Annotated in this window: 97 protein-coding genes, 2 tRNA genes and 3 pseudogenes (2 of these 102 only partly in view); 49 read left to right on the top strand and 53 right to left on the bottom strand. The window is 62.3% G+C overall.

From position 1 onward, the window contains the following. Positions 1-1,607: the 3' portion of a M23 family metallopeptidase gene (locus MHI61_RS25855; RefSeq protein ID WP_239791095.1), read on the top strand. It extends 334 nt beyond the left edge of the window; the window shows 1,607 of its 1,941 coding nt (coding positions 335-1,941); its start codon lies off the left edge, out of view; the stop codon is at positions 1,605-1,607. Between the two features lie 99 nt (positions 1,608-1,706). Here MHI61_RS25855 and clpB read toward each other — a convergent pair whose 3' ends face one another. The 6 genes from clpB to MHI61_RS25825 form a co-directional block, all read right to left on the bottom strand. Beyond that, positions 1,707-4,307: an ATP-dependent chaperone ClpB gene (gene clpB / locus MHI61_RS25850; protein WP_239791094.1), complete on the bottom strand. Its 2,601-nt coding sequence runs from the start codon at positions 4,305-4,307 to the stop codon at positions 1,707-1,709. Between the two features lie 253 nt (positions 4,308-4,560). Further along, complete coding sequence (locus MHI61_RS25845) at positions 4,561-5,277, bottom strand: DUF4167 domain-containing protein (RefSeq protein ID WP_239791093.1); 717 nt, start codon at positions 5,275-5,277, stop codon at positions 4,561-4,563. A gap of 343 nt (positions 5,278-5,620) precedes the next feature. Continuing rightward, on the bottom strand, positions 5,621-6,481 hold the full coding sequence (gene prmC / locus MHI61_RS25840) for a peptide chain release factor N(5)-glutamine methyltransferase (RefSeq protein WP_239791092.1): 861 nt from the start codon (positions 6,479-6,481) through the stop codon (positions 5,621-5,623). Continuing rightward, positions 6,478-7,557 carry a peptide chain release factor 1 gene (gene prfA, locus MHI61_RS25835; protein WP_239791091.1) on the bottom strand — a complete coding sequence of 360 codons (1,080 nt, stop codon included), beginning with the start codon at positions 7,555-7,557 and terminating at the stop codon, positions 6,478-6,480. Before prfA ends, prmC begins: the two co-directional genes overlap by 4 nt. 29 nt (positions 7,558-7,586) lie before the next feature. Continuing rightward, positions 7,587-9,854 (bottom strand): phosphoenolpyruvate--protein phosphotransferase, encoded by a 2,268-nt coding sequence (gene ptsP / locus MHI61_RS25830; RefSeq protein ID WP_097584679.1) that lies wholly within the window; start codon positions 9,852-9,854, stop codon positions 7,587-7,589. 89 nt (positions 9,855-9,943) lie between these two features. Next, positions 9,944-11,218 carry an aspartate kinase gene (locus tag MHI61_RS25825; RefSeq protein ID WP_097584677.1) on the bottom strand — a complete coding sequence of 425 codons (1,275 nt, stop codon included), beginning with the start codon at positions 11,216-11,218 and terminating at the stop codon, positions 9,944-9,946. 296 nt (positions 11,219-11,514) lie between these two features. Between MHI61_RS25825 and ubiG the strand changes: the two genes are divergently transcribed. Beyond that, positions 11,515-12,261, top strand: coding sequence for a bifunctional 2-polyprenyl-6-hydroxyphenol methylase/3-demethylubiquinol 3-O-methyltransferase UbiG (gene ubiG, locus MHI61_RS25820; RefSeq protein WP_239791090.1), 747 nt, complete (start codon positions 11,515-11,517; stop codon positions 12,259-12,261). 57 nt (positions 12,262-12,318) lie between these two features. Here ubiG and MHI61_RS25815 read toward each other — a convergent pair whose 3' ends face one another. From MHI61_RS25815 to MHI61_RS25800, 4 genes and pseudogenes are all read right to left on the bottom strand, one after another. Then, the gene (locus MHI61_RS25815; RefSeq protein ID WP_012485361.1) at positions 12,319-12,747 is read right to left on the bottom strand and encodes a DUF1178 family protein; all 429 of its coding nucleotides are present in this window, start codon (positions 12,745-12,747) and stop codon (positions 12,319-12,321) included. Continuing rightward, complete coding sequence (locus MHI61_RS25810; protein ID WP_239791089.1) at positions 12,744-13,601, bottom strand: carbon-nitrogen hydrolase family protein; 858 nt, start codon at positions 13,599-13,601, stop codon at positions 12,744-12,746. Before MHI61_RS25810 ends, MHI61_RS25815 begins: the two co-directional genes overlap by 4 nt. 10 nt (positions 13,602-13,611) lie before the next feature. Further along, positions 13,612-13,868 (bottom strand): annotated as a pseudogene (gene grxC, locus MHI61_RS25805) (glutaredoxin 3). Positions 13,869-13,899: 31 nt separating this feature from the next. Next, the gene (locus tag MHI61_RS25800; protein ID WP_239791088.1) at positions 13,900-14,676 is read right to left on the bottom strand and encodes a ComF family protein; all 777 of its coding nucleotides are present in this window, start codon (positions 14,674-14,676) and stop codon (positions 13,900-13,902) included. A gap of 77 nt (positions 14,677-14,753) precedes the next feature. On the opposite strand from MHI61_RS25800, the gene MHI61_RS25795 reads away from it, so the two are divergent. Beyond that, the gene (locus MHI61_RS25795) at positions 14,754-15,638 is read left to right on the top strand and encodes a methyltransferase domain-containing protein (protein WP_239792907.1); all 885 of its coding nucleotides are present in this window, start codon (positions 14,754-14,756) and stop codon (positions 15,636-15,638) included. Positions 15,639-15,714: 76 nt separating this feature from the next. Here the strand turns inward: MHI61_RS25795 and MHI61_RS25790 are convergent, their stop codons facing one another. From MHI61_RS25790 to MHI61_RS25765, 6 genes are all read right to left on the bottom strand, one after another. Then, positions 15,715-15,882 carry a Flp family type IVb pilin gene (locus MHI61_RS25790; RefSeq protein ID WP_097584671.1) on the bottom strand — a complete coding sequence of 56 codons (168 nt, stop codon included), beginning with the start codon at positions 15,880-15,882 and terminating at the stop codon, positions 15,715-15,717. A 67-nt stretch (positions 15,883-15,949) separates the two neighbouring features. Continuing rightward, positions 15,950-16,267 carry a hypothetical protein gene (locus MHI61_RS25785; RefSeq protein WP_004671792.1) on the bottom strand — a complete coding sequence of 106 codons (318 nt, stop codon included), beginning with the start codon at positions 16,265-16,267 and terminating at the stop codon, positions 15,950-15,952. 230 nt (positions 16,268-16,497) lie between these two features. Then, a complete protein-coding gene (mutT, locus tag MHI61_RS25780) occupies positions 16,498-16,911 on the bottom strand; it encodes an 8-oxo-dGTP diphosphatase MutT (RefSeq protein WP_239791087.1) in 414 nt (137 codons plus the stop codon). Then, on the bottom strand, positions 16,908-17,714 hold the full coding sequence (locus MHI61_RS25775; RefSeq protein WP_097667595.1) for a GNAT family N-acetyltransferase: 807 nt from the start codon (positions 17,712-17,714) through the stop codon (positions 16,908-16,910). Before MHI61_RS25775 ends, mutT begins: the two co-directional genes overlap by 4 nt. Beyond that, a complete protein-coding gene (gene argJ, locus MHI61_RS25770) occupies positions 17,695-18,936 on the bottom strand; it encodes a bifunctional glutamate N-acetyltransferase/amino-acid acetyltransferase ArgJ (protein ID WP_239792906.1) in 1,242 nt (413 codons plus the stop codon). Before argJ ends, MHI61_RS25775 begins: the two co-directional genes overlap by 20 nt. Before the next feature lie 112 nt (positions 18,937-19,048). Beyond that, positions 19,049-19,930, bottom strand: coding sequence for a peptidylprolyl isomerase (locus MHI61_RS25765; RefSeq protein ID WP_222146415.1), 882 nt, complete (start codon positions 19,928-19,930; stop codon positions 19,049-19,051). 246 nt (positions 19,931-20,176) lie between these two features. Between MHI61_RS25765 and secA the strand changes: the two genes are divergently transcribed. From secA to MHI61_RS25750, 3 genes are all read left to right on the top strand, one after another. Next, the gene (secA, locus tag MHI61_RS25760) at positions 20,177-22,891 is read left to right on the top strand and encodes a preprotein translocase subunit SecA (protein WP_222141225.1); all 2,715 of its coding nucleotides are present in this window, start codon (positions 20,177-20,179) and stop codon (positions 22,889-22,891) included. 178 nt (positions 22,892-23,069) lie between these two features. Further along, a complete protein-coding gene (locus MHI61_RS25755) occupies positions 23,070-24,485 on the top strand; it encodes a lipopolysaccharide biosynthesis protein (protein WP_239791086.1) in 1,416 nt (471 codons plus the stop codon). Further along, the gene (locus MHI61_RS25750; protein WP_239791085.1) at positions 24,486-25,763 is read left to right on the top strand and encodes a GNAT family N-acetyltransferase; all 1,278 of its coding nucleotides are present in this window, start codon (positions 24,486-24,488) and stop codon (positions 25,761-25,763) included. It abuts the gene before it with no gap. Here MHI61_RS25750 and MHI61_RS25745 read toward each other — a convergent pair. Then, complete coding sequence (locus MHI61_RS25745; RefSeq protein WP_239791084.1) at positions 25,760-27,388, bottom strand: AMP-binding protein; 1,629 nt, start codon at positions 27,386-27,388, stop codon at positions 25,760-25,762. The two genes, MHI61_RS25750 and MHI61_RS25745, sit on opposite strands and share 4 nt — an antisense overlap. Before the next feature lie 200 nt (positions 27,389-27,588). On the opposite strand from MHI61_RS25745, the gene MHI61_RS25740 reads away from it, so the two are divergent. Further along, on the top strand, positions 27,589-28,569 hold the full coding sequence (locus tag MHI61_RS25740; RefSeq protein WP_239791083.1) for an aldo/keto reductase: 981 nt from the start codon (positions 27,589-27,591) through the stop codon (positions 28,567-28,569). A gap of 130 nt (positions 28,570-28,699) precedes the next feature. Further along, entirely contained in the window at positions 28,700-29,497 is a 798-nt protein-coding gene (locus MHI61_RS25735; protein WP_239791082.1) for a methyltransferase domain-containing protein, read from the top strand. A 2-nt stretch (positions 29,498-29,499) separates the two neighbouring features. Here the strand turns inward: MHI61_RS25735 and MHI61_RS25730 are convergent, their stop codons facing one another. After that, positions 29,500-30,078: a TetR/AcrR family transcriptional regulator gene (locus MHI61_RS25730; protein WP_239791081.1), complete on the bottom strand. Its 579-nt coding sequence runs from the start codon at positions 30,076-30,078 to the stop codon at positions 29,500-29,502. 128 nt (positions 30,079-30,206) lie between these two features. On the opposite strand from MHI61_RS25730, the gene MHI61_RS25725 reads away from it, so the two are divergent. Both MHI61_RS25725 and MHI61_RS25720 read left to right on the top strand, forming a co-directional pair. After that, on the top strand, positions 30,207-31,502 hold the full coding sequence (locus MHI61_RS25725) for an MFS transporter (RefSeq protein ID WP_097584654.1): 1,296 nt from the start codon (positions 30,207-30,209) through the stop codon (positions 31,500-31,502). A 126-nt stretch (positions 31,503-31,628) separates the two neighbouring features. Next, positions 31,629-31,713 (top strand) — tRNA-Leu (locus MHI61_RS25720). A 115-nt stretch (positions 31,714-31,828) separates the two neighbouring features. On the opposite strand, the gene MHI61_RS25715 is transcribed toward MHI61_RS25720, so the two are convergent. Next, the gene (locus tag MHI61_RS25715; protein ID WP_097608965.1) at positions 31,829-32,116 is read right to left on the bottom strand and encodes a hypothetical protein; all 288 of its coding nucleotides are present in this window, start codon (positions 32,114-32,116) and stop codon (positions 31,829-31,831) included. A 420-nt stretch (positions 32,117-32,536) separates the two neighbouring features. Here MHI61_RS25715 and MHI61_RS25710 point away from each other — a divergent pair, with 420 nt between their 5' ends. Further along, complete coding sequence (locus tag MHI61_RS25710; RefSeq protein ID WP_239791080.1) at positions 32,537-34,285, top strand: cation:proton antiporter; 1,749 nt, start codon at positions 32,537-32,539, stop codon at positions 34,283-34,285. A 62-nt stretch (positions 34,286-34,347) separates the two neighbouring features. Here MHI61_RS25710 and MHI61_RS25705 read toward each other — a convergent pair whose 3' ends face one another. Then, positions 34,348-34,632 carry a hypothetical protein gene (locus MHI61_RS25705; RefSeq protein ID WP_239791079.1) on the bottom strand — a complete coding sequence of 95 codons (285 nt, stop codon included), beginning with the start codon at positions 34,630-34,632 and terminating at the stop codon, positions 34,348-34,350. A 201-nt stretch (positions 34,633-34,833) separates the two neighbouring features. Here MHI61_RS25705 and MHI61_RS25700 point away from each other — a divergent pair, with 201 nt between their 5' ends. Together MHI61_RS25700 and MHI61_RS25695 are read left to right on the top strand one after the other, a co-directional pair. Next, positions 34,834-35,424, top strand: a complete 591-nt coding sequence (locus MHI61_RS25700) for a YqaA family protein (protein ID WP_097584651.1) — start codon at positions 34,834-34,836, stop codon at positions 35,422-35,424. A 24-nt stretch (positions 35,425-35,448) separates the two neighbouring features. Then, a complete protein-coding gene (locus MHI61_RS25695) occupies positions 35,449-35,964 on the top strand; it encodes a disulfide bond formation protein B (protein ID WP_239791078.1) in 516 nt (171 codons plus the stop codon). 111 nt (positions 35,965-36,075) lie between these two features. Here MHI61_RS25695 and MHI61_RS25690 read toward each other — a convergent pair whose 3' ends face one another. Together MHI61_RS25690 and MHI61_RS25685 are read right to left on the bottom strand one after the other, a co-directional pair. Beyond that, complete coding sequence (locus tag MHI61_RS25690) at positions 36,076-36,633, bottom strand: HNH endonuclease (protein WP_239791077.1); 558 nt, start codon at positions 36,631-36,633, stop codon at positions 36,076-36,078. Positions 36,634-36,744: 111 nt separating this feature from the next. Then, on the bottom strand, positions 36,745-37,389 hold the full coding sequence (locus MHI61_RS25685) for a DNA-3-methyladenine glycosylase (RefSeq protein ID WP_239791076.1): 645 nt from the start codon (positions 37,387-37,389) through the stop codon (positions 36,745-36,747). A gap of 47 nt (positions 37,390-37,436) precedes the next feature. Here MHI61_RS25685 and gluQRS point away from each other — a divergent pair, with 47 nt between their 5' ends. Then, the gene (gene gluQRS / locus MHI61_RS25680) at positions 37,437-38,318 is read left to right on the top strand and encodes a tRNA glutamyl-Q(34) synthetase GluQRS (RefSeq protein ID WP_239791075.1); all 882 of its coding nucleotides are present in this window, start codon (positions 37,437-37,439) and stop codon (positions 38,316-38,318) included. Here the strand turns inward: gluQRS and MHI61_RS25675 are convergent. Beyond that, on the bottom strand, positions 38,283-39,206 hold the full coding sequence (locus MHI61_RS25675; protein ID WP_097608942.1) for a YihY/virulence factor BrkB family protein: 924 nt from the start codon (positions 39,204-39,206) through the stop codon (positions 38,283-38,285). The genes gluQRS and MHI61_RS25675 overlap by 36 nt on opposite strands. A 76-nt stretch (positions 39,207-39,282) precedes the next feature. Here MHI61_RS25675 and MHI61_RS25670 point away from each other — a divergent pair, with 76 nt between their 5' ends. The 7 genes from MHI61_RS25670 to MHI61_RS25640 all read left to right on the top strand — a co-directional run bounded on the left by MHI61_RS25670 (position 39,283) and on the right by MHI61_RS25640 (position 45,063). Continuing rightward, positions 39,283-40,116: an SDR family oxidoreductase gene (locus tag MHI61_RS25670; RefSeq protein WP_239791074.1), complete on the top strand. Its 834-nt coding sequence runs from the start codon at positions 39,283-39,285 to the stop codon at positions 40,114-40,116. Between the two features lie 18 nt (positions 40,117-40,134). Beyond that, the gene (locus MHI61_RS25665; RefSeq protein WP_239791073.1) at positions 40,135-40,338 is read left to right on the top strand and encodes a twin transmembrane helix small protein; all 204 of its coding nucleotides are present in this window, start codon (positions 40,135-40,137) and stop codon (positions 40,336-40,338) included. 413 nt (positions 40,339-40,751) lie between these two features. Next, entirely contained in the window at positions 40,752-41,330 is a 579-nt protein-coding gene (locus MHI61_RS25660) for a cob(I)yrinic acid a,c-diamide adenosyltransferase (protein WP_239791072.1), read from the top strand. 33 nt (positions 41,331-41,363) lie between these two features. Beyond that, the gene (locus MHI61_RS25655; RefSeq protein WP_239791071.1) at positions 41,364-42,152 is read left to right on the top strand and encodes a rhomboid family intramembrane serine protease; all 789 of its coding nucleotides are present in this window, start codon (positions 41,364-41,366) and stop codon (positions 42,150-42,152) included. A gap of 187 nt (positions 42,153-42,339) precedes the next feature. Continuing rightward, positions 42,340-43,089, top strand: coding sequence for an electron transfer flavoprotein subunit beta/FixA family protein (locus MHI61_RS25650; RefSeq protein ID WP_239791070.1), 750 nt, complete (start codon positions 42,340-42,342; stop codon positions 43,087-43,089). A gap of 23 nt (positions 43,090-43,112) precedes the next feature. After that, the gene (locus MHI61_RS25645) at positions 43,113-44,042 is read left to right on the top strand and encodes an electron transfer flavoprotein subunit alpha/FixB family protein (RefSeq protein WP_239791069.1); all 930 of its coding nucleotides are present in this window, start codon (positions 43,113-43,115) and stop codon (positions 44,040-44,042) included. Positions 44,043-44,181: 139 nt separating this feature from the next. Further along, on the top strand, positions 44,182-45,063 hold the full coding sequence (locus tag MHI61_RS25640; protein ID WP_038691587.1) for a 3-hydroxybutyryl-CoA dehydrogenase: 882 nt from the start codon (positions 44,182-44,184) through the stop codon (positions 45,061-45,063). A 189-nt stretch (positions 45,064-45,252) separates the two neighbouring features. On the opposite strand, the gene MHI61_RS25635 is transcribed toward MHI61_RS25640, so the two are convergent. After that, entirely contained in the window at positions 45,253-45,915 is a 663-nt protein-coding gene (locus tag MHI61_RS25635) for a TlpA disulfide reductase family protein (protein ID WP_239791068.1), read from the bottom strand. 23 nt (positions 45,916-45,938) lie between these two features. Between MHI61_RS25635 and argH the strand changes: the two genes are divergently transcribed. From argH to MHI61_RS25615, 4 genes are all read left to right on the top strand, one after another. Then, the gene (argH, locus tag MHI61_RS25630) at positions 45,939-47,342 is read left to right on the top strand and encodes an argininosuccinate lyase (protein WP_183839830.1); all 1,404 of its coding nucleotides are present in this window, start codon (positions 45,939-45,941) and stop codon (positions 47,340-47,342) included. Between the two features lie 150 nt (positions 47,343-47,492). Continuing rightward, on the top strand, positions 47,493-47,687 hold the full coding sequence (locus MHI61_RS25625) for a lipoprotein (protein WP_239791067.1): 195 nt from the start codon (positions 47,493-47,495) through the stop codon (positions 47,685-47,687). 11 nt (positions 47,688-47,698) lie between these two features. Next, a complete protein-coding gene (gene lysA, locus MHI61_RS25620; RefSeq protein ID WP_239791066.1) occupies positions 47,699-48,967 on the top strand; it encodes a diaminopimelate decarboxylase in 1,269 nt (422 codons plus the stop codon). 163 nt (positions 48,968-49,130) lie between these two features. Next, positions 49,131-51,779 carry a TIGR02302 family protein gene (locus MHI61_RS25615; protein ID WP_239791065.1) on the top strand — a complete coding sequence of 883 codons (2,649 nt, stop codon included), beginning with the start codon at positions 49,131-49,133 and terminating at the stop codon, positions 51,777-51,779. Between the two features lie 69 nt (positions 51,780-51,848). On the opposite strand, the gene MHI61_RS25610 is transcribed toward MHI61_RS25615, so the two are convergent. The 3 genes from MHI61_RS25610 to MHI61_RS25600 form a co-directional block, all read right to left on the bottom strand. Then, positions 51,849-52,208, bottom strand: a complete 360-nt coding sequence (locus MHI61_RS25610) for a response regulator (RefSeq protein ID WP_239791064.1) — start codon at positions 52,206-52,208, stop codon at positions 51,849-51,851. Between the two features lie 522 nt (positions 52,209-52,730). Next, positions 52,731-53,273 (bottom strand): hypoxanthine phosphoribosyltransferase, encoded by a 543-nt coding sequence (gene hpt / locus MHI61_RS25605; protein ID WP_004671390.1) that lies wholly within the window; start codon positions 53,271-53,273, stop codon positions 52,731-52,733. 131 nt (positions 53,274-53,404) lie between these two features. Continuing rightward, positions 53,405-54,049: a hypothetical protein gene (locus tag MHI61_RS25600; protein WP_239791063.1), complete on the bottom strand. Its 645-nt coding sequence runs from the start codon at positions 54,047-54,049 to the stop codon at positions 53,405-53,407. Between the two features lie 206 nt (positions 54,050-54,255). On the opposite strand from MHI61_RS25600, the gene ftsE reads away from it, so the two are divergent. The 4 genes from ftsE to MHI61_RS25580 all read left to right on the top strand — a co-directional run bounded on the left by ftsE (position 54,256) and on the right by MHI61_RS25580 (position 57,878). Beyond that, on the top strand, positions 54,256-54,915 hold the full coding sequence (ftsE, locus tag MHI61_RS25595) for a cell division ATP-binding protein FtsE (protein WP_004671394.1): 660 nt from the start codon (positions 54,256-54,258) through the stop codon (positions 54,913-54,915). After that, a complete protein-coding gene (locus tag MHI61_RS25590; RefSeq protein WP_064686330.1) occupies positions 54,908-55,921 on the top strand; it encodes an ABC transporter permease in 1,014 nt (337 codons plus the stop codon). The genes ftsE and MHI61_RS25590 overlap by 8 nt, the downstream gene beginning before the upstream one ends. A 67-nt stretch (positions 55,922-55,988) precedes the next feature. Further along, positions 55,989-56,705, top strand: a complete 717-nt coding sequence (locus MHI61_RS25585; RefSeq protein ID WP_239791062.1) for a YdcF family protein — start codon at positions 55,989-55,991, stop codon at positions 56,703-56,705. Positions 56,706-57,080: 375 nt separating this feature from the next. Further along, positions 57,081-57,878, top strand: coding sequence for a 1-acyl-sn-glycerol-3-phosphate acyltransferase (locus tag MHI61_RS25580; RefSeq protein ID WP_239791061.1), 798 nt, complete (start codon positions 57,081-57,083; stop codon positions 57,876-57,878). A 74-nt stretch (positions 57,879-57,952) separates the two neighbouring features. Here the strand turns inward: MHI61_RS25580 and MHI61_RS25575 are convergent, their stop codons facing one another. Then, positions 57,953-58,495 carry a gamma-glutamylcyclotransferase gene (locus MHI61_RS25575; RefSeq protein ID WP_239791060.1) on the bottom strand — a complete coding sequence of 181 codons (543 nt, stop codon included), beginning with the start codon at positions 58,493-58,495 and terminating at the stop codon, positions 57,953-57,955. A 49-nt stretch (positions 58,496-58,544) separates the two neighbouring features. Here MHI61_RS25575 and MHI61_RS25570 point away from each other — a divergent pair, with 49 nt between their 5' ends. Further along, positions 58,545-59,561, top strand: a complete 1,017-nt coding sequence (locus tag MHI61_RS25570; RefSeq protein WP_239791059.1) for a DUF2125 domain-containing protein — start codon at positions 58,545-58,547, stop codon at positions 59,559-59,561. Between the two features lie 10 nt (positions 59,562-59,571). On the opposite strand, the gene MHI61_RS25565 is transcribed toward MHI61_RS25570, so the two are convergent. From MHI61_RS25565 to MHI61_RS25550, 4 genes are all read right to left on the bottom strand, one after another. Continuing rightward, positions 59,572-59,991: a GNAT family N-acetyltransferase gene (locus MHI61_RS25565; protein ID WP_239791058.1), complete on the bottom strand. Its 420-nt coding sequence runs from the start codon at positions 59,989-59,991 to the stop codon at positions 59,572-59,574. 8 nt (positions 59,992-59,999) lie between these two features. After that, on the bottom strand, positions 60,000-60,926 hold the full coding sequence (locus tag MHI61_RS25560) for a prephenate/arogenate dehydrogenase family protein (protein ID WP_239791057.1): 927 nt from the start codon (positions 60,924-60,926) through the stop codon (positions 60,000-60,002). Further along, positions 60,923-62,032 carry a histidinol-phosphate transaminase gene (gene hisC / locus MHI61_RS25555; protein ID WP_097608877.1) on the bottom strand — a complete coding sequence of 370 codons (1,110 nt, stop codon included), beginning with the start codon at positions 62,030-62,032 and terminating at the stop codon, positions 60,923-60,925. The genes MHI61_RS25560 and hisC overlap by 4 nt, the downstream gene beginning before the upstream one ends. Positions 62,033-62,112: 80 nt before the next feature. Beyond that, positions 62,113-62,889, bottom strand: coding sequence for a class I SAM-dependent methyltransferase (locus MHI61_RS25550; protein ID WP_097608878.1), 777 nt, complete (start codon positions 62,887-62,889; stop codon positions 62,113-62,115). Positions 62,890-62,942: 53 nt separating this feature from the next. Between MHI61_RS25550 and gloB the strand changes: the two genes are divergently transcribed. Both gloB and MHI61_RS25540 read left to right on the top strand, forming a co-directional pair. After that, a complete protein-coding gene (gene gloB / locus MHI61_RS25545) occupies positions 62,943-63,713 on the top strand; it encodes a hydroxyacylglutathione hydrolase (RefSeq protein WP_239791056.1) in 771 nt (256 codons plus the stop codon). Continuing rightward, on the top strand, positions 63,713-64,135 hold the full coding sequence (locus MHI61_RS25540) for a cupin domain-containing protein (protein ID WP_239791055.1): 423 nt from the start codon (positions 63,713-63,715) through the stop codon (positions 64,133-64,135). The genes gloB and MHI61_RS25540 overlap by 1 nt, the downstream gene beginning before the upstream one ends. A gap of 358 nt (positions 64,136-64,493) precedes the next feature. Here MHI61_RS25540 and MHI61_RS25535 read toward each other — a convergent pair whose 3' ends face one another. Then, complete coding sequence (locus MHI61_RS25535; RefSeq protein ID WP_239791054.1) at positions 64,494-65,384, bottom strand: EamA family transporter; 891 nt, start codon at positions 65,382-65,384, stop codon at positions 64,494-64,496. A gap of 30 nt (positions 65,385-65,414) precedes the next feature. Continuing rightward, entirely contained in the window at positions 65,415-66,194 is a 780-nt protein-coding gene (locus tag MHI61_RS25530) for a DUF3108 domain-containing protein (protein ID WP_097608882.1), read from the bottom strand. A gap of 243 nt (positions 66,195-66,437) precedes the next feature. Here MHI61_RS25530 and rpmB point away from each other — a divergent pair, with 243 nt between their 5' ends. Next, on the top strand, positions 66,438-66,737 hold the full coding sequence (rpmB, locus tag MHI61_RS25525) for a 50S ribosomal protein L28 (RefSeq protein WP_097580670.1): 300 nt from the start codon (positions 66,438-66,440) through the stop codon (positions 66,735-66,737). 111 nt (positions 66,738-66,848) lie between these two features. Beyond that, positions 66,849-67,484, top strand: coding sequence for a VUT family protein (locus MHI61_RS25520; RefSeq protein WP_239791053.1), 636 nt, complete (start codon positions 66,849-66,851; stop codon positions 67,482-67,484). 15 nt (positions 67,485-67,499) lie between these two features. Here the strand turns inward: MHI61_RS25520 and MHI61_RS25515 are convergent. From MHI61_RS25515 to MHI61_RS25490, 6 genes and pseudogenes are all read right to left on the bottom strand, one after another. Next, positions 67,500-67,895, bottom strand: a pseudogene (locus tag MHI61_RS25515) (adenylate kinase); the annotation flags it as partial. Between the two features lie 265 nt (positions 67,896-68,160). Beyond that, positions 68,161-68,337, bottom strand: a pseudogene (locus MHI61_RS25510) (adenylate kinase); the annotation flags it as partial. 63 nt (positions 68,338-68,400) lie between these two features. Beyond that, the gene (locus MHI61_RS25505) at positions 68,401-69,426 is read right to left on the bottom strand and encodes an esterase-like activity of phytase family protein (RefSeq protein ID WP_239791052.1); all 1,026 of its coding nucleotides are present in this window, start codon (positions 69,424-69,426) and stop codon (positions 68,401-68,403) included. Between the two features lie 24 nt (positions 69,427-69,450). Further along, positions 69,451-71,352, bottom strand: coding sequence for a cobaltochelatase subunit CobT (cobT, locus tag MHI61_RS25500; protein ID WP_222141196.1), 1,902 nt, complete (start codon positions 71,350-71,352; stop codon positions 69,451-69,453). Between the two features lie 12 nt (positions 71,353-71,364). Further along, positions 71,365-72,357: a cobaltochelatase subunit CobS gene (cobS, locus tag MHI61_RS25495; RefSeq protein ID WP_010030065.1), complete on the bottom strand. Its 993-nt coding sequence runs from the start codon at positions 72,355-72,357 to the stop codon at positions 71,365-71,367. A gap of 305 nt (positions 72,358-72,662) precedes the next feature. Next, complete coding sequence (locus MHI61_RS25490) at positions 72,663-73,280, bottom strand: J domain-containing protein (RefSeq protein ID WP_239791051.1); 618 nt, start codon at positions 73,278-73,280, stop codon at positions 72,663-72,665. Between the two features lie 102 nt (positions 73,281-73,382). Here MHI61_RS25490 and MHI61_RS25485 point away from each other — a divergent pair, with 102 nt between their 5' ends. After that, the gene (locus MHI61_RS25485) at positions 73,383-73,667 is read left to right on the top strand and encodes a BolA family transcriptional regulator (RefSeq protein ID WP_239791050.1); all 285 of its coding nucleotides are present in this window, start codon (positions 73,383-73,385) and stop codon (positions 73,665-73,667) included. Positions 73,668-73,712: 45 nt separating this feature from the next. On the opposite strand, the gene MHI61_RS25480 is transcribed toward MHI61_RS25485, so the two are convergent. Genes MHI61_RS25480 through MHI61_RS25470 form a run of 3 tightly spaced genes read right to left on the bottom strand, consistent with a single transcriptional unit; the run spans position 73,713 to position 76,740 of the window. Next, complete coding sequence (locus MHI61_RS25480; RefSeq protein WP_239791049.1) at positions 73,713-75,023, bottom strand: HlyC/CorC family transporter; 1,311 nt, start codon at positions 75,021-75,023, stop codon at positions 73,713-73,715. Continuing rightward, a complete protein-coding gene (gene aroB, locus MHI61_RS25475) occupies positions 75,023-76,153 on the bottom strand; it encodes a 3-dehydroquinate synthase (protein ID WP_239791048.1) in 1,131 nt (376 codons plus the stop codon). Before aroB ends, MHI61_RS25480 begins: the two co-directional genes overlap by 1 nt. Then, the gene (locus MHI61_RS25470; protein WP_183839874.1) at positions 76,150-76,740 is read right to left on the bottom strand and encodes a shikimate kinase; all 591 of its coding nucleotides are present in this window, start codon (positions 76,738-76,740) and stop codon (positions 76,150-76,152) included. The genes aroB and MHI61_RS25470 overlap by 4 nt, the downstream gene beginning before the upstream one ends. A gap of 148 nt (positions 76,741-76,888) precedes the next feature. Between MHI61_RS25470 and MHI61_RS25465 the strand changes: the two genes are divergently transcribed. The 9 genes from MHI61_RS25465 to MHI61_RS25425 all read left to right on the top strand — a co-directional run bounded on the left by MHI61_RS25465 (position 76,889) and on the right by MHI61_RS25425 (position 84,926). Continuing rightward, positions 76,889-77,065: a hypothetical protein gene (locus MHI61_RS25465; protein WP_097608891.1), complete on the top strand. Its 177-nt coding sequence runs from the start codon at positions 76,889-76,891 to the stop codon at positions 77,063-77,065. A 5-nt stretch (positions 77,066-77,070) separates the two neighbouring features. Beyond that, positions 77,071-78,024, top strand: a complete 954-nt coding sequence (gene xerD / locus MHI61_RS25460; protein ID WP_239791047.1) for a site-specific tyrosine recombinase XerD — start codon at positions 77,071-77,073, stop codon at positions 78,022-78,024. 62 nt (positions 78,025-78,086) lie between these two features. Further along, positions 78,087-79,040 (top strand): acetyl-CoA carboxylase carboxyltransferase subunit alpha, encoded by a 954-nt coding sequence (locus MHI61_RS25455; RefSeq protein WP_239791046.1) that lies wholly within the window; start codon positions 78,087-78,089, stop codon positions 79,038-79,040. A 195-nt stretch (positions 79,041-79,235) separates the two neighbouring features. Then, positions 79,236-80,468, top strand: a complete 1,233-nt coding sequence (locus tag MHI61_RS25450; protein WP_239791045.1) for a murein L,D-transpeptidase family protein — start codon at positions 79,236-79,238, stop codon at positions 80,466-80,468. A gap of 5 nt (positions 80,469-80,473) precedes the next feature. After that, entirely contained in the window at positions 80,474-80,698 is a 225-nt protein-coding gene (locus MHI61_RS25445; RefSeq protein ID WP_239791044.1) for a sulfurtransferase TusA family protein, read from the top strand. Positions 80,699-81,160: 462 nt separating this feature from the next. Continuing rightward, on the top strand, positions 81,161-82,138 hold the full coding sequence (locus tag MHI61_RS25440; RefSeq protein ID WP_097663460.1) for a TRAP transporter substrate-binding protein: 978 nt from the start codon (positions 81,161-81,163) through the stop codon (positions 82,136-82,138). Positions 82,139-82,279: 141 nt separating this feature from the next. Then, positions 82,280-82,858, top strand: coding sequence for a TRAP transporter small permease (locus MHI61_RS25435; RefSeq protein WP_097608897.1), 579 nt, complete (start codon positions 82,280-82,282; stop codon positions 82,856-82,858). Positions 82,859-82,862: 4 nt separating this feature from the next. Then, entirely contained in the window at positions 82,863-84,143 is a 1,281-nt protein-coding gene (locus MHI61_RS25430; RefSeq protein ID WP_097608898.1) for a TRAP transporter large permease, read from the top strand. Positions 84,144-84,152: 9 nt separating this feature from the next. Continuing rightward, positions 84,153-84,926 (top strand): FadR/GntR family transcriptional regulator, encoded by a 774-nt coding sequence (locus MHI61_RS25425; RefSeq protein WP_239791043.1) that lies wholly within the window; start codon positions 84,153-84,155, stop codon positions 84,924-84,926. Between the two features lie 33 nt (positions 84,927-84,959). Here the strand turns inward: MHI61_RS25425 and MHI61_RS25420 are convergent, their stop codons facing one another. Both MHI61_RS25420 and MHI61_RS25415 read right to left on the bottom strand, forming a co-directional pair. Then, positions 84,960-86,174, bottom strand: coding sequence for a GTP-binding protein (locus MHI61_RS25420; protein WP_239791042.1), 1,215 nt, complete (start codon positions 86,172-86,174; stop codon positions 84,960-84,962). Between the two features lie 24 nt (positions 86,175-86,198). Next, complete coding sequence (locus tag MHI61_RS25415) at positions 86,199-87,332, bottom strand: D-alanyl-D-alanine carboxypeptidase family protein (protein WP_239791041.1); 1,134 nt, start codon at positions 87,330-87,332, stop codon at positions 86,199-86,201. A gap of 158 nt (positions 87,333-87,490) precedes the next feature. Between MHI61_RS25415 and MHI61_RS25410 the strand changes: the two genes are divergently transcribed. Together MHI61_RS25410 and MHI61_RS25405 are read left to right on the top strand one after the other, a co-directional pair. After that, positions 87,491-88,654: a M20 aminoacylase family protein gene (locus MHI61_RS25410; RefSeq protein ID WP_239791040.1), complete on the top strand. Its 1,164-nt coding sequence runs from the start codon at positions 87,491-87,493 to the stop codon at positions 88,652-88,654. A gap of 54 nt (positions 88,655-88,708) precedes the next feature. Continuing rightward, positions 88,709-88,785: transfer RNA gene (locus MHI61_RS25405), tRNA-Arg, on the top strand. A 32-nt stretch (positions 88,786-88,817) separates the two neighbouring features. Here MHI61_RS25405 and MHI61_RS25400 read toward each other — a convergent pair. Beyond that, positions 88,818-89,063, bottom strand: a complete 246-nt coding sequence (locus MHI61_RS25400; protein WP_010034930.1) for a DUF982 domain-containing protein — start codon at positions 89,061-89,063, stop codon at positions 88,818-88,820. Positions 89,064-89,155: 92 nt separating this feature from the next. Next, positions 89,156-89,674 (bottom strand): DUF2937 family protein, encoded by a 519-nt coding sequence (locus MHI61_RS25395; protein WP_239791039.1) that lies wholly within the window; start codon positions 89,672-89,674, stop codon positions 89,156-89,158. Positions 89,675-89,839: 165 nt separating this feature from the next. On the opposite strand from MHI61_RS25395, the gene MHI61_RS25390 reads away from it, so the two are divergent. Together MHI61_RS25390 and MHI61_RS25385 are read left to right on the top strand one after the other, a co-directional pair. After that, positions 89,840-90,106 (top strand): hypothetical protein, encoded by a 267-nt coding sequence (locus tag MHI61_RS25390; protein ID WP_010034937.1) that lies wholly within the window; start codon positions 89,840-89,842, stop codon positions 90,104-90,106. Between the two features lie 104 nt (positions 90,107-90,210). After that, a complete protein-coding gene (locus tag MHI61_RS25385; protein ID WP_239791038.1) occupies positions 90,211-90,363 on the top strand; it encodes a hypothetical protein in 153 nt (50 codons plus the stop codon). A gap of 119 nt (positions 90,364-90,482) precedes the next feature. On the opposite strand, the gene MHI61_RS25380 is transcribed toward MHI61_RS25385, so the two are convergent. Further along, positions 90,483-90,773, bottom strand: a complete 291-nt coding sequence (locus MHI61_RS25380; protein ID WP_239791037.1) for a BON domain-containing protein — start codon at positions 90,771-90,773, stop codon at positions 90,483-90,485. Between the two features lie 62 nt (positions 90,774-90,835). Further along, entirely contained in the window at positions 90,836-91,489 is a 654-nt protein-coding gene (locus MHI61_RS25375) for a hypothetical protein (protein WP_097580703.1), read from the bottom strand. A gap of 370 nt (positions 91,490-91,859) precedes the next feature. Between MHI61_RS25375 and dxr the strand changes: the two genes are divergently transcribed. Further along, complete coding sequence (gene dxr / locus MHI61_RS25370) at positions 91,860-93,050, top strand: 1-deoxy-D-xylulose-5-phosphate reductoisomerase (protein WP_239791036.1); 1,191 nt, start codon at positions 91,860-91,862, stop codon at positions 93,048-93,050. Positions 93,051-93,090: 40 nt separating this feature from the next. Here the strand turns inward: dxr and ugpC are convergent, their stop codons facing one another. The 4 genes in view from ugpC to MHI61_RS25350 are tightly spaced (at most 15 nt apart) and all read right to left on the bottom strand, a layout consistent with a single transcriptional unit that may run on beyond the window. After that, complete coding sequence (gene ugpC, locus MHI61_RS25365) at positions 93,091-94,176, bottom strand: sn-glycerol-3-phosphate ABC transporter ATP-binding protein UgpC (RefSeq protein WP_275593078.1); 1,086 nt, start codon at positions 94,174-94,176, stop codon at positions 93,091-93,093. Between the two features lie 11 nt (positions 94,177-94,187). Continuing rightward, on the bottom strand, positions 94,188-96,110 hold the full coding sequence (locus MHI61_RS25360) for a glycoside hydrolase family 127 protein (protein WP_239791034.1): 1,923 nt from the start codon (positions 96,108-96,110) through the stop codon (positions 94,188-94,190). 15 nt (positions 96,111-96,125) lie between these two features. Further along, on the bottom strand, positions 96,126-96,986 hold the full coding sequence (locus MHI61_RS25355) for a carbohydrate ABC transporter permease (protein WP_239791033.1): 861 nt from the start codon (positions 96,984-96,986) through the stop codon (positions 96,126-96,128). Next, positions 96,983-97,216: the final stretch of a sugar ABC transporter permease gene (locus MHI61_RS25350; RefSeq protein ID WP_239791032.1), read on the bottom strand. The gene runs 684 nt beyond the window's last position; 234 of the gene's 918 nt are visible here — the last part of the coding sequence; its start codon lies beyond the right edge, outside the window; its stop codon occupies positions 96,983-96,985. Before MHI61_RS25350 ends, MHI61_RS25355 begins: the two co-directional genes overlap by 4 nt.

Genomic DNA, 97,216 nt, shown 5'->3' with positions numbered 1-97,216 from the left:
ACGGCGAAAAAGAGGTCGTGCGCCGCCAGCCCTTCGCGCATGTGAAGATGACGCTGGCCGCCAACCATGTCGCGACCGAGGACTATCCCGATTTCGATCCCCTGGCGATCTTCTCCGCCGACGAGCCGCAGCCTGCCCCGCAGAGCCGCACCGGCGCGATTTACGGCTCCGACGTTGAATCCGAAGTCAGCCTCAAAACCATTGCCTTCCCGACCGGCAAGACCGGTATGAAGATGGCCTCCGGCCTGTCACTCGAGGAGGTCGAAGAAAATGTGCGCTCCAACGGTTCCGTGCTGACCGACGGCAATACGCAACTCGCAGCGCTTTATTACGTCGACCCGCGTCGTTTCTCCAACGAGGATGCCGATGTCGATCTGACCGCGGGTCTCTCCGCCCGCGTGCTCGAGCAGAACATGACGGTCTCCGCACCGGAATCGATCACGCCGCAGACCGAAGAATTCGCCGACGACATCCTGCCGGTGCGCGTCGACGCACCCATCGCCAAGGCGCTGACAGATTCCGGTTATCCGCAGCAATATGCCGATGGCATTGCCGGCATCATTGCCCAGCAGTTGGGAGCCAGCGACCTCGAAAAAGGCGACGTGCTGCGGATCGGCATCATCCAGAAGGGCGAACAGGCAAAGATCATCCGGGCCAGCGTCTATCGCGGCACGCGCCATCTGGTCACCGTGGCTCTCGACGACAAGGGCAAATATGTGTCCGGCAGCGAGCCGCCGATGCTGGACGCCATCGCCACAGCCTTTGATGACAATTCCTTCGCGCCGGCGCCCGGCCAGAACCTGCCGCGCGTCTATGACGGCATCTTTCGCGCCGCCCTTTCCTACGGCATGACCAAGGATATGACGGCGCTGATCATCAAGCTGCTCGCCAGCAATGTCGATTTCCAGGCGCAGCTGAGACCGACGGATACGCTCGAGGCCTTTTTCTCCGTCGCCGACAGTGCCGGCCAGGCAACCGAGGATTCCGAACTGCTCTACGTCAACGCCCGTTTCGGCGATACGCAGACGCGCTTCTACCGCTTCCAGGATCCCGAGGACGGCACGGTCGATTATTTCGACGAGAACGGCAAGAGCATCCGCCAGTTCCTGCTGCGCAACCCGGTTCCGAACGGCATCTTCAAATCCGGCTTCGGCATGCGCCGGCACCCAATCCTCGGTTTTGCCCGCATGCATACCGGCGTCGATTGGGCGGCCCCTCGCGGCACGGCGATCATCGCTGCCGGCAACGGCACGGTCGAGAAAGCCGGGTGGGATTCCGGTGGCTATGGCAACCAGACGATCATTCGCCATGCGAACGGTTACGAATCCTCCTACAATCACCAGAGCGCCATCGCCAAGGGCGTTGTGCCCGGCGCCAAGATCCGCCAGGGCCAGGTGATCGGCTGGGTCGGCACGACCGGCGAATCCACCGGCCCGCATCTGCATTACGAGCTGATCGTCAACGGTACCAAGGTCGATCCGCTGCGCATTCGCCTGCCGGGCGGCAAATCGCTGCAGGGCGAGGCGCTGGCAAAATTCGAGGATGAGCGCAAGCGCATCGATACGCTGCTGAACAACCAGACATCGGATCAGGTGGCGAGCAAGTAATCGCCGCCGCAGCCGGCAGGCTGATGAACTGCCGGGGTGTCTCGGCCCACAAAAAATGGCGGCCAAAGCCGCCATTTCTCATTCATCCGACGGCTCGGCCTATGCCGCTTCGCTGACCGTCTGCCGTGCCCGGAACTGCAGCCGGTCCGAACCGCTTGTCACCTTCACCGTCGATCCATCCGGCATCTGGCCGGACAGAATCTGCTCGGCCAGCGGATCCTGCACGAATTTCTGGATCACCCGCTTCAGCGGCCTTGCGCCGTAGACCGGGTCGTACCCCTTGTTCGCCAGCCAGTGGCGGGCGTCCTCATCGAGATCGATGACGATCTTGCGCTCCGACAGCAGAGCCACGAGCCGCTTCAGCTGGATATCGACGATCGCGCCCATCTCCTCGCGTTTCAGGCGGTGGAAGAGGATGATCTCGTCGATACGGTTCAGGAATTCCGGCCGGAAATGCCCGCGCACGACCTCCATCACCTGTTCGCGAACCGTGTCGCTGTCGTCGCCGTCCCTGAGGTGCGTCAGATATTCGGCGCCGAGGTTCGAGGTCATGATGATCATCGTGTTGCGGAAATCGACCGTCCGGCCCTGGCCGTCGGTGAGGCGTCCGTCGTCCAGTACCTGCAGCAGGATGTTGAAGACGTCTGGATGCGCCTTCTCGATCTCGTCGAACAGCACGACCTGATAAGGCCTGCGGCGCACCGCTTCCGTCAGCGCTCCGCCTTCGTCATAACCGACATAGCCGGGAGGCGCGCCGATCAGCCGGGCAACGGAGTGTTTCTCCATATATTCCGACATATCCATGCGCACCATCGCCGTTTCGTCGTCGAACAGGAAGCGGGCGAGCGCCTTGGTGAGCTCCGTCTTGCCGACGCCGGTCGGGCCGAGGAAGATGAACGAGCCGATCGGCCGGTTCGGATCCTGCAGACCGGCGCGGGCGCGGCGGACCGCGCGCGACACGGCCTGAACCGCATCGCCCTGGCCGATCACCGATTTCCCCAGCTCGTCTTCCATCCGAAGCAGCTTGTCGCGTTCGCCCTCCAGCATCTTGTCGACCGGGATGCCGGTCCAGCGGGACACGACATGGGCGATGTTGTCGGGGATCACCACCTCCTGGACCATCGCGCCGCGCTCGCCATCCTGCTTCTCGGCTTCGACGAGCTGCTTTTCGAGATCCGGAATGACGCCATAGGTCAGCTCGCCGGCACGCTGAAACTCACCCTTGCGCTGGGCGATCGCCAGTTCGTTGCGGGCATCGTCGAGCTGCTTCTTGAGATCGGCGGCAAGGCCAAGCTTCTGCTTTTCCGCCTGCCAGCGGGCCGTCAGCGCATCGGCTTCCTCTTCAAGAGTGGTAAGTTCGGTCTCCAGCCGCTTCAGCCGATCGGCGGAAGCGACGTCGGTTTCCTTCTTCAGCGCCTCGCGCTCGATCTTCAGCTGGATGATGCGGCGGTCGAGCTCGTCGAGCTCCTCCGGCTTGGAATCCACCTGCATGCGCAGCCGCGCTGCCGCCTCATCCATCAGATCAATCGCCTTGTCGGGCAGGAAACGGTCGGTAATGTAACGGTTGGACAGTGTCGCGGCGGCGACAAGCGCCGCATCGGCAATGCGCACCTTGTGGTGCTGCTCGTATTTTTCCTTCAGACCGCGCAGGATCGAGATCGTGTCTTCGACCGTCGGCTCGTCGACGACGACGGGCTGGAAGCGCCGGGCAAGCGCCGGATCCTTCTCGACATGTTTGCGATATTCGTCGAGCGTGGTCGCGCCGACGCAATGCAGTTCGCCGCGGGCAAGAGCAGGCTTCAGCAGGTTGGAGGCATCCATTGCCCCATCGGCCTTGCCGGCGCCGACCAGCGTGTGCATCTCGTCGATGAACAGGATGATCTCGCCGTTTTCCGCCTGCACTTCGTTGAGCACGGCCTTCAGCCGCTCTTCGAATTCGCCGCGATATTTCGCACCGGCAATCAGCGCGCCCATGTCGAGCGCCATCAGCTTCTTGTCCTTGAGCGATTCCGGCACGTCGCCGTTGACGATACGCAGCGCCAGCCCTTCGACGATCGCCGTCTTGCCGACGCCGGGCTCGCCGATCAGCACCGGGTTGTTCTTGGTGCGCCGCGACAGGACCTGGATGGTGCGGCGAATCTCGTCGTCGCGGCCGATGACCGGATCGAGCTTGCCCTCGCGAGCTTCGCCGGTCAGATCACGCGCGAATTTCTTCAGAGAATCGAAGCCCTGCTCGGCGTTGGAAGAATCGGCCGTCCGACCCTTGCGGATATCGTTGATGACCTGGTTGAGACCCTGAGCCGTGACGCCGGCGTTCTTCAGCGTCGAAAAGGTCGACGCCGAGGATTCGATCGCCAGCGCCTGCAGCAGGCGTTCCACCGTCACGAAGCTGTCGCCGGCCTTCTTCGCCGCCTCTTCGGCGGTCGAAAGCACCTTGGCAAGCGGCTGCGCCAGATAGATGTTGCCGTTGCCGCCTGAGATCTTCGGCATTTTGGCAAGGGCGGCGTCATTGGCAAGGCGGGCAGCCTTGGGATCGCCGCCGGCGCGCTCGATCAGAGACGCGGCCATGCCCTGATCATCGTCAAGCAGGACTTTCAGCACGTGCTCGGGCGAAAATTGCTGATGACCCTGCGCCAGCGCGTAGGTCTGCGCCGACTGGATGAAGCCGCGCACCCGCTCCGAATATTTCTCGATATTCATATTCCACCTCCATGGATCGCCCTGCCCTTTCGAGGCGCAGACCGATGATTGAGATCGACCCCCTGAAAAGGCAGGCCGCGCTTGCCCGTCTCTCGATTTGGGCGAAGCAGTTCGAGGAGAATATGGTAGCCTGTTCCAGGAGTTTAAAGAGCCCGTAAAATGAAAATCCCCGGCACAGGGCCGGGGATTTTCAAGCAAATCCGGGCAGATGGTATGAACGTCCCGCCTCCTCCCGAAGGAGAGGCGAAATCCTTCACTCCGATGTGGCGTCCGCCAGAACAGGCGCCTCTGCGGAAGCGCCCTCGCCTTCCGAGGCTGCGTCGCCTTCTGCGCCACGACGCGGGCGGCGGGGACGGTTGCCGGCGCTGCGGCGGCGGGGCTGGCGTTCGCGCGGCTGGCCGGCGGAACCCTCCTCGTCCATGGCGACCTCGGCAGGGATGCCTTCGATCTCCGGCTGCGGGCCGGTTCCATCGATGACGTCGGGCTGAGGTGCCGAAGCGGGAGCCGGCTGCGGCTGCGGCTGTGCCTGCGTCTGGTGCTGCCTGCTCTGCGGCGGCTGGACGACAACGACATCATCGCCGTCATTGTCGTTGTTATCAATATCATCGCTGTCGCGATCCGCCCCGTCGCGGTCATTGTAATCGCCGCGATCGTCGCGCTGGAAACGCTCCTGCATCTGCGCCTGAGCGCTGGCGATGATCCGATTGTAATGTTCGGCGTGCTGAAGATAGTTCTCGGCCATCACGCGGTCGCCGGAGCTCTGGGCATCACGGGCAAGCTGCGCATACTTCTCGGCGATATGCTGGGCGGTGCCGCGAATCTTCACATCGGGGCCGGAGCTGTCATAGGTCCGGGTCAGCGGGTTGCCGCCCTTGCGGTTGAAATTGTTGTTGTTGTTATTTCCGCCGCCGCCATTGTTATTGTTGTTACCACGCCCTCGACCGCGCTTGTTTTGCTGTCCTGGCCTCATAGATCGTTCACCTGAATTCTCTGTTTGTGATGGATACATGGCACCAACCGCCATGACCGGAAAACCGGGTCAGGACCTTTGTGCCGCGAGCATACTGCGCCTCTGCGCCGACCTGCCGCTTGGTTCTCAAGTCAGTTTGACTGATTCACGCGTTGGGTCGTGTTCAACCGTTGAAACTCTCGTTTAAAAGAGCGGACCCCCGAGGCAAACCAAGTACCGAACGAATCTCGTTCATTCCTATCTGCCCAACACGTGTCCGCAACCTATATTGCTTCCCTGGGAAATCCAAGCCTTTTCTTCGCAATAACAATAATGTCCCGTCCAATGCCGCAATTATCGCCTTTTACGCGAGCGCGAACATGAGCGCCCTGTCATTCTGACCATAATCTTTCACGGATTTGAGGCAGCTGAAGCCTTTCGCTTCGAAGATCGCCGTCACATCGTTTCGCTGATCGTAGCCGATTTCCAGCCCAAGAACCCCGTCGGGTCTCATGAACCTTGCCGCATCCTTGGCTATGGCTTTATAGGCGTCAAGCCCATCCGGGCCGCCATCCAGAGCCGCAACCGGATCAAATTTCGTCACTTCGGGAGCGAGATCGTGAATGACATTGGAGGCAATATAGGGCGGATTTGAGACAATCGCGTGAAATGAGCCCTGGATCTTCTCGAACCATTTCGACTGTACGGCCTGAAAGCGATCCTGCAACCCGTTTCTTTCTGCGTTTGATCTTGCCGTTCCAAGGGCATCCGCCGATATGTCGCTGCCGATGCCTGACGCCTCGGGACACTCGCTCAACAGCGCAAGGCATATCGCCCCGGTCCCTGTTCCGATGTCAAGAATATGGAGATGGCCGTGGACCTTTGCAAGGTCCTTGAGATAGGGAAGCACCGTATCGACCAGAATTTCCGTATCCGGCCGCGGCTCCAGGGTTTCCGCCGAAAGCTGCAGCGCCAGGCCGTAAAATTCCCGCTCGCCAAGAATGCGATGCACCGGCTCATGGCCGAGCCGCCGCTCCAGCGCCTTGGAAATCACCGCGATCTGATCAGCAGAAAGCTTCTCGGCCGATCGCGTCAACAGTTCGGTCGATGACTGTTTCAGAAGGCCCGCGACAAGCAGACGCGCATCGGTTGCCGGATCGGCGATGCCTGCCTCCGTGAAGCGACGGCGCGCTTCGGCAAGCATATCGGCGACCGTCTGGCTCATAGCTGCTCGCCGAGCTGCGCCAGCTGGCTTGCCTGATAGTCGGCCATCAACGCATCGACGACCTCCTCGATCTCACCCTCCATCATCCGGTCGAGCTTATAGAGCGTCAGATTGATGCGATGGTCCGTCACGCGTCCCTGCGGGAAATTATAGGTGCGGATGCGTTCCGAGCGATCGCCGGAGCCGACCTGGCTCTTGCGATCGGCCGAGCGTTCGCTGTCGGCCCGCTGCCGCTCGGCATCGTAGAGCCTGGAACGCAGCACCTGCATCGCCTTGGCGCGGTTCTGATGCTGCGATTTTTCCGAGCTGGTAACGACGATGCCGCTCGGCAGGTGGGTGATGCGCACCGCCGAGTCCGTCGTATTGACGTGCTGGCCGCCGGCACCGGAGGAGCGCATCGTATCGATGCGGATATCTTCCGGCCGGATTTCGATGTCGATCTCCTCTGCCTCCGGCAGCACCGCCACCGTGGCGGCCGAGGTATGGATGCGCCCACCCGCCTCGGTTTCCGGCACACGCTGCACCCGGTGTACCCCGGATTCGAATTTCAGCTTGGCAAAGACGCCTCGCCCGGTGATCGTCGCGATGATTTCCTTGTAGCCGCCGGCTTCGCCCTCGCTTGCCGAGAGCACCTCCACCTTCCAGCTCTTTTCGGCCGCGAAACGCTCGTACATGCGAAAGAGATCGCCGGCGAAAAGGGCTGCTTCCGAGCCGCCGGTGCCGGCGCGGATTTCAAGGATCGCGCTCTTTTCGTCCGCCGCATCCTTCGGCAGAAGCAGGATCTGCATTTCCTGCTCCAGCGCCTCGATCCGCTCCTTCACCTCGGGCAGTTCGAGTTCGGCAAGATCGCGCATCTCACGATCCACCGATTTGTCTTCGAGCAGCGTGTCGAGATCGGCAAGCTCGGCGACCGCCTTCTCGTAGGCGCGGATCTTCGTGACGACAGGCTGCAGCTCGGAATATTCGGATGCAAGCTTCACATAGACGTCGGCGGCCGGGCCTGCCGACATGCGCGCTTCGATCTCGTCGAAACGGCGTTCCAGCTCGCGCATCTTTTCAACGGGAAGCTTCGCCACCCTTCACTCCGATTCTTCTTAATATAGGCCTAGAGGGGAATATTGTGGCTCTCGGCGAAGCGGGCAAGCACCTCGCGCATCGGCACCGTGGCGCTATTGTCGTCCAGCACGTCATCCATCGCCTTCGCCAGCGCGCCGACGTCGAGCCCGAGCAGCATCGCTTTCACTGGCCCGATCGAGGCCGGCGACATCGAAATCGAGCGGAAGCCGATGCCGAGCAGCGCCATTGCCGAGAGCGGCTTGCCGGCAAGTTCGCCGCACAACGTCACCGGCGTCTTGTTCCGGTCCGCCCCACGCACGATGTCGCGCAGGATCCGCAAAAACGGCTTGCCCAGCGGATCGAAACGGTCCGAGACACGCGCATTGCCGCGGTCGACGGCCATCGAGAACTGGAAGAGGTCGTTCGAGCCGACCGAAACGAAATCGACCGCCTCCATCAGCTCGTCGAGCTGCCAGAGCAGCGCCGGCACCTCAAGCATCGCACCGAATTGCAGCTTGCGCGGCAGCCCGTGGCCGAAGCGCGAGAGATGCTGAACTTCCTTCTGCAGGAGCTCGCGCACCATCCTCAGCTCGGAAACCTCGGTCACCATCGGCACCATCAGCTTCAGCTCGGTATCGGCCGACGCCTTCAGCAGGGCGCGCAGCTGAGTGCGCAACAGTCCCGGCCGGTCGAGCGACAGCCGGATGGCGCGCCAGCCGAGTGCGGGGTTTTCCTCCTCGTGGCCGCGGAAATAGGGCACGACCTTGTCGCCACCGATATCGAGCGTGCGGAAGGTGACGACGCGGCCGGCCGCCTGTTTGATCACATTGCGGTAGAACTGCTCCTGCTCGTCCGCCTTCGGCATGGTGGAGGCGATCATGAATTGCAGCTCGGTGCGGAAGAGACCGATACCCTCCGCACCCGATTCCGACAGCTGCGGCAGATCGACCAGCAGGCCGGCATTCATCATCAGCGAGATCCGCTTGCCGTCTTTGGTGACCGGCTCGATGGCGCGCAGTGCCCGGAACTGTTCCTGCCGTCTGGCGCGGAAGCGGACCTTTTCCTCGTAGGAGCGGCGATGATCGGTCATCGGCCGCAGATGCACATGTCCCTCGTCGGCGTCGATGATCACGGCATCGCCGTTCTCGGCGAGCGCCACGACACCCGCCGCCTGGCCGATAACAGGAATGCCCATGGCACGCGCGACGATCACCACATGGCTCGTCACCGCCCCTTCCTCCAGCACCAGCCCGCGCACATTGGCGCGCGGATAATCGAGCAGTTCCGCCGCCCCCATGGCACGCGCCAGGATGACCGCGTCGTTGGGGAAACCTTCCGCGGTCGTCCGCCCGGTATAACCGGTCAACTGCCGAAGCAGACGGTTCGCCAGATCCTCGAAATCATGCATGCGTTCGCGCAGATAGGGGTCGGTCAACCGCATCATCCGCGCCTTGGTGTCGCTCTGCACCTTCTCGACCGCCGCTTCCGCCGTCAGGCCGTTGCGGATCGCCTCCTCGAGCTTGCGCACCCAGCCCTGGTCATGCGCGAACATCCGGTAGGTTTCGAGCACCTCACGGTGCTCACCCTCCATCGACACGTCGCGACGCGACAGCATGTCGTCGATCGAGATCCTGAGCGAACCCATGGCTTCAGCCAGCCGCCGGATTTCTTTCTCGGCATCTTCGTTGAGCAGGTTGGTAACGACGATGCGCGGCTCGTGCAGCACGACGTAACCGAGGCCGATGCCGTCATTATAAGTGTCGCCGTCGACGGTCACCGAGCGCGTCAGGTCGAGTTCGAGGCCCGGCTTGGTGATCTTCTTCAGCTCGCCGGTGGCGATCATCTCGGCAAGCACCATTGCCGTCGTCTCGAGCGCTTCCACCTCTTCCTCGCGATAGGTGCGGCTCGCCTTGTTCTGCACGACGAGAACGCCGAGCGAGCGCCCGGTCCTCAAGATCGGCACGCCGAGGAAGGAATGGTAGATTTCTTCACCCGTCTCCGGCAGGTAGCGGAACGCCGGATGCGACTGCGCGTCGGAAAGGTTGAGCGGCTGCGCTGAAGCCGCGATCGTGCCGACGAGGCCCTGCCCCATCTTCAGCTGCGCCAGGTGCACGGCCTCGCGGTTGAGGCCTTCGGTGGCGTAGAGCTCAAGCACGCCGTCGGCGCGCAGCACGTAGACGGAGCAAACCTCCGCCACCATGTTGCCGGCGATCTGCCGGACGATCCGGTCAAGACGATCCTGCGGCTCCAGCGGCTCTGCCATCAACTCGCGCAGCCGCCTGAGCAGCACGCGCGGACCGCCGGAAAGGTCTCTCATGACGTCTCAAGCTCCCGAAACAACGCACTCTGTCCCGGCCGGCCCGCCGTCGTCTCCTCAACCTGAAGGAGCAGGCCGCCCGCTGGGAATCAATTCTTATCCAGACCGTAGCAGGAATGCAAAGTCCTGACAGCGAGTTCTGCATAAGGACCGTCGATCAGGATGGAAATCTTGATCTCGGAGGTGGTGATCGCCTTGATGTTGATGCCTTTTTCGGCAAGTGCACGAAATGCGGTGGCAGCAACGCCGGCATGGCTGCGCATGCCGATGCCGATGACCGAGACTTTCACCAGCCCCGATTCGTTTTGCACGACGTCGTAGCCGATCTTCTCCTTATGGTCGCCGAGCACCTTGATCGCCTTCTCGACGTCGCCCGACGGCACGGTGAAGGTCATATCGGTCTTCGATCCGTCCTCGGAAATATTCTGGACGATCATGTCGACATTGATATGGGATTCGGCAAGCGGCCCGAAGATCGCGGCGGAGACGCCCGGCCGGTCGGCAAGACGGCGAAGCGAGATCTGAGCCTCATCCTTGGCATAGGCGATGCCGGTGACTACTTCCTGTTCCACGATTTCATCCTCGTCACAAATCAGCGTTCCGGGCGGGTTCAACAGATCGCCCATGCCCGGAGCATCGGGATCTTCGAAAGACGAGCGCACGAAGGTACGCACCTTGTGCACCATGGCAAGCTCGACCGAGCGCACCTGCAGCACCTTGGCGCCGAGCGAGGCCATCTCGAGCATTTCTTCGAAAGCGATCTTCTTCAGCCTGCGCGCCTGCGGCACGATGCGCGGATCGGTCGTGTAGACGCCGTCGACATCGGTATAGATATCGCAGCGATCCGCTTTGACAGCGGCCGCGATGGCGACGGCCGACGTATCCGATCCGCCGCGCCCGAGTGTGGCGAGGCGGTTGTCCGGTCCCAACCCCTGGAAACCTGATATGACGGCGACCTGCCCCTCGCCCATGCGCTTGATGATGTCGGAGCCGTCGATCTCGAGGATGCGTGCCGCGCCGTGGGCATTGTCGGTGCGGATCGGGATCTGCCATCCCTGCCAGGAGCGCGCATTGATATCCATCGCCTGTAGCGCAATCGCCAGCAGCCCCGAGGTCACCTGCTCGCCGGAGGCGACGACCGCATCATATTCGCGGGCATCGTAAAACGGAGAGTTGGCGCCGATCACCTTCGGCATGCCCTGCACCCAGCCGACCAGCTCGTTGGTCTTGCCGGACATGGCCGAAACGACCACCGCCACCTCGTGGCCGGCATCGACTTCGCGTTTCACATGGCGGGCAACGTTCTTGATGCGGTCCAGGTCAGCGACGGACGTGCCGCCGAATTTCATTACGATGCGTGCCATATGCCTCTACCACGACTGGCGCCGGAAAACGGAAACCCCGGACCCGGCATCACGAAAGCTCTGGGGCGGACCGCTTGGCGAAAGAGCCGAGTTACAATTTCTGGAACCGCTCTAAAAGCCCAGGCCTGTAAGGCCCCAAGTTGCGGCGTCTCTTAGCGAGTTTGGCGGGGGTAGGCAAGCGCGCGCGATAAAAGCAGTTGCCGGGCGGCTCGACGCCTGCCGGTCTCCTGCTTCGCGCCCCTTGACTTATGCCCCCGATCGTCCGACTTCACATCCTGCGAACGAAGGAGAGGACGATGACGGAAGGCGCCAGAAGCACGATCGACCAAGGCGAAGTGGACCGCTTCTCGGCGATGGCAGCGGAATGGTGGAGCCCGACCGGCAAGTTCAAACCGCTGCACAAGTTCAATCCCGTCCGGCTCGCCTATATAAGAGACAAGGCCTGCGAGAATTTCGGCCGCGATCCGAAAAGCCCTCGGCCGCTCGAGGGTCTGCGCGTCCTCGATATCGGCTGCGGCGGCGGCCTGTTGTCCGAGCCGGTCGCCCGCATGGGCGCCTCCGTCACCGGCGCCGATCCCTCCGAGAAAAATATCGGCATCGCCTCGACGCATGCGAAAGCCTCCGGCGTTCCGGTCGACTACCGCGCCGTCACCGCCGAGGAGCTTGCCGAGGCCGGCGAGACCTTCGATATCGTGTTGAACATGGAAGTGGTCGAACACGTCGCCGACGTCGAGTTCTTCATGACGACCTGCGCAAAAATGGTCCGCCCCGGCGGCCTGATCTTCGTTGCCACCATCAACCGCACGATGAAGGCGGCAGCGCTTGCCATCTTCGCCGCCGAGAACATCCTGCGCTGGTTGCCGCGCGGCACCCACCAGTATGAAAAGCTGGTGCGCCCGGAAGAGCTGGAAAAACCGCTTGCCGCAAGCGGTCTCGAGACAACCGACCGCACCGGCGTCTTCTTCAATCCGCTGTCGAACCAGTGGAACCTGTCGAGAGATATGGATGTGAACTATATGATGCTGGCGAAACGGCCGGCTTGATCCGGCATTCACAAGCCGGCTACATTTCGGCATTGGGGCCAATGCACCGGCTGAATTTCAGTGCACATCCTCCGGCAGAACCGGAATAGCAGCGATCTCGATGCCTTCTTCCACCAGCGCCTGCGCCTCGTCCAACGTCGCCTGGCCGATGATGCCGCGGGCATCCGCCTCGCCATAATGGATCTTGCGGGCCTCCTCTGGAAACTTCGTGCCGACATCCTCGGAATTGGCTTTGACGGCGGCGACGGCCTCTTTCAGTTTTTGCAGGGCCTCCTGCCGCATCGCGTCCATCGCCAAGGTCTGCCTCTCGTCCTTCTTGCGCGCCGTCGAAACGGAAGGCGCCATCAGAAGCTTGGAGACGGCGGCGGAATGGCAGACCGGGCAGGTCAGGAAACCGGTCGCGACCTGACGGTCGAAGTCGGCGCTTTCCGAAAACCAGCCTTCGAATTCATGGGCATTGTCGCAAGTGAGAGAATAGCGGATCAAGCGGCGACGCCTCCTTCGACTGCCCCCGCAATCTTTTCGACCGAGAATTCCCGGCCGTTCCTCAGGTTCGGGATCTTGTCATGCGCAGCCTTGACCGCGCCGGGATCGATCTCGGCGAGGACGACCGCCTCGCCGGTGGCCCCGGCCGATGCCAGCACCGTGCCCCAGGGATCGATGATCATCGAATGGCCGAAGGTCTCGCGCCCATCCTCGTGCCGGCCGGCCTGCGCCGCGGCGATGACGAAGACACCGTTCTCGATCGCGCGGGCGCGCAGCAGGATCTCCCAATGCGCTTCGCCCGTCTGCCGGGTGAAGGCGGCGGGAACCGTCATCACTTCGGCGCCGGCAATCGCCTGGGCACGGAAAAGGGCGGGAAAGCGCACGTCGTAGCAGATCGCAAAACCCATTTCGGCAAAGGGCAGCGACAGGACGCGCGCCTCCGAACCGGCCGTATAGGCCGCACTTTCACGCCAGCTCTCGCCATTGTCGAGATCGACATCGAACATATGGATCTTGTCGTAGCGATTGAGGATCCTGCCGTCCGGACCGAACAGGAAACCGCGATTGGCGAGCTTGCCGTCGGAAAGCGCGATCGCCGTCGAGCCGACATGCATGTAGATGCCAAATTCCCGAGCAAGCTCCGAACCGGTCTTGACGATGATATCGTGCGTCTCGTCGGCGAGCGCGGCAAGCGCCGCGGCGCGGTCGCGCTGCAGCATGCCGGTCATCTCGGGCGTCTGCACATAGGTCACGCCCTGGGCGGCAGCCTCGCGCACCAGCCGCGCCATGGCGGCGGCATTCTTGACCGGATCGACCCCGGAGCACATCTGGATGGCGGCAGCCTTGAAACTCATCGGTTCCTCCTCAGGCCGCCAGCATCGGATCAAGCTTGCCGGCGCGGTCGAGCGCGAAGAGATCGTCGCAGCCGCCGACATGTTCGGCGCCGATAAAAATCTGCGGGAAGGTGGTCCGCCCGTTCGACTTGCCGATCATCTCCTGACGAAGGTCCGGGAATAGGTCGCATCGTGCTCGACGTAGTCGACGCCCTTTTCTTCAAGAAGGGACTTGGCGCGGCTGCAATAGCCGCAGAACTGTCGTGTATAGATCGTGACGGGTACCATAATATCTCCAGACGGATGCCGGGTATTTCTGTCATATAGGCTCGGAGAGAGCCCTTGCAAAGGTCAAAACCGAGATCTCGGCCGCACCCGCCTTGCGCAGCGTCCGGCTTGCGGCGGCGACCGTCGCCCCTGTCGTATAGACGTCGTCGACAAGGACGATGCGTTTGCCGAAAATGTCGTTTTCGCGGCCCTTGGCAATCGCGAAAGCGCCTCTGACATTGTCCTCGCGCGCCTTGGCGCCGAGGCCAACCTGCTGGCTGGTGCGCTTGACGCGGATAAGGGTGGCGGCAAGCAGCGGTTTTCCCGAAAGCCTTGCCATATGGCGGGCAAGCTCGGCAGCCTGATTGAACTTGCGGGTCAGCATGCGGGTGCGGTGCAGCGGCACCGGAATCAGCGCATCGCAGCTTTCGACCGTCCCGTCGGAGGCACGCAGCATCCAGCCGGCCATCATCGGCGCCAGATCGGTGCGATCGCGATATTTGAGCCCGTGCACGAGATCGCGGACCGCATGGTCGTGGGTCGCCGCCGACCGCAGCCGGTCGAAAGGCGGCGGATTGGCGATTGCCTCGGCGCTGAGAATGCCGGCGCCGAGATCGTGCGAGAACGGAATGCCGAGCACCTCGCAATAGGGCCGTTCGATGAAGCGGATGCCGGACCAGCATTTCGCACAGAGTCCGCGATGGCCGCCGGTCGAAATGCCGCAGACGGAACAAGCCGGCGGATAGAGAAAATCGGCTAGCGCCGAAAACGGCCGCAAGAGCCGCGTCCGCAAGAACTCTGCCGGTCTTTCAAAAAGGATCGGTACCATGCCGACGAGACTAGCCTGTTCTCATCCAAAGGAAAATCGCCTTGCTGCTTCAGCGGGGCGGGACTATGGACATCGCCATGGAAACGATCTTCGACAGAGACCTGATCGCCGCACATCGCCATCGCGCGCTTGTCAACAACGATCCGAAAGCCCCCTTCCTGCTGGACATCGCGGCAGAGGAAATGGCCGAGAGGCTGGCGGTCGTCGAGCGGCGTTTCGAAACCGCCGTCGAATTGCATGGTACGACCGGTGCGGCGGCCCGTGCGGCAATGGCGACGGGCAAGATCAGCACAATGATCCGCGTCGAGAGCGAGAAGGCCTATGCGGCCCCAGGCGAAACCCTGATCGAAGCGCCTTTCGAAGACGTGCCGCTCGAGCCGCAATCGATCAATCTCGTCCTTGCGCCGCTCAGCCTGCATCTGACCAACGACACGCCTGGCGTTTTCATCCAGATCCGCCGCGCCCTGAAACCGGACGGCCTGTTCCTGGCGGCCATTCCCGGCGCCGGCACGCTGCAGGAACTGCGCGACGCCCTCTTGACCGCCGAGGTCGAAATGACCGGTGGCGCCAGCCCGCGCGTCATCCCCTTCGCCGATGTGCGTGATGTCGGCAGTCTCATGCAGCGCGCAGGCTTCACCCTGCCGGTGATCGACGCTGAGACCTATAAGGTACGATATGATTCTCTCTTTCCGCTGATGCGCGACCTCCGAGCCATGGGCATGAGCAATCCGCTCGCAGCCCGCAGCCGCATGCCCCTGACCCGCGCCTTCTTCCTGCGCGCCGCAGAGATCTATGCCGAGCGCTATTCCGATCCCGACGGACGCATTCGCGCGACCTTTTCGATCATCTATGTCTCCGGATGGGCGGCTCACGAGAGCCAGCAGAAGCCGCTCCAGCCGGGTTCGGCCAAGGCACGCCTTGCCGACGCGCTGAAAGTGGACGAGCACAAGCTCAGGCAATAGCGAATGATATCGAAAAGTGTCAGCTGTTAGTGCAGTTCATCATGCTGCAGCCCGTCAAAAGTAGTCGGCCGCCACTTCAATTGACGGTGATATTGTTGCTGACAACGCTGAAGACGTTCTGCAAGCTGCCGCTAAAAATACCGAGACCCGAGACGAGCGCCGTGCAGATGACGGCGGCGATCAGGCCGTATTCGACCGCCGTCGCACCTGTGCCGTCCGCAAAAAATGCTTTCAAAAGACGCATTACCCCAACCCTTTGCGTGAATCGACTGCAATGACCAATTGCAGGCCATCAGGCGATGGCCTGCATTTCAGCAACCGGCGCCGACGCCGTATCCCTCGACGACGCAGACCGAGCCGGGCGTCTCCTGCAGGACGCTGCGGCGGATCGTATAGCGCTTGCCGCCTTCGTTCTTCGGGATCGATCCTGTAGTGATCGTGTCGAAATCCACCGGCGCGCTGGCAAAGACGCTTTTCTTCGAAGAATCGGCAAGCATCGGCGTCAGGATCAGCGTCAGGGCGACCACCGCCGTGCCAAAGAGAAGGGCGATATTGAGCGCACCCGTCCTGCGCGAGGCAGACGAAGCCCGTTCCTTTTCCCGGACCGCTTTCCAGAAATCATCGTCCATGAGGTCAAGCCTTTTAAATACGCACGCCAGATGCTTGATTGAGGCCGATCTTTGGCAGAAGGTGTTAAACGATCCATTAATATCCACAGCCGAAAACAGCACGGCGCAATAATAATCAGCAAACGCTAATGCATAGCGCCTGGAAATGTCCGGCGACTGCAGAATAATGACACATCGACAAAACAAAAATCGCGGGCGGGTCGCACCGACCAAGTTCAACGCGAGGCGCTTTAAAGCAAATCCTGCAGCGTCGGGATGAGCGGCTCGTCGGCCGGCGGCATCGGATAATCCCGCAGAGCCCCCGCACGCACCCACTTCAGCGCCTGCCCCTCGCGACCCTGTGCAATGCCTTCATAGCGCCGACAAATATAAAGCGGCATCAGGAGATGGAACGTCTCGTAGGAATGGCTGGCGAAGGTCAGCGGCGCGAGGCAGGCGATCTTCGTCTTGATGCCGAGCTCTTCCTCGAGCTCGCGCACCAGCGTCTCCTCCGGCGTCTCGCCGGGCTCGACCTTGCCGCCGGGAAACTCCCAGAGCCCGGCAAGCGATTTTCCCTCGGGACGCTGTGCCAATAGAATACGCCCATCGGCATCGATCAGCGCGCAGGCGGCGACCAGCAATATCTTCCGGCCTGCCTCGCTCATCGCGTCTCCCGCTGCCAGTAGCAATAATGATAGGCGTCGCGAAACCCGAGGCGCTCATAAAGTGCGATCGCCGGGCGGTTGGAAAGTTTTACCTGCAGCCAGGCCGATCGGGCACTGCGCATGCGAGCCCAGCGCAGCGCCGAAGTCAGGATTTCGGTACCCAGTCCTTCCCGCCGCCGGGTTTCGCAGACCGAAAGCGACATGATGCCGGCAAGATCGTTGTCCTGGACGCAGAGCACGGTCGCGAGCGGTCCCTCTGCCGCATTTTCGATCATGAAGAGGCCCGACGGCGGCTTGATCGCGGAAATGATTTCGGCAAGCGCCGGCTTCAAGCTCAGCGGCGCCCTCTCGACCGTCAGATTGGCATCGACGAAACGGCCGACGTCATGGGTCGGCAGATGATCGAGCGTATCCGGCAGTGCAGCCTCGGCGAGATCGCAAGTCATCACCACGGTCTCGTCAAATCGCGTCCAGTTCTGGGCGCTGAGAAGCTCGATCAGCACCGGCGAAGCGAGCGGCGTCTGCCGGACGACGGCGGCGCGGCCATAGGCCTCGAACTTGCGGCTTGCCTTTTCCAGGCGGATCTCGACGTCGCGATGGTCCGAGGGATCGAGCGGCACGATGGAATTCAGCCGATTGGACGGGTGACCGGCCGTCAACCGGACCTGCCAGCTGCCGTCATATTGCACGGATGCCGCCGGCCAGGCGCGAAAACCGACGGCCTCCAGCCTGCGGACCAGCGGCAAATTCTGCGAGGAAATAGATGCCTGCTCCAACGAACGATCAGCTCCGATAGTCGCCATTGATCGCAACATATTCCTTGGTGAGGTCGCAGGTCCAGACGGTTGCCGAACCAGAGCCGAGGCCGATATCGACTTTGATGGGGATATCCTGCGCCTTCATCACATTCGAGGCGGCTTCCTCGGAATAATCGGGATCACGCTCGCCATTGACCGCGACCCTGACGTCGCCGAACCAGATGGCCAGCCGGTCGCGGTCGGCAATCTCGCCTGACTTGCCGACGGCCATGACGATCCGGCCCCAATTGGCGTCTTCGCCGGCGGCCGCCGTCTTGACCAGCGGCGAATTGGCAATCGACAGCGCGATGCGCTTGGCGGCGGCGTCGCTCTCGGCACCCGTCACCGTGATTTCGAGCATCTTGGTGGCGCCCTCGCCGTCACGCACCACCTGCAGCGACAGATCCTTCAGCACTTCGTTGAGAGCGGCGCGGAAGGCGGCAAGCCGGGGATCGTCGGCGCGATCGATGCGGGCCTGGCCGTCTTCGGCCGCCGCACCCGTCGCAAACAGCATCAGCGTGTCGGACGTGGAGGTGTCGCTGTCGACGGTCATGGAGTTGAAGGTCGGGCCGACGCCGTCGGACAGCAGCACCTGCAGCGCGGCCGGCGCGATGTCGGCATCGGTCACGACGAAGGAGAGCATCGTCGCCATATCGGGCGCAATCATGCCGGCACCCTTGGCGATACCGTTGATCGTCACGGCAACGCCGCCGATTTCGGCGCTGCGGGTCGAAACCTTCGGATAGGTGTCGGTCGTCATGATCGCCTTGGCGGCTTCGAACCAGAAATCGCTGGTGGCCTCGGCCTGCATCTTATCCAGGACGCCTGAGAATTTGGTGGCATCGAGCGGTTCGCCGATGACGCCGGTCGAGGCCAGATAGACCTCGTTCTCGCCGCAGCCGACGGCGGCGGCTGCCGATTTCGCCGTCAGCGCGGTCGCCTGGCGGCCCTTCATGCCGGTAAAGGCATTCGCATTGCCGGAATTGACGACGACGGCCCGGGCGCTGCCATGGGGCAGATTGGCGCGGCAAAAATCGACCGGCGCCGACGGGCACTTGGAGCGGGTAAACACCCCCGCGACGGCGGCCGGCTTGTCGAAGACCATCATCAGCACATCGGTACGGTTCTTGTACTTGATACCGGCGGACGCCGTCGCCATGCGCACGCCGCGCAGCGAAGGCATCTGGACGAAGGATTTCGGTGCGAGCGGAGAAACGGAACCGGACATGATGAAACCTGCCAATGAGCATTTCCCGGCGAAATGGAAACCGGCTCGCCGTCCGGAAATGCGACAACAACGATAAGGAAGGGCCCGGAAGAACCGGGCCCTGATGCGGATATTACTGCTTCGGCGCCGGCTGGGCAGGTTCACTGCCCGGTTCCGGCTGCTTGTTGGCCTGATCATAACCCTTGCGCAGCGTCTCGTCCGTGATCTCGATCTTGGCGGACGTCTTGGCCTGGTTGAGGAGGGCAAGATACTTGTCGCGCATGACGAGCTGACGAACCTGATCCTGCACCTGATCGAAAGGCGGCGGCGGAGCGTCGCGCTTATCCTCGACCTTGATGACATGATAGCCGAAATCGGTCTTGACCGGGGTCTTGGAATAGGCGCCCTTCTCGAGCGCGAAGGCTGCGTCCTCGAATTCCTTGACCATGCGGCCGCGCGAGAAATAGCCGAGATCACCGCCTTCCGACTTGTTCGGATCGGTGGATTTTTCCTTGGCGAGTTCGGCGAAATCCTTGCCGGCGTCGAGCTGCTTGATGATCTCCTTGGCTTCGTCCTCGGTCTTGACGAGGATATGGCGAGCGTGGACTTCCTCTTGCTTCGGCAGGGCCGCGACTTCCTTGTCGTAGCGCGCCTTGATTTCTTCGGGCGTCACGGTGTCGACGACATGCTTCTTGAAATAGGCGTTATGCAGCTCGCGATCGGAGAGATATTGCATGCGCTTCTTGAATTCTTCGGTCTGGTCGAGCTTTTCGGTGATGGCGTCGGCGGCGAGCAGCTTCACGTCGATGGCGGCGGAGAGAGCTGCGACCTTCTTTTGGTCGTCGGGAAGCTGCGCCAGCTGCGGATCGAGATTGGCGACGGCAAGATCGAGTTCCGACTGGTGTATCTCCAGATTGCCGACCTTGGCGACGACGGCGTCCTCTGCATGGGCCGGAGCCTGGAATGCAACGAAAGTTGCAAACGCCAGCAGGGCGAATTTATTGGTGCTCAACATCAAATAACCCTTCACAGTTTTATCGCCGGCGTCAGCATCGCCTATTCCAGCTCAAAATAGCCATCAACACCGGATTGTGGCCTTTCTGTATCCGCCAAATCCGTTGACATCATTCGACCCCCCTCTTATCTGTCACGCAACCTCGCGTCCAGAACAGTTTCCGGGCGTTTCAAGGCGTGCGCCTGATTTTCGGCTGGGCCGCGGACAAGAAACGTCGCGGATGAATATTGAGAAAGGACCAGTCACATGGTCAGCTTTGGCGGTATAGCCCGCAAGTTATTTGGGTCATCCAATGATCGCCGCGTGCGGTCCTTCCAGCCGAACGTCACCGCGATCAATTCCATCGAAGAGAAGACGAAAGCCCTGACGGACGAGCAGCTCGCGGCAAAGACCGCGGAATTCCGCGCTCTTCTGGCCGAAGGCAAGACGCTCGACGACATTCTGATCCCCGCCTTTGCCGTCGTGCGCGAGGCCTCGCGCCGCGTTCTCGGCCTGCGACCTTTTGACGTACAGCTGATCGGCGGCATGATCCTGCACTCGAATGCGATCGCCGAGATGAAGACCGGCGAAGGCAAGACCCTCGTCGCCACCCTGCCGGTCTATCTGAACGCGCTTTCCGGCAAGGGCGTGCACGTAGTCACCGTCAACGATTATCTCGCCCAGCGCGACGCCGCCACCATGGGCCGGATCTATGGCTTCCTCGGCATGACCACGGGTGTCATCATCCACGGTCTCTCCGACGAGGAGCGCCGCGCCGCCTACGCCTGCGACATCACCTATGCCACCAACAACGAGCTCGGCTTCGATTATCTGCGCGATAATATGAAGTACGAGAAGAACCAGATGGTTCAGCGCGGCCACAATTTTGCGATCGTCGACGAAGTGGACTCGATCCTCGTCGACGAGGCGCGCACGCCGCTGATCATCTCCGGTCCGCTCGACGACCGCTCCGAACTCTATAATACGATCGACGCCTTCATTCCGATGCTCGTCCCCAGCGATTACGAGATCGACGAGAAGCAGCGCTCGGCCAACTTCTCCGAAGAAGGCACCGAGAAGCTGGAGAACCTGCTCCGCCAGGCCGGCCTCTTGAAGGGCAACGCGCTCTACGACATCGAGAATGTTGCGATCGTCCATCACATCAACAATGCACTGAAGGCCCACAAGCTCTTCCAGCGCGACAAGGACTATATCGTCCGCAACGACGAAGTCGTCATCATCGATGAGTTCACCGGCCGTATGATGCCGGGCCGGCGTTATTCGGAAGGCCAGCACCAGGCGCTCGAAGCCAAGGAAAAGGTGCAGATCCAGCCGGAAAACCAGACGCTGGCCTCCATCACCTTCCAGAATTATTTCCGCATGTACGAAAAGCTCGCCGGCATGACCGGCACGGCGCAGACGGAAGCGGAAGAATTCGGCAATATCTACAATCTCGATGTCATCGAGGTCCCGACCAACCTGCCGATCAAGCGTCTCGACGAGGACGACGAGGTCTACCGGACCTTCGACGAAAAGTTCAAGGCGATCATCGAGGAGATCCTCGACGCCCACAAGCGCGGCCAGCCGGTGCTCGTCGGCACAACCTCGATCGAGAAATCGGAACTGCTTGCCGAGCGCATGCGCAAGCAGGGCTTCAATGACTTCCAGGTGCTGAACGCCCGCTACCACGAGCAGGAAGCCTATATCGTTGCCCAGGCCGGCGTGCCGGGCGCCGTCACCATCGCCACCAACATGGCCGGCCGCGGCACCGACATCCAGCTCGGCGGCAACCTGGAGATGCGGATCGAGCGCGAACTCGGCGAGATCGAAGCCGGTCCGGAGCGTGACGCCCGGATCCAGGCGATCGTCGAAGAGATCAAGGAACTCAAGGAAAAGGCGCTCGCCGCCGGCGGTCTCTATGTCATCGCCACCGAACGCCATGAAAGCCGCCGCATCGACAACCAGCTGCGCGGCCGCTCCGGCCGTCAGGGCGACCCCGGCCGCTCGAAATTCTACCTTTCGCTTCAGGACGACCTGATGCGCATCTTCGGCTCCGACCGCATGGACAGCATGCTGACCAAGCTCGGCCTCAAGGAGGGCGAGGCGATCGTCCATCCCTGGATCAACAAGGCGCTCGAGCGCGCGCAGAAGAAGGTCGAAGCCCGCAACTTCGACATCCGCAAGAACCTCTTGAAGTATGACGACGTTCTCAACGATCAGCGCAAGGTCATCTTCGAGCAGCGTCTCGAACTGATGGAATCGACCAATATCTCCGAGACCGTCTCCGACATGCGTCGCGAAGTGATCGAAGATCTGGTCGAAAAGCATATCCCCGAACGCGCCTATGCCGAACAATGGGATGCCGTCGGCCTGAAGACCGGTGTCACCAATATCCTGAACCTCGATCTGCCGATCGAGGACTGGTTCAGGGAGGAAGGCATCGGCGAGGACGATATTCGCGAGCGTCTGACGGAAGCCGCCAATGCCGCCTTTACGGAGAAGGCCGAGCGTTTCGGCGACGACATCATGCATTATGTCGAGCGCTCGATCGTCATGCAGACGCTCGATCATCTCTGGCGCGAGCATATCGTCAACCTCGATCACCTGCGCTCGGTCATCGGCTTCCGCGGTTATGCCCAGCGCGACCCGCTGCAGGAATACAAGTCTGAAGCCTTCGAGCTCTTCACCGCCCTCCTCAACAATCTGCGCGAGGCCGTCACCGCCCAGCTGATGCGCGTCGAGCTGGTGCAGCAGGCGCCGGCCGAACCCGAACCGCCGCTGATGCAGGCCCATCATCTCGATCCGATGACCGGCGAGGACGATTTCGCTCCGATCTACCAGGCCTCCGAAGTGATGGTCGCGCCCGAGAACCGCAATCCCGAGGACCCCGCCACCTGGGGCAAGGTCGGCCGCAACGAGTCCTGCCCCTGCGGCTCCGGCAAGAAATACAAGCATTGCCACGGCGCCTTCGAACAGGTCTGAGGCAAATACGACGACTCTTAAAATGCCGCCTTCGGGCGGCATTTGCTTTTCAGCGGTAACGCCGGCCGGCTGGAGTTCAGGTCTGCGGGGCAAGGGCCGTTCCGGAACCGTTTCTTAACCCTGCTCTGTCAAGACTTCGGGGACGATTTGCCTGACCTCAGAGTTTTGCGTGTTCATCATGGCGGTCATAGAAACAGCGGAGAAAATGCTGCCGGCGGGACTGCGCCCGATCGGCGGCCGTACGCTGCGCATGCTCGCGGCCGTGCTGACCGAAGGCGGCGAGAAGGCCGCCGCCCAGCGCATGGCGCTGACGGCCTTTTCGATCCGCATCCTCAGCGCCGCACTTGCTTTCGTCTCCCAGATCGTGCTCGCCCGGCTGATGGGCGAATATGAATACGGCATCTTCGTTTTCGTCTGGGTGCTGGTTGTCGTCTTCGGCGACCTCTCCTGCCTTGGCTTCCACACCGCGATCATCCGCTTTCTGCCGCAGTATAAGGCGGCGGGCGCCTTCGAGGAAATCCGCGGACTGACGGGTACCGCGCGCATCTTCGCGCTGCTGTCCGGCACGGCGATGCTTGGCGCCGGCATGCTCGGGCTGCATTTCTTCGGTGATCTGATCGAGCCCTATTATCTCGTCCCGATCTTCCTCGGCCTGTTTGCCATGCCGATGATCGCACTTGGCGATATTCTGGAAGGCACCTCGCGGGCGAACCACTGGCCTGTGATGGCGCTGGGCCCAGTCTATATTATCCGGCCGATCCTCATCATCGCCTGCATGCTGATTGCGATTGCGACGGGCGCGGAGCATACGGCCGTCACCGCCATGCAGGCGGCGCTCGTGGCCACCTTCGTCACCGCACTCGGCCAATATGGCGCGACGCTTTACCGCCTACGCCGGCATTATGACGACGGTCCGCGCAAGGTCGATTTCCTTGCCTGGCTCAGTGTCGCCTTCCCGATCTTCCTGATCGAGGGCGTCAGCTTCCTGCTGACCAATTCCGACGTCGTCGTTGTCGGCATTTTCCTCGAGCCGCACGACGTCGCCATCTATTTCGCCGCCGCCAAGACCATGGCGCTGGTGCATTTCATCAATTTCTCGGTCAAGGCCGCTTCCGGCCCGCGTTTTTCCTCGATCATCGCCGAGGGCGACCATGCCCAGCTGGCGATCGCCGCCACCGATGCCGCCCGTTGGACCTTCTGGCCGGCGCTCGGCGTCGGTCTTGCCGTTCTCGCGGCCGGCCACCTGCTGCTGTCGCTGTTCGGCGGCGTCTTCACCGCGGGTTATCTTGTCATGGCGATCCTGCTTGCCGGCATCCTCGCCAAATCGCTGGTCGGCCCGGCCGAAACGCTGCTGATGATGGCCGGCAAGCAGAATCTCTGCGTCGCGCTCTATGCCGGCGCATTGGCCGCCAATGTCGGTCTCAACCTCGCTTTGATCCCGCATTACGGCATCGAAGGCACCGCGATTGCCACAGCCTCTGCCATGGCGGTCGAGGCCGTTCTTCTGCATGTCGCCGTGCGCCGCACGCTCGGCATCGTCCTCTTCGCCTTCGCCAGCCCCTCCGCCGCAACGCCAGAAATGAGAGTTCGATAGATGGTGCGTCCGCCCCCCGTCACCGCAAGCACCGACAGCATCACCAACCGCATGATCCATGATCTCGCGTCGCTGCATTTCGAGGCACCGCAGGCCGAGGCCCGTGCCGAGATCGGCCGACCCGGGCGTGAACTTTGCCTCTACCCCGGCAAGCTCGGCTACGAACTTCAGGACGAGCTCGACTTCCTCTCCAACCGGGCGATGGAGCCGAACGTCTTTTTCTCCGGCCGCTTCCTCGCGCCCGCCATGCCGCGGCTCGAAGACAGACAGGTGAATTTCGCCCTGATCCGCGACCACAATGCCGGCCGCAGCCGCATGCGTTTCCTGCTGCCGTTTTCGGTCGACAAGCCGGGCTTTGCCGTCGGTCCCTCGATCATCCGCGGCTGGTCGAACAGCTTCGGCCCGCTCGGCACGCCGCTCGTCGACAGCGAGGATGCGGCCGAAACCCTCGACAATTTCTTCGAGGGCCTAACCGTTCCTGATCTTAACCTGCCGGGCACCCTGGTCCTGCCCGATCTGAGATTGAACGGAATTTTCGTGCGCATGCTCAAGGCCGTGGCCCTCGGCCGCAATCTGCCGCTCACCGTGACCAATCCCTATCTGCGCCCGATGCTGCAGAGCGAGGAAGAGGCGCCTGCCTATCTCGGCAAAACCATCTCCTCCTCGCATATGCGCGAGATGCGCCGCCAGTGGCGTCAGCTGGAGGAACTCGGAACGGCGGTCTATGCCGTCGCCCGCCAGCCGCGCGAAATCCACGTCCGCTTCGAAGAATTCCTGGCGATGGAGGCCGGCGGCTGGAAGGGCAAGCGGCGGAGCGCTCTCGTCACCGACCGCTATCATACCGCCTTCGCCCGCGAGGCCGTGTCGAACCTTGCCGCCGTCGACGCCGTGCGCATTCATACGATCGATCTCAACGGCAAGGCGATCGCCGCCATCGTGGTGTTGATGATGGGCGGCGAGGCCTATACGTGGAAGACGGCCTATGACGAAAACTATGCCCGCTATTCTCCGGGCAAGCTTTTGATGAGCGAACTCACCGAATGGCATCTCGACGACGCCAACATCGTCCGCTCCGATTCCTGCGCCGTTTCCGACCATCCGATCATGAGCCGCTTCTGGCAGGAGCGCGAGGAGATGGGAACCCTGGTGATCGGCCTGACGCAGAACGGCGACCGCGACATGCGCCAGGTGGCCGCCCAGCTCCACATGTACCGCAGCACCCGCAACATGGCGAAGATGCTGCGCGAGAAGATCATGTCGCTCGCCGGGCGTGGCTAACCTTCCGTCGCAGCTTTCTCTCGCAGCAGCCGGCGGATCACCTTGCCGGTCGTCGTCAGCGGCAGTGACTCGACGAATTCCACTTCGCGCGGATATTCGTGCATCGAAAGCCGCATCTTCACCCAGTCCCGGATATCGACGGCCAGCGCCTCGCTCGGGGCATGGCCCGGCGCCAGCACGATATAGGCTTTGACGATCTCGGTGCGCATGGCATCGGGCTTGCCGACGGCGGCGGCAAGCTGCACCGCGGGATGGCCGATCAGGCAATCCTCGATTTCCGCCGGGCCGATGCGATATCCGGATGAGGTGATGACGTCGTCGTCGCGGCCCTCGAAGGTGATATAGCCGTCCGCGTCCTGCCGGCCGATATCGCCGGTGAGCAGCCAGCCCTTGGCGAATTTTCGCGTCGTCGCCGCCGTATCGTTCCAATAGCCGAGGAACATGACGGGATCGGGGCTGGCGATGGCGATCTGCCCTGGCTCGCCCGTCCGCAGTTCATCCCCCTCATCATTGACGATCGCAACGCGGTGTCCGGGCACCGCCCGGCCGATGGCGCCGGCCTTGCTGACGCCGTGGGCAGCGGCAGACGAGAGCACGAAATTGCATTCCGTCTGGCCGTAGAATTCATTGACGGTGATGCCGAGCGTGCGCCGCGCCCATTCATAGGTCTCGCGGCCGAGCGCCTCCCCGGCCGAGCCGATCGTGCGCAGCACCAGATCATATTTCGAGCGGGGATCGGAAACGGATCGCATCAGCCTCAGCGCCGTCGGCGGGATGAAGGCATTGCGCACATCCATCTCCGCCATGATCCGATAGGCCATGTCGGCATCGAATTTCTGCGCCGGCGACGAGACGACGGGAACCCCGAGCAGAAGGCTCGGCAGCAGCGCATTGAGCAGACCGCCCGCCCAGGCCCAGTCGGACGGCGTCCAGACCTTGTCGCCCACCTTTGGAAAACCTTCATGGGCGAACTGCATGCCGGGAATATGGCCGGGCAGAACACGGTGACCATGCAACGCGCCTTTCGGCGGCCCTGTTGTGCCCGAGGTGAAGATCATCAGCGCCGGATCGTCGGGCGTTGTCTTTTCTACTTCGAAGACGGGCGCATACGATACGATGAGATCGGCAAAGGAGAGAGCGTCGGGAGCGCCATCGACGCTGATCACATGGCGCAGTTCCGGCAGACGATCGCGGATTTGCCGGACGCGATCGAGGCCGAAATCATTGGTGACGATTGCCGCCGCACCCGAGATCCTCAGCCGATATTCCAGCGCCTCGACGCCGAACAGCAACGCCAGCGGCAAGGCGATTGCACCCATCTTATAGATCGCGACATGCGCAACCACGGTCTCGAAGGACTGCGGCATCAGCAGAGCGACGCGATCGCCGCGCTTGATACCGAGCGATGCCAGCGCATTGGCGAACATGGAAGAGCTGCCGGAAAGCTCGCCATAGGTCAGCGAAAGATGGTCGCCGTCCGGACTGAAATGTTCGAGACAGACACGCTCCGGATCTCTCGCCGCCCAATCGTCGCTGACGGCGCGGCCGATATTGAAGTCTTCCGGAATCCGCCAGGAGAAATCACGATAGAGATCGTCGTAACGATCATTGGAGGGCAGTCGCATAGTCTGGCTTCCGGTGAAATGCTGCAGCAGCTAACACCTTGCGGCGCGGATGTGCAAGCCGCCGACGGAACCGGCGGCCCCATCACGCATCATTGTACGCATCGCCGCGCCGATTTCGCCTGCGCCTCCCTGCGACTTTGACGGTTTCGCACTACATCATGAAACGCCGCACGGGGTGTCTCAATTCACGGAGTCGTTTCATGGAATATGTCAAATTTGGAAAGACCGGTCTCGAAGTGTCGAAAATCTGCCTGGGCTGCATGACCTTCGGCGATCCGGGCCGCGGCAATCATGCCTGGAGCCTGCGCGAAGAGGAAAGCCGGACGATGATCAGGCAGGCGATCGACCTCGGAATCAATTTTCTCGACACCGCCAACACCTATTCGAACGGTTCCTCGGAAGAGATCGTCGGGCGCGCCATCAAAGACTTCGCCAAGCGCGAAGATATCGTGCTGGCGACCAAGGTGTTCAACCGCATGCGGCCGGGTCCGAACGGCGCCGGCCTGTCACGCAAGGCGATCCTCGACGAGATCGACAATAGTCTGCGCCGCCTCGGCACCGACTATGTCGACCTCTACCAGATCCACCGTTTCGACCACACGACGCCGATCGAGGAAACGCTGGACGCGCTGCATGACGTCGTCAAAGCGGGCAAGGCGCGTTATATCGGCGCCTCGTCGATGTATGCCTGGCAATTCGCAAAGGCGCTTTACGTCTCCCGGCTGAACGGCTGGACGGAATTCGTCAGCATGCAGAACCATCTGAACCTGCTCTACCGCGAGGAGGAGCGCGAAATGCTGCCGCTCTGCGAAGACCAGAAGATCGCCGTCATCCCCTGGAGCCCGCTCGCCCGCGGCCGCCTGACCCGTAACTGGGACGAGACGACGGCGCGCAGCGAGACCGACGAATTCGGCAAGACGCTCTACACGCAATCGATCGATGCCGACCGCAGGATCGTCGAGGCGGTGGCCGACATCGCCCGGGCCCGCGGCATTTCCCGCGCCCAGGTCGCCACCGCCTGGATCCTGCAGAAGAGCGTGGTGACCGCGCCGATTATCGGTGCGTCCAAACCGAACCACCTGACGGACGCCGTCGCTTCGCTCACGGTCAAGCTCACTGCCGAAGAAATCGCCGTATTGGAAGCACCCTATATTCCGCATGCCGTCGCCGGCTTCAAATAGCCGCACCCCTCTTCTCAGCGCCCTCATAAAGGCAGATCCTCTCCCCACCGCGGGAGAGGATCGGGATATGGCACAGGCCGGTCACAGTTCCGTCCTAGCGCTTGCCTGAAATATCGAGGAATCGTCCGTCATGACCACCGTTCCTTTCGAGCCCCGCCGCTTCCGCACCACCGCCGCCTATTACAGCCGTTTCCGCATTCCCTATGCCGACGTGCTGATCGAATGCGTGACCGCCAGAACTGGCCTTCGGCCAGGCGACCGCCTGCTCGATCTCGGCTGCGGACCGGGCCAGATCGGCATCGCCTTCGCCCGCCTTGCCGGTGCCGACGTCATCGGTCTCGATCCGGAGCCGGAAATGCTGGACGCGGCCCGCGAAGGCGCGGCGGCAGCCGGTATTCACGCCGAATTCGTCCTCGGCTCCTCCTACGATCTCGGCCCCGCCTTCGGACCGTTGAAGATCACGACCATGGGCCGCTCGTTCCACTGGATGGACCGCGCCGCAACGCTTGCAACGCTGGACAGGCTGACCGAGCCGAAGGGCGCCGTCATCCTTTTCGGCGACCGCCACATCTCCGCCTCACCCGCCTGGCGCGACGTCTTGGAAAAGGTCTCCGAACGCTTTTCGCCGGAACCGCTCAGAACAGAACGACAGCTTCGCCGCGGGCCGGACTGGATAAAGCACGAGGAATTTCTGCTGCGCTCCGCCTTCCGCAATCTCGAACGCATCGGCATCGTCACCGAGCGGCTGCTCGACGCCGACGAGATCGTCGGCCGTGCCTTCTCCATGTCGGTCACCTCGCCGCAGGCGCTCGGTGACAGCACAGCCGAATTCGAACAGGCTTTACGAAGCGAGCTCGCCGCTCTCTCGCCGGACGGAAAATTCACCGAGATCATCGAGGCCAACGCCCTCATCGCCTCCCGCGACTGAGACTATGTCCGGTTGGCAGGATCGAGCTGCCGGCGCATCGTCACCAGAAACTGCTCGGCAAGCCCGCGGTCCTCGACCGCGCGGGCAAGAATGACGGCGCCCATCATCGATGACAGCGTCGTTGCGGCATTGGCGCGGCGTTCCTCTTCGGTCTCGCCGGGAACAATATCGGCAAGCGTGTCGACCAGCACGGACAGGCCGTCGCTGAAAACGGCGCGAACCGCGCCGCGGCTGCGGCTCACCTCCTGGATCAGTGTTGCGAAGACGCAGCTGCCGCCGGGATCATCAACCGTGCGCCAGTGAATATAATGATCGAGAAGCGTTTCGAGCGGCCGGTCCGGCGAACTGGCGATATGTTCCTTCCAGCGCTCTTCCACCCGATCGATCAGCTGGCGGCTGACTTCCAGCGCCAGCTCATCCTTGGAGTTGAAGTGACCGTAAAAGCCGCCATGCGTCAGTCCCGCCGCCTTCATGATGTCGGCAACGCCGACGCCGTCAAAACCGTTTTCCCGGAAGAGCACACCGGCAACACTCAGAATCTTCTCGCGGTTTTCGGCAAATTTCTCGCGGCTGACCCGCATCGTCGTCTCCAGAAATAGCGGCTTGACAAATTATATGATGTCCATCATCAATACGCAAGAAATATGATGACCATCATGTAAATCGGTCCAGTGTCTTCCCCAATCTGAATCCGAACGGAATCGTGCTCATGGTTTCCACAGCCCTTGCCTCCACCCTTGCCCGGCGCAACATTCACTACGGTTGGGTCGTCGTTGCCGCCACCTTCCTCACCATGCTGGTGACGGCAGGCGCCATGGGTGCCCCTGGCGTGCTGATCAAGCCGCTGCAGGACGAATTCGGCTGGGAAACCTCGCAGATTTCCTTCGCACTTGCGATCCGCCTGATCCTGTTCGGCTTCATGGGGCCGTTCGCCGCCGCTTTCATGAATTATTTCGGTGTGCGCAAGGTCATCGTCTTTGCATTGACACTGATCGGCATAGGCTTCGTCGGCTCGCTGTTCATGACGACGTTGTGGCAGCTCCTGCTGCTCTGGGGCATCGTCGTCGGCTTCGGCACCGGATTGACGGCCATGGTGCTCGCCGCGACCGTGTCGACGCGCTGGTTCACCAAGCATCGCGGCCTCGTCGTCGGCATGCTTTCGGCGAGTTCTGCCACCGGCCAGCTCGTTTTCCTGCCGCTGATGGCGGAACTGACGGAGCGTTACGGCTGGCGCTCGACGGTGTTTTTCGTCTGCGCCATGATCATGGTCGCGGCCCTTGCTGTTCTCGCCTTCATGCGCGACCGGCCGGCTGACGTCAATTTGCCCTCTTTGGGCGAGGCGCATGTGACGCCGGCACCGGCCAGGCCGACGCTCGGCGCTGCCCTGATGACGCCGCTCACCACGCTGCGCGAGATTTCGACGACCTCGACCTTCTGGATCCTGTTTACCACCTTCTTCATTTGCGGCCTCAGCACCAACGGCCTGATTCAGACCCATTTCGTCACCCTCTGCGGCGATTTCGGCATCGTGCCGGTGGCCGCCGCGAGCGTGCTTGCCGTCATGGGCATCTTCGATTTCTTCGGCACCATCGGCTCCGGCTGGCTGTCCGACCGGTTCGACAATCGCTGGCTGCTGTTCTGGTACTACGGCCTGCGCGGCCTCTCGCTGCTCTATCTGCCCTTCAGCGATTTCAGCTTCTACGGCCTTTCGATCTTTGCCATCTTCTATGGCCTTGACTGGATCGCCACCGTGCCGCCGACCGTCAAGATCGCCGCCGACCGCTTCGGCCGTGAAAAGGCCGGCCTCGTCTTCGGCTGGGTCTTTGCCGGCCATCAGCTGGGCGCCGCCACCGCCGCCTACGGCGCCGGCCTCTCGCGCACGGAACTGTCGAGCTATCTGCCCGCCTTCTTCGTCGCCGGCGCCTTCTGCCTGCTGGCCTCGATCCTGGCGATCACGCTGAAGAAGTCAGGCCTGCCGAGTGCCGCCCCTGCCGCGGCCCACTGATCTCGGAGAGGACCCGGTCTCGAAGCAAGGCTGGGTCTCTCCACCGGATTGCCGCGATAACTTCGTTCGTCCGTCTTGCATGCGCAGGCGCACACATGTTAGACACCCGCCTCGTCGGTATCCGTTGCCCCATTGGCGGAATTGGTAGACGCGCTCGACTCAAAATCGAGTTTCGAAAGAAGTGCTGGTTCGACCCCGGCATGGGGCACCAGCCTCCGCTCTGTGAGCTTCGGCTCGGCGAGCCGTAGTTCCGTCAGGAACGAAGGCGGACTGGTTTCAACGCGCAGCGCTTCGATCCCGACGGAGCAATCCGCATCCAACTGAAACTATTTGTTCTTCAACAGCCACATCTTGCCGGCCATGGTGATGCCGTAGACGTCCTTTGATGCGTCGTCGTCCAGGTGCCGCCGGACGAGGAAACCCGGCTCTTTCAACTCACCCAGCGTCTTTGCCGTGACCGACTTCACTTTCTGAGGCCGCTCTTTCCACCGATCCGATTTTGCGTAGGTTACGGTCGCGTTCTGATGCGTCCATTTATTGGCAGGCTGAGGATAAAGGTCTCCATCCCTGGCGAGTTTGAGTCCTGCGATCTGGGACGGGGTAAGCTCAATCATACTGAAAATCCTGTGCGGGTCCTTGCGCTGGGAATGCGCTTCGACCGAAGGCGTGCTCATAACATCCACGGAGGTTTTTCACCACCACATTGCGCGCCATCAGGGCCACGAAAGGTGAAAACCCGGCTGACGCAGGAACCGGGCCTCGCCCTTCTCTGAGATTTTCATCTGTAACAGCGCCGGCGACCGCCGCCACAGTACAGTTCAGGATGATCTTCCCCATCTCGTGACGAAGGCCAAAGACGCAAGCCAAAACCGGTTCCAACATCGGCGGCGCGCCGACCGTGGCGGACCTTTGCCGACGACACCTGTTTCCGACTGGCCGGGGTCGCGAACGAGGCTCTTAAAACGCAAATCAACTATTTAACTTTGCTTGCGCTTCGTCCAAGGTGGCGGCCGTTACCATCGGCGAGGGCGGACGTGCATCAGGAAGTAGGACTCATCGCGACAGTCGCCGTCAGTTTTGTTTTCGCGGCGATCCTCGGTTATGGCGCCGACCGGCTCCGGCTGCCGCCGCTCGTCGGCTATCTGATGGCCGGCATCCTGATGGGACCGTTCACGCCCGGCTTCGTCGCCGACACCGCGCTTGCCGGCCAGCTTGCCGAAATGGGCGTCATCCTTCTGATGTTCGGCGTCGGCCTGCATTTTTCCGCCTCCGATCTGCTTGCTGTGCGCGGTATCGCCGTGCCGGGTGCGATCGGACGGATTTTCCTCGCCACGCTGCTGGGCATCGGCCTTTGCAAGCTCTGGGGCTGGAGCCTTGGCGCCGGCATCGTCTTCGGCCTCAGCCTGTCGGTCGCCAGCACCGTCGTGCTCCTGAAGGCGCTGGAGGAGCGCAATCTCGTCAACGCGGCAAGTGGCCGCGTCGCTGTCGGCTGGCTGATCGTCGAGGATCTGGCGATGGTGCTGGCCTTGGTGCTGCTGCCGGCGCTGGCGGAGCTTCTCGGTGGCCACGCGGTCGATACGACCAATCACGGCCTCGGCGAACTGCCGCTGGCGCTGACGATCGGGCTGACCCTGTTGAAGGTGGCGGCCTTCACCGCCATGGCGATCTTCCTCGGCCCTCGTATCGTGCCCTGGTTGCTGACGATGATCGCCCGCACCGGCTCACGCGAACTCTTCACGCTGACCGTGCTGGCGATCGCGCTCGGCATCGCCTTCGGCTCAGCCGCGATCTTCGGCGTCTCCTTTGCGCTCGGCGCCTTCTTCGCCGGTGTCGTCATGAGCGAATCCCAGCTCAGCCACAGAGCGGCCGCCGATTCGCTACCGTTGCAGAATGCCTTCTCCGTGCTGTTCTTCGTCTCCGTCGGCATGCTCTTCGACCCCTCGATCCTGGTGCGCGAGCCGCTGGCCGTAATCGGCGCGCTGGCGCTCGTCATTCTCGGCAAGGCCATCATCACCTTCGCAATCGTCATGCTGCTGCGCTATCCGATCAGCATGGGCCTGACCTTGGCCGGAGGACTTGCTCAGATCGGCGAATTTTCCTTCATCCTCGCCGGCCTCGGCGTCTCGCTCGGGCTTCTGCCGCATGAGGGCCAGGATCTGATCCTTGCCGCCGCGATCCTGTCGATCACCCTCAATCCGATCGTGATCTTTGCCAGCGAGGGCCTGAAAAAATATATCCATTCGAAATGGCCGCCGCTCTTCGAAAGCTACGGCAGGAAAAGGCAGAAGACACTCGGCAAGGAACTGGAAAAGATCAGGGCGCTCGGCGAGGAGCGCGAACGTCAGCACCAGTTGAAAATGCAGCAGCTGATCGAAACCTTCCCGCTGTTTTCCCAGGTCGGCGAGGACGCGCAGGAGGAGTTACTGCTGCTCTTCAAGGCGAAGTCGGCCCCGCCCGGCGAACGCGTCATCCGCCGCGGCGACCGCGGCGACAGCATGTACTTCATCTCCTCGGGTGCCGTGGAAGTGCGGCTCGCCAGCGGCGCGATCCGCCTCGAACCGGGCGCCTTCTTCGGCGAGATGGCGTTGTTGAGCGGCGGACGGCGCACGGCCGATGTCATCGCCGTCGACTTCTGCCAGTTCGAAGTTCTCGAGCGGCGCGACTTCAACATGTTCATGTCGCACCATCCCAACCTGCGGACGATCGTCAGCGAAATGGCCCAGAAGCGCACGGAAATGAACGTGCTGCGGCAGCAATGGGAAAAGTCGATGGATCTGTCCTGACGCGCAGACACCCCGAGTGCCGGCGCCAAACAGACTATCTGCAGGCCCGTTGCGCGATGCTGTCAGCCTGCCGGCCAATAGCCGTCGGAACGGAAATCCTCCGGAATCGGATCGAGCCGCGACAGCGTCTCGGCTGCGAAATTGATCTGCAGCGACAGGTATTTCAGAGACGCCAGCATCGGCACGCCGGTCGCGAATTCCCGAACGCGGGACAGATGATAACCGCTTTCGCTCAGCCTCCGGGCCGCTTCCCCAAGCACATCGTCTCTGTTCGGTCCCCGTCCTGCTCCGAGCCCGTCATCCATCTGCACGGCCTGAGCGCGGCCGCCTTCGATCACTTTGAACATCTCATGCCACCCTGCACGTCGCCCTCAAACCAGCCTGCCTCACAATGGCCGATTCGCCATCCCATGAAATCTTGGGAGAGGCATCGATGCCCGAATCACGAAATTTTTAGGCGGCGGGTGGCACGAAGGACACGGCCAAGCATTTACAGGGCCGCGCACCGCCCCTAAAGCTCTTTTGCACCGCAATAGGAAGGGAACGGAATGCTCCGCAGACTTTACGACTGGACCATGTCTCTGGCCGCGCGCAAATCGGCCGAAGTCTGGCTCGCCGTCATCGCCTTCGTCGAAAGCTCCGTCTTTCTCGTCCCCGCCGATGTGCTTTTCCTGCCCATGGCGCTCGCCAAACCGGAACGCTCCTATCGCTACGCGCTGGTTGCGACCGTCGCCTCCGTGCTCGGCGGCATCGCCGGCTGGGCGCTCGGCTTTTACGCCTATGAGACGGTGGCGCGGCCAGTTCTCGAATTCTACGGCAAACTCGATGCCTTCGAGCAGATGAAGGCCTATGTCACCTACGAGTGGATCCTGCTGCTGCTCGTCACGTCAGGTCTTGCGCATCTGCCGCCGATCAAGATCGTCACCATCCTGTCCGGCGTCATTCACGTCAATCTGGGCCTTTTCATCGTATCGGCGATTATTGCCCGCGGCGCCCGTTTCCTCTTCCTCGCCTGGCTGCTGCGCCGCTACGGCGAGCCGATCCGTGACTTCATCGAGAAGCGCCTCGGCCAGCTCGTTGGCATCGGTGCCACTGCGGCAATCGTGCTATATTTCGGCTACCGCTCTTTCGCTCACTAGACCAAACTTTCGCGGAGCTCCGCCATGACTGCCACCGCCTCGCCGCTCGCCCGTCCCGGCTTCATCTATTCCATATTGCTCGCTATCGGCATGGCGGCGGCGGTCGGCGCCGCCCTCGGCTTCCAGTATATCGGCGGCTATATTCCCTGCGCACTGTGCCTGCTGCAGCGCCAGCCTTATTACTACGCGATTCCGATCGCCTTTCTCGCTGCGATCTGCGAGCTCGCGGGTCTGCCGAACTGGATTTCCCGCGCAATGATTCTCGCAGCCGGCATGCTGATGCTGGTCACCGCGGGCATGGGTGTCTATCACGCCGGCGTCGAATGGCACTTCTGGCCAGGCCCGACCACCTGCTCGACCACGGCAAGCAGCATGACGACCAATGCCGGCGATCTGCTCGGCGAACTCAATACGATCAAGGGCCCATCCTGCACCGATGCGGCGCTCAGGGTGCTCGGCCTGTCTTTTGCCGGCTGGAACGTGATTGCCGGGATCCTGCTTGCGGCCTTCGCCTTCGTCGGCGTTCGCAAGGCCGCCTGACGCATGTCGCCGCGACCATGCGCGACATGCCGCTGATAACGACATGGAAGCAAAGAGCCAAACCGCGGCTTGTGGAACGCAATCGATGCGACGCGCTGTAGACGGGCGCGGTCAGGGCTGCAGTTCGGTATCCCAGTAGAGATAGTCGAGCCAGCTGTCATGCAGGTAATTCGGCGGGAACAGCCGGCCGTTATTGTGCAGATCCTGCACCGTCGGCTGATAGGGCTTCTGCGCCGGGAACATGCCTGCCTGCTTCGGCAGCTTGCTGCCCTTGCGCAGATTGCAGGGCGAGCAAGCCGCCACGACATTCTCCCAGGTCGTCTCGCCGCCATGGGCGCGCGGGATGACGTGGTCGAAGGTCAGGTCGTCATCAGAGCCGCAATACTGGCACTCGAACCGATCGCGCAGGAAGACGTTGAACCGGGTGAAAGCAGGATTGCGGGATGGCTGAACGTAAGTCTTCAGGCACACGACACTCGGAAGCCGCATCGAAAAGCTCGGCGAGGAAACCGAGTGTTCATATTCTGCGATGATATTCACACGGTCGAGAAATACCGCCTTGATCGCGTCCTGCCAGGACCAAAGCGACAAGGGGTAATAACTCAGCGGCCGGTAGTCAGCGTTCAGGACGAGCGCCGGCAGGGCCTGCGGGGAGACTGCAATCGTCAAGGGACTCTCCTGATCGATTCGGCATCTGCACCTGTATATTAGGCCGGTTGTTACAGGATTGTGAAGTCCAATAAATTCAGAGGATAAAGGCAATTTAAAGAGTGTGGCCGATCAGCCGACCGGCACCATGTCACGACGCATTTTCGTGGCGTAATAGGCCCAGAAAAGCCGGGCTGCCACCGATCGCCACGGCGACCAGACCTGCGAAAGCTTGGCAAGCGCCTTCGCTTGCGGCCGCGCCGCAAGTCCGAGCGCGGCGCCGACGGCATTCTGCAGCGCGACATCGCCGGCCGGAAAGACATCGGCATGGCCGCCGCAGAACATCAGATAAACCTCCGCCGTCCACGGGCCGACGCCCTTCAGCCCCGTCAGTTCGCCCAGCGCTTCGCCCGGCGGCTTCAGGCAGAGCCCGGAAAGATCGAGGCGGCCGGAGGCAACCGCTTCAGCGATCCGCGTCAGCGTATCGGCCTTGGCGCGCGACAGGCCGAACTCCCGCCATGCCTCGGGGTGAAACAGCAGGTAAGCTTCCGCCGTCAGCAGGCCATCCGCCGGCAGCATGCGCCGCCAGATCGCCTCGGCGCTGGCGCGCGAGACCATTTGCGATACGATGATATGGGCAAGGCCGGCAAAACCGGCTTCGCGCAGCCGCAGCGGAAGGGGGCCTACATCCGCGGCGATCGGTGCAAGGCGCGGATCGAGGCGAAGCAGCGCTTCGAGCCCCAGCCTGACGTCATCGTCGTTGCGGATGATCTGCACCGCGTCCTCCCAGTGGTTCAAAACCAAAATCCGTGGCAGAAGAAAGCATGACCACGAGCGAGCGTCAAAAACCTGTCTTTCGTTTTGCGCCGAGCCCCAACGGATCGCTGCATCTCGGCCATGCACTTTCGGCCTTTTTGAACCGCGACATGGCCGAAGCGTTGCATGGCCGCCTGCTGCTGCGCATCGAGGATATCGACCAGGCCCGCTGCACCCCCGAATTCGAGGCCGGCATCCTGCGGGACCTCGACTGGCTTGAGATCGACTGGGAAAGTCCGGTGCGGCGCCAGTCGGAGCATTTTGCGGAGTATCAGGCGGCGCTGCATGCGCTGATCGAACGCGGCCTGGTCTATCCGGCTTTCCTGACGCGCGGCGAAGTGAAGGCGCGTGTCGCCGCCTATGAGGCAACGGGCCAATCCTGGCCGCGCGATCCCGATGGCACGCCGCATTATCCGCCGATTGATCGCGAGCGGCCGGAAACCGAATGGCGGGAGATCCTTTCCTCCGGGAAAAAACATGCCTGGCGGCTCGACATGCGCAAGGCGCTCGACCTGATCGGCGAACTGCTGTTCTGGGCGGAAACCGGCGACGGCAGGACAGGCGAGATCGCCGCCGAACCTGGCGTCTGGGGAGATGTCATCCTGTCGCGCTCGGATGCTCCTTCGAGCTACCATCTGTCGGTGGTCGTCGACGATGCCGTGCAGGGCGTCACCCATGTCGTGCGCGGGCTCGACCTTTTCCACGCCACATCGGTGCACCGGCTGCTGCAGGTTCTGCTCGGCCTGCCGCAGCCCCTCTACCACCATCATCGTCTCATTCTCGACGCCGATGGCCGCAAGCTTTCGAAAAGCGAAGGTGACAGCGGGCTCGCCGAATTGCGTGCCCGGGGCATGTCAGGGGCCGACATTCGCCGCCTTGTCGGGCTCTGAGCGCCGTTCGACACGCTCTCTGCCGACGATCGAAAGCGTATGCGAGAACATCCGGAAGACGCGGAACTTGATCAGCGCCGCATTGATCTCCGCGCCGATAATGAAGATGGCACCGACCATATAGAGAAAGATCAGCACGATCATCACCGAGGCGAGACCGGCATAGGTTGCCGTATAATTGGCGAAGGTCGCCAGATAATAGGCAAAGATCAGCGCGCCGGCGAGCCAGAGAAGCAGCGTCAGCAAGACCCCTGGAATAACGTCGAAAACCCGCCGCTTGCCGGCCGGCAGCCAGAGATGCATGACCAGCAGGCCGACGGTCAGCACGACAAGCGTGCCGTAAATGCGCCAGCTGAAGACGATGTCGAGCGTATCGGCAAACAGCGGAAACCAATTCCTCGCATAATCGAGCGCCAATGGCACCGCCACCAGCAGGATGCTGATCGCCGCGAAGATGATGACCGCGATCAGCACGTAGCCGAGGCTGGCCAGGCGGGTGAAATACCACGGCCGGGTTTCCTGCACCCGGTAGGCACGATTGAGCGAAATGCGCAGCGCTTCGACGCCGTTCGAGGCGAAATAGGCGGCCGCCAGCACCGAGATCGTCAGCAGCCCGCCGCGTTGAATGGTCAGGACCTGCAGCACCTGGTCGGCCAGCGGCTTGGCGATCGCTTCGGGCCAGGTGTCGAAGATCAGATGGATGGCGGTCGAGGAAAACTGATCGGCGCCGAGGAAGCTTGCAAGCGCCGTGCCGAAGATCAGGAACGGGAAAACCGCGAGCAGGCTCGACAGCGCCACGTGGCTTGCCATCGCAAATCCGTCATCCTCGACCATGTGACAGATCGCGTCATAGACCACGTCGTAGATCGTGCGCAGCACCTTCCGCATTCCGTCTCCGGCTTTCCACATTGTATCCTCTGGCCGAATATGGGAAACGAGTCCCATTTTGTACAGGAATCATTCCATGGCGGGAGAGCGCACAATCGTCGTCACCGGCTGCTCCTCCGGCATCGGCGCGCATTGCGCCCGGGCGCTGAAAGCCGATGGCTGGCGCGTCTTTGCGACGGTGCGCAAAACGGATGATCTGCCGGGTCTGGAAGCCGACGGCATCGAAGCCTTGTTGATGGACTATGCCAGGATCGAGACGATTTCCGAGCTGGTCGACACCGTCTTGAAACGCAGCGGCGGCCGTATCGACGCGCTCTTCAACAACGGCGCCTATGGCCAGCCGGGCGCCGTCGAGGATCTTTCGACGGCAGCGCTGCGCGCCCAGTTCGAAGCGAATTTCTTCGGCTGGCACGAATTGACGCGGCAGGTCATTCCGTCGATGCGCAAACATGGGCAGGGCCGGATCGTCCAATGTTCGTCCATTCTCGGCGTCGTCCCCTATCGCTATCGCGGCGCCTACACCGCCTCCAAGTTCGCGCTCGAGGGCCTCAGCATCACCCTGCGCATGGAGCTGCACGGCAGTGGCATCCATGTGAGCCTGATCGAGCCCGGACCGATCGCCACGCGTTTCACCGCCAATGCGCTCGCAAAGATCAAGGAAAACATCGACGTCGAGAACTCGCCGCACGCGGCCGATTATATCAGGCAGTTGGCGAGGCTCGACGGTTCGGGGCCGGTCAATCGTCATAAACTTGGCCCCGAGGCGGTCTATTCGGTATTGAAACACGCATTGAACTCGAAAAATCCAAGGCCACATTATCCCGTAACGACTCCGGCTAAACAGGGCATGTTCCTGAAGCGGCTGCTTCCGGCGGACCTCTTCTACCGCCTGATGCGCTGGACGGACTGACTGAGAAAGCTGAATGCCATGTCCTCAATCACCTATATCCTTGCGGTCATCGTCATGGGCGTCGTCGCCCTCGTGCTGATCCGCGGCCTCTTCAACATGATGAAGGGCGGCGACGCCAACCTTTCCAACAAACTGATGCAGCTTCGCGTCCTGCTGCAGGCAGTCGCCGTCATCCTGATCATGCTGACGCTCTGGATCACCGGCGGCGGCCGCCCGACCTGAGGACTGACCTAACGATAGAGGGGTAAATATGGGTACTATCGCCTCCTCGACCTCCCTCATTCCTGTGCTCGTCACAGGAATCCAGCCACCGCGCGTCCGCGCGGTGAATAACAAAATCCGACGTTCTGCCGCGCCCAAGGACTTGGGCGCAGAAGCCCGACCCCACCCTCCGTCATGCTCGGGCTTGACCCGAGGATCCATCCCCGTAGCTGCTGATGGATGCGGTGTGGATGCTCGGGTCAAGCCCGAGCATGACGGGGGTGGGGTGGGTCGAAGAAACCACTCACGGCGTATACACCCGTGTCAGGGACGCTGTCCGCCAGCGCAACCAACAATGTCGGCACCGGGCTGAACCGACTTGATGAGGCAAAACGGGTGAGCGCGACAGCCCTCCCCTCGATCGGCGGTGCAGCATGGTGAAACTCAACAAGATCTACACGAAGACCGGCGATGACGGCACGACAGGCCTGGCTTCCGGCCCCCGCCGTCGGAAGGACGATCTGCGCGTCGAGGCTTATGGCACGATCGACGAGGCCAATTCCGCGATCGGCCTGGCGCGGCTTTACACGACAGACTTGGTTGACCTCGACACCATGCTGATGTCGATCCAGAACGATCTCTTCGACCTCGGCGCCGATCTCGCCACGCCCGACACCGGCGAACCGCCGGCCTACGAGCCGCTGCGGATCGTCGAGACGCAGGTCGAGCGCATCGAGCGCGATATCGATCGACTGAACGCCGACCTCCGTCCGCTGACGTCCTTCATACTGCCGGGCGGCAGCCCGGCCGCCGCGCATCTGCATCTGGCCCGCACGATTGCGCGGCGGGCCGAGCGGCTGATGGTGACGCTGGCCCGCATGGAGGGCGAAATCGTCGGCGGGGCCGCGATGAAATATATCAACCGGCTTTCGGATTTCCTCTTCGTCGCAGCCCGCCATGCAAATGACCAGGGTCGTGCGGATGTGCTTTGGGTTCCGGGAAAAAACAGATAGGTTTGCCGCGATCACGATTGCCGGGGGGCCTTGATGTTCATACCACTTCACGACGCCAATACGCTGAAACATATCAAGGTCCAGTGGGTGACGCTGGCCTTGATCGCGCTGAATGTCGCAGTCTGGCTCTTTACCAGCCTGGAGAGCGAACAGGCCGCCCAGGCAACGACGGTCGGCCTCAGCTACATCCCGGCGGTCGCCTTCGGGCAGGCGCAGTTGGCTGAGGGATTGGACATCGTGCCGGAGCCGCTGACCTATCTCACCTATGCCTTCGCCCATTCGGGCTTCTGGCATCTGGCCTCCAACATGGTCTTCCTCTGGGTCTTCGGCGACAATGTCGAGGATGCGATGGGGCATATGCGCTTCCTGGTCTTCTACCTCCTCTGCGCGGCCGCCGGCGCGCTTTGCCACGGGTTGCTGACGACGACGCCGGAAGCGCCGCTGGTCGGCGCCTCGGGGGCGATCTCCGGGGTCGTTGCCGCCTATGTCATGCTGCATCCGCGCGTCAGGGTCTGGGTGCTGGTGTTCTTCCGTGTACCCTTGCCCCTGCCGGCCTTCGTGCCGCTGCTTTTGTGGATCGGCCAGCAGTTCTTCATGCTGGCGTTTGCGCCCGATGCCGACGTCTCCTGGGGCGCCCATGTCGGCGGCATTCTTGCCGGCGCTGTTTTAATCCTGGCGCTGCGTCGTCGCGGCGTACCTCTCTTCGATCGGGAAATCGTGACGCCGCGCGCCGTGAGGAACGAAGCCGGCGTCGGTGCGGCCGTTGCGGCCGGCACGGACGGACGGATCGAGCGTCTTCCCTGGGGCCGTGACCGGCGTTGACAGATATATTGACGCGTACGTAAACGTCAATATATTGCCGAAGCAATCCCCTGCCTGCGTCATGCAAGCGTTGTATTTGGGGGAAAAACGCGTATCCATGTCGCCATTCGACAATCGAAGCGGCGTGTGAGCGCGCATTTTCCTTAAAAGCCTCGCTGAAGCCAGTTTTCTTGAAGGAAGGACCCCCATGAAGATTCTCGTGCCCGTCAAACGGGTTGTCGACTACAACGTGAAGATCCGAGTGAAGCCGGATGGTTCGGGTGTCGAGCTTGCCAATGTGAAGATGTCGATGAACCCGTTCGACGAGATCTCGGTGGAAGAGGCGCTGCGGCTGAAGGAAGCCGGCAAGGCGGAAGAAGTGGTGGTCGTCTCGATCGGCCCGGCCAAGGCCGAGGAGACGCTGAGGACGGCGCTTGCCATGGGCGCCGACCGGGCGATCCTGGTCGAGACCGACGATCAAGTCGAGCCGCTCGCCGTCGCCAAGATCCTCAAAGCGGTGGCCGATGCCGAACAGCCGGGGCTGATCATATCAGGCAAGCAGGCGATCGACGACGACTCCAACCAGACCGGCCAGATGCTGGCGGCATTGCTCGGTTCGGCCCAGGCGACTTTCGCCTCGAAGATCGAAATCGGTGACGGCAAGGCGACCGTCACCCGCGAGGTCGACGGCGGCCTGCAGACGATCGAGATCAAGCTGCCGGCGGTGGTGACCACCGATCTTCGCCTGAACGAGCCGCGTTATGCCTCGCTGCCGAACATCATGAAGGCGAAGAAGAAGCCGCTCGACAAGAAGAGCCCGGCCGATTTCGGCGTCGATACGACGCCGCGGCTGAAGATCTTGAAGACCGAGGAGCCGTCCGGCCGCAAGGCCGGCGTCAAGGTCAAGTCGGTCACCGAACTGGTCGACAAGCTCAAAAACGAAGCCGGCGTGCTGTAAGCCAGGAAAGAGAGAACACGATCATGACCATTCTTCTTCTGGCCGACCATGACGGCCATCACCTCTCCGACCAGACCGCCAAGGCGCTGACGGCGGCAAGTCAGATCGGCTCCGACGTGCACATCCTGGTCGCCGGCAAGGCCGCCAAGGCGGCGGCCGATCAGGCCGCCAAGCTTTCCGGTGTGACCAAGGTGCTGCTCGCCGAAAGCGATGCGCTTGCCAACAATCTCGCCGAACCGCTGGCCGATCTGATCGTCTCGCTGGCAGGCAGCTATGACGCGATCCTGTCTGCCGCCACCTCGGTCGGCAAGACGGTGCTGCCGCGCGTCGCTGCCCTGCTCGATGTCGCCCAGGTCTCGGAGATCATCGAAGTCGTCAGCCCCGACACCTTCAAGCGGCCGATCTATGCCGGCAACGCCATCCAGACGGTGCAGGCAAGCGATGCCAAGAAGGTCATCACCGTGCGCACCGCCTCGTTTGCCTCCGCCGCCGAAGGCGGCTCTGCCAGCGTCGAGGCGATCGCAGCGATCTCCGATCCGGGTCTGTCGCGTTTCGTCGCCGATGCGCTGTCGGCCTCCGACCGTCCGGAACTGACCTCGGCGAAGATCATCATCTCCGGCGGCCGGGCGCTCGGTTCGGCCGAGAAGTTCAAGGAGGTCATCCTGCCGGTTGCCGACAAGCTCGGGGCTGCCGTCGGCGCCAGCCGGGCGGCCGTCGATGCCGGTTATGCCCCGAACGACTGGCAGGTCGGCCAGACCGGCAAGGTGGTGGCGCCCGATCTCTATATCGCCGCCGGCATCTCCGGCGCCATCCAGCACCTGGCCGGCATGAAGGACAGTAAGGTGATCGTCGCCATCAACAAGGACGAGGAGGCGCCGATCTTCCAGGTCGCCGACTACGGCCTCGTCGCCGATCTCTTCGACGCACTGCCGGAATTGGAAAAGGCGCTCTGAACGAGCTCCATGCTTTTCTTTCGCACTTGCGAATGACTGGAAAATTGTCTTTTATCTGCTGCCGGGCGATCTTTCGTCCGGCAGTAATGCTAAAATAGTGCGGCAACGCGGGGGCGACTGCCGAGCGGGGGTTTTGGAGATGAGTGCGGTGTTGAAGAATATTGGGATCATCGGTGCCGGCCAGATGGGTTGCGGCATCGCGCATGTTTCGGCCGCCGCAGGGTACAGGGTCCACATCTACGATCTCTCGCAGGACCGCATCGAATCCGGCCTTGCCACCATCAACGGCAATCTTGCCCGCCTGGTGACGAACGGCAAGATGACGGATGAGGAACGTAAATCGACCTTGTCGCGCATCACCGGCTCCGCCGATGTCAATGACCTCGCTCCGTCCGATCTTGTCATCGAGGCGGCCACCGAGGACGAAAGCGTCAAGCGCAAGATTTATAGTCAGGTTTGTCCGGTGATGAAGCCGGAAGCGCTGCTGGCCACCAACACCTCCTCGCTTTCGATTACCCGGCTTGCCGCCGCCACCGACCGCCCCGAACGCTTCATGGGCATTCATTTCATGAACCCGGTGCCTGTCATGAAGCTGGTCGAACTGGTGCGCGGCATCGCCACCGATGAGAAGACCTTCTCCGCCGCCAAGGAATTCGTGGGCACGCTGGAAAAGACCATCACCGTCGCCGAGGACTTCCCGGCCTTCATCGTCAACCGCATCCTCCTGCCGATGATCAACGAAGCGATCTACACGCTCTATGAAGGTGTCGGCACGGTCGACGCCATCGATACGGCGATGAAGCTCGGCGCCAACCATCCGATGGGGCCGCTGCAGCTTGCCGATTTCATCGGCCTCGACACCTGCCTGTCGATCATGCAGGTGCTGCATGACGGCCTGGCGGACTCGAAATATCGCCCCTGCCCGCTGCTGGTGAAATATGTCGAAGCCGGCTGGCTCGGACGCAAATCCGGCCGCGGCTTCTACGACTATCGCGGCGAAGTGCCTGTTCCGACGCGATAAGCGGACATCCGCGGCCGATCATCACAAAGGGCGAATGGACCGGACGCCCGCGAAATGCTTTCCTTGCCGTGAATGGGAGGAAACGCCATGTCGACCGAAACACCGATGTTCCTGCTGCAATGCTGCGTCCTTATCGGAATTGCCGGCGTTTTCCTGATCAGAGGAAGTGGCGACTCCTGACCGATATCCTTACGATCCGATCGCACTCTTGATCAAAGTTTTGGCGTCCTCGCTGTCCCAGGCGGCGGGTCCGTTCATGGCGGAGATCAGGCAGCCCTTGTCGTCGAGCAGCAGCGTCACCGGTAGGCCGAAGGCGAGACCTTCCTTCTTCAGGCTATTGAAGACGCCGATCGTATTGTCGCGATAAAGCTGCAGCGCATCGACGCCCGTCTCGGCGAGGAAAGTCTTCGGCTTTTCGTCATCACCGGTATCGATATTGACCGGCACGACCTGAAACTTGTCGCCGCCCATCTGCTTTTCCAGCGCGTTCAGCGCCGGCATCTCTTCGCGGCAGGGCACGCACCACGTGGCCCAGAGATTGAGCAGCACGGTCTTGCCGGCGAAATGGTCGAGCGTCAGCGGCTTGCCGTCAGGGCCGTTGAAGGACACGCCGGTCAGCTTGCGCGGCTCGCTGGCGGCAACCATCGCGGCAACCTGCCCTTTCATCAGCGGCGCCAGAGTGACGGCGCGTTCCCTCGCCAGCGGGCATTCGGCCGAAGCCGCATCACTGACGCCATTGCCAATCCCCGTCTCCTTCACGTATACCGCTGCCGCACCGGCAACAACGCCTGCAACGGCGGCGATTGCGATCAGTTTTAGCGACGGCAGACCGAAGGGTTTTTTTGTCGTCATTTCATTCTCCAGGACGGGCATCCATGGCCGAGAGCAACACGGACACCAAATCCTCCAACCAGATGTGGGGTGGGCGTTTCGCCTCCGGCCCGGACGCGATCATGGAGGAGATAAATGCCTCGATCGGTTTCGACAAGAAGCTATTCGCGCAGGATATCCGCGGTTCCATCGCCCATGCGACGATGCTCGCCCATCAGGGGATTATTTCGGCCGAGGATAAGGACAAGATCGTTCACGGGCTAAACACGATCCTGTCAGAAATCGAAAGCGGCAATTTCGAATTCTCGCGCCGGCTCGAAGACATCCACATGAATATCGAGGCGCGCCTGGCGACGCTGATCGGACCGGCTGCCGGCCGGCTGCACACCGCCCGCTCGCGCAACGACCAGGTCGCGCTCGACTTCCGCCTCTGGGTGAAGGAAGAGCTCGAGAAGACCGAGAAGATGCTGACCGGCCTGATTGCCGCCTTCCTCGATCGCGCCGAGGAACATGCCGAAAGCGTCATGCCGGGCTTCACCCATCTGCAGACCGCCCAGCCCGTCACCTTCGGCCATCACTGCATGGCCTATGTCGAAATGTTCGGCCGCGACCGCTCGCGGGTGCGCCATGCCATCGAGCACCTGGACGAAAGCCCGATCGGTGCTGCCGCCCTTGCCGGCACCGGTTATCCGATCGACCGCCACATGACGGCCAAGGCGCTCGGCTTCCGCGAGCCGACCCGCAATTCCATCGACACGGTTTCCGACCGCGATTTCGCCATCGAATTCCTGGCGATCGCCGCGATCACGGGCATGCATCTGTCGCGCCTGGCCGAAGAGATCGTCATCTGGTCGACGCCGCAGTTCGGTTTCGTGCGCCTCTCCGACGCCTTCTCGACCGGCTCCTCGATCATGCCGCAGAAGAAGAACCCGGATGCGGCCGAGCTGGTGCGCGCCAAGACCGGCCGCATCAACGGCTCGCTGATCGCACTGCTGACGATCATGAAGGGCCTGCCGCTCGCCTATTCCAAGGACATGCAGGAAGACAAGGAACAGGTCTTCGACGCAGCCGAGAGCCTGGAGCTGGCGATCGCCGCCATGACCGGCATGGTGCGCGACATGACCGTCAACACCGCGCGCATGAAGGCGGCGGCCGGCTCCGGCTTCTCGACGGCGACCGACCTTGCCGACTGGCTGGTGCGCGAAGCCGGCCTGCCGTTCCGCGATGCCCATCACGTGACCGGCCGCGCCGTCGCGCTGGCCGAAAGCAAGGGCTGCGACCTGGCCGAGCTGCCGCTCGCCGACCTGCAGGCGATCCATTCCGCAATCACCGACAAGGTCTATGACGTGCTGACGGTCGAAGCCTCGGTCGCCAGCCGCAAGAGCTTCGGTGGCACGGCCCCCTCCGAGGTGCGCAAGCAGATCGCCTTCTGGCGCGCCCGCAACTAAAAAAGCGAAGCGAAACGCCGCTTCGCCCTTCCCCCGCACGGGGAAAGACCGTCCAACAATCAGGGTGCACAAGGCGGAGAAACTTCGCTATGAAGATGTCCATCGTTCCTAATGAACGATGTCCGTCATATCTCGTACAAGAGGATATCCATGCAGAAGAGCTTGCCGCACCTCATTCGCTCGACGGCAGTCATCGCCGTCATCGGCCTTGCCGTTGCCGGGTGCGGGCGTAAGGGCGATCTCGACCCGCCGAGTGCTGCGGCAACGAAAGAAGGCGACGTTTCCAAGCCGACGAAACAGCCGGGAACCGTTGACAAGCCCTTCCTTCTCGATCCTCTTCTTTAAGGCATAAGCCCGTGAACCACTTCGAGCACCGCGACGGCATCCTTCACGCCGAGAACGTTCCCGTTCCCGAGATCGCCAAGGCGGTCGGCACGCCGTTCTACGTCTATTCCACCGCCACCCTTGAACGCCATTACCGGGTCTTCTCCGAAGCCCTCGCCGATATGGACTCGATGGTCTGCTACGCGATGAAGGCGAATTCGAACCAGGCGGTGCTGAAGACGCTGGGCCGCCTCGGCGCCGGCATCGACGTCGTCTCGGAAGGGGAATTGCGCCGCGCGCTCGCAGCCGACATTCCGGCAAGCCGCATCATGTTTTCAGGCGTCGGCAAGACCCCATCCGAGATGGATTTCGCGCTCGAGGCCGGTATCTACTGCTTCAACGTCGAATCCGAACCCGAGCTCGAGATCCTCAACCAGCGCGCCGTCAACGCCGGAAAGAAGGCTCCCGTCTCCTTCCGTATCAACCCGGATGTCGACGCAAAGACGCATTCGAAGATCTCGACCGGTAAGAAGGAAAACAAGTTCGGCATCTCCTGGGAGCGCGCCCGCGCGATCTACGCCCATGCCGCCAAGCTGCCCGGCATCGAGGTCACCGGCATCGACATGCATATTGGCAGCCAGATCACCGAGCTGCAGCCTTTCGACGACGCTTTCAAGCTGCTGCGCGACCTTGTCGCGACGCTCCGCGCCGACGGCCACACGATCGATCATGTCGATATCGGCGGCGGCCTCGGCGTCCCCTATAAGGACGACAACAATCCGCCGCCACTGCCGGATGCCTATGCAGCAATCGTCAAGAACCAGCTGCGCGATCTGGACTGCAAGGTCATCACCGAGCCCGGCCGCCTGATCGTCGGCAATGCCGGTATTCTGGTGACCGAGGTGCTTTATGTGAAGGACGGCGGCGAGAAGACCTTCGTCATCGTCGACGGCGCGATGAATGATCTCATTCGGCCGACGCTCTACGAGGCCTATCACGAAATCCGCCCGGTGACGATTTCGGCGGCGAATGCGCCGCGCATCCGCGCCGACGTCGTCGGCCCCGTCTGCGAGACCGGCGACTATCTGGCGCTCGACCGCGAAATGGCGATGCCGAAGCCGGGTGATCTGCTGGCCGTCAGCACTGCCGGCGCCTATGGCGCCGTCCAGGCCGGCACCTATAACAGCCGCCTGCTGGTCCCCGAAGTTCTGGTCAAGGGCAGCGATTTCCATGCGATACGACCGCGTAGAACCTATGCCGAGCTGATCAGCCTCGATTCGGTTCCGGCTTGGCTCGACTGACGAGGCCATCACTTTTTGGCGAATAAACGTGAAAAGCCGGTATTGCCGGCCGCTCGCCCTCGCCTTCGCCACAAAGAGTGTTATCCTTGTCAGCCATGAGCGTATTGCCCCGCAATCGCCGGAAGCGCCCTCTGTTCCACGTCAGATCGCGGAGACCGGACCGATGACAAGCCCCTTCAGGCAGAAGAAAGGTGCTTTTGCGCTCCGCCCTGCCCTTGCCCGGCTGGTGACGGCGAAACGCCTGCTGGCGCGCATCGTGCTTTTTTGCGAGCAGCTGCTGCCGCCTCTGTTGCCGGTCCTGTCGGTCGCCGCCCTTTATCTCTCCGCCTCCTGGTTCGGCGTCTTCCGCAGCGTGCCGGACTGGTTGCGCATCCTTCTGCTGATCGCTTTCGCTCTCGCTTTCCTTGTCGCGCTCCTTCCCTTCCGCAATCTGCGCTGGCCGAGGATCGCCGAAGCCGACCGCATGCTGGAAGAACGCAACGGCTTGCCGCACCAGCCGGTCACCGTCCAGGAAGACGAACCGGCCTTCGATGCGCCCTTCGCCCGGGCGCTTTGGCGCGAGCACCAGCTGCGCATGGCCGAAAAGATCGCAGCGCTCGACGCCGGCATGCCGAGGCCTGACATTGCCCGGCATGACCGTTTCGCCCTTCGCGCCATTCCGGCGCTGCTTCTCGTCACTGCCTTTGCTTATTCGCTGTCGATCAATGGCGGTTCGGTCAGTGACGCGTTGCAGGCAGCCCCCGAACAGGTGACGGTCGATCCGGCCGTGCGCATCGACGCCTGGGTGACGCCGCCTTCCTATACCGGCCGCGCGCCGGTCTACCTGACCGCCGACGGCAGTGAACAGGCGCCGATCGGCATTCCGCAGTTTTCCGCTCTCACCGTGCGCGTCAGCGGCGGAAAGACGGCCGAAAAGGTCGTGTTCCGCAAAGCGAACGGTCAGACGCAGGAGATCGCCGTGCAGGCGGACGCAAGCCCGCGCCAGACAGCTGCGACCGCCGGCAACCAGCCGGATGCCGCACCGGCCGGCCAGGCCGCCATCGCGCAGACGCATGCGATGAAGCTCGAGGAGAACGGCACGCTCGAAGTCAGCGGCCGCCGCTGGAGCTTCGACATCCTTCCCGACAAGGCGCCGGAAATTGCCTTTGACGGCTTGCCGAAGCCCAGCGTCAACGGCGCGCTTGAAATTGGTTTCACCGTCAAGGACGACTACGGCGTCCAGGAGGCTCATGCGGAGATCGTACCGCTCGAAACCGATCCGAAAGCAACGCCTCTTTACCCATTGCCGGAGTACCGGCTGGATATCCCCCGCCGCAACGCCCGTGACGCCAAGGGTGTGACCAGCCGGAACCTGACCGAACATCCGCTCGCCGGCAAACGCGTGCGCGTGACGCTTGTTGCCAAGGACGGAGCCGGCCAGACCGGCCGCAGCCCGCCGCACGAGATGATGCTGCCGTCGCGGCCCTTCAACGAGCCGCTTGCCGCGGCCGTCGCTGAGGAACGGCAGGTTTTCGCCCTCGACACCCGCAAGATGCCGCAGGCGATCGCGCTGAACGAAGCGCTGACCATCCGTCCCGAGGAGACCATCCCCAAGCTCACCAACTACCTGTTGCTGGAATCCGCCTTGGCGCGCATGAAGCTCGCAAAGAGCGAGGAGGCGCTGAAGGATACGGCCCAATATCTCTGGGAAATCGCTCTCGGCATGGAGGACGGCGATCTTTCCCTTGCCGAGCGCAAGCTGCGCCAGGCCCAGCAGAATCTTGCCGATGCGTTGAACCGCAACGCGCCGGACGAAGAGATCAAGAAGCTGATGGACGAACTGCGCAAGGCGATGCAGGACTATCTGAGCGAGCTTGCCGAGCGCATGCAGAATGCGCCGATGCAGCCGAACCAGAACGCCCAGAACTTCCTGCGCCAGCAGGATCTGGAACGGATGATGGACCAGATCGAGAATCTCGCCCGCTCCGGCAACCGCGACGCGGCCCAGCAGATGCTGTCGGAATTGCAGCGCATGATGAACAATCTGCAGGCCGGCCGGCCGCAGCGCGGCCAGCAGAGCCAGGAGAACAGTGAGGCGCGCAAGCAGATCGACAAGCTCGGCCAAATCCTGCGCGACCAGCAGAAGCTGATGGAACAGACCTTCCGCCTCGATCAGCAGCTCAAGGACCGCATGCAGCGCGGCGAACCCGAAATGGGCGAAAACGATCCGCTGCTCGACGAGATGACCCCCGGTGAAAACGGCGAGCCGCAGGAGCAACAGGGCCAGCAAGGCCAGGAAGGCCAGCAGCCCTCCGACCAGATGACGGCCGAACAGCTGCGCGAGGCGCTGAAACAGCTGCGCGCCCAGCAGGATGGGCTCGGCAAGCAGCTGGGTGAATTGCAGAAAAAGCTGGGCGAAATGGGCATGAAGCCCGGCCCCGGCTTCGGCCAGGCGCAACGCGAGATGGAGGGCGCCGGCCGCGAACTCGGCCAGGGCCGCGGCCAACCGGCCATCGAAAACCAGGGCCGCGCGCTGGAAGCGCTTCGCCAGGGCGCCCGTGACATGATGAACCAGATGATGCAGGCGCAGCAGGGCCAGCAGGGACAAGGCCCGAACGGCCAGGTCGGCCAGGGCGAGCAGAACGGCCGCGATCCGCTCGGCCGGCCGCGCATGAGCGAGAGATATATCGAGGACGACGGCGTGAAGGTGCCTGACGAAATCGACGTTCAGCGGGCGCGGGAAATCCTCGATGCGATCCGCGAAAAGCTCGGCAACAATCCGCCGCAGGAAATGGAACGACGATATCTCGAACGGCTGCTGGATATCCAATAGGCGCTCAAGCGCGTAACCCCGAAAATCGCAATCGATTTTCGGGGTTACGCGTCAAATTCCGAACAGGCGTTAGGCGACCAGCGCCCGGGCAACCGCCTTGCGGATATCGGGAAGCGCGAATGGCTTGGCCACGACGTCGATGATCTTTTCGGCAAGGTCGTCGGCTCGTTCGCGCTGCTCGGCATAGCCGGTCATCAGCAGGATCTTCAAAGCAGGAAAGGCATCCTTGGCCTGGTGGGCGAGCTCGATGCCGTCCATCACAGGCATGCGGATATCGGAAAGCAGCAGGTCGTAGGCCCCATCCTTGAGCTTCTCCAGCCCCTCGGCGCCATCGGCCGCTTCATCCGTCTCGTGACCGTCGAGCCTGAGCGCCCGGGCTACGAAAGACCGCAGGGAGTCCTCGTCTTCCGTAATCAGAATTCTTGCCATATGTGCATTGCTCCGTCTTCAGCCCCGCGACGGAAATCACCAGACTTTCCTTTTCGATCGGTAAAGATGGCGAAGCGATGGACGGGATGGTTAACAACCCGTCTCGAGCGGCAGCGCAGCGCGGCGCCTCTTTCAGACGTGCTAGAGCCTTTCCTGGTTAGATTGAATCATTCTGTTGGCTCAAACGGAGTCGGATGGTCGACCGGCCGGCGCGCGTCGTAGCCCAGCTCTACGGCCAAGCCGGCCGGTCGATCAGCCGGCCCGTTTCAGCCAGCCCTCCCGCAGATTTGCCTGGCAAATCTGCAAGACTTGGGAACGCCGGGCGCACTGATCGCTTCGCCACGGCGAAGCGGTGCGGCCGGTGGGCCGGGCATCTTTCCGCCAGGATCAGAGGCGATCGGCTCGGACGTACCAGAAGGTATGCCCGTCGCCAATCGCCTATGCCCTGACGAAAACCTGCTCCGGCAGAATGCTTCAATCTAACCAGGAAAGGCTCTAAGGCGCTGCAGTACTCCCGATCAATCAGGCGTCGCCGGTCACCACGCCGACGAAGGGCAGTTCACGAAAAGCATAGGCGACATCCATGCCGTAGCCGACGACGAAATAGTCTGGGCATTCGAAGCCGACATAATCGGCCTCCAGCTTTTCCTTGCGCTTGACGCGCTTGTCGAGCAGCACGGCGATGGTGACGTTGCGTGCGCCACGCTCGAACAGCAGCTCCTTGGCAAACAGCAGCGTCCGGCCGGATTCGAGAATATCGTCGATCAACAGGACGTCGCGGCCATGCACATCGCTGTCGATGTCCTTGACGATGCGCACGCCCTGCGAGACCGTACCGCTGCCATAGCTCGACAGCGTGATGAACTCGACCTCCGGGGCAAGCCCGGTGTCATGCAGGGCGCGGATCAGGTCGGCGGCGAAAATGAAGGAACCCTTGAGCACGGCGATGACGAGCAGGTCCTTGGTCGGACCGTTGGCGATCTCCCGCGCCATCGCATGATTGCGTTCGGCAATCTGTTCGGCGGTGAAGAGCGGCTCGATATTTTTTCCGCGCACGACAGGCATAGGGGCTTCTCCATGAAAAGAAGGGTAAGCCGTTAGCACATATGCGCGCTTGAAACAGCCTCGCCGGCTAGAAATTAACCGGATTGGCACGACCTGCGGCAGGAATTGGCCGTGGCGTGCCGGTGGTGCGTCTATGGCAGGAAGGAAAGCCGAACCTCCGGCATCTTTCCGCCGGCATGCTGGACGCGCGCCGAAAAGCCCCGGCTCTGGCCGCTATAGATGACGTCAACAGGCGGGTTGATGACGATGCTCGCGGTCAACCGCTCGTCGGTCACGAGATCGGCGCGAATCGGCTGCAGCGTCTGCGTCGTGCCGCTGTCGTTTTCGATGATGCCGTTGATGACGAGCACGCGCATGCCGTTCGCGTCACGCGGCGTCGCCGTCACATGGGTGAAATGCAGCGGCGCTCCGGAATAGGCTCGGCCACCCGACAGGCCGGAGAAGCCGCCCGCAAGCCCGAAGACGAGCACGGCAAGCGCCAGCACCAATACGGCGAAACTGCGCATCGACGCGCGCTGCAGCCAGGTTTCCGCCTCCCGCAGAAGAGAAGCGGCCATCGCCGGCCGAAGCGGCGGCTGTGCGGCGCCTGCCCGCTTGCGGTTGTCGTTATGGGTCCTCGCGGTGAATTCCCGCGGCCGCGCCTTGCCGAGCGTGACGAATTCGGCGTCGGCAATATCGGTAGGGCGCGGATTGCGGTACTGGCGGCTGGCGGGTTCGGGCGGCAGGAAATCATAGGCCTGGCCCGGTGTCCGGCGGCTGAAGAAGGATGCTTCCATGGTGGCTGCCTCGCAGATGTCCACATGGTTTCGCTGCCAGCGCTAATCTTGGCATTGAAACGAATCCTGCTCAGTCGTAAATTTTAATGGTTAATGCTTCGCAAAGATTGCCATCAAACGGGCGTCTTTCCGGCAAAATTTACCGGCTGTTAACGGTGTTGGTTAACAAGTCGCACGGTGAAACCCACAACAGACTGAGCTGCCCGTTGATTCACTTCGAGAATGTCGGTTTGCGCTATGGCATGGGCCCGGAAATCCTCCGGGACCTGACCTTCGACATTCCGAAGAAATCCTTTCAGTTCCTGACCGGCCCGTCGGGCGCGGGCAAGACATCGCTGCTGCGGCTCCTCTTCATGTCGCTGCAGCCGACGCGCGGCCTGATCCGCATGTTCGGGCGCGATATTTCCGAAATCCCCCGTCCTGAACTGCCGTTGCTGCGCCGGCGCGTCGGCATCGTCTTCCAGGATTTTCGCCTTCTCGATCATCTCACCACCTATGAAAATGTCGCTTTGCCCTTACGGGTGCGCGGCAAGGAGGAGAGCTCCTACAAGACCGACGTCCTGGAACTGTTGAAATGGGTCGGCCTCGGCGAACGCATCAACGTGCTGCCGCCGGTGCTCTCCGGCGGCGAGAAACAGCGCGCCGCCATCGCCCGGGCGCTGATGGACCGACCGGAAGTCCTGTTGGCCGACGAACCCACGGGGAATGTCGACCCGCCGATGGCCAGGCGCCTGCTCAATCTTTTCCTCGAGCTCAACCGGCTCGGCACGGCGGTCGTAATCGCCACCCATGACCTGGCGTTGATGGAACAGGTGGAAGCCCGCCGCATGATCCTCTCGGAGGGGCATCTCGATATCTATGACTGAGCCCCCGTCCAAAAACCGAGACAAGGCGCCGGCCCAGGCCCAGCAGAAGCGGCCGGAAATGCGCGTGCGCCCGACCGCGCCGATCCTGCCGCCCTCCAACATCCAGGGCAATGCCCTGATGGTGGTGATATCGATCATGGCCTTTCTCGCCTGCCTGACGCTCGGCGGCGTCAGCATGGTGCGCTCGACGGCGGCGAGCTGGGAGAGTCAGATCTCCCGCGAGATCACCATCCAGATCAAGCCGGACGATAATCTCGACATGGAAAAGGCGCTGACGCAGGCGCGCGACCTGGCGCTGACCTTCGTCGGCACCAAAAGCGGCCAGATCGTCGACGAGGCGGCCACCGCCCGTCTGCTCGAACCCTGGCTCGGCCCCGGTCTCGACCTCAAGGACCTGCCCGTTCCCCGCCTCGTCGTCATCACCATCGACGAGAGCAACCCGCCGGATTTCGAGGCGATGCGCGGGCTCCTGAAGGACAGCATCCCGCAGGCGAGCCTCGACGATCACCGCACCTGGGTCGACCGGCTGGTGTCCATGGCGCATACGACGGTGCTGATCGGCACCGGCGTCCTGCTCCTCGTCTTCTCGGCCATGGTGCTCACCGTCGTCTTTGCCACGCGCGGCGCGCTGTCGGGCAATCGCCACATCGTCGAAGTGCTGCATTTCGTCGGCGCCGAAAGCTCCTTTGTCGCCACCGAATTCCAGAAGCATTTCCTCAAGATCAGCCTCAAGGGCTCGGCGATAGGCAGCGCGCTTGCCGCCCTTTTCTTCGCCACTGCCGGCTTCTGGCAAAGCCGCACTCTGGCGACGCCGGAAACGGATCAGGCAACCGCGCTGTTCGGCACTTTTTCGGTCGGCGTACTCGGTTATGCCGGCATCTTCGCGACCATGATCGTTATCGCGCTGCTGACGACCGTCACGGCGCGGCTGACCGTCATGCGGACGATCTATGAAATCGATACATTGCGCTCGGACCCGACGCGCACCGACGGCATCGCAAGTTGATCGTGACCATGTCGTTTTGTCATTGTAGCGTCTGTTCCACGCCGTAATCAGCGTATAATCACGATTCATGACCATGGGCCATACGACACGCAACCCGATTCGGCAGGATCCGGAGCTTGATCACCCGGCGGGCCTGCCGCCGCGACGCGGGCCGATCCGCCGCATGTTGCGCTGGGCCGGCTTTGGTTGCGTTCTGGCGATCGCCCTGGTGTTCGGCGGCTTCCTGCGCTTTGCCGATTCCGTGACGACGCTCAAGCCCCCGGTCGAGCCGAAGGCGGACGCGATCGTCGTGCTGACAGGGGGCTACCAGCGCATCGACCAGGCAGTGGAACTGCTGCAGAAGGGTGCCGGCAGGCGGCTCCTGATCTCCGGCGTCCACCCGACGACGACGCCGGCTCAGATCCGCAAGATGACGCAGGGCTCGGCCGATCTCTTCTCCTGCTGCGTCGATATCGGTCATGACGCGATAGACACGATCGGCAATGCCGAGGAAACCTCCAACTGGATCCATGCCAAGGGATACAGAAGCGTGCTCGTCGTCACCAACAACTACCATATGCCACGCACCCTCGCCGAGCTCTCCTATGTCGATCCCGACATCGAGTTCATCCCCTATCCCGTCGTCAACTCGGATCTGAAGACCCGCAACTGGTTCACCGATCCGAACGCGATGCGCGTCATGCTGGCCGAATATCTGAAGGTGCTCTTGGCCGGCGCCCGCAACATCACCGGCTTCGGCCGCCACACCGGATTGCGCTCGGCCAGAGTGTCCGCCGCAGAGTAGAGCCTTTCCTGGTTAGATTGAAGCATTCTGTTGGCTGAAACCGGCCGGGCATCTTTCCGCCAGGATCAGAGGCGATCGGCTCGGACGTACCCTGGGGGTAGGCCCTTCACCAATCGCCTCTGCCCTGACGAAAACCTGCTCCGGCAGAATGCTTCAATCTAACCAGGAAAGGCTCTAGGTTTTGCCAGAGCATGATGCCGAAAAGTGTGAGCGGTTTTCGGACGACATCATGGCCAAACTCTTCTAATTTAGAACAGGATTCAGATTTCAGGCCCGGCCTGAAATCTGAATCCTGTTCTGGGGCATCATCAAATGCTTTTTATGATGGGCAATATCGTGTAGGCCGGTCGCGTGAGCATGCCTCGGGAAAATTTCATGATCGCCCTGCGTTCCGTCCTCTTCAACACGATCTTCTATGCCAACCTCATCATCCGGATGATCGTGCTCTCGCCCTATTATTTCGTGGTGCCGCGGCTTACCGCCTATGAAATCCCGAAGAACTGGGCGCGCTCCAATCACTGGCTGATGCGCGTGATCGTCGGCACGACCTTTGAGATCGAAGGCCTGGAGAACCTGCCTGACGGCAGCTACATCCTGGCGCCGAAGCACCAGTCCTTTTGGGATACCTACGCGCTTCTGCCAAGGCTCAGGGACCCGGTCTACATCCTGAAGCGGGAGTTGATGTGGATTCCGCTTTTCGGCTGGTATGCCAAGAAGCAGCGCATGATCCCGGTCGATCGCGGTGCCCGCGGCAAGGTGATGGTTGACGTGCTGAAGCGCACGAAGGAAGAGCTTTCGACCGGCCGCCAGCTCATCATCTATCCCGAGGGCACCCGCCGCCCGCCGGGCGCGGAGCCGCTCTATAAATACGGTATTGCCCGCATGTACCGCGATCTTGGTATTCCCGTCGTGCCGGTCGCCATGCATCCCGGCCTCTTCTGGCCGCGACGGAGCATCCGCCGTTATCCCGGCCACTTCAAGGTGCGGATCCTGCCGCCGATCATGCCGGGAATGGATCCGGACGCCTTCTTCGCCCACTTGATCGAGGTGACCGAAAGGGCAAGCGACGAGCTCTTGCTCGACACCATCGAACGCAATCCGCATCTGCCGCTGCCACCGACAGCGATCGCCAGGCTGACCAAGCTGCGCAAAGTGAAGGCAGCGACGGCCTGAAGTCTTTCAGACGCGCAAAGAACGCTGTAACACTTCGAGTTGCTGCATAATTTTATCCTTAGATCGGTACCGATTTAAGGAATCATGCAGGCAGCCCGCAGCCGTTCCACCTCGTTGACGACCTGCTCCAGCCACTGATCGCGAATGCCCATCTGCCTCAGATGCGCAAGCGTGTTGAAGACATAAGCATCGTTCGGACCGGACTGGCCGCTGGCCTCGTTCACCACCCGTGCCGCCGCGAGCGCGTCGAGCGTACCGGCATATTGCTCGTGGTCGCGGTCAGCGACGTACGTCACCGCCTCCATCCGCCGACCGCCGGCAAATTGCAGCCGGACCCGGCGTTCCAGATAGACATTGGTGACAAGTTCGCGGGCGCGGAGATACTCGATCACCTCATCCCATCTGTCCGGCGAAATACGGAAGGCCATGCCGCGGCAGGCGCCGCCCCTGTCGAGGCCGAGGACGAGGCCCGGATTGTCGCGTGTGCCGCGATGAACGAAGGAACGGACACAGAGCGAACGCCTGTAACCATGCACCAGGGCTTCTGCCCGTTCCAGGAACTCGAAGCCCGGATTCCACATCAGCGAGCCGTAGCCAAACACCCAAAATTCGTCCATATCGCACGCCAGACCGGAATCACTTTGCAACTCACCATTGGAGAACATCATGGCAGCGTCAAGCCGATCCGGCAGCGGTCAATCCAGCAGCGGCAAGAAATTCTGGTTGCTGGGCGGAGGCATTCTCCTGGTGATCGCGCTTTATACCGGCGGCTGGTTCTATGCGGCATCGGCGTTGAAGACCACGGTGCTGAAAGCGATCGCGCCACGCGATCAGGCGGGCGTCAGCGGCGAATGCTCCGATATCGAATTCCGCGGCTATCCCTTCCGCATCGGCCTGTTCTGCTCCAAGGTCGATGTCGACGACAGTGTCAACGGCGTCTCCGCCACCTTCGGCGCCTTGCGCTCGGCAGCCCAGGTCTATGCGCCCGGCCACATCGTCTGGGAACTCGATTCGCCGGCCGAGATCCGCACCAGCAATGGCCTTTCGATCTCGGCCCAGTGGGCGAACCTGCAGTCGAGCCTAGTGACCAGACTGAAGGGCATCGACCACAGCTCGACCCTCATCGAGGGGCTGAAGGCGACGGCGGTCTCTTCCTTCACCGGCCAGACGGTGAGCTTCGATGCCGCCCGCACGGAAATTCATTTGCGCCAGAACGGCGCCGATCTCGACGGCGCGATCTCGGTGCAGGATGCGAATACGGCTATCACGGACTGGCCCCAGGTCTTCCCGAAACTCTCCGCCAGCATCGATCTGACCGTTGCCGGCAAGGCCGGCCTGATCGACGGCAGCGACCCGAGTGGCCTCAATGGCGCAGCCGGCGAGCTGCGCCGCATCGTTGCCGACATTGGCGACGGCAAGGTCATGACGCTGACCGGTCCCTTCTCCTTCGACGAACAGGGTTTCCTGTCGGGAAAATTCAAGCTGGAGATCGAACGGCTCGGACCATGGGGCGACAGCCTGAAGCAGACCTTCCCGGACATCGCCTCGACCGTCAACACGGCGACCAAGCTCTTGAAATCGCTTGCCGGCGGCAAAGACAAGGTGTCGGTCGATCTCGTTGTCGATCATGGCAACGCCACCGTCAGCGGCTTCATCCCGCTCGGCCGGATACCGCCGATCTGACCAGCCCGTTTTAGGCAATGCGCTTGATGAAAAAAACCTCAGGCACCAATTGCAGACCGGGCAGCTCGATTGCGCCGGTTTCGATAAATCCGTTGCGGCGATGCCAGTCCTGCGGCCGGCTCTCGTCGCACTCGCTCGACGTCATCAGCAGGCGGGCGCCTTCGCCGCGCATCGCCGCTTCCCAGGCGAGAAACAGCGCCGTTCCGACGCCCGACCGGCGGTGACCGGGAGGGACGCGGATCATTTCCATATAGGGAACTCTGCCCCAAAAGCGGGAGAAGCGCAGGAAGCCGACGATCTCGCCGTCCTCCCGGGCGACGAGATATTCGCCGAGCGCCACACACCGCGATACCCATGCCCTGCCGGCGCTGGCATCCTCGTGCACCAGCCAATCGATTTCCGCCTGGCTCGCACTCGCCACCTCCACCATGGCGGCGATTACTTCTTGTCCAGCGCGTGGGGGCGGCCGAAATCGGGTGCGTCGACGTCCTGACCGGCTTGGACGATCGAGCGGCGGATGGCGCGCGTGCGGGTGAAAAGTTCGAAAATCTTGTCGCCCTCACCCCAGCGGATCGCCCGCTGCAGATAGGCGAGATCCTCCGAGAAGCGCGCCAGCATTTCGAGGATCGCATCGCGATTATGCAGGCAGACGTCGCGCCACATGGTCGGGTCGGAGGCGGCGAGACGGGTGAAGTCGCGAAAGCCGGAGGCCGAATATTTGATGACTTCCGATTCCGTCACCGTCTCCAGATCGTCGGCAGTGCCGACGATGTTGTAGGCGATGATATGCGGCAGGTGCGAGACGATCGCGAGCACCTTGTCGTGGTGTTCCGCATCCATCTCGTCGACCTTCGAGCCGAGCGCCTCCCAAAAGCCACGCAGCCGCTTCAAGGCCGTCTCGTCGGTACCCGCGACCGGTGTGAAGATGCACCAGCGGCCTTCGAAGAGGCCAGGGAAGCCGGCATCGGGGCCGGATTTTTCCGTACCGGCCAGCGGATGGCCGGGGATGAAATGCACATTCTCAGGCATATGCGGCTGCATCTGCGCGATGACCGACGCCTTGGTCGAGCCGACATCGGTGACGATTGCGCCGGGCTGGAGGTTGCCGGCGATTTCCTTGGCCACGCTTTCCGAAGCGCCGACCGGCACCGAAACGATGATGAGGTCGGCATGCTTGACGGCCTCTGCCGAAGAGGTCGTATAGCGATCGCCGAGGCCAAGCTCCTCCGCACGCTTCAACGTATCGGCGCTGCGTGTGGCGACGACGATCTCTTTCGTCAGCCCGAGCCGCCGGATGTCGTGGGCGAGCGAAGATCCGATCAGGCCGATGCCGATCAGCGCGATTCGGTCAAACAGCACGCTCATGCCTGACGTCCCATGAATTCGCGGAGTGCTGCAATGACGCCGCGATTGGCCTCTTCAGGACCGATGCTCATGCGCAGCGCATTGGAAAAGCCGTAGCTGCGCACGGCGCGCAGGATGTAACCGCGGCTCGTCAGAAGTTCGTCCGCGTCGGCGGCACGCTTGCCGTCGATCTCGGGGAAATGGATGAGGACGAAATTGGCGACCGACGGCGTGACTTTCAGCCCGATCGCTTCCAGCGCCTCCGTCAACGTTTCCACCCACATCTGGTTGTAGGAGACGGCCTGCTGGACGAAAGCCTGGTCGCGGATGGCCGCGGCGCCGGCAGCGATCGCCGCCGCATTCAGGTTGAACGGCGCGCGGACGCGGTTCACCGCATCGACGATCTCGGCCGGCGCGTACATCCAGCCGACGCGCAACGCCGCCAGACCGTAGGCCTTCGAGAAAGTGCGGGTCATCACCACGTTGGAGCTGGAAGACACCACCTCGATGCCGGCTTCGTAGTCGTTGCGGCGCACATATTCGGCGTAAGCCGCATCGAGCACGAGGACGACGTGTTTCGGCAGGCCGGCCTGCAGGCGGCGGATTTCGCTGACTGGAACATAGGTGCCGGTGGGATTGCCGGGATTGGCGATGAAGACGATCTTCGTCCTTTCCGTCACCGCGGCGAGGATCGCGTCGACATCGACTGTATAGTCCTTTTCCTTCACGACGACGGGCGTGGCACCCGTGCCCATGATCTGGATCTTGTAGACCAGGAAGCCGTGCTCGGTGATGATGCCCTCGTCGCCGGCGCCGAGATAGACATGGCAGAGCAGGCCGAGCAGTTCGTCCGAACCATTGCCGCAGAGGATGTTTGCCGGATTGAGGCCATGCACGGCGGCAATCGCCTCGCGCAGTTCGATCGCCTGCCCGTCGGGATAACGTCCCAGATTATCGGCAGCGGCCTTGACCGCCTCGATCGCCTTCGGGCTGGCGCCGAGCGGCGTTTCGTTGGAAGAGAGCTTGTAGACGCGGGCAACACCCGGCGCATGTTCCTTGCCCGGCACATAGGATGCGATATCGAGAATACCGGGACGCGGAACGGGCTTGCTGATCTCAACGCTCATGGGTCGACCTTGGATTTTCCGGAAAATGACCCAGTGGCATTAAAGCGGAATGCGGTTCTTGTCGAGAGCCGGGAACGGGGTCACCGGTTGCGCGTCGTCGGCACGCCGTGCGGTGCGAGCACCGGCACGAAGACGCGGCGGGAGGCGCGTGCCGCCACCGGCAGCCCCTGATAGAGCCGCTTCTGCGCCTCGACGATGATGACGCCCGAAAAGGCCGGCCACAGCGTCCGGCCGATCCGTTCGAAGGCGCGGCGAAGCCGCAGGATGGTCCTGAGTTTCGAGGGCGGAAAGAACAGCGCTTCGGCCGTCGCGCCGGGCGTGAAATTCGTCTCGCGCAGCAGATGCGTCAGCTGACCGCGCGAATAGGGCCGGCCCGAACCGAAGGGCGTATGCTCCATGCGGGCCCACACGCCGCGCCGGTTCGGCACGACGATGACAAGCCGTCCGCCCGGTGCCAGCACCCGCCAGAGTTCCTTCAGCGTCTCGCGCGGGCTTTCGGCAAATTCCAGCGAATGCACCATCAACACCCGGTCGATCGAGGAATCCGGCAGCGGCAGTTCCTCATCGAAAATCAGCGTCGTCGACGACAGCGAGCCCATCGGCCAGTTCACCGCGCCCTGCCCGGCCGGCATGAAGGCAAAGGTGCGCTCGGTATCGGCCTGGAACCGATCGAGGAAGGGCACGGCATAACCGAGACCGACCAGACGCTCCTGCGGCAGGCGCACCCAGAGCGAGGCTAGCGCCATGGCGATCGACTGCTCGGCAAAACGCCCGAGGTCGGAATGATAGAACTGACGTAGGTCGACGATATCGGCGTGCATTGCGACAAATGTTATCAGCGGGCGGTTGGACTTCAAGGCCGGAACCTCTACATTTCCGCGAGACTCGCAGGACAAAGGATTATTGAACGATGAAACCTTTGGAATTAGCCGTTTTTCTCTGCCGCACCGATAATTTCGGCGTTCTCGTGCACGATCCGGAGACGGGATTTACCGCTGCAATCGACGCGCCGGAGGAGGCGCCGATCCTGGAAGCGGCGACACGGCGCGGCTGGAAGATCACGCATATCTTCACCACCCATCATCACACCGATCACGTTGCCGCCAATCTGGCGCTGAAGGAGCAGTTCGGCTGTGAAATCATCGGCCCGATCAACGAGGCCGTCGCCATTCCCGGCCTCGACCGGACGATGGCGGATGGCGACAGGTTCCTCTTCGGCAACCACACGGTCAACGTGATCGAGACGCCGGGCCACACCGCCGGCCACATCTGCTATCACTTCGTCGACGACAAGCTGCTTTTTGCCGCCGACACACTGTTTGCGCTCGGCTGCGGCCGCCTGTTCGAGCGCCCTGCGGCCGACATGTGGCATTCGCTGCAGAAACTTGCCGTGCTGCCCGATGAGACGGCCATCTATTTCGGCCACGAATATACACTCTCCAACGCCCGCTTCGCGCTGACGGTCGATCCCGACAATGAACGCCTGAGGAGCCGCGCCGCCGAGATCGAGGCTTTGCGCGCCGAGGGCAAGTCCACCATCCCGACGACGCTGGGACTGGAAAAGGAAACCAATCCATTCCTGCGCGCCGGTGATCCGGCGATCCGCCGCAATCTGATCATGGAAGGCAAGACGAACGAGGAAGTCTTCGCCGAAATCCGCAAGCGCAAGGACAATTTCTGATGTCGCCCGAGGACATCGTCCGGCAACTTGGCATGCAGCCGCATCCGGAAGGCGGCTGGTACGTCGAGACATTCCGCGATACGGCGGGCGGAGAGCGCGGACATTCCACCGCGATCTATTACCTCCTGACCAGCGGGCAGCGCTCGCACTGGCATCGCGTCCGCGACGCCGCCGAAATCTGGCATTACTACGCCGGCGCGCCGCTGGCGCTGCACCGCTCGCAGAACGGGGCGGCAAGCGAGACCCTGACGCTCGGACCGAATCTGATCGCAGACGAGCGGCCGCAGGCGATCATTCCCGCCAATTGGTGGCAATCGGCCGAAACCCTTGGCGATTTCACCCTGGTCGGCTGCACCGTTTCGCCCGGTTTCGTATTTTCAAGCTTCGAAATGGCCCCGCCCGGCTGGACGCCCGGCGGTTAGAGCCTTTCCTGATTAGATTGAAGCATTCTGCCGGAGCAGGTTTTCGTCAGGGCAGAGGCGATTGGCGACGGGCATACCCCAAGGTACGTCCGAGCCGATCGCCTCTGATCTTGGCGGAAACATGCCCGGCCCACCGGCCGCACCGCTTCGCCGCGGCGAAGCGATCAGTGCGTCCGGCGCTTTTGAGTCTTGCAGATTTTGCCTAGCAAATCTGCTGGAGGGTTGGCTGAAACGGGCCGGCTGATCGACCGGCCGGCTTGGCCGTAGAGCCGGGCTACGACGCGCGCCGGCCGGTCGACCATCCGACTCCGTTTGAGTCAACAGAATGCTTCAATCTAACCAGGAAAGGCTCTAAGACCTATTCCGCCGCGGCCGGCCGCGGCCGGGACTTGCGACGGAACATCTCCTGGGCGGCCAGCACCGCCCCGCCGGTGACGAGCAGGCAGGCGAGCGCGATCCGCCAGCTCGGCTCGGCAAATCCGAACAGCGTCAGGATCAGCGTCGAAAGCAGGGGTGCTGCATAACTTGCCGCACCGAGGATCTGGATATCGCCGTTCTTGACGCCGTAATCCCAGGCGTAGAAGGCAGCGCCGACGGGCAAAAGCCCGAGCCCAATGACGGCGATCCATTCGAAGCCCGTTGCCGGCCAGACGGTCGCCTCCAGGCCGAGATGGCAGAAGAACGACAGGATTGACGTCGCAAGGCAGAAGCCGGTGACGACGTCGGTGGAGACCGCCTCGAAGCGCCGCGTCAACAGCGAATAGCCCGACCAGGTGAAGGCGCAGAGGAAGGCGGCGCCGTAACCGACGGCATAGGCGCCGTCGAAATCGATGCCGTTGCGGCCGACGATCAGGAAGGTGCCGCAAAGCCCGGCCAGCGCGCCCGCCACGTGATACCAGCGCAGCCGTTCGCCCGGCAGCAGCGCCGAGCCGACGACGATCAGCAGTGGCCAGAGATAGGCGATCAGCCCCGCCTCCACCGCCGGCGCGTTTCTGAGCGCGGTGAAATAGAGGAAATGGTAGCCGAAGAGCCCGGCAATGCCGGTCAGCCAGACCTTCGCCGGCTGCTTCAGCAGCGTCAGCCGCGACGGGTTGAGAATAAGCACGACGAGGCCGGGGACGCTACCGATCGCAAAGCAGATGGCCGAAAGCTGGAACGGCGGCATCTTGCCGGAGGCTGCCGTAAACAGCGCCAGGAACGACCACATCAGAATGGCCGTAAAGCCGATCAACGTCGCGCGAAGCTTCACCTGTCCCCCTTCACGGAGGCGAAAGCTCCGTCAGCTGACGCTGCCGTATTTGACGGCAGTGATCGTCACCATCCCATATTCGGTTGGAATGCGCACATAGACGGGAGCATATACATTTGCCGCGTCCGACTTGGCAAACCAGATTTCCATGCGGTCGCTTTTGCTCAGATAGTCAATATCCTTGCGGCCCTTCTTGTAGCCCGAGCGCGGCACGAAGCGCACGCCGCAGACAACCGCCTTGCCCTTGAAGCCGTCGGTCGAAAAATCCTTGTCGCCCTTCGGCGAGAGCACCAGATCCATGCGCGTCTCGCCATCGAAGATCGGCAGCGTCTGCGAGCAGACCTTGGTGTCGCCGGTAAAGACCAGGCCGGAGATCGGGTCGAGCACCGAGCGCATGTCGCGCGGCGTAACGTCGATCCAGTTCTTCGGCCGCTTCGGCTGCGGGGTCGTCGTCGCCGAGATGATATCGCCGTTGCGATAGCTGACCTCGTAGACGCGGGCTTTCTTGCCTTTCTTGTAGTAGAGCGAATATTTCAGCGCCTGCAGCCGGTCGTTACGGACGACGCCGCTGACGCTGGTTTTTGCCGAGATGGTCGTGACGAGATCGGCAAGGCCGGCGGATTTGATATCGCCGGCGATCGTGTAGCTGTGATCATCCTCGATCTGCGTCAGGAACGCGGCGCGCGCGATCGGCAGGCCGGCAAGCGTCACCCGGTATACCGTCCGGTGCTGGATCTCGGCCGCCGATGCCGGTATGGCAAGAAGCGCGGCGATGGCCGAAATGAAAATGCGTCTGCCCGAATGAGCCATGTGTGAAGCCTTGTCTTGCCGCGCGCGCGGCAGCCCTTGCCGAAACGCTCTATACGCCCGCCATGCCGGGAAGAAAACAGCAGCTTTTTGACAGAATTGCGGGAAAGGCCAAGGTTTGGCTTGACGCGAGCAGGCTCTCTGACTATAGAACCGCAACTTTCCAATCATGCCTGTTGGATTGCGAGCCCGGTTTTGCCGGGGATGGCAATTCGATGGCCCGAGAAAAACAAGAATAGGTGTTCCATGTCCCGCGTGTGCGAATTGACCGGCAAGGCCGTCCTGACTGGTAACAATGTCAGCCATGCCAACAACAAGACCAAGCGCCGGTTCCTGCCGAACCTGTGCCAGGTAACGCTGATTTCCGACGCTCTCAACCAGCGTTATCGTCTTCGCGTTTCAGCTGCTGCTCTTCGTTCCGTCGAGCATCGTGGCGGCCTCGATGCCTTCCTGCTGAAGGCCAGCGAAAACGAACTGTCGATGCGCGCGCGTCTGCTGCGCCGCCAGATCGCCAAGAAGACCGCCGAAGCGGCTGTTGCTGCCTAAGCTTCCGCCCTTCTTGCATAAGGCTTCAAAGGCTTGAACGGGTGAAACCGGACAAGCCTTTTGCTTTGCCGGATCGTCTCTCTAACTGGTGGCATCACCCAGGATAAAAAAATGCTGAAGACCCGCTATACCATCGCCTATGTCGCGCTGATGACGCTCGTCGTCGTCGCCTCCAACTTCCTCGTTCAGTTTCCGCTGAACGCCGAAGTCGCCGGCATCAACCTCGCCGACATCCTGACCTGGGGCGCCTTTTCCTATCCGGTCGCCTTCCTGATCACCGATCTGACCAACCGCCAGTTCGGCCCGCAGGCAGCCCGCAAGGTCGTCCTTGCCGGTTTCGTCGTCGGCGTCAGCCTCTCCTTCTTCACCTCGGCGCCGCGTATCGCCATTGCCTCCGGCTCGGCCTATCTCGCCGGCCAGCTGCTCGATATCGCCGTCTTCAACCGCCTTCGCCGCCAGGTCTGGTGGCGCGCGCCGCTCGTCGGCTCGCTGATCGGCTCGGCGCTCGATACGGTGATGTTCTTTTCGCTGTCCTTTGCCGCGTTTTTCGTCTTCCTCGGCCCGAACGAGCCCTTTGCGCTGGAGGCGGCTCCCATCCTTGGTGTTTTCGCTGCCGAGGCGCCGCGCTGGATTTCCTGGGCGATCGGCGATTTCGCCGTCAAGATGATCGTCGGCCTGGTCATGCTGCTGCCCTATGGCGCGCTGATGAACGTGCTGCGGCCGATGCAGCCCGCCCGCGCCAACTGAACTCGGCGGAGAAGTTCACCGACGACGCCGGACCGCACCGGCGGCGATGGCGGGGTGCAGCAGAACCTCTGCGAACAGATCGTCGATGTCTCGCGACGAATCGAGCCGCAGCACCGGCGCGGTCTGCGTTTCCAGCCATTGCTCATGCGCCGCGAGGCTGCGGCGCTCGGGGCCGGCCGTATCGTAGCTTGCTGCCCATGCCAGGAATTCTCCGCTTTTCACTTCCATGTCGCCGCCAGGCCCGATCCTGTGTCCGTATCGAGCCGCCTCGCGCGCACGGATTCGCGCCATGCGAAGCTCCGGCTCGATCCTGAGGAACACGATCAGATGGTAGAGCGGCTCGAGCGGCCTGCCCCATTTCAGCGCCGATCCTGAAAGAATCCAGCCGCCGGGCCGCCGCGTCTCCTCCAGAGCATTTCCTGGTTAGATCGAATCATTCTGTTGGCTTAAACGGGGTCGAATGCTTGACCGGCCGGCGCGTGTCGTAGCCCAGTTCTACGGCCAAGCCGGCCGGTCGAGCAGGCGGCCCGTTTCAGCCAACCCGAAGGGCCGGACATCTTTCCGCCAGGATCAGAGGCGATCGGCTCGGACGTACCAAGGGGTATGCCCATCGCCAATCGCCTCTGCCCTGACGAAAACCTGCTCCGGCAGAATGCTTCAATCTAACCAGGAAATGCTCTAGCAGCAGCCTTATGCGCTCGTCGGCATCCCGCGGTGTCGTGAACGGCGGATCGGTCGGCAGCCAGAAGAAATCGTCGGTGTCGAGATCGGCGATATCCAGCTTTTCGGAAAGCGCACGGCCGAGCGACGTGGCGCCGGAACCGGACGCACCCATCACATGAATATGCACCATGATTTTCCTCCGAAAACCGCCGCTTCTGCGATACCCCCAGCGGGATAACCGAGGCATGTGACGTTAATCTGACGATCCGAGCAATTGCGGCTCTTCGGCGAGCCGGAATTCCAGCATCAGATTACGCTGCAGAATGGAATGGTTGTCGTCCGACACCAGAACGATATGGGTCGTGCCGTCGGCCGCCTGAAAAGCATCGAGACCTTCCATATTGTCGATCTGCGAATTGAAATTGCCTTCGAGCAGCAATTCGCCCTCGACCACGGCCCCCGGCCTGATATCGGCGCCCTTGATGCGGCGAAGGCGCATGCCGATGCCCTCGGCCATGTTGAAGCGGCGTTCCAGCAGCAGCAGGTCGCCGTTCGGCAGGAAGGTCCCGTCGGTGACGTCGAAACTCCCGTCCCGCGCCACCGCAAAACGCCCTTTCAGCGGCCCGCTGAGAATCGCCGCCACCCGGTTGCCCTCGCTGTCGAGGCCGCGCTCCGACACCACAACCACACCGCCCTTGAGCGGGCTCGATGCCGGCGCAACAGCAATCGTCTCGATACCGCGATTGTCCTTCAGCATCTTGCGCGGAATGAGGAGCGGAAGGGTGCCGATCGCCCGCGATTCGGCAAAGCCCGGATCGGGATAGATATCGACCCGATGATCCTGCTCGAAGGAGACCAGGATCCGGTCGCCGTCGAGCGCCAGGCCCTCGGCATCCATATATCCCTTGCCTTCCAAACTCAGGCCTGCACGGTTCTTCATCGGGGTGATCTCGACATTCGAAAGGCCCGAAAGCTTGCCCTTGGCATCGCGCTCGATGCTGCCGGTCAGCCACTGGCCGGTATCGAGCACGACCACGAAATGCTTCTGGTCCGGCCGGAAACGGATGGAGGAAAGCGAGCCGAACAGCGCCTTGCCGGAAACCATCTCCAGCCCGCCGAGAAATTCCAGCGATCCGAATTTCGTCTCCGAAAAGCCGATCCTGAAATCTGATATTTGCCGGCTAATGACCGGCACGTCGCCACCCGCCGATGAGGGGCAAGCGCCTGTTGCGATGCAAAGAGCGATCGACGCCGCAAGGCAGAGGCGCTTGCCTGTCATTCCGGACATTTCCCTGAAGCGGCGTCAGCCGGCACGGCGCAGCCGGCCGCCGCGCGGCTGGGCGGATTGATCTTCGAAAAGCGAGGCAAGCTGCTCGGTCATCGCGCCGGCGAGCTCGTCGGCATCGACGATCGTCACGGCCCGGCGGTAGTAGCGCGTCACGTCGTGACCGATACCGATCGCCAGCAATTCCACCGGCGAACGGGTCTCGATCCGCTCGATGACGGCGCGCAAGTGCCGCTCCAGATAATTGCCGGGATTGACCGACAGCGTCGAATCGTCCACCGGCGCCCCGTCCGAGATCATCATCAGGATGCGGCGCTGTTCGCGGCGCGCAAGCAGACGGTTATGCGCCCAGATCAGCGCCTCGCCGTCGATATTTTCCTTCAGCAGGCCCTCGCGCATCATCAGCCCGAGATTGGCGCGCGCCCGCCGCCACGGTGCATCGGCCGATTTGTAGACGATATGGCGCAGGTCGTTGAGGCGGCCCGGCGTTTGCGGCTTGCCGCCGGCAAGCCAGCTTTCACGCGCCTGCCCGCCCTTCCAGGCCTTTGTCGTAAAGCCGAGGATCTCGACCTTGACGCCGCAGCGCTCCAGCGTGCGGGCGAGAATGTCGGCGCAGGTGGCGGCGACCGTGATCGGCCGGCCGCGCATCGAGCCGGAATTGTCGATGAGCAGGGTGACGACCGTATCGCGGAACTGGGTGTCGCGCTCCATCTTGAAGGAGAGCGCCTGCATCGGATCGATGATGATGCGCTGCAGCCGGGCCGGATCGAGATAACCTTCCTCCAGGTCGAAATCCCAGGAGCGGTTCTGCTGCGCCATCAGGCGGCGCTGCAGCCGATTGGCGAGGCGGCCGACGGCGCCCTGCAGATGCGCCAGCTGCTTGTCGAGGAAGGCGCGCAGGCGCTCCAGCTCAGCGGCGTCGCAGAGCTCCTCGGCGGTGATGATCTCGTCGAACTCTTCGGTATAGACGTGATAATCGACCTTCTCGTTGAAATCGGCGAATGGCGTGTTCGGACGGCGGGTCTCGCCCGGCGTTTCCGAATCGTCTTCACCCTCTTCCATCATGTCGTCGTCGGAGATTTCGGCGCCTTCGGTCTCACCGTCCTCCATCTGTTCGTCGGCGACTTCACTGTCCTCGACCGGGGCGGCATCGGTGCCGGCATCCTCGTCGACCTCGTCCTGATCCTGCTCGTCGCCGCTCGGCTGGTCTTCCTGCTCCGACTGATCGTCATTGTCGGCTTGGCTGTCGTCGTCGCCGTATTCCTCGGCCATCTCCATGGCCGACAGCATGTTGCGGATTACCTTGGCGAAGGCCTGCTGGTCGTTGATCGCGCCCGACAGGTTGTCGAGCTCGGAGCCCGCCTTGTCCTCGATGAAGCCGCGCCAGAGGTCGAGTACCTTGCCGGCAGAGGCCGGCGGGCGCTGGCCGGTCAGCTTCTCGCGCACCATCATCGCAACGGCTTCGCCGATCGGTGCGTCTTCCTGGCGTTCGATACCGGTGAAATTCGCCTTGGAATATTTCTCTTCCGTCATGGAGCGCAGGTTCGCCGCCACGCCCTCCATGCGCAACGCACCGATCGATTCGACACGCGCCTGCTCGACCGCATCGAAGATCACCCGGGCGTCCGAGCCCTGCGGCGCCATCGTCGTATGCACCTTCTCGTCATGGCAGGCCAGCCGCAGCGCCATGGAATCGCCAAGCCCGCGGGTGACCGCGAGCTCGTGCGCCGTCGGCCGCTTGGAAAGCTCCGGCAGCCGGATACGCTCGCCGGTCATTCCAGGCCGTTCGTTGGCGAAGGTCACCTCGACATCGCCGTCGCCGGCGATCGAGCGTACGCAGCCTGATATCGCCCGGCGCAACGGCTCGACGTCGACAGGAGCACCGGGCTTTGCTTTCGAATTGTCACCGCGAGCTGCCATGATCGGTCGGTCTCAGGCTCCGAGAACGATGTTGGCGGCACTTTCCTTCAGCTCGACGCCGAAGGCGCGCTGATAGTGCTCGGCAACCAGCGGCCGCTCCAGCTCGTCGCACTTGTTGAGGAAGGTGGTGCGGAAGGCGAAGGCGAGATCGCCGAAGATCTCGGCGTTCTCGGCCCAGGTAATGACCGTGCGCGGGCTCATGACGGTCGATAGGTCGCCGTTCATGAAGGCAGCGCGGGTCAGATCCGCGACACGCACCATCTTCGACACGATCTCGCGGCCTTCCCTGTCCTTGCCGAAGCTCTTCACCTTGGCGGCGACGATATTCACTTCGTGATCATGCGGCAGATAGTTCAGCGTCGTGACGATCGACCAGCGGTCCATCTGCGCCTGGTTGATCTGCTGCGTGCCGTGATAAAGGCCCGTGGTGTCACCGAGGCCGATCGTATTGGCGGTCGCAAACAGGCGGAAAGCCGGGTGCGGCCGGATGACGCGGCTCTGATCGAGCAGCGTCAGGCGGCCGGAGGATTCGAGTACGCGCTGGATCACGAACATCACATCGGGACGGCCGGCATCATATTCGTCGAAGACGAGCGCGACATTGTGCTGATAGGCCCAGGGCAGGATGCCGTCCTTGAATTCGGTGACCTGCAGCCCGTCCTTGACGACGATCGCGTCCTTGCCGACGAGATCGATACGGCTGACATGGCTGTCGAGATTGATGCGCACGCAAGGCCAGTTGAGCCGTGCCGCCACCTGTTCGATATGCGAGGACTTGCCGGTGCCGTGATAGCCGGAGATCATCACGCGTCGGTTATGGGCAAAGCCTGCGAGAATGGCGAGCGTCGTGTCGCGGTCGAACAGATAGTCGGGATCGAGGTCCGGCACATAGGCGTCGCCCTTGCTGTAGGCGGGAACGCGGATGTCCGAATCAATGCCAAAGGTCTCGCGGACCGAAACGGTGGTATCGGGCAGTTCAGATATATCCAGGTCGATCTTGCTCATCATGTCTCCAAGGCGGGTGATGCCACCCGGCCATACTGTCTCAGGCCATGTCGCAACCGTGACGCCGCGATTTTATCCGCGCCCGTCCAGGTCGGAACGTCGGCGATACTTCTCCGGGACTGAAACGAAACCTCGGCGGGATGATGACCGCTTGCGAGCATTCTTGAAAGAGTCCCGGACAAGAAACGCCGCGTCCGGAAGGTCGGCGGAGGCGATGGGTAAACACGCAAATAGGAGCCGCGTTTGCCTGCGGCCTCAGCCGATTTGGACCATACCCGATTGAAGCCTAAGAGCAAGGACGGGAATTAACAAAAACCGTTCTGCTTCAACAATTGATAGGCCTGGATGACGGCGCGGAAACGCTCCTCCGAACCGCGGTCACCGCCATTGGCATCCGGATGGTGCTTCTTGACCAGTTCCTTGTAGCGGCTCTTGATCTCCGCCGACGTCGCATTGGCATGCAGCCCCATCGTATCGAAGGCCTTGCTTTCCAGCGATTTCAGCTTACGCGCCTGGGGAAACCGCGGCCCGCTGCCCTTGCCGCCTTCCTTGACGAAGCCGAAGGGATCGCGAACGCGCGTATAGGCGCCGGAGCGGACTTCCGAATGTAGCGGACTGTCCTTCACCGATTTGTTGACGCCGACCGTCCATGTCGGCCGGTGGCCGGTGATCGCCTCTTTCTGGTATCGCGCGATCTCACCGTCCGAAAGACCGGAGAAATAGTTGTAGCCCTTGTTGTATTCCTTGACGTGCTCGAAACAGAACAAAAAGAACTGGCCTTCCGCATTGCGCCCGACGGGAGCGCGATGCGAACCTTTCTTGTCGCAGCCGTCCCATTGACAGGTAGGCGGCGCCTGCTCTGTCTCCTGCTCGCGTTTGCGGCGTGTTCGGATGCGATCGAAATATTTGGAATCAAGTCTCATGGCGGCGCTAATTATGGGGCTGTCGGAAGGCGACAACAAGAATTGACAAATGGGAATGTTGCTGGCTTGGTGAGAACCCCTTTCGCGCAACAGCAAGACCGGATGATGACTCTCAGGACCCGCATCGAAGAGAAACTTGTCGAAGCCTTCGCCCCCGAACGCCTGAGCGTCATCGACGAAAGCCACCTGCATGCCGGCCACCAGCCCGATATCACAGGCACCGGCGAAACCCACATACGGGTGAGGATCGTTTCGGCGAAATTCGCCGGCCTGTCGCGGCTGGCGCGCCACCGGGCGATCACCGAACTACTGAAGCCGGAACTCGATGCCGGCCTGCATGCGCTGGCCGTCGAACCGGCAGCACCCGGCGAGGCGACGCGATGGTAGAATCGCAGCCTATATAGGAACTGGGTGCCTTCGCGCCAAGCGGGATCAGGCCGGCTTTGCGCCGTCTTCCCCGGCGGGCCGGATGCGCAGCTTGGTGATGCGGTTCTTCTCCCGCTTCATGACGACGAAGCGTTTGCCATAAAAGGTGAAGGCCTGGCGCTCTTCCGGAATGGTCATCGATTCATGGATGACGAGGCCGGCGATCGTCGTCGCCTCCTCGTCGGGCAGGTTCCAATCGAGCGCACGGTTGAGGTCGCGGATCGGCACGCCGCCGTCGACGACGATCGAACCATCCGCCTCCTGGCGCACGCCTTGAATCTCGATGTCGTGCTCGTCGGAAATGTCGCCGACGATTTCCTCGAGAATATCCTCGAGCGTGACGATGCCCTGCACCTCGCCATATTCGTCGACGACGACGGCGAAATGCTGTTTGCGGCGCAGGAAGGCATTGAGCTGGTCTTCGAGATTTGTGCTGTCGGGCACGAACCACGGCTTCTGCGCGATTTTGACGATATCGAGGTTGTGCGGCTCCATGTTCGGCTCGGCCAGTGCGCGCAGGAGATCCTTGGCATGAACGACGCCGATGATGTTGTCGATCGTGCCGCGCCACAGCGGCATGCGCGTATAAGGGCTCTCGAGGATGGCGCGCACCACCGTTTCCGGCGGATCGTCGGCATTGATCGCCCGCATCGCGGTGCGGTGGACCATGATGTCTGACAATTCCAGCTCACCGAGGTCGAGCACGCCGCCGAGCCGGTCGCGATCGGCCTTTACCACCGAGCCCTCACGGTGGAGCAGATCGACGGCGCCGCGGAGTTCCTCATGCGCCGTCAGCATCGACACCTCCCGAGAGAGATTGATGCCGAACAGTGCCAGAATCCGCCGTACGATCGCATTGACGAAGGAGGACGCCGGCCCGACGACGGCGACGAAAAGCCTGGCTGGAAGCGCCACCGCAAGCGCGAAGCGCTCCGGCGTCGAGATCGCCCAGCTCTTCGGCAGCACTTCCGCGAAGATGACGAGGATGACGGTCATCGCCAGCGTCGCCAGCGCCACGCCGGAACTGCCGAACAGCCCGAGAAACAGGCTGGTGGCGATCGACGACGACAGGATATTGGCGAGATTGTTGCCGATCAACAGCGCGCCGATCAGCCGGTCGCGCCGCTCGATCAGCTGGCGGACGAGGCCGGCGCGCTCGTCGCCGTTGACCTCAAGCGTATGGATGCGGCTGCGCGAAACGGCGGTCAGCGCGGTTTCCGAGCCGGAAAAGAAGGCGGACATCAGCACGAGCGCCGTGATCGAAAGGATCTCCGGCCAATATGTCGCGAGAAATGCCAGAGCGCCTTCGACCGTCATCAGGGATGTTTTTCCCGGAGAAAGCTGATCACCTCGGAGGCCGGAACGTCGTCGGCGACGAATGACTGGCCGATGCCGCGCGTCAGGATGAAGGTGAGCTTGCCGCCCTTGACCTTCTTGTCCTGCGCGATCGCATCCATCAGCACCTCGGCCGGCGGCAGCTCACCCGGAATGTCGGACATCCGGATCGGCAGGCCGACCGCCTGCAGATGCCGCTCGACGCGGCGCGCATCGTCGGGGCTTGCGAGGTTCATCCGTGCGGAGAATTCATGCGCCAGCACCATGCCGATGGAAACGCCTTCGCCGTGCACAAGGCGGCGGCTGTCATAGGCGGTCGCCGCTTCCAGCGCATGGCCGAAGGTATGGCCGAGATTGAGCAGCGCCCGCTGGCCGTTCTCCCGCTCGTCGGCGACGACGACATCGGCCTTCGCCTGGCAACTGGTGGCGATCGCCGCGATGCGGGCGGCGCCGCCAGCAAACACGGCCTTCCAGTTCGCTTCCAGCCAGGCGAAGAAATCCGGCTTGTCGATCAGACCGTATTTCGCGACTTCGGCGTAACCGGCGCGAAATTCACGCTCGCTCAGCGAGTTCAGCACATCGGTATCGGCGAGGACCAGGTCCGGCTGATGGAACACGCCGATCAGGTTCTTGCCGTGGCGGGAATTGATGCCGGTCTTGCCGCCGACGGAGGAATCGACCTGCGACAGCAGCGAGGTCGGCACCTGCACGAAGCGCACGCCGCGGCGAACAATGCCGGCCGCAAATCCCGAGAGGTCGCCGATGACGCCGCCGCCGAGCGCGATGACGCAGTCGTTGCGCTCAACCCGGGCTTCCAGCACCTTGTCGCAGGCCGTCATCAGATGCTCGAAACTCTTGGTCTTCTCGCCGGCCGGCAGCACCACCGCAGCCGAGACGATGCCCGCATCAGCAAGGCTTGCAACGAGCGCTTCGAGATAAAGCGGAGCGACATTTTCATCGGTGATGACGGCCGCCTTGCGGCCCTTGAGGCGGGAGGCGATCTCGGCGCCGGCCCGCGCGATCAGCCCCGGCCCGATCAGGATGTCATAGGCGCGCTCGCCGAGCGGCACATGCACCGTCTGGACGGCGGGAGCGGAGGTTATCGCATTCATGACGCTGTACTTTCTTTCTGAGCTTCGATCACGGCCGTCAGCACCTCGTCGGCCATGATTTCCTTGCGCACATCGCGCGAGAGCACGGTGAGATCAGCTTGGGCGTAAATCGGATAACGTGCGTTCATCAGGTTTTCGAGCGTCTGCTTCGGATTTTCGGTCTTGAGCAGCGGCCGCGTGTCGCGTTTGTTGACCCGTTCCCAAAGCACGTCGAGATCCGCCTTCAGCCAGACCGAAAGGCCGCCCCGCTTGATATGCCTGCGCGTCCGCTCGTTGACGAAGGCGCCGCCGCCGGTGGAGACGACCCGCGGACCGCTCTTCAGCAGACGCTTCATGACCCGCGTTTCCAGCGCCCGGAATTCGTCCTCGCCATAGGCCGCGAAAAGTTCGGCGATCGTCATGCGCGACACCCGCTCGATTTCGTGGTCGCTGTCGATGAAGGGAATGCCGAGCTGGCTGGCGACAATGCGCCCGACCGAGGATTTTCCCGCACCCATCAGGCCGACAAGGATCAGATTGCGTGAACCGAGCGCGGCGCGAGCTCTGTCTTTCAGGCTGTCAGCAACGGTCAGCAGTGGTTCACTCATCGGTCCATTCACACTTTGTTTGCAAACCGTATCGACAAATGCGGGTGGAGCGTCAAGTCGCGGGCAAGGGAATCATGGCTTGAATACCGCTTCTTGCACTTGCAGATACGCTTCTTATAACAGAAGCAGAGCATGAAGGAGTTGCCGGATGCCGAGCCTGTTCCGTTTTCTGTTCGTCTGCGCGATCCTCGCCGGGACGGTTTACGGAGCGATGTGGGCGCTTGCGACCTTCGTGGAGCCCGAGCCGCGCGACGTGACGATCCGCATTCCGTCCGAACGGGTCAATCCGCCGGCGACGGGCACGATCGACACCACCGGGAAGTGAGCGACATGAGGGATCTCGGCCGCGTCCATGTGGAATCCTTCCTGGAAATGATGAGCGCCGAACGCGGCGCCGCCGCCAACACGCTGCAATCCTATGAGCGCGATCTCGATGACATCAGGTCCTTCCTGAACGGCCGCAGCATCAGGTTGACCGAAGCCGCCTCCGCCGATCTTTCCGCCTATCTCGTCTCGCTCGCCAGCCAGGGTTTCAAGCCCTCCTCGCAGGCGCGCCGGCTTGCGGCCATGCGGCAGTTCTACAAGTTCCTCTACGCCGAAGGCATTCGCACCGACGACCCCACCGGCGTGCTCGACGCGCCGAAGAAAGGCCGGCCGCTGCCGAAGACGATGGGGGTCGAGGAGGTCGGCAGGCTGCTTTTCCAGGCGCAGACAGAGGCCGACGATCCGGCCCCGGGTCAGTTGCAGCGCTTGCGCATGCTGGCGCTCTTGGAGTTGCTTTATGCCACCGGCATGCGCGTCAGCGAGCTCGTCTCGCTTCCCGCCCGCGTCCTCGACCAGGAGGGCCGCTTCCTGATGATCCGCGGCAAGGGCAACAAGGAGCGGCTGGTGCCGTTGTCGCAATCGGCGATCAAGGCCCTGAAATCCTACGGGCGGCTGCTGACGGCCGAAAATGCCGTGGCGAAGGAGCCGCAGGAAAGCCCCTGGCTGTTTCCGGCCGCCTCGAAGGAGGGCTACCTGCCGCGCCAGGTCTTTGCGCGAGACCTGAAGAACCTGGCGATCCGCGCCGGCCTGACGCCGTCGCTGATCTCGCCGCATGTCATGCGCCACGCCTTTGCCAGCCATCTGCTCGCCAACGGCGCCGATCTGCGCGTCGTGCAGGAACTCCTCGGCCATTCGGACATTTCGACCACACAGATCTACACACATGTGCTCGAAGAGAGGCTGCAGCAGCTCGTCCAGACGCATCACCCCCTTGCCAAACAGGCGAAAAAGCACGAATAGGACCGGCGACAAGGGGCGGAGCCAGGAAAACGCCCCGGGCACAAGGAACGGAAACGCACCTCATGCACAATTATCTCGACTTCGAAAAGCCGATCTCCGACCTCGAAGGCAAGATCATCGAGCTGAAGAAGCTCGCAACGGAAGACGAGAGCATCGACACCACCGATGAGATCAGCCGGCTGGAGGTTCGCGTCCGTGAGGCGATCGTCGAAATCTATTCCAAGCTCAATCCCTGGCAGAAGACGCAGGTCGCCCGCCATCCGCAGCGCCCGCACTTCGTCGATTACGCCAAGACGCTGTTCCAGGAATTCACGCCGCTCGCCGGCGACCGCAAATTTTCCGAGGATGCCGCGATCCAGGCGGGTCTTGCCCGCTTCCGCGGCCAACCTGTCGCCGTCATCGGCCAGGAAAAGGGCAACGACACCAAGTCCCGCCTGAAACACAATTTCGGCAGCCCCCGCCCGGAAGGTTACCGCAAGGCGATCCGCATCCTCGAAATGGCCGATCGTTTCGGCCTGCCGGTGATTTCGCTGGTGGATACGGCCGGCGCCTATCCCGGCGTCGGCGCCGAAGAGCGCGGCCAGGCCGAGGCGATCGCTCGCTCGACGGAAATGTGCCTCGGCGTCAAGGTTCCGCTCGTTTCCATCGTCATCGGCGAAGGCGGCTCGGGCGGCGCGATCGCGATCGCCACCGGCAACAGGGTCTATATGCTCGAGCATTCGATCTACAGCGTCATCTCGCCGGAGGGCGCCGCTTCCATTCTCTGGCGCGATTCGACCCGCGCCCGGGAAGCCGCGACCAACATGAAGATCACCGCCGAAGACCTGAAGTCGCTTGGCGTCATCGATGGCATCATTTCCGAGCCGCTCGGCGGCGCCCATCGGGATCCCGACAGCGTCATTGCCACAACCGGCGACGTCATCGCCAATGCGCTGGCCGAAATGGCATCCCGCTCCGGCGAACAGTTGCGCAACGAACGGCGCCAGAAATTCCTCAACATGGGCCGGAATCTGTAAGGCCAGTTGCAACTCTTTGCCGATTGAGGCCAAACCTTGGCCACATTGATGTTATCTCTAACATTTGCGCTTGCGGGGGCGTTCCTCACACGTCATAGGCTGGTAAGGATTTGTCAAGTATAAGCCGCTTATGATTCTGCCTCGTGCTAGGACTCTTTAGGCGACCGGGTCGCACTTCTTTATGGGCTAGTTTGGATGCGCATACGTCATTTTGCCTATGTTTCCCTCATGGCGCTGGCTCTTTCCGGCTGCAATGACGCGTTGGAAACCGCGCAGGTCGATCTTTCCAAGGTCAAGAACAAGGTCGAGCAGCCGCTCCCCCCTCATATCCTCACCGCCATGTCCGCCAAGGGCATGGACCGCAATTCGCCGATCATGATCCGCATCTTCAAGGAAGAAGGTGCCATGGAGATCTGGAAGGCGAAGACCGATAACCGTTTCGACAAGATCGCCGACTATAAGATCTGCGCCTGGTCCGGCCGTCTCGGTCCGAAGGTAAAGACCGGCGACCGGCAGGCGCCGGAAGGTTTCTACGACCTGACGCGCGCCAATCTGAACCCCAACTCGAAATATTATCTGGCGATCAACACCGGCTTCCCGAACCGCTACGACGCGGCGAACGGCCGCACCGGCTCCGATCTGATGATCCATGGCGCCTGCTCGTCCTCCGGCTGCTATTCGATGACCGACCAGCAGGTGCTGGAGATTTATGCCTTCGCCCGCGACGCCTTCAAGGGCGGCCAGGCGACCGTGCAGCTGCAGGCCTTCCCTTTCCGCATGACGGCGGAAAACATGGTCAAGCATCGCCTCGACAGCAATTACGACTTCTGGAAGATGCTGAAGGTCGGCTACGACAATTTCGAAGTGACGAAGCGCCCGCCCGAGGTGGCCGTCTGCGAGAAGAAATACGTCTTCAACCAGCAGGTAACCGATGGCGGCGCCTTCAATGCCGCCGGCAAATGCCCTGCCATGTCGACGCCGCCGGCGCTGACGGCCGCTCTTGCGTCCTACGGCAAGACCTATGATGCCGACTATGCCAAGGCGATGAGCAAATATGACGGCATGGCCTGGTACGACCCGTCCGAAGCCGAGCGCAAGGCGGTGGTCGCCAAGCTGCGCAAGGGCCGCGAGCTGGCCTTCGCCCCGACCGGCACCTCGCTGGAAGCCGGCCGCATGGTCAAGGTCGCCGAACTCGAAGACCTGATGGCCAAGCGCACCGCCCAGGGCCTCGCCGCCAAATCAGCGCCGGGCGCCACGCCTGCTGCCCCTGCCCAGCCGCAGGCGCAGCCAATGGCCGTCGCTGCCGCCACCCCGCCGGTCGTGCCGGTGCCGACGCAGAACCCGCTGGCCTTTACCGCGCCCGAACCGCAGGAAACGGCGGAAGCCGTGGCAAAGAAGCCGTTCTGGAAATTCTGGGCGCGGAACTGAACGGCTTGAACCCCGTTCTCTACGATCTTCGCGGCCTGAAATGCCCGCTCCCCGTGATGAAGACACGCAGGAAGCTCGCCGCCATGGCAAGCGGCGCGCTCATCCGCGTCGACACCACCGATCCGCTGGCCGTGATCGACATGCCGCATTTCTGCAATGAGGACGGTCACGAGCTGGTCGAAACCGAAAAGACCGAAAACGGCCATCGCTTCCTGATTCGAAAGCGCTAATACTGTTCTGCATTAATGGTCAGAGCAGATGCCGTCCGAAGCGGCATCATCACACTGCCGGCGCATCTCCCATTTACGCTGCCCATGTTCTCGCGGCTGGCGCTCGAAGCCACTCCCGCGCCTAAAATTCATCATACAACTACACAGCTTTTGTATGTTGACATTATACTTGGCTGGTTCTAGCCATAGTGAGCCGGTCGGAGGAACGGCGAGAATAGCGGAGGCTGACTGATCCACATCTTCTGTTTCCACGAGAAAAGGTAAGCGTGCGCCATCGGATCCGATGAGCACGCCGCGACACTTTGCTGTGTCGCCATGAGCCTCTTTCGCGTGACGTTTCCATCGTGCCCATCCGTGGCCGGCCTTGGAAATCGCAGGAAGCAGGCGAAGCGTGCAGGGATCTTCAGCAAAGCCGGGATACGGACTTCTGAGAATAATCGTCATGCAAATTGGGAGGAGAGCATGAAAAACTTTGTTACACTGGCGGCCGGTCTTATGGTTGCCGCTTCATTCATGAGCAGCGCCGCCAGCGCCCAAACGGTGCTGAAATCGTCCGATACTCATCCGGACGGCTATCCGACTGTTGAGGGCGTCAAATATTTCGGTGAACTGGTGAAGGAGCGCACGCAGGGCCGCTATTCGGTCGAAGTGTACCATTCCGCCCAGCTCGGCGAAGAGAAGGACACGATCGAACAGGTGCGCTCCGGCGTGATCGAGCTCAATCGCGTGTCGATGGCGCCCTTCAACGGCACGGTGAAGGAATCGATCGTTCCGGCCCTGCCCTATATCTTCCGTTCCGAAGAGCACATGCACAAGGTCATGGACGGCGCCGTCGGCGATCAGATCAAGAAGGCGTTCGAACCGGCCGGCCTCGTCGTGCTCGCCTTCTACGATGCCGGCGCGCGCTCGTTCTACAACAAGACGAAGCCGATCAACGCGGTTGCCGATATGAAAGGCCTGAAGTTCCGCGTCATCCAGTCCGACATCTTCGTCGACATGGTGGCGGCCCTCGGCGCCAATGCCACGCCGATGCCCTATGGCGAAGTCTATTCGGGGATCGAAACCGGCGTCATCGACGGCGCGGAAAACAACTTCCCGAGCTACGACACCGCCAAGCATGCGGAAGTGGCGAAGAACTACTCGCTCGACGAGCACACGATCCTGCCGGAGGTGTTCGTCATGAACAAGGCCGCGTTCGACAAGCTGAAGCCCGAGGATCAGGAGATCTTCAAGCAGGCAGCCAAGGACAGCGTCGGCAAGCAGCGCGAACTCTGGGCGGCCAAGGTCGCTGAATCGCGCGCCAATGTCGAAAAGCTCGGCGCGCAGATCACCACACCGGACAAGCAGGGCTTCATCGACGCCATGGCTCCGGTTTACGAGAAGCACGTCAAAGACGACGTGCTGAAGAAGATGGTCGAGGACGTAAAGGCTGTGCAGTAGCCTTCGCCTGCCTCCTTGCGCAGGGCGGCGTGACTTAGCGGGGTGGACGGTTTCTCCACCCCGTTTCACGCTCACGCTTCGCACGCATCTTCATCCATCTCCCGACAGGGAGACTGCCCGCCCGATTTCGACGAGGCCCTCATGTCGAATAACCTGACACCCGTCACCAACGTCCTGGCCCGCCTGAGCAACGCCGCCCTGTGGCTCGCCGGCTCCGGCCTGATCCTGATGACGGTCTTTGTCGCCTGGCAGGTATTCTGCCGCTACGTATTGAACGACTCGCCGAGTTGGACGGAGCCGGGCTCGGTCATGCTGATGAGCTGGTTCATCTTCCTCGGCGCCGCCGTCGGCATCAGGGAGAACAATCATCTCGGTTTCGACGTGCTGCTCTACGTGCTGCCGAAATCCGGCAAGCGTGTCCTGCGCATGATTTCGGATGTGGTCATCCTCGCCTTCGGCGCCGGCATGATCTGGTACGGCGGCGCGCTCATGAGCCTGACCTGGAACACCACCCTGCCGTCGCTGGGCATCTCAGGCGCGTTCGATTATCTGCCGCTCGCCGGCGGCGGTGTCCTCGCGGTGATCTTCTCGCTGGAGCGCATTGTGCTCCGCCTCGCCGGCGAACCGATCGACGACGTGCTGGATGAGATTCTGCCGGCGGAGATCGCCGTCGAGATCGAAAACATCAATGCCGACCCGAACGCCAATTTGAAGGTATAGCGCGATGGAACTCTGGATTCTGTTCGGTGTTTTCACCACCCTGATGCTGATCGGCACGCCGATCGCCTTCTGTCTCGGCGTCGCCAGCTTCGCCACCGTGGCCTATATGGGCCTGCCGCCGCTGGTCATCTTTCAGCGGCTCAATTCCGGCATGAGCGTGTTTTCGTTGCTCGCCATTCCCTTCTTCATCTATGCCGGCGACCTGATGGTGCGCGGCGGCATCGCGAGCCGCATCGTCGCCTTCGCCGCCTCCCTGGTCGGCCATGTGCGCGGCGGCCTCGGCCAGGTCAATATCGTCACCGCAACACTGTTCGGCGGCATTTCGGGTTCGGCGGTGGCAGAGGCCGCAGCCGTCGGGGGCCTGATGATCCCGCAGATGAAGCAGCGCGGCTATGGTGCCGACTACGCGGTCAACGTCACCTCGATGGCGGCGCTGATCGCGCTGCTCCTGCCGCCGTCCCACAATATGATCATCTATTCGATCTCCGCCGGCGGCAAGATATCGATCGCCGATCTGTTCACCGCCGGCGTCCTGCCTGGCCTGTTGCTCGCAGCCGCGCTCATGGTAACCGCCTACATCGTCGCACGCTCGCGCGGTTATCCGACGGAGCCGTTTCCCGGCTTTGTCATGGTGGCTCACCTGCTCGCCGTCGCGGTGCCCGGGCTTCTGCTGATCGCCATCATCTTCGGCGGGGTGAGGTCCGGCATTTTCACAGCGACGGAAAGCTCCTGCATCGCTGTGCTCTACGCGCTGCTGGTAACCCTCTTCGTCTACCGGCAGATGAGCTGGAAAGACTTCGTCCACGCGACGCAAGGCGCCGTGCGCACGACGGCAATGGTGCTCCTGATCATCGGCACCGCCGCCGCATTTTCCTGGCTGATGGCCTTCCTCAAGGTGCCCGCTTCGCTGGTTACCTGGATGAAGAGCGTCGCCGACGATCCGCTGACGGTGCTGCTCCTGCTCAATGTGCTGATGCTGGTGCTCGGCACCTTCATGGACATGGGACCGACCATCATCATCTGCACGCCGATCTTCCTGCCGGTGGCACAGGCTTACGGTGTCGATCCGGTGCACTTCGGCGTGATCATGATCCTGAATTTCGGCATCGGGCTGAACACACCTCCCGTCGGGGCCGTGCAATTCGTGGCCTGTGCGGTCGGCAAGATTTCGGTCTGGGAGGCTATGCGCTCGATCTGGCCGTTCTACGGCGCCGGCCTCGTGGTGCTCGGTCTGGTCACCTACATCCCGGCAATTTCGCTGTGGCTGCCGGCTGTGTTCAAATAGGAGAGCGACATGGCGGCCGATACAGCCGTTGACTCAAGGATCGAGCGAAGGCCGAAACTCTCCGAAGGCGTGGTTTCGGCCATCCGCGCTCAGGTCGTGTCCGGTGCCTACGCGCCCGGGCAAAAGCTGCCGACGGAGACCCGGATGGGCGAGCTTTTCGGCGTCAGCCGCACCGTGGTCCGCGAAGCGATTGCAACCCTTGCCGCCGACGGCCTCGTCGAGGCACGGCAAGGGGCTGGTGTCTTCGTCATGAACCATCCAACGATTGCCTTCGGCTCGATCAGCCTCGATGTCGGCAACAAGATTTCCCATGCACTCAACGTCATCGAAGTGCGCATGGGACTGGAGATCGAAAGCGCTGGACTTGCAGCGCTGCGACGCAATGCAGCTCAGGAAGCGCAGATCCATGAAGCCTTCTTCGAGTTCGACCGGCTGCTCGAGCGCGGCGAGGCGACCGGCAAGAGCGACTTCGCCTTTCACCGAGAAATCGCGGCTGCCACGAACAATTCCTATTATGTGGAAGTTCTCGATGCGCTCGGCATGCGGGCGATCCCCTGCGATATCGCCTCACCCTGGGGCACGGACAGCACGCTGTCGCGCGATTATCAGGAAGGCCTGCAGCGCGAGCATCTGGCAATCCTGAAAGCGATTTCGGCCGGTGACCCGGAAGCCGCGCGCGCCGCCATGCGGGCTCACCTGACCGCAAGCCAGGAGCGCTATCGCACGCTGCTGAGCGGCCAGCAGGCAAGGTGGCTTTCAGGCACCCGTAAACACAACGGCTGAAGACGATCGCATCACAACGATACGTTGGAGCGGTTACATCCGCACGCCTGGAATTGCGAGCGGATTGTCGGACAGCGCCGCGCGATCGGGCCTGTCGATGCGAGGCTTGCCGAGGAAGGCGTCGAAGAGATCCTTCACGAAGGCCTCGGGCAGATCCTTGGTGATCAGCACCATGCGCGTACGCTTGTCCTGCGGGTCCGGCCAGGCGGCAAGGCGCACCGGCGGATGGAAGATGCTCTGGACGCCATGCAGCACCAGCGGCCGTTCCGGCCGGTCGGAGACGGAAACGATCGCCTTCATCCGCAGCAGCTTCTCGCCATGGGCCGAGCGCAGGAGATCGATGAACATCTCGAGCGCCGTCGGATCGATCGGTTTTTCCTCGATGATCGAGAAAGACCGTATCGAGGCATCGTGCCGATTGACGTCGTGGGCGTGCTGGTGCGCGTGAGCGCCATCATGATTGTGATGATCATGGTGGTGGCCGTGGTGACCGCCAGCGTGATCATGATCATCATGACCGTGATCATGATGGTGATCGTCATCATGGGCGTGGTCGTGATGGTGATGCGCCTCGTGCGTATCCTCATCCCGCAGCCAGCGGCCGACATCGGCGATCTTCGTCGCCGGGTCGTAGAGCCCGTTCACCAGCATCGCGGCGCTGCCGGCCTCGGCGCTGTCGGCATCCATCATCGCCGAGCGTGGATTGAGCGCCCGCAGGCGCTGTTCCAGCCCGGCCGTTGCGCCGGCCAGCGATGTCTTCGAGATGATCAGCCGGTCGGCGACGGCCGCCTGTTTGCGCGCTTCCTCGTGATTGTCGAGCGTCTGTAGCCCATTGACCGCATCGACGACGGTCACGACGCCGTCGAGCTCGAAATTCGTGGCGATGACGGGATTGCCCATGATCGCCTGCATGACCGGCGCCGGATCGGCAAGGCCGGTCGTTTCGATGACGACGCGCTTCACCGGCTTGACGCGGCCGGTCTGCACGGCATCCATCAGGTTCGCCAGCGTATCGACCAGCTCGCCGCGCACGGTGCAGCACAGGCAGCCGTCGGAGAGCTCGATGATCGAATCGCCGGAGCTTTCGACCAGCAGATGATCGATGCCGACATCGCCGAACTCGTTGATGATGACGGCCGCGTCCTTCATCTCGGGGTCTTTGAGGATGCGGTTGAGCAGCGTCGATTTGCCGGCGCCGAGAAAGCCGGTCAGGATGGTGACCGGAATCCTGTCGTTGAGCGCGCTCATCTCGTTTGACCTTGAAAACTTATGTTAGAAAGACGTCGGGCGCGGCATCGGCACCGGCACGTTGGCGATGCCTCCGGCCGTATCGCCGGTCGCCACTTTTTCCGGCTGTGCCGCCGGCTGCGGATCCTGCCCGGGAATGAGGCCGGCGAAGACGAATTGCGGATCGTGGTCCATTTCCAGAATATAGGGCGAGCTCACCTTCATGCGGCCGACCTCGTCGCGCGTTTCGCTGCGTATCTTGGCGCCCTTGGCGCTGCAGATATCGGCGGTAATGTCGGTCACCTGGTCCTGTCCCTGCCCGTAAGGCTTCAGCGAACCGAGCGTGTCATTGCCGGGAAACTGGGTGGTGAAACCCTTCTGCAAAAGGTTCGCCGTCGCATCGGCGCGCGCCGCCAGGCTGTCGGTGCCGAGCACGACGGAGACGAGAGTGCGGCCGTTGCGCGTCGCCGAACCGATCTGGTTGAAGCCCGAGGCACAGATGAAGCCGGTCTTCATGCCGTCGGCGCCGGCGAAGCGGCCGATCAGCATGTTGAGGTTCGGCACGTTCTGCTGGCCGGTGGTAAAACCCTCCAGCGCGAAATAGCCGGCATATTGCGGAAAATCGCGGCGCAGCGCCACCGTCAGCACTGCGAGATCACGCGCCGTCGTAAATTGTCCCTTGCCCGGCAGGCCGTTCGGGTTGACGAAATGCGAATCCGTCATGCCGAGCTTCAACGCCTCGCCGTTCATCCGCGTGACGAAGCCTTCCTGCGTACCGCCGACGGCTTCGGCAACCGCAACCGAGACGTCGTTCGCCGATTTCACCAGCAGGATCTTCAACGCGCTGTCGAGCGTCAGCTTCTGGCCGGGCTTGAAATACATCTTGGCGGCCGGCTGCGCGGCGGCGCGCTTGCTCATGACAATGGGCGTATCAAGGCTGATCTGGCCGGCGCGGATCGCATCGAACACGGTATAGACCGTCATCAGCTTGGTGAGCGAGGCCGGATACCACTTGCGGAAGGCTTCCTCGTGTTCGAGCACGCGGCCGGTCTGGACGTCGACGAGAATATGCGGATTGGCCTGAGAGAGCGAAACGGAGGCGAGAAAAGCGGCAGTCGCAGCGGCGGTGAAACGCAACGGCCGCTTTGCGGCAAACAAACGGAAGTGGCTCGTCGACACGGTTCGTCCTTCAGATGTCCGGAAAATCTCGCAACCTTCCTCTATCTAGCCTATATGGCTATGACATGGCAAAGGTCATTGACGAAGTAATTTCCAAAAGCCTCACACCCTTTTGATGCGATCAAAGATTGTCGGGATTTCATAACAGGAACGCCAACATGCCGATTTTGAACAGAGCCGCCGAATTGCAGGATGAAGTCGCCGAATGGCGCCGCCACATTCATGCCCGCCCCGAGCTCCTCTTCGCGGTGGAAAACACGGCCGCTTTCGTCGCCGAAAAGCTGAAGGAATTCGGTGTCGACGAGATCGTCACCGGCATCGGGCGCACCGGGGTCGTCGGGCTGATCAAAGGCAACGGCGAAGGTCGCCGCACCATCGGCCTGCGCGCCGACATGGACGCCCTGCCGCTGACCGAGATATCAGGCAAGCCCTGGGCCTCGAAGACGCCGGGCAAAATGCATGCCTGCGGCCATGACGGCCATACCGCCATGCTGCTCGGCGCTGCGAAATATCTGGCCGAGACCCGCAATTTCAACGGCAATGTCGCTGTCATCTTCCAGCCCGCCGAAGAAGGCGGCGGCGGCGGCAACCTGATGGTCAAGGACGGCATGATGGAGCGTTTCGGGATCGAAGAGGTCTATGGCATGCACAATCTGCCGGGCCTGCCCGTCGGCCAGTTCGCCATCCGCAAGGGCGCGATCATGGCGGCGACCGACGAATTCACCGTCACCATCAAGGGCCGCGGCGGCCACGCCGCCCAGCCGCACCGGACGATCGACCCGATCGCCATCGGTGCCCAGATCGTCGCCAACCTGCAGATGATCGCCTCGCGCACCGCCGATCCGATCAGTTCGGTCGTCGTCTCGGTGACCAAGTTCAACGCCGGCTTCGCCCATAACGTCATTCCGAACGATGCGACCTTCGCAGGCACGGTCCGCACGCTGGACGACGAGATGCGCACGCTCGCCGAAACGCGCTTCCGGCAGATCGTCGAGGGCGTGGTTGCTGCCCACGGCGCCGAAGCCGAGATCAGCTTCCACCGCAACTACCCCGTCACCGTCAACCATCCTGATGAGACCGCGCACGCGGTCGCCATCGCCGGCGCCATTGCCGGCGAGGCAAACGTCAATGCCGAAATCGATCCGATGATGGGCGGCGAGGACTTCTCCTACATGCTGAACGCCCGCCCCGGCGCCTTCATCTTCATCGGCAACGGCGACAGCGCCGGCCTGCATAACCCGGCCTACGACTTCAACGACGAAGCCATCGCCCACGGCGTCTCCTACTGGGTCCGCCTTGCCGAACAGCGCCTCGGTCTTTGACAAGAATTAAGGCTTGGCTTCGCGCCAAGCCTTTTGTATGCATGGCATGCAAGTGGTCCCGTAGCTCAGCAGGATAGAGCACCAGATTCCTAATCTGGGGGTCGCGCGTTCGAATCGCGCCGGGATCACCAGTCTTTAAGCGATGAGCAGATCGCGTATTCCTTCAAACCTTGATCGGAATTCCGGCCTCGATCGCAGCCTCGATGAAAGCCTGTCGTGCCTCCTCCCGGCTTCGCTTTCCGGAGATGACATCGGCGCATACGGCACAAGCCCGATCCAGGGCGGGGCCCTCGTCTGTCGGCCAGTCTTCAATCAACGCCCATGTCGCAGCCTGAGTGGTCTGGATCACCACCCATTGATCCGGTCCTTCAAGGGCGATCGTCACCGGCTTTGTCCAGATGGTCTGCATTCTCTTTGGCCTTCCTTGCGTGCTGCGCCAGCAATTAGAATAATCGATCGCGCCTTGTAAATCGGCGCGACCGCATTGGCTCCCATATCGATTCATCGCACCAGGGGAGAGGTTCGCCGGCCGCGCACAACGCGCCGCACGCCAAATCCCAACAGCGCCGCAACGATCCAAGCAATGACAAAACCAATCGCAGCCCAGACAAGGCCGGCGAAGCTGATCGGCACGCCGGGCACGAAATCCCGCAAGGTGTTGGCGAAAACGACATCATCCGGTTCCCCCATGAGCACGAACGGCTTGGCGACGAGGGTGGCGGTGCCGAGTTTCAGCTGCTGCGACAGCAGCGTTTCGTAGCGTGCGATCGTGCTTTGCATGGAGACGCCGCGGCCGCGCAGGAAATCGTCGGAAGATTGCGCATAGGTGTTCAGCGCCTGCTGGCGATCGAGCTGGTGCTCGGCCGCCTGCCTGTGGAAATCCTCGACGATGACGCGCAATTCGTCGATCGCTCCGCCGATTCGCTGGCGATATTGCTGGGCAAATTCGGGCGCCTGCGAAAACACCGTGCCGCCGGCAAGCCCGGCGACGATGGCGATGATCCTTGCAATCGGTCCCATGATCGATGCCTCCGGCTATTCCCTGCGCTAACGATCGGCGGCCGTAAAGGTTTCTGATCGACACAATCGGTAACGCTATGTGATTGAACCGGCGACACTTCCGGTGAGTTGACACCATGACAACCGGGTTGCTCCCCTTGAGCAACTAAGAAAGAGAGGCTCGTCATGAAACAGCTCATCCTCGCCTGCACGCTCGCGGCAGCGTCCGTTTTATCCGTCGTGCCGTCCCAGGCGGCAAGTGTGACCATCACCACGGATGACGCGCGCCCCTATTATTACCGTGATTCGGAACGCCCCTATTACCGCCACCACAGCCCCTATTATCGCCACGACATGCGGCGGCGCTACGTTTCCCGCGATTGCTTCACCAAGACGGAAAAGATCCGCCGCCACGGCCATACGGTCATCAAGGAAACCCGAATCTGCCGATAAGGCAAAGCCCGGCCGATCCTTTCGGCCGGGGTTTTCATCTGGTATCCTCCGGCAAGGAACTTCGCAAATCCCGCCGCGTTTAGGGCGAAATGGGAGTATTCGCCATGCTTATCAAGATGACTGTTCTGGCAATCGCCTATATTGCGGTCTGCGCTCTGCTTCTCACCATCGCCTACCAGTTGCAGGGACCGGTGGCCACGGCGAAGACCGATCGGCCGGCCGGCTCGTCTTTTCTGATCGAGCGCTTCGCCGGTTGATCAGCTGAACGCCGGCCCGAGAATGGCCGACCGAGAAGCCAGCGCGACTCGCCATCGAGCCACGGCAGCATGGCCTATCGACCTGCGCTCCTTCCAATGCGGTGGAGCGCCCCTCCCCATCAATGCGTGCCGTCCAGGGAGAACCCGCCAAGGAGGATGCGGTTCTGAACGTTATGCACGCCGTCGACGGCCATGGCGACCGCGGTCGCCCGTTCGATCTCCCCGACTGTGCCGACCGTGCCGCTGAGCACGATCTGGTCTTTTTCCATCGTCACCTCGACATCGGACGCATCGATGCCGCCGGCAATCGCCAGCGCATTGGCGACGGCCGCCTCGACCGACGCACGATTGGCGATTTCCGCTTCCATTTCAGGCTCCAGCCCGTGAAATGTCTGCTCCTTGAAAACCATGACCCGTTCCTCTGTGAAACCTTGAAAGGAAACGCCCGCCGGCTGGTTTTGGTTTCAGCGTGTTACCAGTTGAGGCGATAGCGCAGATTGACGCTGCCGGCTTCATCGTCCGAAAACGGGTTGTTCATCGACGCATCGAGATTGAGATTCGGCAGGATCGTCTGGCTGACGGCCACCGAACTGGAGAAGTCGCCGCTGACATTGCTGAGGCCGGCGCCGGCCGAAAGCGAGGTTCCTGTCCAGGGATGGATGAGTTTCAGCGCCTGCGACGCCGTCACCGAGGTCTGTCGGGCATCGACCGGGTCGTAACCGACGCTGACGGAGCGGCTCGATTGCATGTCGAGCGAATCCGACAGGATCCAGCTGCGCGAACGGCTGAGCGTCAGCGCGCCGCTGCCGCGCAGCGTATCGACGCTGACCTTCACACCCCGCTGTGATTGGCCGGCCGGTGTGACGTTCGTTCTCACGATTCTGCCCCAGAGCATCGCCTGCTCGGAATCGGGCAGCGGCGCGCCGCCTTTCGTCGCGGCCAGCGCAATGTCGGCGCCGGCGCTTGTTTCCCATTCCGCCGGCAGGCGAAAACCCATTGTCGCCTTGTACGACCGGTCCGAAAGTTTGGCGGGCGACCAGATCAGCAGGTCGTCCGCCTTTGCCGCCGCGGGGAGCGAAAAAGGCAGCACGGTGAAAAGAATGCAGGCTATCTTGAATATCGTCATGTGACCCGATCGTTTGACAAGCTTGCTCGCCGAACGGCGCGATGCCGCAGCAAAAGTGCGCACAGCGAACCCGCAAGGGAGCGGCGCGGCCAAGCCGTCCATCCCAACGTCATCCTCGATTTAATGTGTGGCCGAAACGGCCGACGGCAGCCAGGTGCCTGTTCAATGGACGCCGCGGCGCCCTGAGGATACCCATGCGACCATGAGCGGCCGCCTGAGACTCATTCCCTCAGGAATGTTGCCAGGATCACATCTCGCCGCCGCTCTGTAAACCCCTTGAGGGCGGAAATCTGCTGCACTGCACACTTGCCGCACCTTCCAAACCCTAGTAGAGCCTGAGCCTACGAGACAAATTTTCGCGAAATTCCACATGACGACCGGCAAAACGGCGCCGCGGCGCCTCAGCATCTTCGGTTCGACCGGCTCGATCGGCCGCAACACGCTCAATGTCGTCGAACACCTGGGCGGACGGGACAACTTCGAAATTTCCGTGCTGACGGGCAACGGTAATGTCGAATTGCTGGCCCGGCAGGCAAAAGCATCGGGCGCACGCCTGGCGGTGACCGCCAGCGACCGGCATTACGAATCGCTGAAGAGCGCGCTTTCCGGCAGCGGCATCGCGGTCGCGTCGGGAAAATCAGGCCTTATGGAAGCCGCCGATCGCGAAGCCGACTGGGTGATGGCGGCAATCGTCGGCACCGCGGGCCTCGCGCCGACCCTCGCCGCCGCACGCCGCGGCGCCGATATCGCCCTTGCCAACAAGGAATGCCTGGTCTCGGCCGGCGATCTCTTCCTCAAGTCGATTCGTGAAGGCGGCGGCAAGCTGCTTCCCGTCGACAGCGAACACAATGCGATTTTCCAGGTGCTGGAAGAAAACCAGCGCCACGCCGTCGAACGCGTCATCCTGACGGCATCGGGCGGCCCCTTCCGCACCGCCTCGCTCAAGGAAATGGCCGATGTGACGGTGGAAACCGCGCGCGCCCATCCGAACTGGTCGATGGGCTTGAAGATTTCGATCGATAGTGCTTCGATGTTCAACAAGGCGCTGGAAATGATCGAAGCCCGGCATCTGTTCGGCCTGAAACCCGAACAGATCGAGGTCATCCTCCACCCGCAATCGATCATTCATTCGATGGTCGGCTATACTGATGGCTCGGTCCTCGCCCAGCTCGGCGCGCCCGATATGCGCACCGCCATCGGTTATGCGCTGTCCTTTCCGCGCCGGCCGAACCTGCCGATCGAGCGCTTGGATTTCGCCAGGCTCGCAAGGCTGGATTTCGAGGCGCCCGATGAGGTGCGGTTCCCGGCGCTGCGGCTGGCGCGTCTTGCGATGACACGCGGCGGTGTCCAGGGCGCTGTGCTGAACGGCGCCAAGGAAGTGGCGCTGGAAGCCTTCATCGAAGGACGCCTGTCCTTCCTCGCCATGGCCGACATCACCGAGAGGGTCATGGACGATCTGGCCCACCTGCCGCCGGCGGCCGGTATGGACGATGTTTTCAGCGCCGACAGCCAGGCCCGGCAGCGGGCTTCGCAATTGATGAAGCTGGATCTCGTCGGCTGAGGCCTACGACATAATTCCTTAAGCGCTGTAACGGCTGCAACTACCGCAGCCGGTTGCCGCCTTCGTCGAACAACCGGCAATCGGCCGGCTCAAACAGCAGGCTGACCTCATCGCCGGCCGCGATGCTGACCGGCGAACGATGCTCGACGGTCAGCGATTGGCCGTCGCCGAGCTGACAGTAGAGATATTGCGTTCCTCCGAGATATTCCGAGAAATCGACCGTGGCGACCAGCCTGCCTGACCGATCGGGCGCCACCTTCAGATGCTCCGGCCGCAGACCGAGCGTCACGGCGCCTCCGGCCGGCCGGCCCGTGCAGGACAAGGCCGTTTCGATGCGGACGCCGGCGACCTCGACCAGGCCTTGCTCGGCAGCGCGGGCATTCAGCAGGTTCATCCGCGGCGAACCGATGAAGCCCGCCACGAAGGTATTGGCCGGATCTTCGTAGATCTGCCGCGGCGTTCCGGCCTGCTCGACCCGGCCGTCGCGCAGCACGACGATCTTGTCGGCAAGCGTCATCGCCTCGGTCTGATCGTGGGTGACATAAATCATCGTGTTGCCGAGTTCGCGGTGCAGGCGGGCAATCTCGATGCGCATGGAAACGCGCAGCTCCGCATCGAGATTGGACAGCGGTTCGTCGAACAGGAAGACATCGGGCTTGCGCACGATCGCTCTGCCGATCGCCACGCGCTGGCGCTGGCCGCCGGAAAGCTGTCCGGGCCGCCGGTCGAGAAGGTGGTCGATCTTCAGGATCGCAGAGGCGGCCTTGACGCGCGTCTCGATCTCGGCGCCGCTCGTGCGCGCCATCTTCAAGCCGAAAGCGAGATTGTCCCGCACGCTCATATGCGGGTAGAGCGCGTAGGACTGAAAGACCATCGCAATGCCGCGTTCGGATGGATCGAGATCGGTGACGAGACGTCCCTTGATCTCGATCTCGCCGTCGGTGACGTCCTCGAGGCCGGCGATCATGCGAAGCAGCGTCGATTTTCCGCAGCCGGACGGGCCGACGAAAACGACGAACTCGCCCTCATCGATCGTCAGATCGATCCCGTGGACCACCTGCAGATTGCCATAGCTTTTTCGCACGTCCTGGAGCACGACGCTCTTATTGCCCATACCGTTCGTCATCCCCAAACGACCTACTTGTCCGCCTGGACCCAGACGAGCATCTCTCCGGGCGCGCGGTTGTCCCACAGATGATAGGGCACGAAGCGCGCCGTGGCGACCCGCCGCTCGGCCGGCGCCTTGCGGTAGAGCGGCCCTCCCCAGTTCGACGTCTCCTCGCGTTCGACCTTGAGATCGAGGGCGACGGCATCGTTGAGATCCTTCAGCACGACGGTTTCGGCCGCCGGAAGCGCGCGTGGCAGGACGATGGCATTGAGATCCTCGCCATTATCCGTCGTTTCCACGCAGTAGACGAGCGGGCCGCGCATCAGCGCGACGCGGCCGGCATCCTGGCGCACCTTCGGATTGGCATATTGCGGGCGCAGCGAAAGCGGCAGGTGAAGGGCGACGCGATCGCCGTCGGCCCATTGCCGATCTATTCTGGCATATCCGTCACGGATATTGGCGCCGAGGTCGAGCATCGTCCCGTTGACGCTGAGGGATGCGCCCTCCGCCCAATCGGGAATGCGCAGCGACAGCGCGAATGCCGCCGGCTTCTTCATCCTGGTGGTAAAGGCCACCGCACCGTCCCACGGATAGTTGGTGGTCTGCTCCAGTTCCACCTCGGCGCCGTTGGCAAGCTTCAGCCGCGCGGTGCTCTCGCCATAGAGATGCACGGCGATCTCGTCGTCGGCGACGGCATACATATAAGAGCCGATCGAGGTCACCAGTCGGGCGATGTTGGGCGGGCAGCAGGGGCAATGGTGCCACTTCCACCGGTGGTGCTTGCCCGCACTTTCCAGCGGGTTGTCATAGAAGAAGGTCTTGCCGTCGGTCGAAAGCCCGGGCAGCGCGCCATTGTAGAGCGCCTGTTCCATGATGTCGGCATAGCGGCGGTCCGGACCGCGTCCGAGCATGCGGCTCGCCCAGAACACCAGGCCGACGGAGGCGCAGGTCTCCGCATAAGCCGTGGCATTGGGCAGATCGTAATAGTCGGTAAAGCCTTCATTCGATGCCGCCGGCCCGATGCCGCCGGTGATGTACATCTGCTTGGTCGTCAGATCGTCCCACAGCGTTTCCAGCGCCGCCGTCAGGCTGTCGTCTCTGTATTCGGTGGCGATGTCGGCCATCCCGGAATAGAGATACATGGCGCGCACGGCGTGGCCGACGACCTTCTTCTGCTCGCGCACCGGCTGGTGCGCCTGCCCATATTCATAGGTCTTCTGATGATAGTCGGACAGGCTGCGGCCGTCGCGAACGGCCTCCGCCGTGAAGAAATGCGGCTCGGTGCCGCGTTCGTCGATGAAGAATTTCGACAGGTCGAGATATTTCTTCTCGCCCGTGACGCGGGCGAGCTTGACCAGCGCGAGCTCGATCTCCTCATGGCCACAATAGCCGGGGATCTGGCCTTCGCCATGGCCGAAAACCTTGATCATGTAATCGGCATAACGGCACATGATGTCGAGCAGCTTGCGCTTGCCGGTCGCCTGATAATAAGCGACCGCCGCCTCTATCAGGTGCCCGGCACAATAGAGCTCGTGATGATCGCGCAGATTGGTCCACCGGCGGGATGGTTCGACGCGCTGGAACCAGGCGTTCAGGTAGCCGTCCTTGTCCTGCATCCGCTCATACATGTCGATGATCTCGTCGGCGCGCGCCTCGAGCTTCGGGTTCGGCCGGCGGTAGAGTGAATAGGCGATGGTCTCGATCGACTTGCCGAGGTCGGAATCCCAGAACATCTGCGTTGTCCCGCCCCAGGGCTGAATGGGAATGACGACACCGGGGCTCGGCTGATCGACGTCGATCGCCTTGAGCATGCCGGCCTCGACGCAGCGGTCGAGCAGCGTCTCGGCGGTGAAATTGCAGACGGCATCCTGCCATTTGCCCCAGAAGCCGCCGAGATCAACATCGGGAACGGCGACGGGACGAAACTGGCGGTCATTGCTTGATTTGGTCATGGGCTCGACTTTCTCTCATTTCACCGCGCCGGCCATCAGCCCGCGCATGTAGTAGCGTTGCAGGAGCAGGAAGACGATCAGGCATGGGATCGTCATGACGATGACGCCGGCCTGGACCGCTCCCCAGTTGATGGCGCCGAGGCGGCCGGCGCGGACCGCCGTCATCAGCACCGGCAGGGTGTATTTCTCGTTGCTGGAGAGCAGCACGAGAGCGGCGAGAAACTCGTTCCAGGCATTGAGGAAGGCAAAGATCGCCACCGTCGCCACACCGGGCAGCACCAGCGGCAAGAGAACGCGGGCGAGAAGCCGGAGGTCGCGCGCCCCGTCGATGCGGGCGGCCTCCTCGATCTCCTTCGGCACGGCGTCGAAGGCGTTGCGCATCATGAAGACCGAGAAGGGCAGCTGCAGCGTCACATAGACGAGTGTGAGCCCGATGAGCGAATTGTTGAGGCCGAGCTTCGCCAGGATGATGAAGAGCGGCGTCAGGATCGACTGGAACGGGATCATCAGCGTGGCGATGATCAGCACGAAGAGCGCATTCTTCATCGGGAAGCGATAACGGGAGAAGCCATAGCCGGCGAGCAGGCTGACGAGAACAGTCAGCACCACGGTAGCGACCGACACGAACAGCGAATTGATCATGTGCCGCCAGATGCCGGCGCCGAACGTATCGAGCAGCGCATAGGCATCGAAGCTGACGCCGGATGTCGGCCATGGCGGCAAGGGCGGCAGGCTGGCTTCCGTGCCCTGCCGGAAGGAGGCGAGCAGCGTGATCGCGAAGGGCGCCAGGAAGAAGATCGAAATGGCGATGCCGGTGAGATGATAGACGGACTTCACGCGGATCGCCTTGCGCGTCCGGCGTTCCCTTGACGTCATGGGCGTTCCTCCCCGACACGCAGCAGCCAGAGCTGCACGATGCTGATCGCCACCAGGATGGCGAGAAGCACGATCGACAGCGCTGCGCCATAACCCAGGTTGAACGACACGAAGGACTGATTGAAAATGTAATAGACGACCGAGATCATCTTGTTCTGCGGTCCGCCCGACGTCATGATGTAGAACTGGTCGAAGGCGAGGATCGAGCCGGTGACCGAGACGATCAGCGC

Source organism: Rhizobium sp. K102, assembly GCF_022385315.1.
GTDB classification, from domain to species: Bacteria; Pseudomonadota; Alphaproteobacteria; order Rhizobiales; family Rhizobiaceae; genus Rhizobium; species Rhizobium croatiense.
This window is presented reverse-complemented; position numbering and strand designations above follow the sequence as displayed.

Coding starts and splice junctions, on each gene's coding strand:
- MHI61_RS25670 (WP_239791074.1), top strand. CDS start 39,283: ATGGCGGGAGAGCGCACAATCGTCGTCACCGGCTGCTCCTCCGGCATC.
- MHI61_RS25810 (WP_239791089.1), bottom strand. CDS start 13,601: ATGAGTTTCAAGGCTGCCGCCATCCAGATGTGCTCCGGGGTCGATCCG.
- MHI61_RS25585 (WP_239791062.1), top strand. CDS start 55,989: ATGACCATGGGCCATACGACACGCAACCCGATTCGGCAGGATCCGGAG.
- secA (WP_222141225.1), top strand. CDS start 20,177: ATGGTCAGCTTTGGCGGTATAGCCCGCAAGTTATTTGGGTCATCCAAT.
- MHI61_RS25675 (WP_097608942.1), bottom strand. CDS start 39,206: ATGCGGAAGGTGCTGCGCACGATCTACGACGTGGTCTATGACGCGATC.
- MHI61_RS25380 (WP_239791037.1), bottom strand. CDS start 90,773: ATGGTTTTCAAGGAGCAGACATTTCACGGGCTGGAGCCTGAAATGGAA.
- argJ (WP_239792906.1), bottom strand. CDS start 18,936: ATGTCCGGTTCCGTTTCTCCGCTCGCACCGAAATCCTTCGTCCAGATG.
- MHI61_RS25650 (WP_239791070.1), top strand. CDS start 42,340: ATGAAGATTCTCGTGCCCGTCAAACGGGTTGTCGACTACAACGTGAAG.
- MHI61_RS25845 (WP_239791093.1), bottom strand. CDS start 5,277: ATGAGGCCAGGACAGCAAAACAAGCGCGGTCGAGGGCGTGGTAACAAC.
- MHI61_RS25400 (WP_010034930.1), bottom strand. CDS start 89,063: ATGCAGACCATCTGGACAAAGCCGGTGACGATCGCCCTTGAAGGACCG.
- MHI61_RS25570 (WP_239791059.1), top strand. CDS start 58,545: ATGGCAGCGTCAAGCCGATCCGGCAGCGGTCAATCCAGCAGCGGCAAG.
- MHI61_RS25540 (WP_239791055.1), top strand. CDS start 63,713: ATGTCGCCCGAGGACATCGTCCGGCAACTTGGCATGCAGCCGCATCCG.
- MHI61_RS25640 (WP_038691587.1), top strand. CDS start 44,182: ATGAGTGCGGTGTTGAAGAATATTGGGATCATCGGTGCCGGCCAGATG.
- MHI61_RS25465 (WP_097608891.1), top strand. CDS start 76,889: ATGCCGAGCCTGTTCCGTTTTCTGTTCGTCTGCGCGATCCTCGCCGGG.
- MHI61_RS25765 (WP_222146415.1), bottom strand. CDS start 19,930: ATGTTGAGCACCAATAAATTCGCCCTGCTGGCGTTTGCAACTTTCGTT.
- MHI61_RS25745 (WP_239791084.1), bottom strand. CDS start 27,388: ATGCGACTGCCCTCCAATGATCGTTACGACGATCTCTATCGTGATTTC.
- MHI61_RS25455 (WP_239791046.1), top strand. CDS start 78,087: ATGCACAATTATCTCGACTTCGAAAAGCCGATCTCCGACCTCGAAGGC.
- MHI61_RS25420 (WP_239791042.1), bottom strand. CDS start 86,174: ATGAGCGCGCTCAACGACAGGATTCCGGTCACCATCCTGACCGGCTTT.
- MHI61_RS25600 (WP_239791063.1), bottom strand. CDS start 54,049: ATGGAAGCATCCTTCTTCAGCCGCCGGACACCGGGCCAGGCCTATGAT.
- MHI61_RS25735 (WP_239791082.1), top strand. CDS start 28,700: ATGACCACCGTTCCTTTCGAGCCCCGCCGCTTCCGCACCACCGCCGCC.
- MHI61_RS25530 (WP_097608882.1), bottom strand. CDS start 66,194: ATGGCTCATTCGGGCAGACGCATTTTCATTTCGGCCATCGCCGCGCTT.
- MHI61_RS25615 (WP_239791065.1), top strand. CDS start 49,131: ATGACAAGCCCCTTCAGGCAGAAGAAAGGTGCTTTTGCGCTCCGCCCT.
- gloB (WP_239791056.1), top strand. CDS start 62,943: ATGAAACCTTTGGAATTAGCCGTTTTTCTCTGCCGCACCGATAATTTC.
- dxr (WP_239791036.1), top strand. CDS start 91,860: ATGACGACCGGCAAAACGGCGCCGCGGCGCCTCAGCATCTTCGGTTCG.
- ugpC (WP_275593078.1), bottom strand. CDS start 94,176: ATGACGAACGGTATGGGCAATAAGAGCGTCGTGCTCCAGGACGTGCGA.
- MHI61_RS25730 (WP_239791081.1), bottom strand. CDS start 30,078: ATGCGGGTCAGCCGCGAGAAATTTGCCGAAAACCGCGAGAAGATTCTG.
- hisC (WP_097608877.1), bottom strand. CDS start 62,032: ATGAGCGTTGAGATCAGCAAGCCCGTTCCGCGTCCCGGTATTCTCGAT.
- MHI61_RS25520 (WP_239791053.1), top strand. CDS start 66,849: ATGCTGAAGACCCGCTATACCATCGCCTATGTCGCGCTGATGACGCTC.
- MHI61_RS25790 (WP_097584671.1), bottom strand. CDS start 15,882: ATGCGTCTTTTGAAAGCATTTTTTGCGGACGGCACAGGTGCGACGGCG.
- ubiG (WP_239791090.1), top strand. CDS start 11,515: ATGACGGAAGGCGCCAGAAGCACGATCGACCAAGGCGAAGTGGACCGC.
- mutT (WP_239791087.1), bottom strand. CDS start 16,911: ATGAGCGAGGCAGGCCGGAAGATATTGCTGGTCGCCGCCTGCGCGCTG.
- MHI61_RS25485 (WP_239791050.1), top strand. CDS start 73,383: ATGATGACTCTCAGGACCCGCATCGAAGAGAAACTTGTCGAAGCCTTC.
- MHI61_RS25800 (WP_239791088.1), bottom strand. CDS start 14,676: ATGGTACCGATCCTTTTTGAAAGACCGGCAGAGTTCTTGCGGACGCGG.
- MHI61_RS25375 (WP_097580703.1), bottom strand. CDS start 91,489: ATGACGATATTCAAGATAGCCTGCATTCTTTTCACCGTGCTGCCTTTT.
- MHI61_RS25565 (WP_239791058.1), bottom strand. CDS start 59,991: ATGGTGGAGGTGGCGAGTGCGAGCCAGGCGGAAATCGATTGGCTGGTG.
- cobT (WP_222141196.1), bottom strand. CDS start 71,352: ATGGCAGCTCGCGGTGACAATTCGAAAGCAAAGCCCGGTGCTCCTGTC.
- MHI61_RS25715 (WP_097608965.1), bottom strand. CDS start 32,116: ATGATTGAGCTTACCCCGTCCCAGATCGCAGGACTCAAACTCGCCAGG.
- MHI61_RS25355 (WP_239791033.1), bottom strand. CDS start 96,986: ATGACGTCAAGGGAACGCCGGACGCGCAAGGCGATCCGCGTGAAGTCC.
- MHI61_RS25755 (WP_239791086.1), top strand. CDS start 23,070: ATGGCGGTCATAGAAACAGCGGAGAAAATGCTGCCGGCGGGACTGCGC.
- MHI61_RS25395 (WP_239791039.1), bottom strand. CDS start 89,674: ATGGGACCGATTGCAAGGATCATCGCCATCGTCGCCGGGCTTGCCGGC.
- aroB (WP_239791048.1), bottom strand. CDS start 76,153: ATGAATGCGATAACCTCCGCTCCCGCCGTCCAGACGGTGCATGTGCCG.
- argH (WP_183839830.1), top strand. CDS start 45,939: ATGGCCGAGAGCAACACGGACACCAAATCCTCCAACCAGATGTGGGGT.
- MHI61_RS25645 (WP_239791069.1), top strand. CDS start 43,113: ATGACCATTCTTCTTCTGGCCGACCATGACGGCCATCACCTCTCCGAC.
- MHI61_RS25440 (WP_097663460.1), top strand. CDS start 81,161: ATGAAAAACTTTGTTACACTGGCGGCCGGTCTTATGGTTGCCGCTTCA.
- gluQRS (WP_239791075.1), top strand. CDS start 37,437: ATGACCACGAGCGAGCGTCAAAAACCTGTCTTTCGTTTTGCGCCGAGC.
- xerD (WP_239791047.1), top strand. CDS start 77,071: ATGAGGGATCTCGGCCGCGTCCATGTGGAATCCTTCCTGGAAATGATG.
- MHI61_RS25385 (WP_239791038.1), top strand. CDS start 90,211: ATGCTTATCAAGATGACTGTTCTGGCAATCGCCTATATTGCGGTCTGC.
- MHI61_RS25450 (WP_239791045.1), top strand. CDS start 79,236: ATGCGCATACGTCATTTTGCCTATGTTTCCCTCATGGCGCTGGCTCTT.
- MHI61_RS25390 (WP_010034937.1), top strand. CDS start 89,840: ATGAAACAGCTCATCCTCGCCTGCACGCTCGCGGCAGCGTCCGTTTTA.
- MHI61_RS25750 (WP_239791085.1), top strand. CDS start 24,486: ATGGTGCGTCCGCCCCCCGTCACCGCAAGCACCGACAGCATCACCAAC.
- rpmB (WP_097580670.1), top strand. CDS start 66,438: ATGTCCCGCGTGTGCGAATTGACCGGCAAGGCCGTCCTGACTGGTAAC.
- prmC (WP_239791092.1), bottom strand. CDS start 6,481: ATGAGCCAGACGGTCGCCGATATGCTTGCCGAAGCGCGCCGTCGCTTC.
- MHI61_RS25480 (WP_239791049.1), bottom strand. CDS start 75,023: ATGACGGTCGAAGGCGCTCTGGCATTTCTCGCGACATATTGGCCGGAG.
- MHI61_RS25580 (WP_239791061.1), top strand. CDS start 57,081: ATGATCGCCCTGCGTTCCGTCCTCTTCAACACGATCTTCTATGCCAAC.
- MHI61_RS25705 (WP_239791079.1), bottom strand. CDS start 34,632: ATGTTCAAAGTGATCGAAGGCGGCCGCGCTCAGGCCGTGCAGATGGAT.
- MHI61_RS25590 (WP_064686330.1), top strand. CDS start 54,908: ATGACTGAGCCCCCGTCCAAAAACCGAGACAAGGCGCCGGCCCAGGCC.
- MHI61_RS25505 (WP_239791052.1), bottom strand. CDS start 69,426: ATGACAGGCAAGCGCCTCTGCCTTGCGGCGTCGATCGCTCTTTGCATC.
- MHI61_RS25435 (WP_097608897.1), top strand. CDS start 82,280: ATGTCGAATAACCTGACACCCGTCACCAACGTCCTGGCCCGCCTGAGC.
- clpB (WP_239791094.1), bottom strand. CDS start 4,307: ATGAATATCGAGAAATATTCGGAGCGGGTGCGCGGCTTCATCCAGTCG.
- MHI61_RS25575 (WP_239791060.1), bottom strand. CDS start 58,495: ATGGACGAATTTTGGGTGTTTGGCTACGGCTCGCTGATGTGGAATCCG.
- MHI61_RS25775 (WP_097667595.1), bottom strand. CDS start 17,714: ATGGCGACTATCGGAGCTGATCGTTCGTTGGAGCAGGCATCTATTTCC.
- MHI61_RS25785 (WP_004671792.1), bottom strand. CDS start 16,267: ATGGACGATGATTTCTGGAAAGCGGTCCGGGAAAAGGAACGGGCTTCG.
- ptsP (WP_097584679.1), bottom strand. CDS start 9,854: ATGAGAGACCTTTCCGGCGGTCCGCGCGTGCTGCTCAGGCGGCTGCGC.
- MHI61_RS25635 (WP_239791068.1), bottom strand. CDS start 45,915: ATGACGACAAAAAAACCCTTCGGTCTGCCGTCGCTAAAACTGATCGCA.
- MHI61_RS25700 (WP_097584651.1), top strand. CDS start 34,834: ATGCTCCGCAGACTTTACGACTGGACCATGTCTCTGGCCGCGCGCAAA.
- MHI61_RS25795 (WP_239792907.1), top strand. CDS start 14,754: ATGGAAACGATCTTCGACAGAGACCTGATCGCCGCACATCGCCATCGC.
- hpt (WP_004671390.1), bottom strand. CDS start 53,273: ATGCCTGTCGTGCGCGGAAAAAATATCGAGCCGCTCTTCACCGCCGAA.
- cobS (WP_010030065.1), bottom strand. CDS start 72,357: ATGAGCAAGATCGACCTGGATATATCTGAACTGCCCGATACCACCGTT.
- MHI61_RS25740 (WP_239791083.1), top strand. CDS start 27,589: ATGGAATATGTCAAATTTGGAAAGACCGGTCTCGAAGTGTCGAAAATC.
- MHI61_RS25470 (WP_183839874.1), bottom strand. CDS start 76,740: ATGAGTGAACCACTGCTGACCGTTGCTGACAGCCTGAAAGACAGAGCT.
- MHI61_RS25665 (WP_239791073.1), top strand. CDS start 40,135: ATGTCCTCAATCACCTATATCCTTGCGGTCATCGTCATGGGCGTCGTC.
- MHI61_RS25425 (WP_239791043.1), top strand. CDS start 84,153: ATGGCGGCCGATACAGCCGTTGACTCAAGGATCGAGCGAAGGCCGAAA.
- MHI61_RS25560 (WP_239791057.1), bottom strand. CDS start 60,926: ATGAGCGTGCTGTTTGACCGAATCGCGCTGATCGGCATCGGCCTGATC.
- MHI61_RS25410 (WP_239791040.1), top strand. CDS start 87,491: ATGCCGATTTTGAACAGAGCCGCCGAATTGCAGGATGAAGTCGCCGAA.
- MHI61_RS25625 (WP_239791067.1), top strand. CDS start 47,493: ATGCAGAAGAGCTTGCCGCACCTCATTCGCTCGACGGCAGTCATCGCC.
- MHI61_RS25430 (WP_097608898.1), top strand. CDS start 82,863: ATGGAACTCTGGATTCTGTTCGGTGTTTTCACCACCCTGATGCTGATC.
- MHI61_RS25725 (WP_097584654.1), top strand. CDS start 30,207: ATGGTTTCCACAGCCCTTGCCTCCACCCTTGCCCGGCGCAACATTCAC.
- MHI61_RS25610 (WP_239791064.1), bottom strand. CDS start 52,208: ATGGCAAGAATTCTGATTACGGAAGACGAGGACTCCCTGCGGTCTTTC.
- MHI61_RS25655 (WP_239791071.1), top strand. CDS start 41,364: ATGTTCATACCACTTCACGACGCCAATACGCTGAAACATATCAAGGTC.
- MHI61_RS25360 (WP_239791034.1), bottom strand. CDS start 96,110: ATGACCAAATCAAGCAATGACCGCCAGTTTCGTCCCGTCGCCGTTCCC.
- MHI61_RS25490 (WP_239791051.1), bottom strand. CDS start 73,280: ATGAGACTTGATTCCAAATATTTCGATCGCATCCGAACACGCCGCAAA.
- MHI61_RS25660 (WP_239791072.1), top strand. CDS start 40,752: ATGGTGAAACTCAACAAGATCTACACGAAGACCGGCGATGACGGCACG.
- MHI61_RS25825 (WP_097584677.1), bottom strand. CDS start 11,218: ATGGCACGCATCGTAATGAAATTCGGCGGCACGTCCGTCGCTGACCTG.
- MHI61_RS25695 (WP_239791078.1), top strand. CDS start 35,449: ATGACTGCCACCGCCTCGCCGCTCGCCCGTCCCGGCTTCATCTATTCC.